The sequence below is a fragment of the Candidatus Pantoea rara genome, assembly GCF_051136265.1.
Classification (GTDB): domain Bacteria; phylum Pseudomonadota; class Gammaproteobacteria; order Enterobacterales; family Enterobacteriaceae; genus Pantoea; species Pantoea rara.
Map to the genome: position 1 here is coordinate 3,375,093 of NZ_CP194942.1, position 115,343 is coordinate 3,490,435.

The 115,343-nt window shown below is 54.3% G+C and carries 87 protein-coding genes, 4 tRNA genes, 2 pseudogenes and 1 other annotated feature (1 of these 94 only partly in view); of the genes and pseudogenes, 46 read left to right on the top strand and 47 right to left on the bottom strand.

Features of this window, described 5'->3' with window-relative positions; genetic code table 11:
• Position 1 precedes the first annotated feature (1 nt).
• The 5 genes from dnaJ to tal form a co-directional block, all read right to left on the bottom strand.
• Positions 2 to 1,147, bottom strand: coding sequence for a molecular chaperone DnaJ (dnaJ, locus tag ACR8BF_RS16060; protein WP_179897592.1), 1,146 nt, complete (start codon positions 1,145 to 1,147; stop codon positions 2 to 4).
• A gap of 104 nt (positions 1,148 to 1,251) precedes the next feature.
• Positions 1,252 to 3,162 carry a molecular chaperone DnaK gene (dnaK, locus tag ACR8BF_RS16065; protein WP_179897590.1) on the bottom strand — a complete coding sequence of 637 codons (1,911 nt, stop codon included), beginning with the start codon at positions 3,160 to 3,162 and terminating at the stop codon, positions 1,252 to 1,254.
• A gap of 315 nt (positions 3,163 to 3,477) precedes the next feature.
• Positions 3,478 to 4,785 carry an MFS transporter gene (locus ACR8BF_RS16070; protein WP_434745272.1) on the bottom strand — a complete coding sequence of 436 codons (1,308 nt, stop codon included), beginning with the start codon at positions 4,783 to 4,785 and terminating at the stop codon, positions 3,478 to 3,480.
• Between the two features lie 106 nt (positions 4,786 to 4,891).
• Complete coding sequence (mog, locus tag ACR8BF_RS16075; protein WP_292985342.1) at positions 4,892 to 5,479, bottom strand: molybdopterin adenylyltransferase; 588 nt, start codon at positions 5,477 to 5,479, stop codon at positions 4,892 to 4,894.
• Between the two features lie 125 nt (positions 5,480 to 5,604).
• The gene (tal, locus tag ACR8BF_RS16080) at positions 5,605 to 6,558 is read right to left on the bottom strand and encodes a transaldolase (RefSeq protein WP_003854842.1); all 954 of its coding nucleotides are present in this window, start codon (positions 6,556 to 6,558) and stop codon (positions 5,605 to 5,607) included.
• Positions 6,559 to 6,767: 209 nt separating this feature from the next.
• Between tal and yaaA the strand changes: the two genes are divergently transcribed.
• Positions 6,768 to 7,541, top strand: a complete 774-nt coding sequence (gene yaaA / locus ACR8BF_RS16085) for a peroxide stress protein YaaA (RefSeq protein WP_434745273.1) — start codon at positions 6,768 to 6,770, stop codon at positions 7,539 to 7,541.
• A gap of 69 nt (positions 7,542 to 7,610) precedes the next feature.
• On the opposite strand, the gene thrC is transcribed toward yaaA, so the two are convergent.
• From thrC to ACR8BF_RS16110, 5 genes are all read right to left on the bottom strand, one after another.
• Positions 7,611 to 8,894: a threonine synthase gene (thrC, locus tag ACR8BF_RS16090; RefSeq protein WP_179897582.1), complete on the bottom strand. Its 1,284-nt coding sequence runs from the start codon at positions 8,892 to 8,894 to the stop codon at positions 7,611 to 7,613.
• A gap of 3 nt (positions 8,895 to 8,897) precedes the next feature.
• Positions 8,898 to 9,827 (bottom strand): homoserine kinase, encoded by a 930-nt coding sequence (thrB, locus tag ACR8BF_RS16095; protein ID WP_313697587.1) that lies wholly within the window; start codon positions 9,825 to 9,827, stop codon positions 8,898 to 8,900.
• A 2-nt stretch (positions 9,828 to 9,829) separates the two neighbouring features.
• Entirely contained in the window at positions 9,830 to 12,292 is a 2,463-nt protein-coding gene (gene thrA / locus ACR8BF_RS16100) for a bifunctional aspartate kinase/homoserine dehydrogenase I (RefSeq protein ID WP_314985537.1), read from the bottom strand.
• A gap of 26 nt (positions 12,293 to 12,318) precedes the next feature.
• Positions 12,319 to 12,437, bottom strand: a sequence feature (Thr leader region).
• Positions 12,376 to 12,444 (bottom strand): thr operon leader peptide, encoded by a 69-nt coding sequence (thrL, locus tag ACR8BF_RS16105; protein WP_071591720.1) that lies wholly within the window; start codon positions 12,442 to 12,444, stop codon positions 12,376 to 12,378. Its footprint overlaps the feature before it by 62 nt.
• 188 nt (positions 12,445 to 12,632) lie before the next feature.
• A complete protein-coding gene (locus tag ACR8BF_RS16110) occupies positions 12,633 to 13,337 on the bottom strand; it encodes a tRNA/rRNA methyltransferase (protein ID WP_179897576.1) in 705 nt (234 codons plus the stop codon).
• A gap of 611 nt (positions 13,338 to 13,948) precedes the next feature.
• On the opposite strand from ACR8BF_RS16110, the gene arcA reads away from it, so the two are divergent.
• Entirely contained in the window at positions 13,949 to 14,665 is a 717-nt protein-coding gene (arcA, locus tag ACR8BF_RS16115) for a two-component system response regulator ArcA (protein WP_090964164.1), read from the top strand.
• Between the two features lie 71 nt (positions 14,666 to 14,736).
• Here the strand turns inward: arcA and creA are convergent, their stop codons facing one another.
• Positions 14,737 to 15,210, bottom strand: a complete 474-nt coding sequence (gene creA / locus ACR8BF_RS16120; protein WP_090964162.1) for a protein CreA — start codon at positions 15,208 to 15,210, stop codon at positions 14,737 to 14,739.
• Positions 15,211 to 15,404: 194 nt separating this feature from the next.
• Here creA and robA point away from each other — a divergent pair, with 194 nt between their 5' ends.
• Positions 15,405 to 16,286, top strand: coding sequence for an MDR efflux pump AcrAB transcriptional activator RobA (robA, locus tag ACR8BF_RS16125; RefSeq protein WP_179897574.1), 882 nt, complete (start codon positions 15,405 to 15,407; stop codon positions 16,284 to 16,286).
• Positions 16,287 to 16,326: 40 nt separating this feature from the next.
• Here the strand turns inward: robA and gpmB are convergent, their stop codons facing one another.
• Positions 16,327 to 16,974, bottom strand: a complete 648-nt coding sequence (gpmB, locus tag ACR8BF_RS16130; protein WP_179897572.1) for a 2,3-diphosphoglycerate-dependent phosphoglycerate mutase GpmB — start codon at positions 16,972 to 16,974, stop codon at positions 16,327 to 16,329.
• A gap of 129 nt (positions 16,975 to 17,103) precedes the next feature.
• Between gpmB and yjjX the strand changes: the two genes are divergently transcribed.
• On the top strand, positions 17,104 to 17,622 hold the full coding sequence (yjjX, locus tag ACR8BF_RS16135; RefSeq protein ID WP_179897571.1) for an inosine/xanthosine triphosphatase: 519 nt from the start codon (positions 17,104 to 17,106) through the stop codon (positions 17,620 to 17,622).
• Here the strand turns inward: yjjX and trpR are convergent, their stop codons facing one another.
• The gene (trpR, locus tag ACR8BF_RS16140; protein WP_090964153.1) at positions 17,623 to 17,943 is read right to left on the bottom strand and encodes a trp operon repressor; all 321 of its coding nucleotides are present in this window, start codon (positions 17,941 to 17,943) and stop codon (positions 17,623 to 17,625) included.
• A 45-nt stretch (positions 17,944 to 17,988) separates the two neighbouring features.
• Positions 17,989 to 19,908: a murein transglycosylase gene (gene sltY, locus ACR8BF_RS16145; RefSeq protein ID WP_434745274.1), complete on the bottom strand. Its 1,920-nt coding sequence runs from the start codon at positions 19,906 to 19,908 to the stop codon at positions 17,989 to 17,991.
• Between the two features lie 269 nt (positions 19,909 to 20,177).
• Between sltY and atzF the strand changes: the two genes are divergently transcribed.
• From atzF to urtE, 8 genes are all read left to right on the top strand, one after another.
• Positions 20,178 to 21,974: an allophanate hydrolase gene (gene atzF / locus ACR8BF_RS16150; RefSeq protein ID WP_313697598.1), complete on the top strand. Its 1,797-nt coding sequence runs from the start codon at positions 20,178 to 20,180 to the stop codon at positions 21,972 to 21,974.
• A 2-nt stretch (positions 21,975 to 21,976) separates the two neighbouring features.
• Positions 21,977 to 25,594, top strand: a complete 3,618-nt coding sequence (uca, locus tag ACR8BF_RS16155) for an urea carboxylase (RefSeq protein WP_434745275.1) — start codon at positions 21,977 to 21,979, stop codon at positions 25,592 to 25,594.
• A 9-nt stretch (positions 25,595 to 25,603) separates the two neighbouring features.
• Positions 25,604 to 26,305: a GntR family transcriptional regulator gene (locus ACR8BF_RS16160; protein WP_313697602.1), complete on the top strand. Its 702-nt coding sequence runs from the start codon at positions 25,604 to 25,606 to the stop codon at positions 26,303 to 26,305.
• Positions 26,306 to 26,332: 27 nt separating this feature from the next.
• The gene (gene urtA / locus ACR8BF_RS16165) at positions 26,333 to 27,601 is read left to right on the top strand and encodes an urea ABC transporter substrate-binding protein (protein WP_292985665.1); all 1,269 of its coding nucleotides are present in this window, start codon (positions 26,333 to 26,335) and stop codon (positions 27,599 to 27,601) included.
• Between the two features lie 101 nt (positions 27,602 to 27,702).
• Positions 27,703 to 29,268 (top strand): urea ABC transporter permease subunit UrtB, encoded by a 1,566-nt coding sequence (gene urtB / locus ACR8BF_RS16170; RefSeq protein ID WP_434745276.1) that lies wholly within the window; start codon positions 27,703 to 27,705, stop codon positions 29,266 to 29,268.
• Positions 29,268 to 30,341, top strand: coding sequence for an urea ABC transporter permease subunit UrtC (gene urtC / locus ACR8BF_RS16175; RefSeq protein ID WP_434745277.1), 1,074 nt, complete (start codon positions 29,268 to 29,270; stop codon positions 30,339 to 30,341). Before urtB ends, urtC begins: the two co-directional genes overlap by 1 nt.
• The gene (gene urtD, locus ACR8BF_RS16180) at positions 30,338 to 31,129 is read left to right on the top strand and encodes an urea ABC transporter ATP-binding protein UrtD (RefSeq protein WP_179897557.1); all 792 of its coding nucleotides are present in this window, start codon (positions 30,338 to 30,340) and stop codon (positions 31,127 to 31,129) included. Before urtC ends, urtD begins: the two co-directional genes overlap by 4 nt.
• 1 nt (position 31,130) lies before the next feature.
• Complete coding sequence (urtE, locus tag ACR8BF_RS16185; protein WP_313697610.1) at positions 31,131 to 31,829, top strand: urea ABC transporter ATP-binding subunit UrtE; 699 nt, start codon at positions 31,131 to 31,133, stop codon at positions 31,827 to 31,829.
• A gap of 7 nt (positions 31,830 to 31,836) precedes the next feature.
• On the opposite strand, the gene ACR8BF_RS16190 is transcribed toward urtE, so the two are convergent.
• The 3 genes from ACR8BF_RS16190 to rbsK are packed head-to-tail and all read right to left on the bottom strand — an operon-like array spanning position 31,837 to position 35,099.
• Positions 31,837 to 32,850: an aldose 1-epimerase family protein gene (locus ACR8BF_RS16190; RefSeq protein ID WP_434745278.1), complete on the bottom strand. Its 1,014-nt coding sequence runs from the start codon at positions 32,848 to 32,850 to the stop codon at positions 31,837 to 31,839.
• Entirely contained in the window at positions 32,847 to 34,172 is a 1,326-nt protein-coding gene (gene fucP, locus ACR8BF_RS16195; protein WP_179897551.1) for an L-fucose:H+ symporter permease, read from the bottom strand. The genes ACR8BF_RS16190 and fucP overlap by 4 nt, the downstream gene beginning before the upstream one ends.
• A gap of 9 nt (positions 34,173 to 34,181) precedes the next feature.
• Positions 34,182 to 35,099 (bottom strand): ribokinase, encoded by a 918-nt coding sequence (rbsK, locus tag ACR8BF_RS16200; RefSeq protein ID WP_434745279.1) that lies wholly within the window; start codon positions 35,097 to 35,099, stop codon positions 34,182 to 34,184.
• Positions 35,100 to 35,468: 369 nt separating this feature from the next.
• On the opposite strand from rbsK, the gene deoR reads away from it, so the two are divergent.
• Both deoR and ettA read left to right on the top strand, forming a co-directional pair.
• Entirely contained in the window at positions 35,469 to 36,233 is a 765-nt protein-coding gene (deoR, locus tag ACR8BF_RS16205) for a DNA-binding transcriptional repressor DeoR (protein WP_313697617.1), read from the top strand.
• A gap of 190 nt (positions 36,234 to 36,423) precedes the next feature.
• Complete coding sequence (gene ettA, locus ACR8BF_RS16210; RefSeq protein ID WP_179897546.1) at positions 36,424 to 38,091, top strand: energy-dependent translational throttle protein EttA; 1,668 nt, start codon at positions 36,424 to 36,426, stop codon at positions 38,089 to 38,091.
• A gap of 45 nt (positions 38,092 to 38,136) precedes the next feature.
• On the opposite strand, the gene ACR8BF_RS16215 is transcribed toward ettA, so the two are convergent.
• Positions 38,137 to 39,033 carry a LysR family transcriptional regulator gene (locus ACR8BF_RS16215; protein ID WP_292985284.1) on the bottom strand — a complete coding sequence of 299 codons (897 nt, stop codon included), beginning with the start codon at positions 39,031 to 39,033 and terminating at the stop codon, positions 38,137 to 38,139.
• A 95-nt stretch (positions 39,034 to 39,128) separates the two neighbouring features.
• Between ACR8BF_RS16215 and ACR8BF_RS16220 the strand changes: the two genes are divergently transcribed.
• Positions 39,129 to 40,130, top strand: a complete 1,002-nt coding sequence (locus ACR8BF_RS16220) for a zinc-binding alcohol dehydrogenase family protein (protein WP_179897542.1) — start codon at positions 39,129 to 39,131, stop codon at positions 40,128 to 40,130.
• Positions 40,131 to 40,175: 45 nt separating this feature from the next.
• Here the strand turns inward: ACR8BF_RS16220 and nadR are convergent, their stop codons facing one another.
• From nadR to serB, 3 genes are all read right to left on the bottom strand, one after another.
• Positions 40,176 to 41,417: a multifunctional transcriptional regulator/nicotinamide-nucleotide adenylyltransferase/ribosylnicotinamide kinase NadR gene (nadR, locus tag ACR8BF_RS16225; protein ID WP_179897540.1), complete on the bottom strand. Its 1,242-nt coding sequence runs from the start codon at positions 41,415 to 41,417 to the stop codon at positions 40,176 to 40,178.
• Positions 41,418 to 41,493: 76 nt separating this feature from the next.
• Positions 41,494 to 42,876 carry a DNA repair protein RadA gene (gene radA / locus ACR8BF_RS16230; RefSeq protein WP_098051563.1) on the bottom strand — a complete coding sequence of 461 codons (1,383 nt, stop codon included), beginning with the start codon at positions 42,874 to 42,876 and terminating at the stop codon, positions 41,494 to 41,496.
• Between the two features lie 13 nt (positions 42,877 to 42,889).
• Complete coding sequence (gene serB, locus ACR8BF_RS16235) at positions 42,890 to 43,867, bottom strand: phosphoserine phosphatase (RefSeq protein ID WP_179897538.1); 978 nt, start codon at positions 43,865 to 43,867, stop codon at positions 42,890 to 42,892.
• Between the two features lie 107 nt (positions 43,868 to 43,974).
• Between serB and ACR8BF_RS16240 the strand changes: the two genes are divergently transcribed.
• Entirely contained in the window at positions 43,975 to 44,625 is a 651-nt protein-coding gene (locus ACR8BF_RS16240; RefSeq protein WP_179897536.1) for a YtjB family periplasmic protein, read from the top strand.
• Positions 44,626 to 44,713: 88 nt separating this feature from the next.
• Here ACR8BF_RS16240 and yjjG read toward each other — a convergent pair whose 3' ends face one another.
• Genes yjjG through ACR8BF_RS16255 form a run of 3 tightly spaced genes read right to left on the bottom strand, consistent with a single transcriptional unit; the run spans position 44,714 to position 46,235 of the window.
• Positions 44,714 to 45,394: a pyrimidine 5'-nucleotidase gene (gene yjjG / locus ACR8BF_RS16245; RefSeq protein WP_313697628.1), complete on the bottom strand. Its 681-nt coding sequence runs from the start codon at positions 45,392 to 45,394 to the stop codon at positions 44,714 to 44,716.
• Between the two features lie 18 nt (positions 45,395 to 45,412).
• A complete protein-coding gene (rimI, locus tag ACR8BF_RS16250; protein ID WP_179897532.1) occupies positions 45,413 to 45,853 on the bottom strand; it encodes a ribosomal protein S18-alanine N-acetyltransferase in 441 nt (146 codons plus the stop codon).
• On the bottom strand, positions 45,825 to 46,235 hold the full coding sequence (locus ACR8BF_RS16255) for a DNA polymerase III subunit psi (RefSeq protein ID WP_022625367.1): 411 nt from the start codon (positions 46,233 to 46,235) through the stop codon (positions 45,825 to 45,827). Before ACR8BF_RS16255 ends, rimI begins: the two co-directional genes overlap by 29 nt.
• A 106-nt stretch (positions 46,236 to 46,341) precedes the next feature.
• Here ACR8BF_RS16255 and rsmC point away from each other — a divergent pair, with 106 nt between their 5' ends.
• The 4 genes from rsmC to ACR8BF_RS16275 all read left to right on the top strand — a co-directional run bounded on the left by rsmC (position 46,342) and on the right by ACR8BF_RS16275 (position 47,843).
• Entirely contained in the window at positions 46,342 to 47,373 is a 1,032-nt protein-coding gene (gene rsmC, locus ACR8BF_RS16260; RefSeq protein WP_179897529.1) for a 16S rRNA (guanine(1207)-N(2))-methyltransferase RsmC, read from the top strand.
• A 151-nt stretch (positions 47,374 to 47,524) separates the two neighbouring features.
• Positions 47,525 to 47,611 (top strand) — tRNA-Leu (locus ACR8BF_RS16265).
• Positions 47,612 to 47,641: 30 nt separating this feature from the next.
• A tRNA-Leu gene (locus ACR8BF_RS16270) sits at positions 47,642 to 47,728 on the top strand.
• Between the two features lie 28 nt (positions 47,729 to 47,756).
• Positions 47,757 to 47,843 (top strand) — tRNA-Leu (locus ACR8BF_RS16275).
• A 147-nt stretch (positions 47,844 to 47,990) separates the two neighbouring features.
• Here ACR8BF_RS16275 and ACR8BF_RS16280 read toward each other — a convergent pair.
• Positions 47,991 to 48,275: a DUF1435 domain-containing protein gene (locus ACR8BF_RS16280; RefSeq protein ID WP_179897528.1), complete on the bottom strand. Its 285-nt coding sequence runs from the start codon at positions 48,273 to 48,275 to the stop codon at positions 47,991 to 47,993.
• A gap of 228 nt (positions 48,276 to 48,503) precedes the next feature.
• Here ACR8BF_RS16280 and ACR8BF_RS16285 point away from each other — a divergent pair, with 228 nt between their 5' ends.
• The 3 genes from ACR8BF_RS16285 to ACR8BF_RS16295 all read left to right on the top strand — a co-directional run bounded on the left by ACR8BF_RS16285 (position 48,504) and on the right by ACR8BF_RS16295 (position 51,139).
• Positions 48,504 to 49,601: a diguanylate cyclase gene (locus ACR8BF_RS16285; protein WP_434745280.1), complete on the top strand. Its 1,098-nt coding sequence runs from the start codon at positions 48,504 to 48,506 to the stop codon at positions 49,599 to 49,601.
• A 184-nt stretch (positions 49,602 to 49,785) separates the two neighbouring features.
• On the top strand, positions 49,786 to 50,580 hold the full coding sequence (gene fhuF, locus ACR8BF_RS16290; RefSeq protein WP_179897524.1) for a siderophore-iron reductase FhuF: 795 nt from the start codon (positions 49,786 to 49,788) through the stop codon (positions 50,578 to 50,580).
• Positions 50,581 to 50,674: 94 nt separating this feature from the next.
• The gene (locus tag ACR8BF_RS16295) at positions 50,675 to 51,139 is read left to right on the top strand and encodes a YbaK/EbsC family protein (protein WP_098051571.1); all 465 of its coding nucleotides are present in this window, start codon (positions 50,675 to 50,677) and stop codon (positions 51,137 to 51,139) included.
• A 44-nt stretch (positions 51,140 to 51,183) separates the two neighbouring features.
• Here ACR8BF_RS16295 and ACR8BF_RS16300 read toward each other — a convergent pair whose 3' ends face one another.
• The 3 genes from ACR8BF_RS16300 to ACR8BF_RS16310 all read right to left on the bottom strand — a co-directional run bounded on the left by ACR8BF_RS16300 (position 51,184) and on the right by ACR8BF_RS16310 (position 54,679).
• On the bottom strand, positions 51,184 to 52,170 hold the full coding sequence (locus tag ACR8BF_RS16300) for a nucleoside hydrolase (protein WP_179897521.1): 987 nt from the start codon (positions 52,168 to 52,170) through the stop codon (positions 51,184 to 51,186).
• An 11-nt stretch (positions 52,171 to 52,181) separates the two neighbouring features.
• Positions 52,182 to 53,204, bottom strand: a complete 1,023-nt coding sequence (locus ACR8BF_RS16305; RefSeq protein WP_179897519.1) for a LacI family DNA-binding transcriptional regulator — start codon at positions 53,202 to 53,204, stop codon at positions 52,182 to 52,184.
• Positions 53,205 to 53,290: 86 nt separating this feature from the next.
• Positions 53,291 to 54,679, bottom strand: coding sequence for an MFS transporter (locus ACR8BF_RS16310; protein WP_179897517.1), 1,389 nt, complete (start codon positions 54,677 to 54,679; stop codon positions 53,291 to 53,293).
• 583 nt (positions 54,680 to 55,262) lie between these two features.
• Between ACR8BF_RS16310 and ACR8BF_RS16315 the strand changes: the two genes are divergently transcribed.
• A complete protein-coding gene (locus ACR8BF_RS16315) occupies positions 55,263 to 55,817 on the top strand; it encodes a histidine phosphatase family protein (RefSeq protein WP_434745281.1) in 555 nt (184 codons plus the stop codon).
• Here ACR8BF_RS16315 and ACR8BF_RS16320 read toward each other — a convergent pair.
• Positions 55,799 to 56,764, bottom strand: coding sequence for a WD40 repeat domain-containing protein (locus ACR8BF_RS16320; protein ID WP_434745282.1), 966 nt, complete (start codon positions 56,762 to 56,764; stop codon positions 55,799 to 55,801). The genes ACR8BF_RS16315 and ACR8BF_RS16320 overlap by 19 nt on opposite strands.
• Positions 56,765 to 57,268: 504 nt before the next feature.
• Here ACR8BF_RS16320 and ACR8BF_RS16325 point away from each other — a divergent pair.
• The gene (locus ACR8BF_RS16325) at positions 57,269 to 58,282 is read left to right on the top strand and encodes a glycosyltransferase family 32 protein (protein WP_179897511.1); all 1,014 of its coding nucleotides are present in this window, start codon (positions 57,269 to 57,271) and stop codon (positions 58,280 to 58,282) included.
• On the opposite strand, the gene ACR8BF_RS16330 is transcribed toward ACR8BF_RS16325, so the two are convergent.
• The gene (locus tag ACR8BF_RS16330) at positions 58,259 to 59,176 is read right to left on the bottom strand and encodes a LysR family transcriptional regulator (RefSeq protein ID WP_292985219.1); all 918 of its coding nucleotides are present in this window, start codon (positions 59,174 to 59,176) and stop codon (positions 58,259 to 58,261) included. The genes ACR8BF_RS16325 and ACR8BF_RS16330 overlap by 24 nt on opposite strands.
• Before the next feature lie 102 nt (positions 59,177 to 59,278).
• On the opposite strand from ACR8BF_RS16330, the gene ACR8BF_RS16335 reads away from it, so the two are divergent.
• Entirely contained in the window at positions 59,279 to 59,668 is a 390-nt protein-coding gene (locus tag ACR8BF_RS16335) for a tautomerase family protein (RefSeq protein WP_292985217.1), read from the top strand.
• 221 nt (positions 59,669 to 59,889) lie between these two features.
• On the top strand, positions 59,890 to 62,181 hold the full coding sequence (opgB, locus tag ACR8BF_RS16340; protein WP_292985215.1) for a phosphatidylglycerol--membrane-oligosaccharide glycerophosphotransferase: 2,292 nt from the start codon (positions 59,890 to 59,892) through the stop codon (positions 62,179 to 62,181).
• A gap of 86 nt (positions 62,182 to 62,267) precedes the next feature.
• Here opgB and ACR8BF_RS16345 read toward each other — a convergent pair whose 3' ends face one another.
• Positions 62,268 to 62,981, bottom strand: a complete 714-nt coding sequence (locus ACR8BF_RS16345; RefSeq protein ID WP_292985213.1) for a GNAT family N-acetyltransferase — start codon at positions 62,979 to 62,981, stop codon at positions 62,268 to 62,270.
• Between the two features lie 99 nt (positions 62,982 to 63,080).
• On the opposite strand from ACR8BF_RS16345, the gene ACR8BF_RS16350 reads away from it, so the two are divergent.
• The gene (locus ACR8BF_RS16350; protein WP_292985211.1) at positions 63,081 to 64,529 is read left to right on the top strand and encodes a PLP-dependent aminotransferase family protein; all 1,449 of its coding nucleotides are present in this window, start codon (positions 63,081 to 63,083) and stop codon (positions 64,527 to 64,529) included.
• A 5-nt stretch (positions 64,530 to 64,534) separates the two neighbouring features.
• Here ACR8BF_RS16350 and ACR8BF_RS16355 read toward each other — a convergent pair whose 3' ends face one another.
• The 3 genes from ACR8BF_RS16355 to ACR8BF_RS16365 all read right to left on the bottom strand — a co-directional run bounded on the left by ACR8BF_RS16355 (position 64,535) and on the right by ACR8BF_RS16365 (position 66,708).
• Positions 64,535 to 64,747, bottom strand: a complete 213-nt coding sequence (locus tag ACR8BF_RS16355; RefSeq protein WP_434745957.1) for a hypothetical protein — start codon at positions 64,745 to 64,747, stop codon at positions 64,535 to 64,537.
• 59 nt (positions 64,748 to 64,806) lie between these two features.
• Positions 64,807 to 65,322, bottom strand: a complete 516-nt coding sequence (locus tag ACR8BF_RS16360; RefSeq protein ID WP_292985209.1) for an RcnB family protein — start codon at positions 65,320 to 65,322, stop codon at positions 64,807 to 64,809.
• A gap of 132 nt (positions 65,323 to 65,454) precedes the next feature.
• A complete protein-coding gene (locus tag ACR8BF_RS16365; RefSeq protein WP_292985207.1) occupies positions 65,455 to 66,708 on the bottom strand; it encodes a serine hydrolase domain-containing protein in 1,254 nt (417 codons plus the stop codon).
• Between the two features lie 241 nt (positions 66,709 to 66,949).
• Between ACR8BF_RS16365 and ACR8BF_RS16370 the strand changes: the two genes are divergently transcribed.
• The 11 genes and pseudogenes from ACR8BF_RS16370 to ACR8BF_RS16420 all read left to right on the top strand — a co-directional run bounded on the left by ACR8BF_RS16370 (position 66,950) and on the right by ACR8BF_RS16420 (position 89,088).
• Complete coding sequence (locus tag ACR8BF_RS16370; RefSeq protein ID WP_179897495.1) at positions 66,950 to 67,618, top strand: YecA family protein; 669 nt, start codon at positions 66,950 to 66,952, stop codon at positions 67,616 to 67,618.
• Positions 67,619 to 67,783: 165 nt separating this feature from the next.
• Positions 67,784 to 67,879: pseudogene (locus ACR8BF_RS16375) on the top strand (transcriptional regulator UhpA); the annotation flags it as partial.
• Between the two features lie 7 nt (positions 67,880 to 67,886).
• Positions 67,887 to 68,000 (top strand): annotated as a pseudogene (locus tag ACR8BF_RS16380) (hypothetical protein); the annotation flags it as partial.
• A 1,265-nt stretch (positions 68,001 to 69,265) separates the two neighbouring features.
• Positions 69,266 to 79,423 carry a BapA/Bap/LapF family large adhesin gene (locus tag ACR8BF_RS16385; RefSeq protein ID WP_434745283.1) on the top strand — a complete coding sequence of 3,386 codons (10,158 nt, stop codon included), beginning with the start codon at positions 69,266 to 69,268 and terminating at the stop codon, positions 79,421 to 79,423.
• 319 nt (positions 79,424 to 79,742) lie between these two features.
• Positions 79,743 to 81,002 (top strand): TolC family outer membrane protein, encoded by a 1,260-nt coding sequence (locus tag ACR8BF_RS16390; RefSeq protein WP_434745284.1) that lies wholly within the window; start codon positions 79,743 to 79,745, stop codon positions 81,000 to 81,002.
• A 112-nt stretch (positions 81,003 to 81,114) separates the two neighbouring features.
• The gene (locus tag ACR8BF_RS16395; protein WP_434745950.1) at positions 81,115 to 83,238 is read left to right on the top strand and encodes a type I secretion system permease/ATPase; all 2,124 of its coding nucleotides are present in this window, start codon (positions 81,115 to 81,117) and stop codon (positions 83,236 to 83,238) included.
• Positions 83,235 to 84,416: an HlyD family efflux transporter periplasmic adaptor subunit gene (locus ACR8BF_RS16400; RefSeq protein WP_179897488.1), complete on the top strand. Its 1,182-nt coding sequence runs from the start codon at positions 83,235 to 83,237 to the stop codon at positions 84,414 to 84,416. Before ACR8BF_RS16395 ends, ACR8BF_RS16400 begins: the two co-directional genes overlap by 4 nt.
• Positions 84,417 to 84,722: 306 nt before the next feature.
• Positions 84,723 to 86,201, top strand: a complete 1,479-nt coding sequence (locus ACR8BF_RS16405; protein WP_434745285.1) for a BglG family transcription antiterminator — start codon at positions 84,723 to 84,725, stop codon at positions 86,199 to 86,201.
• Positions 86,202 to 86,216: 15 nt separating this feature from the next.
• On the top strand, positions 86,217 to 86,690 hold the full coding sequence (locus tag ACR8BF_RS16410; protein ID WP_179897486.1) for a PTS sugar transporter subunit IIA: 474 nt from the start codon (positions 86,217 to 86,219) through the stop codon (positions 86,688 to 86,690).
• Between the two features lie 107 nt (positions 86,691 to 86,797).
• Complete coding sequence (locus ACR8BF_RS16415) at positions 86,798 to 88,222, top strand: PTS fructose transporter subunit IIC (protein ID WP_434745286.1); 1,425 nt, start codon at positions 86,798 to 86,800, stop codon at positions 88,220 to 88,222.
• Positions 88,223 to 88,227: 5 nt separating this feature from the next.
• Entirely contained in the window at positions 88,228 to 89,088 is an 861-nt protein-coding gene (locus ACR8BF_RS16420; protein WP_434745287.1) for a ketose-bisphosphate aldolase, read from the top strand.
• Between the two features lie 120 nt (positions 89,089 to 89,208).
• Here ACR8BF_RS16420 and ACR8BF_RS16425 read toward each other — a convergent pair whose 3' ends face one another.
• Both ACR8BF_RS16425 and ACR8BF_RS16430 read right to left on the bottom strand, forming a co-directional pair.
• Entirely contained in the window at positions 89,209 to 89,793 is a 585-nt protein-coding gene (locus tag ACR8BF_RS16425; RefSeq protein ID WP_434745288.1) for a DJ-1/PfpI family protein, read from the bottom strand.
• A 286-nt stretch (positions 89,794 to 90,079) separates the two neighbouring features.
• Entirely contained in the window at positions 90,080 to 90,898 is an 819-nt protein-coding gene (locus ACR8BF_RS16430; RefSeq protein ID WP_434745289.1) for a CDP-diacylglycerol diphosphatase, read from the bottom strand.
• A 466-nt stretch (positions 90,899 to 91,364) separates the two neighbouring features.
• On the opposite strand from ACR8BF_RS16430, the gene dndB reads away from it, so the two are divergent.
• The 4 genes from dndB to dndE are packed head-to-tail and all read left to right on the top strand — an operon-like array spanning position 91,365 to position 96,424.
• Positions 91,365 to 92,450: a DNA sulfur modification protein DndB gene (gene dndB, locus ACR8BF_RS16435; RefSeq protein ID WP_434745290.1), complete on the top strand. Its 1,086-nt coding sequence runs from the start codon at positions 91,365 to 91,367 to the stop codon at positions 92,448 to 92,450.
• Positions 92,447 to 94,081: a DNA phosphorothioation system sulfurtransferase DndC gene (gene dndC, locus ACR8BF_RS16440; protein ID WP_434745291.1), complete on the top strand. Its 1,635-nt coding sequence runs from the start codon at positions 92,447 to 92,449 to the stop codon at positions 94,079 to 94,081. The genes dndB and dndC overlap by 4 nt, the downstream gene beginning before the upstream one ends.
• Positions 94,071 to 96,071, top strand: coding sequence for a DNA sulfur modification protein DndD (gene dndD / locus ACR8BF_RS16445; RefSeq protein ID WP_434745292.1), 2,001 nt, complete (start codon positions 94,071 to 94,073; stop codon positions 96,069 to 96,071). Before dndC ends, dndD begins: the two co-directional genes overlap by 11 nt.
• Positions 96,071 to 96,424, top strand: coding sequence for a DNA sulfur modification protein DndE (dndE, locus tag ACR8BF_RS16450; protein WP_434745293.1), 354 nt, complete (start codon positions 96,071 to 96,073; stop codon positions 96,422 to 96,424). Before dndD ends, dndE begins: the two co-directional genes overlap by 1 nt.
• Before the next feature lie 70 nt (positions 96,425 to 96,494).
• Here the strand turns inward: dndE and ACR8BF_RS16455 are convergent, their stop codons facing one another.
• From ACR8BF_RS16455 to ACR8BF_RS16495, 9 genes are all read right to left on the bottom strand, one after another.
• On the bottom strand, positions 96,495 to 97,685 hold the full coding sequence (locus ACR8BF_RS16455) for a DGQHR domain-containing protein (protein WP_434745294.1): 1,191 nt from the start codon (positions 97,683 to 97,685) through the stop codon (positions 96,495 to 96,497).
• Positions 97,686 to 97,690: 5 nt separating this feature from the next.
• The gene (locus ACR8BF_RS16460; RefSeq protein WP_434745295.1) at positions 97,691 to 98,233 is read right to left on the bottom strand and encodes a hypothetical protein; all 543 of its coding nucleotides are present in this window, start codon (positions 98,231 to 98,233) and stop codon (positions 97,691 to 97,693) included.
• Positions 98,226 to 103,319 carry a DNA phosphorothioation-dependent restriction protein DptH gene (gene dptH / locus ACR8BF_RS16465; RefSeq protein WP_434745296.1) on the bottom strand — a complete coding sequence of 1,698 codons (5,094 nt, stop codon included), beginning with the start codon at positions 103,317 to 103,319 and terminating at the stop codon, positions 98,226 to 98,228. The genes ACR8BF_RS16460 and dptH overlap by 8 nt, the downstream gene beginning before the upstream one ends.
• Positions 103,300 to 104,625, bottom strand: a complete 1,326-nt coding sequence (gene dptG / locus ACR8BF_RS16470) for a DNA phosphorothioation-dependent restriction protein DptG (protein ID WP_434745297.1) — start codon at positions 104,623 to 104,625, stop codon at positions 103,300 to 103,302. The genes dptH and dptG overlap by 20 nt, the downstream gene beginning before the upstream one ends.
• Positions 104,626 to 104,629: 4 nt before the next feature.
• Complete coding sequence (gene dptF, locus ACR8BF_RS16475; protein WP_434745298.1) at positions 104,630 to 106,279, bottom strand: DNA phosphorothioation-dependent restriction protein DptF; 1,650 nt, start codon at positions 106,277 to 106,279, stop codon at positions 104,630 to 104,632.
• A gap of 712 nt (positions 106,280 to 106,991) precedes the next feature.
• Positions 106,992 to 107,076 (bottom strand) — tRNA-Leu (locus ACR8BF_RS16480).
• Positions 107,077 to 107,198: 122 nt separating this feature from the next.
• Entirely contained in the window at positions 107,199 to 108,230 is a 1,032-nt protein-coding gene (locus ACR8BF_RS16485) for a DUF1176 domain-containing protein (protein WP_434745951.1), read from the bottom strand.
• Positions 108,231 to 108,460: 230 nt separating this feature from the next.
• Positions 108,461 to 109,453 (bottom strand): YsnF/AvaK domain-containing protein, encoded by a 993-nt coding sequence (locus tag ACR8BF_RS16490; RefSeq protein WP_434745299.1) that lies wholly within the window; start codon positions 109,451 to 109,453, stop codon positions 108,461 to 108,463.
• A 16-nt stretch (positions 109,454 to 109,469) separates the two neighbouring features.
• Entirely contained in the window at positions 109,470 to 109,871 is a 402-nt protein-coding gene (locus ACR8BF_RS16495; protein ID WP_292986304.1) for a DUF2382 domain-containing protein, read from the bottom strand.
• A 527-nt stretch (positions 109,872 to 110,398) separates the two neighbouring features.
• Between ACR8BF_RS16495 and ACR8BF_RS16500 the strand changes: the two genes are divergently transcribed.
• The 3 genes from ACR8BF_RS16500 to ACR8BF_RS16510 all read left to right on the top strand — a co-directional run bounded on the left by ACR8BF_RS16500 (position 110,399) and on the right by ACR8BF_RS16510 (position 112,358).
• Positions 110,399 to 110,908 (top strand): DUF2501 domain-containing protein, encoded by a 510-nt coding sequence (locus ACR8BF_RS16500; protein WP_179897457.1) that lies wholly within the window; start codon positions 110,399 to 110,401, stop codon positions 110,906 to 110,908.
• Positions 110,909 to 111,038: 130 nt separating this feature from the next.
• Positions 111,039 to 111,674, top strand: coding sequence for a hypothetical protein (locus tag ACR8BF_RS16505; RefSeq protein ID WP_179897455.1), 636 nt, complete (start codon positions 111,039 to 111,041; stop codon positions 111,672 to 111,674).
• Between the two features lie 15 nt (positions 111,675 to 111,689).
• A complete protein-coding gene (locus ACR8BF_RS16510) occupies positions 111,690 to 112,358 on the top strand; it encodes a MarC family NAAT transporter (RefSeq protein WP_292986307.1) in 669 nt (222 codons plus the stop codon).
• A gap of 43 nt (positions 112,359 to 112,401) precedes the next feature.
• Here ACR8BF_RS16510 and ACR8BF_RS16515 read toward each other — a convergent pair whose 3' ends face one another.
• The gene (locus ACR8BF_RS16515) at positions 112,402 to 113,664 is read right to left on the bottom strand and encodes a c-type cytochrome (protein WP_179897453.1); all 1,263 of its coding nucleotides are present in this window, start codon (positions 113,662 to 113,664) and stop codon (positions 112,402 to 112,404) included.
• A gap of 4 nt (positions 113,665 to 113,668) precedes the next feature.
• Positions 113,669 to 115,343: the 3' portion of a GMC family oxidoreductase gene (locus ACR8BF_RS16520; RefSeq protein WP_135910279.1), read on the bottom strand. Its footprint extends 95 nt past the window's final position; the window shows 1,675 of its 1,770 coding nt (coding positions 96-1,770); its start codon lies beyond the right edge, outside the window; it ends in the stop codon at positions 113,669 to 113,671.

Sequence of the window (115,343 nt, forward strand, 5' to 3'; positions counted from 1 at the left end):
TTTAGCGTGTCAGGTCGTCAAAGAATTTCTTCACGCCATCGAAAAAGCTCTTAGAACGCGGGCTGTTATGCTCACCGCTTGGGCCGCCAAAACTTTCTTCCAGTTCACGCAACAGCGCTTTCTGTTTTTCGTTCAGGCTGACCGGTGTTTCCACCACGACGCGACATAACAGGTCGCCGACCGCACCGCCACGGACAGATTTGACACCACGTCCGCGCATGCGGAACAGCTTGCCGGTCTGGGTTTCTGACGGCACTTTCAGCTTCACGCGGCCATCCAGTGTTGGTACTTCAATCTCTCCGCCCAGCGCCGCCATCGCAAAATTGATCGGCACTTCACAGTAGAGGTTGTTCTCTTCACGCTCGAAGATCGGGTGTTTCTTCACCGATACCTGAACGTAGAGATCGCCGGCTGGTGCGCCCTGCTCGCCCGCTTCACCTTCGCCACTCAGGCGAATGCGATCGCCGGTGTCCACCCCTGCCGGGATTTTCACTGACAGCGTTTTCGACTTCTCAACACGACCATGACCATGGCAGGCGTTGCACGGATCTTTAATCACCGAGCCACGACCATGACAGGTCGGACAGGCCTGCTGGACGGTGAAGAAGCCCTGGCGCATCTGCACCTGGCCTGCACCGTGACAGGTTGAACAGGTCTGTGGCTGCGTTCCCGCTTTCGCACCGCTGCCGTGGCAGACGTCACACTCTTCCAGCGTTGGAATGCGGATCTCTTTGGTCACGCCGCGTACCGCTTCTTCCAGCGACAGCTCCATGTTGTAGCGTAAATCGGCGCCACGGGATGCGCGCTGACGGCGTCCACCACCAAAGATGTCACCGAACACGTCGCCAAAGATATCGCTGAACTCTGCGCCGCCGCCGCCAAAGCCGCCGCCGCCGAATCCACCGCCACCCATACCGCCCTGTTCAAAGGCTGCATGACCATACTGATCGTAAGCCGCACGCTTCTGCGCATCGGTCAGGATTTCGTAAGCTTCCTTGACCTCTTTGAATTTCGCTTCGGCTTCTTTATCACCGGGATTGCGATCCGGGTGGAATTTCATAGCCAGGCGTTTGTAAGCCTTTTTGATTTCACGCTCGTCCGCGGATTTGGCGACGCCTAAAATCTCGTAGTAATCACTCTTCGCCATGTTTATTTAGCCCTTAACATGATCGCACGGGCGTGGAGAGATCTCCTACGCCCGTGCTGGTTTCAACGGCTGTCAGGCCAACCGTCGCGCCCGGTCAGGGGCAATTATTTCTTGTTGTCTTTCACTTCTTCAAATTCAGCATCGACAACGTCGTCATCTTTCTTCGCTGACGCGTCACCGGCATCCGCTGCACCCGCCTGAGACTGCTGCGCTGCTTCCATCAGTTTGCCGGACACTTCCATCAGCGCCTGCATTTTGGCGTCGATTTCCGCTTTGTCTTCGCCTCTCAGCGCAGTTTCCAGCTCGGCCAGCGCAGCTTCAATTGGCGCTTTGTCGTCAGCTGACAGTTTGTCGCCTGCTTCATCCAGCTGCTTACGCGTGCTGTGGGCAATCTGATCGCCCTGGTTACGCGTCTGGACCAGCTCTTCGAACTTACGGTCAGATTCAGCGTTCGCTTCCGCATCACGCACCATTTTCTGAATCTCTTCATCGCTCAGACCTGAAGAGGCTTTAATGGTGATTTTCTGCTCTTTACCGCTGTTCTTGTCTTTCGCTGACACGTGCAGGATACCATCCGCATCGATGTCGAAGGTCACTTCGATCTGCGGCAGACCGCGTGGCGCGTTCTGGATACCGTCAAGGTTGAACTGGCCCAGTGACTTGTTGTCATTGGCGCGCTTACGCTCACCCTGCAGCACGTGAATGGTCACGGCTGACTGGTTATCTTCAGCCGTCGAGAAGACCTGGCTGTGCTTGGTTGGGATGGTGGTGTTCTTGCTGATCAGCGAAGTCATCACGCCACCCATTGTTTCGATACCCAGTGACAGCGGGGTAACGTCCAGCAGCAGCACGTCTTTCACGTCGCCACCCAGTACACCACCCTGAACCGCAGCACCGACAGCAACCGCTTCGTCCGGGTTCACGTCTTTACGTGGCTCTTTACCGAAGAACTCAGTCACTTTGGCCTGAACCAGTGGCATACGAGTCTGACCACCGACCAGGATAACGTCGTTGATGTCTGAAACAGACAAGCCGGCATCCTGCAGCGCAACTTTCAGTGGCGCAATTGAACGCGCAACCAGATCTTCAACCAGTGACTCCAGTTTAGAGCGGGTCACTTTAATGTTCAGGTGCTTAGGACCGGTCGCATCTGCCGTGATGTATGGCAGGTTAACGTCGGTCTGCTGTGCAGAAGAGAGTTCGATTTTCGCTTTCTCTGCCGCTTCTTTCAGACGCTGCATCGCCAGCGGATCGTTGTGCAGATCGATACCCTGATCTTTCTTGAATTCAGCAACCAGATAGTTAATCAGGCGGCTATCGAAGTCTTCACCACCCAGGTGGGTGTCACCGTTGGTCGCCAGAACTTCAAAGGTTTTTTCGCCGTCAACTTCGTCAATTTCAATGATTGAAATATCGAAGGTACCGCCACCCAGGTCATAAACCGCGATGGTGCGGTTGCCCTGGCCTTTATCCAGACCGTATGCCAGTGCTGCAGCGGTCGGTTCGTTGATGATACGTTTGACTTCCAGACCCGCGATACGGCCGGCATCTTTGGTCGCCTGACGCTGCGCATCGTTGAAGTAAGCCGGTACAGTGATCACGGCCTCAGTCACTGGCTCACCGAGGTAATCTTCGGCAGTCTTTTTCATTTTCTTCAGCACTTCAGCAGAGATCTGCGGCGGTGCCATTCTCTGGCCTTTCACTTCCAGCCAGGCGTCACCGTTGTCAGCGCCGGTGATTTTGTACGGCATGATTTTAATATCACGCTGTACTTCTTCGTCCTGGAAGCGACGACCGATCAGACGCTTAATTGCGAACAGGGTATTCTGCGGGTTGGTCACTGCCTGACGTTTAGCCGGTTGACCGACCAGAATTTCGCCATCCTGTGTATACGCAATAATTGAAGGCGTGGTGCGATCGCCCTCGGCATTTTCCAGCACGCGTGCTTTGGTGCCATCCATGATCGCAACACAAGAGTTGGTTGTACCCAGGTCAATACCAATAATCTTACCCATCTAAACATCTCCCACTTAAATTCGTTGCCAATTTGGGTTGTGAACCTTTTATGTGGGCGGGTTGTTTGCATTCAACCGCCAGCACATGCTTTTTTTCCAACGTTCACAACGCTCGATGACAAGTAAATGGGGCCGCTTCGATGCGCATCAAGGGCTAAACCAAAAAAAATTTTTTTACCGCTGGCCCTGCCGGGATCAAAGAACACTGCCACAACGCTGAATAGGGAGCATCGCTGTGTTCCCTTCAGTGAGCAGGAGGGAATCCGTTTATTCCATCAACGATCATTTTACTGCCGGGGGACCAGGGCAAATCCATTACAACGACTTAATCTCCTGATTCAGATCCGGCTCGTGGCTGACGTCACGTCGCAGCCAGATCCCCGTCAATAATCCCACCAGCGCCAGCGCCATCACATACCAGCACGGAGCCATCACGGAGACATTCATCAGCAGGGATACACAGATCGGTGTCAGCCCGCCAAAGATTGCGTAGGAGAGGTTGTATGAGAATGAGAGTCCGGTGAAACGCACTTCTGCCGGAAAGGCGCGCACCATCACAAATGGCACCACGCCAACGACACCAACGCTGAGCCCCGCCATGCCATAGAGCAGGAAGAGATGCTGCGGATAGAGAGCACTCAGGTGATAAAACTGCCAGCTACAGATCGCCAGCAGCAGACTGCCGACACACAGGGTACGACTGGCACCAAAACGATCGGCAGCGAGTCCGGCAATAATGCAGCCGATGCAGAGCATCACAGTGGCAATGCTGTTGGCCTGCAGGGTCAGCGCGGGCGCGATGCCCTGCTGCTTCTGCAGCCAGACCGGTGACATCAGGATCACCACGACGATGCAGGCGGAGAGCAGCCAGGTCAGCAGCATGGAGATCACAATCGACTTTTTATGCTCCACCAGTACGGTCTTCAGCGGTAACGTTTCCGCCAGCGCTTTGCGCTGCTGCATCTCAATAAAGACCGGTGTTTCATGCAGCCAGCGGCGCAGGAACATTGCAATCAACCCAAATACGCCGCCAAGGAAGAACGGTATACGCCAGCCACCCTCATGGATCGCCTGCTGAGACATCGAGGTATTGATCAGCGTCGCCACCAGCGACCCCAGTAAAATGCCGATGGTCAGCCCGGCCGTCAGCGTGCCACAGGCGATGCCGATACGTTTATAGGGTACGTGCTCAGCAACAAACACCCAGGCGCCTGGTACTTCGCCACCAATCGCCGCACCCTGCAACATCCGCATCAGCAGCATCAACAGAGGCGCAGCAATGCCAATCGTCTGCCAGGTGGGCAGAGCCCCCATCATCAGGGTCGGTAGCGCCATCAGCAGAATACTCAGGCTGAACATCTTTTTACGGCCAAGCTTATCGCCAAAGTGCGCCATTACGATGCCACCCAGCGGGCGTGCCAGATAGCCAGCGGCAAAAATGGCAAACGTCTGCAGCTGACGTAGCCATTCCGGGATATCTGAGGGGAAGAAGAGTTCGCCGATCACGGTGGCGAAGAAGACAAATATGATGAAGTCGTAAAATTCCAGGGCGCCGCCCAGCGCGGCCAGCGCCAGCGTTTTGTAATCCTTACCGGTCAGACGCGGTGCATGAGTCGGATTCATAATATTCCAGAGGCAAAAAAGACAATGTTGTAAAGATACTCTTACTATATCGTCAATTTTTTGCCACACCAGCAAGGCTATAGCTTATGCCTGAAATGGGGAATATTTAGTTATTTATCTCACGCATCGCGCTTTTAGGCCGAAATGCTGCTACCACATCTGCATGCGTTTCGACATAAGGGCCTTCCAGCAACTGTAAACAATAGGGTACAGATGCGAAAATGCCATGGACTTTAACGTTGCCCTGCTCATCCTTCAGCCCTTCCAGCGTCTCTTTGATCGACTTCGGCTGACCGGGAAGATTGAGGATCAGCGACTGTTTGCGGATCACGCCGACCTGACGCGACAAAATGGCGGTCGGCACGAACTGCAGGCTGATCTGGCGCATCTGCTCACCAAAACCGGGCATTTCCCGATCGGAAACCGCCAGGGTGGCATCGGGTGTGACATCGCGTCGGGCCGGACCGGTGCCGCCGGTGGTTAACACCAGATGGCAAAAGCGTTCATCGACCAGCTCGCAGATCGCGTGCTCAATCATCGGCTGCTCGTCGGGCACCAGACGGGACTCAATCTCAAACGGGCTGCTGATTGCGCGACTCAGCCAGCTCTCCAGCGCGGGAATACCCTCATCCTGATAGATGCCGTTGGCGGCGCGATCGGAGACCGATATCAGGCCAATGCGTAATGTATTCATGATTAGCTTCGCTGTGATTTACCGCGGTGCGGTGGAGTAAAAGGGGAATAGCAGAGAGGATAATATAAAGTGAAAGGGTCGGAAAAGGGAAAACCGTGGCAGCCTGCGCCGCCACGGTCAGCCGATTACAGCAGTTCTGCCAGCATCTTCTCAAGTTTGCCCTGATCAACGGCAAAATTGCGGATACCTTCTGCCAGCTTGGCAACGGCCATAGGATCCTGGTTGTGCTGCCACAGGAACTCAGACTCGGTCATGCGGGCCGGACGCGCTTTCACTTCGCCGCTGTAGCTCAGTTTACGCTCCAGGGTACCTTCGCTCTCTGCCAGCTCTTTCAGCAACGCAGGAGAAATGGTCAGACGGTCACAGCCAGCCAGTTCGATGATTTCGCCGACGTTACGGAAGCTCGCGCCCATCACCACGGTTTCATAGCCGTGCTGCTTGTAGTAGTTGTAGATTTCAGAAACAGAAACCACGCCTGGATCTTCGTGCGCGGCATACTCTTTCTTATCGGTGTTGGCTTTATACCAGTCGAGGATACGGCCAACAAACGGCGAGATCAGGAACACGCCCGCTTCGGCACAGGCACGCGCCTGAGCAAAGGAGAACAGCAGCGTCAGGTTACAGTTGATACCCTCTTTTTCCAGCTGCTCTGCAGCACGGATGCCCTGCCAGGTAGAGGCCAGTTTGATCAGGATGCGGTCATTGCTGATACCGGCATCATTGTAGAGTTTGATCAGGCTGCGGGCTTTAGCAATGCTGCCTTCAGTGTCGTAAGAGAGGCGCGCATCGACTTCAGTCGAGATACGGCCTGGGATCAGTTTCAGAATTTCCAGACCAATGTTAACGGCCAGCTTGTCAGAAACCAGCTGCAGCTGCTCTTCTTTGTTGCTGCTCTGCTCACGCGCCCAGCTAATCGCTTCATCGATCAGTTTACGGTATTCAGGGATTTGTGCGGCGTTGAGAATCAGAGAAGGGTTGGTGGTGGCGTCTTGTGGCTGATACAGCTTCATGGCTGCGATATCACCCGTGTCGGCGACGACGGTAGTGAGCTGACGCAGGGAGGTAAGTTTGTCCGTCATGTTCTTTTCTCTTAGTTAACTGTCAGTGTGAAAAAAGGCTGTTGCGATAATATCACGCGGCAACGGTGGCGCAAGGTCAGGGAATGCCGTTTACGATAGCGCGAACAAATAGGTGTGATTCGTCATTCTTTGCGGCTTTTTTGGTACACTGCGTAGCCTGATAAGCCGCCAATGCCCTGTTAAACCAGGCATTAACCGAGGAAGCAACTATGTTGATGGTGATCTCTCCCGCCAAGACGCTGGATTATGAAAGCCCGCTGGCGACAACGCGTTTCACCCAGCCTGCGCTGTTAGAAAAGTCACAACAGCTGATTGAGATTGCGCGCGATCTGTCACCCGCCAGCATCGCCTCGTTAATGGGCATCAGCGACAAACTGGCGCACCTCAATGCCGATCGGTTTAACAGCTGGCACCCCGATTTTTCCCCTCAGAATGCCCGTCAGGCGATCCTGGCGTTTAAAGGTGATGTCTACACCGGTCTGCAGGCCGACACCTTCAGCGATCAGGATTTCGATTTTGCTCAGCAGCATCTGCGTATGTTGTCTGGCCTGTATGGCGTGCTGCGTCCGCTCGATCTCATGCAGCCTTACCGGCTTGAGATGGGCATTCGCCTGGCCAATCCAGCGGGCAAAGACCTTTACACCTTCTGGGGCGATCTCATCACTGAAACGCTCAATACCGCGCTGGCGGAACAGGGTGATGAGGTGCTGATCAACCTCGCCTCGGACGAATATTTCAGGGCGGTTAAGCCGAAGAAGCTGCAGGCACAGATGGTTAAGCCGGTGTTCCTCGACGAGAAAAACGGCAGCTATAAAGTGATTAGCTTCTATGCCAAAAAGGCGCGTGGATTAATGAGTCGCTATGTGATTCAGGAGCGCCTGACAAAGCCGGAACAGCTTAAAGCGTTTGATGTGGATGGCTATCGTTTTGACGGGGCAAGCAGCAGCGAGAGCGAACTGGTCTTTAAGCGCGCGGAGCAATAACAGCCCCGCGCGCACTGTGTTTTTCACATCACAAGCAGGCTTCCCGTAACCGGGAAGCCTTTCACCGCACTACTTCAGCAGGAACGCCCGCAGCGAGGCGAAATCACCCTTCATCTTGTGCGACAGCAGCGGCAGGTCGGCGCGCTCCGCTAACTCAGGCGGCAGCGTCAGGGTCTGCTCAAGGATCGCTTCCACGCTTTCACGGAATTTCGCCGGATGCGCCGTTCCGAGGAACACACCATACTCCCCTTCCTGCAGCTGATCGCGCAGCAGACGCCAGGCGATGGCAGCATGTGGCTCGGAAACGTAGCCAATCTCTGCCAGTTCACGCATTGCGGCGCGTGTGGTCTCATCAGTGACTGCACCACAGGCCAGATCGGTTAAGCGCCAGGTTTTACGGCGGAACAGCTCTTCCACACGTGGCCAGTTGTTAGGCTGGCTGACATCCATCGCATTCGACAGCGTAGAGACAGTCAGGTTTGGCTGCCACTCGCCGTTGCCCAGGAAGCGCGGCACCGTGTCGTTGGCGTTGGTGGCAGCGATAAAGCGTTTGATCGGCAGGCCCAGCGATTTCGCCAGCAGACCGGCGGTCAAATCACCAAAGTTGCCACTTGGCACGGAGACAACCAGCTGATTGCGTTTTTCCTGTGGCAGCTGCGCGACCGCTTCGAAGTAGTAGCAAATCTGCGCCAGCAGGCGGCTGATGTTGATGGAGTTAGCCGAGTTCAGGCCAATCGCCCGCTTCAGCTCTTCATCATCAAACGCCTGTTTGACCAGCGACTGGCAGGCATCGAAATCGCCGTCGATAGCGATGGTTTCAATGTTGCCGCCCAGGGTACAGAAGAGTTTCTCCTGCAGTGGACTGATTTTGCCCTGCGGATAGAGGATCACCACGCGCACGTTCTTCATGCCGTAGAAAGCGTGCGCCACGGCCGCACCGGTGTCACCGGAGGTCGCGGTAAGAATGGTGATCTGCTCATCTGAGCCTGAGAAATATGACAGCATCTGCGCCATAAAACGGCCGCCAAAATCTTTAAATGCCAGCGTCGGGCCGTGGAACAGCTCCAGACAGGCGATATCTTCGCTGACGGCTTTCACCGGGGCCGGGAAGGCAAACGCGGCGTTAACACGCTCATGCAACTGCTGGGCCGGAATCTCGTCACCAATAAAAGCCGAGAGAATTTTGCTGCTGCGACTGACAAAATCCATCTCCAGCATCGCGTCGATGTCGGTCAGTTCAAACTCCGGCAGTTCCAGCGGAAAGAACAGACCCTGCTGTGATCCCAGACCCTGTTTCACCGCCTGGGCGAAGCTGACCTGCTCGTTGTGATCCTTCAGATTGTAGAGTTTCATGCGTTATCCCAATTGTCGTGCGCCAGCCGTGTCGAGGCGGCAGATATGGACGAAGCCTTCATCATTCTGCAGATAGTGCTGGCTCAGCCAGTCAGCCATCCGCTGTGCCGTTTCCATCTGATTGCAAACGGCGAAAAGTGTCGGACCAGAGCCTGAGATACCGCACGCCAGTGCACCAATATCTTTAGCGGCCTGCCGCGCCTCGGCGAAGCCTGGCAGCAGCCGGGTCCGGTAAGGTTCGGCAATCACATCCTGCATAAGTTTAGCTGCCAGCTGCGGCTGACGCGTATGGCAGGCGTGAATGAAGCCGGCCAGCAAGCGGCCATGCTTGATACAGTCCTCTTTGCGGTACTGCGCCGGTAAAATGGCGCGCGCTTCAGCGGTGGACACTTTAATGCCAGGATAGGCCATCACCCACAGCCAGTCATCAAAGCCCGGCACCACCTGGCTTATGATGTCATTCTCCTGCAGCATCAGCTGAATGCCTCCGAGGAAGCAGGGAGCGACATTATCATAATGTACGCTGCCGGAGATCCGCCCTTCCAGCTCGCCCATCAGCGTTAATAGCTTGCTGTCGCTGAGTGGCTTGCCGCAGAATTCGTTCATCGCCATTAAACCGGCCACCACCGAGCAGGCGCTGGAACCCAGACCGGAGCCGATGGGCATATTCTTCTCCAGGGTCATCGCCACCGGGATCTCTTTGCCCACCGTCTCGCAGAAAAGTTGCCAGCACTGATAAACAATATTCTCTTTGGGATCGGCGGGCAGCTTACTGACAAAACGACCGGCGTTGGTCAGTGAAAACTGCTCAGCTGCTTCCACAGAGACACAGTCACCCAGCAGGGAGCCATCTACCGGCGATACCGCCGCGCCCAGCACATCGAAGCCGACGCTGACGTTACCGATCGAGGCTGGTGCGTAAATTTTTACCATGTTTAAACTCCCAACTTCCATGACAGCGTACGCAGCAGATCGGCAAAGACACCGGCCGCTGTGACATCATTTCCTGCACCGTATCCGCGAAGCACCAGCGGAATCGGTTGATAGTAGCGACTGTAAAACGCCAGGGCGTTTTCGCCATTTTTCACTTTATAGAGCGGATCGTTGCCGTCAACGGCGTCGATCTTCACTTTACAGACGCCACCCTCTTCGATCACGCCCACGTAGCGCAGGACTTTGCCCTCATTCTGCGCTTGTGCAACACGGTCGGCAAAGGCGTTGTCCAGCTCGGGCAGACGCTGCATAAACTGCTCAACATCCTGAATTTCGGTCAGGCTGGCGGGCAGCAGCGGTTCGATCTCAATATCACTCAATTCCAGCTGATGACCCGCTTCACGCGCAAGAATGAGCAGCTTACGCGCCACATCGGTGCCAGCCAGATCGTCCCGCGGATCGGGTTCGGTAAAGCCCATCTCACGCGCCATGTTAGTTGCCTGCGACAGCGAAACCCCTTCATCCAGCTTGCCGAAGATAAACGACAGCGAGCCAGAGAGGATACCGGAGAAGCGCAGCAGTTCATCACCCGCGTTCATCAGGTTCTGTAGATTTTCGATGACCGGCAGTCCGGCACCGACGTTGGTATCATAAAGAAATTTACGACGCGATTTGGCCGCGGCGGCGCGCATCTGCTGATAGTAATTCCAGGAGGAGGTGTTGGCCTTTTTGTTCGGCGTTACCACGTGGAAGCCTTCGCTGAGGAAATCCGCATACTGATCGGCAACAGCCTGGCTGGAGGTGCAATCCACAATCACCGGATTGAGCAGATGATACTCTTTCACCAGACGAGTCAGACGGCCCAGATTAAAGGGCTCTTTCGCTTCAGCTAATGCCGACTGCCAGTTGGTTAAATCGATGCCGTGGACGTGGGTTAGCAGCGCATGTGAGTTAGCGATGCCGCACACGCGCAGGTCGATATGCTTTTTCTTCAGCCACGCCTGCTGGCGATGCAACTGATCCAGCAGCGCACCGCCGACACCGCCGACACCAACCACAAACACCTCGATCACCTGATCGGTGGCGAACAGCATCTGATGCACCACGCGCACGCCAGTGATCACTTCGTCATTGTTCACCACGACCGAGATAGAACGCTCTGAAGAGCCCTGCGCAATCGCAACGATGTTGATATTGGCGCGAGCCAGCGCCGAGAAGAATTTCGCCGAGATGCCGCGCAGAGTGCGCATGCCATCGCCTACCACCGAAATCACCGCCAGGTTTTCAATGATATCCAGTGGGTCCAGCAGGCCATCTTTCAGCTCCAGGTAGAACTCTTCTTCCAGCACATGACGTGCCCGCGCCAGCTCGCTCTGCGGCACGCAGAAACTGATGCTGTATTCAGAAGAGGACTGGGTGATCAGCACGACTGAGATGCCGGTGCGCGACATGGCCGCAAAGACTCTCGCCGCCATTCCAACCATCCCTTTCATGCCGGGACCGGAGACGTTCACCATCGCCATGTTATTCAGGTTGGTGATGCCTTTTACCGGGCTTTCATCCTGCTCCCCTTCCGCACCAATCAGGGTGCCGGGCGCCTGTGGATTGGCGGTATTTTTGATCAGGCACGGGATCTGGAACTGGGCAATGGGCGCGATGGTGCGGGGATGCAGCACTTTGGCACCGAAATAGGAGAGTTCCATCGCCTCCTGATAGGACATCGACTTCAGCAGACGCGCATCCGGTACCTGACGCGGATCGCAGGTATAGACGCCATCCACATCAGTCCAGATTTCACAGCAGTCGGCGCGCAGACAGGCGGCCAGCACGGCAGCAGAATAGTCTGAACCGTTACGGCCCAGCACCACCAGTTCGCCACGCTCGTTACCGGCAGTAAAGCCAGCCATCAGGATCATGTTCTGCGGGGGGATCTGGCTCGCTTCAATGCGACGGGTCGATTCGGCGATATCAACCGTGGATTCGAGATAGTGACCAATTGCCAGCAACTTCTCCACCGGGTCGATCACGCTGACTTCATGGCCGCGCGCCTGCAGCAGCGCTTCCATGATCGCAATCGAGAGCTTTTCACCACGACAGATAATCGCTGCGTTGACGCTATCCGGGCACTGTCCCAGCAGGCTGATGCCGTGCAGTACCTGCTTCAGCTGCGCAAACTCAAGATCAACACGGGTTTTGAGTCTGTCAAACTCAAAACCCGGCTGAGCGTCAGCCAGTCCCTGCAGCAGCTCGCTGAAGATGCGTTCAGCGTCGCTGATATTCGGCAGAGCATCCTGACCACTGATGGTTTTTTCAATCATCGCCACCAGATGGTTAGTGATCTTTGCTGGCGCAGAGAGCACGGTTGCAACCTGTCCTTGTTGCGCATTACTTTCCAGAATGTCAGCGACGCGAAGAAAACGTTCCGCATTCGCTACCGAGGTCCCGCCGAATTTCAGCACTCGCATGATATAAACTCTCCTGAATTTAAGCCGAAAAAAAAGCCCGCACTGGTTAGGTGCGGGCTTTTTTTCTGTTTTTCCTGTATGCGTCAGCCCGCACCGTTACCTGTGGTAATGGTGGTGGTAATAATTGTGGTGTTCAGGCTGATTTTACGCATTTAGATTTATTTTCTGTCTGTTTTTGTCTGTCCGTCTTGCCTCCAGAAGTAAAGCAAAGCGCACGTTAAGTCAACCCGATTTGTCCGAAGGACAGTTTTTCACCACTGCGCACAGCCACCGGTGAAATCGTGAAACAGTGTTCGATCGTTTGCGATCCAGAAATTCTCTGCGATCTGTGGCTGTAAAATCAGCTTTTTGCCGAGGATTTATCTGTGAGTTTTTTTTCAATGTCGTGCAGCAGACGATGGAGCATCGCACTGTCGCGCTGTTCAAGCAGGCCTGTCCGCTGGTCGATCCAGTCTGACAGCTTCTCATCATCACTGACCCCCAATTGCGCCAGCAGCTGATGAAAACGCTGACGCAGCGCCTGCAACTGCTGCCCATCGGCAGCCGAGGCAACCGGTGCCTCAACCTGGTTCAGCTTCGACAGCTGGTAGCAGTAAACCATCACCGCCTGACCGAGATTCAGTGAAGGATAGTCATTCGCCATCGGGATGCCGGTCAGCAGGTCGACCTGCTCCAGTTCCTCGTTGGTCAGTCCGCTATCTTCACGGCCAAACACCAGCGCCATGCTGTTGACCCACTGGCGTTTCTCCAGCAGCTGCGTTTCAACCTGCTCCGGTGTAGCGTAGTAGCGAAACTTTGCCCGGCTGCGCGCGGTAGTTGCCACCGAAAAATCGATATCCGCTAACGCGTCAGCCAGGGTGGCAAAGGTCTGAACGTTATCGAGGATCTCACCCGCACCATGCGCCACCCGACGCGCAGCGGGATCCTGCCAGGCATCGCTGGCCACAATACGCAGCTGGCTGAATCCCATCGTTTTCATGGCACGCGCCGCAGCGCCGATATTTTCTGGCCGCGCAGGCGAGACGAGAATCAGGGGAAAAAGCATATATGTGGTCCATTGGTCTATTTAGATAACGTCATATTAACATGGCTGTTAATGATTCCGGTGTCAGAAGCTAATAAGAAAATCGTGTGTTAACGATGTTAAAACCGGTTAAAAGTAGTTGCCTGAATCTTTTTAGCATTGAAACCATGATTATTAAAGAAATCGTTATTTATTCATTTAATTTCAATAAGATAATATGTGATTTCCAGCGGGTTTTATTTTGGCTCGCAAGCGCAATAAATGTAACGAAAATGAAGCTTTTTGTGAGCTAAACAGGCAATCTGCTAGAAGTTTTTCACAAAAGTGTTAACGTGCTACAATTGCATTTGATATAAGTCAACGAAGCGTTGTTTTTATGCTTATCGGTTGTAGTTGGTGCTGTTAGGTTGCTGTTAATACAGTTAGGATATGCGCCATAATCATTAACGCCCGGGGCATGCAATTTTCATCCTGACTGGCTGAGCTAATACTGTTGTTGACGTTGATAGATGGCTTATCAAAATATGATTTCGTACAACGGTTCTGCGCGGCCCACCGCTCTCGATGATGGATAACGCCATACCGCTGTACGCCCTGTTTTCAATTTGTTGGCAAATTTTAGGTAGCTAAACATGCAGACCCCGCACATTCTTATCGTTGAAGACGAACTGGTCACGCGTAATACCCTCAAGAGTATTTTTGAGGCGGAAGGTTATGTGGTGTATGAGGCGACTGATGGTGCTGAAATGCATCAGGTGCTGACTGACAATGACGTTAACCTGGTCATCATGGACATCAACCTGCCCGGTAAAAACGGCCTGTTGCTGGCACGTGAACTGCGTGAGCAGGCCAATGTCGCCCTGATGTTCCTGACCGGCCGTGACAACGAAGTCGATAAAATTCTTGGTCTGGAAATTGGCGCCGACGATTACATCACCAAACCGTTTAATCCGCGTGAGCTGACCATTCGAGCCCGTAACCTGCTGTCGCGCACCATGAATCTGGCGATGCCAGGCGAAGAGCGACGTCAGGTAGAAAGCTACAAATTCAATGGCTGGGAGCTGGATATCAACAGCCGCTCACTGATTAATCCCAACGGCGAACACTACAAACTGCCACGCAGTGAGTTCCGCGCCATGCTGCACTTCTGTGAAAATCCGGGCAAGATTCAGACCCGTGCCGATCTGCTGAAGAAAATGACCGGCCGCGACCTTAAGCCACACGATCGCACCGTCGATGTCACCATCCGTCGTATCCGCAAGCATTTCGAATCCATGCCGGACACGCCAGAAATCATCGCCACCATTCATGGTGAAGGTTATCGTTTCTGCGGCGACCTGCACGAGTAAACGGAGTCAGGCGCAGCCAATAAAAAAACGCCCCTGCGGGCGTTTTTTTTGTGCTCAGTACCATGGCATTATCAGTGCCAGGGCATAATCGGCACGGCGCTGAGCGCGTTTTTCGGTGAGCCATCGACCACTTTATCGGAGTAGGTCAGGTAAACCAGGGCGTTGCGCTTTTTGTCGAAGAAGCGTACAACCTGCAGCTTCTTGAAAATCAGAGAGGTGCGCTGGCGGAATACCACCTCACCCTCCGCTTTGCCCTGCGCAATTTTATCACTCAGTTCGACCGGACCCACCTGCTGGCAGGAAATCGCGGCATCAGAGGTATCCTCTGCCAGACCCAGTCCGCCTTTAATACCTCCGGTTTTCGCCCGGCTGATATAACAGGTTACATTTTTAACGTCCGGGTCATCGAAAGCTTCAACAACAATCTTATGGTCAGGCCCGAATATCTTGAACACCGTATCAACAGAGCCAATCTGTTCGGCAAAAAGTGGGCTGGAAAAGGTCAGCGTGGTCAGCGCAGCGATCATAAGTCGGGATATTGTCATGGAGTTACCATTGCAAATGGAATAGATGAGAATGTAATGTACTGTTAATCGATACAATGACCAAACCAAAACGGGTTTTAGCCCGTACTGATTTAGCACAATCTTCCCCGAGAAACGGCCCACGTCTTTTGAGCAATGAGTGCTAATATTCTTCGAATGCTTTTAGCTGTACCACCAGAGTATGAGGATGTTTTATGGACCAAGCCGGTATCATTCGCGATTTGCTTGTCTGGCTGGAGAGCCATCTGGATCAACCCCTTTCGCTGGACAATGTTGCCCAGAAAGCGGGTTACTCTAAATGGCATTTACAGAGGATGTTCAAAGACGTGACCGGACACGCAATCGGCGCCTATATCCGTGCCCGTCGTCTGTCTAAAGCCGCCGTGGCGCTGCGCCTGACCAGCCGTCCGATTCTGGATATCGCGCTGCAGTATCGTTTTGATTCACAACAGACTTTTACTCGCGCATTCAAGAAACAGTTTGCTCAGACACCGGCCTGGTATCGTCGTTCTTCCGAATGGAACTCATTCGGTATTCGTCCCCCGATTCGCCTGGACGATGAGACACAGCCGGAACCGGCTTTTGTCACTTTGCCGGAAACGGTGCTGGTGGGACAAACCCAGAACTACACCTGTATTCTGGAGCAGATTTCCAGCTACCGCGACGAGATGCGAATACACTTCTGGAAGCAGTTCCTGCTGGAAACGGACACGATTCCGCCGGTGCTCTATGGCCTGCATCAGGTGCGAGCCAGCCAGGAAAAAGATGACGAGCAGGAGATTCTTTACACCACTGCGGTGCCAGCTGACAGCGCGGTGAACCTGCATTCCGGCCAGAAGGTTATTCTGGAAGCGGGCGACTATGTGCAGTTCACGTTTAATGGTCCGCGCGTCAATCTCCAGGAATTTATCCTGTTACTTTATGGCACCTGCATGCCAACGCTGGGGCTGACCCGTCGTGCGGGACAGGATATCGAACGCTTTTATACCCATGGTGGTAAAAAGCGCAATGAGCCACCGACTGAGATCCGTTGCGAATATCTGATTCCTATTCGCCGCCAGACCGAAGCCAGCTAAGTTTAAGGCTGTCGTCATCGCGACGGCAGCCTTAACGCAATCAGCGCTGCAGCTCGTCGAGCGCAGGCGCATCCAGATGAGAAATATCCCCCGCCGTCTCCACAATCCAGCCTTCAGCCAGCCAGGCGCTCTGCTGATAATCCACACGTGAAATCGAACAGTTGCGCAGACGCAGGCGACGTTCCGCATAGGCGGGCAGACCGAGAATCGTACTGACCAGCGACCCCAGCGCCATACCGTGACTGACCAGCAGCGGGCGGCTTCCGGCAGGCAGATCGAGACAGGCATTCAGCGCGGCGTGCATGCGTGTCGCCATCTCCGTCATCGACTCCCCTTCAGGGATACGGCCGCCTTCGGTGCCGTTGACCAGCGTGGCGCGCCACTGCTCTTCTTCAGCGGTCAGGCCATCCAGCGGGCGCTTTTCCAGCACACCCATATTCAGCTCGCGCAACCGCGCATCAAGCGTCACTGAGCAACCGCAGGCATCCGCGATAATCTCGGCGGTGCGGCGTGTGCGCCCCAGATCGCTGGCAATAATATGCGTGATGCCCAGATGCTTCACGCGCTCACCCACCTGCCAGGCTTGTTGCTCACCTTTTTCCGTCAGCGGACTGTCGGACTGACCCTGAATGCGGCGTTCCGCATTCCATACCGTTTCACCGTGACGAACAAGATAGACCTGTAACATGTTAGTTTCCGTTATACTGCGACAAAAATCGCTTTAGACACTGTCCCATCAGGCGTCCTTGTTGCAGGCATTCCGGACACAGACAGCGCGATGGGCCAGGCATTTAATCACCTGAGGGTTCAATCAATTATGTACCATGTTGTCGCAGCCACAACCAACCCAGCGAAGATTAACGCGATTGCTCAGGCTTTCAGCGACGTTTTCGGCGAGGGATCCTGCCATATTGAAGGGGTCGAGGTCGATAGCGGCGTTGCAGCACAACCGTTAACCCATCTCGAAACGCGAACTGGCGCACGTCAGCGCGTGATGAATGCCCGCCAGGTCCGGCCTGAAGCGGCATTCTGGGTGGCCATTGAGGCGGGCATCGAAGATGACAGCGCGTTTGCCTGGATGGTGGTGGAAAATCAGAAGCAGCGCGGTGAATCGCGATCGGCCAGCTTTACCCTGCCGCCGGTGGTGCTGGCGGGTCTGCGTGAAGGCCGCGAACTCGGCGAAGAAATGGCGCGATTAACCGGCATCGACAATATCAAACAGAAGGGTGGCGCAATCGGCGCGTTCACGAACGGCCTGCTCAGCCGCTCCAGTGTCTATCATCAGGCACTGATCCTGGCGCTCTGCCCGTTCGTCCATCCGCTCTATCAGCAGTAATCAGGCGCGTCTAAGACGCGCTTCCAGCCAGCGTTTCAGCTCCGGCGGCGCCTCTTTCAGGCTATTAGACCCACGGGTAATCGTCGCGATGCCGACGCCGAGCTCATTTTTCAGCTCGCGCTGGCTCATTTCGCCATTCATTAACTCTTCGATAATCCGCAGACGGGTGCCGAATGCTTCCCGCTCATCGGGCGTCATCATCAGTTGCATCAGGGGCAGTGCATGGCCATCAGCAAAGGCCTGCTGCATCAGCACGACAAAGCGCTGCCAGCTATCTTCTGCCGGATGCGCATCGGTAGAGGGGGAATCAGAATGGGTCATGAAGAGGCTTCCGTACTCACTAAAGAGTACGGAAGCTTAGCACAGCTAGTAACGGCGATTCCACTCAGCATCTGACAGGATCTTGTCAGGCTTGCCCATGAAATGACGATAGTAGGCGTCATACGCCAGCACACTCTTCACGTAGCCGCGCGTTTCAGAGAACGGAATGGTCTCAATAAATGCCACGGCATCGAGATTGCCCGCACTGGTTTTCAGCCAGCTTCGTACCCGGCCAGGACCAGCGTTGTAGGCCGCAGAAGCGAAAATCCGGTTCTGGTTAAACTGCTGATAGACATATTCCAGATACTGGGTGCCGATCTGGATATTGGTTTCCGGATCAAGCAGCTGGCTGGTATTGCTGTAGCCAGGAATGTTGTACATCTTCACGGTATGCGCCGCCGTGGCAGGCATAATCTGCATCAGACCACTGGCACCGACCGGCGAACGCGCTTTCGGGTTCCAGGCGCTCTCCTGACGCGAAATCGCCATCGCATAGCTTGGCGGAATCTGCTTCACCTCGGTGTTGCGCTCATACACGCTCTGCCACGCCAGCGGGAAACGCTCTTTCAGGCTGTCCCACATTTTGGCGGTGATCGTCGCCTGCACACTAAGATCCCACCAGTCCTGCTCATTGGCGTAACGCGCCAGCATCTGCTGCTGCGTATGCGTACGGCTGCCGATCAGATTGCTCCATTCGCTGCGTGCCAGGTTATCCAGCCCCCAGTACATCAGCTCGCGGACGCGGGCCAGTTCCGGTCCCTGGATGGTGGCGCTGTCAGGCTTCGGCGCTTCATCAATCTGCAACGGGTAGTCAACGCCAAGCCGCTGGGCCGCCACCATCGGATAGAAGCCGCGCGCCTTCATCAGCTTGCGCAGGATCTCTTCGGCTTCCTCTTTACGATCTTTCTCAAACAGCAGATCGGCCTGCCAGTACTGCCACTCATCTTTCTCTTTGGCTTCCAGCGGCAGACGGGCGATCCAGGTGTTCAGGCCGCGTCGGTCATGCTGAGAGAGCGCCAGCCGCACCCGGCGTTCCACCAGCGCGGTAGACTCGCTGTTCATCACTACTGCATCGCGCCAGCGTGCCTGCTCAGAGGTGAGATCGCTGCCCATCATGCGCCAGACCACAATCTCCTTCAGCGCCTGCTCATCTTCCGGTCCCATTTTCTGGGCACGGACCAGAATCGGAATCAGGCTGCGGGCATTTTCCATGTCCTGCCGCGCCACACGCGTAAAGGCGTAAATGGTGGCCTGACGGGTAAAGTCGGTTGGCCCGACGGCGCTGGCGAACGAGCTGACCGTTAACGGGTCCTGCTGCAGAGTCTGTATCGCGTCAGACATGGTCTGATAATCGGCAGGCAGCGTCTTCGCCAGATAGCTCACCAGGCTGTCGTTACCGGCTTTCATCGCCAGACGGATACGTTCCAGGATAGTAATAGGCGAAATCTGACCGGACGCCTGCCAGACCGAGAAGAGCTTATCGCAGTCCGCAGGCAGCGCCGTGCCGCGCAGCCAGATCTGTTTCGCGCCATCAAATGCGGCCTGCTGCTGCCCGGTGGCCCATTTGGCGTAATACCAGTTGCAGCGTGCCTGCACCGGCTTGGGTTCGGACGGGCTGAAGTTCAGCACGCCCTGCCAGTCCTGTCGGTAAGCCAGCACATTGATAAAGCGGGTGCTGAGCGATCGCGCGGGAGGCAACGTCGGATACTGGCGAATAAAGTTCTGCACGGCCAGGGTGGTCTCCTGATCGAGATCCTGGGCCAGCAGGCGATATTGCAGATAAGGATAGAGCGGGTAGTCCTGTAGCGTCGGCAACAGCTGATCCACGGTGGCCATCTGGTTACTGTCCCAGGCCTGTTTAATTTGTTGATAACGTTGCCGTTGTTGATCAAGCGAATCGGCCCATGCGCTGCTGGCCGTTCCGGCCAGGCAGATCCCTATCATCCAGTTACGCCACTTCACCACGTAAATCTCCTCTGTTGCTGGGGCCGGCGAGTTGCCAGACAGTCTTCATGCTAACCAGGCCACCGGACTCTTGCCATGTTCTTCACAAAATTTACGCACACAGACATTAAACGCACCGTCATCGCTCAGCGTGCGCGCCGTGATTGTGCAAATTATCATCACAAAATCTTATCACCGACCCTATTAAACTGTTGAATCATCGCGTTAAAAAAGTGGCACAGCCTTTGCTCTGTTGAATTCCATCTTGTATACCAGCTGGAATTCTTCTTATGACTTCAACTATCGGCCTGACGCTTACCGCCTGGCAGCAGCGCTATCAGCAGGCTCCGCAACAGATTAGCGCGCTGCTGAGCGCACACCTGGCGGCTCTCGATAGCCGTGATAATGCCTGGATCTATTTGCCGACGCCGGAACAGTTAGCCGCTCAGATTGAACCGCTGCTGGCGCACTATCAGCGTGATCCCGGCTCACTGCCGCTGTTTGGTATCCCTTTTGCCGTTAAAGACAATATTGATGTGGCGGGCTGGCCAACCAGCGCCGCCTGCCCCGCCTTTACCTACGCCGCCAGCGAAGATGCGGTCGCTGTCGCCCGGCTGAAAGCCGCTGGCGCAGTCGTCATCGGTAAAACCAACCTCGATCAGTTCGCGACCGGTCTGGTCGGCACCCGCTCGCCCTATGGCGCGGTCAGTAATACCTTTGACGCTGATTACGTCAGCGGTGGCTCCAGCTCCGGCTCGGCATCCGTGCTGGCGCGCGGACTGGTTGCCTTTTCACTGGGCACCGATACCGCCGGTTCGGGCCGCGTGCCGGCGGGGTTTAATAATATTGTCGGACTGAAGCCGACCAAGGGCTGGTTCTCTGCACGCGGCGTGGTGCCCGCCTGTCGCCTGAACGACACCATTTCGGTGTTTGCGCTGACGGCAGAAGATGCGTTTAGCGTCGCCACTATCATGGGGGGCTACGATGCCGGTGATGCCTATTCGCGCATCAATCCGCGCACCGCTCCGGCCAGCCTGCCGGTTCATCCCCATTTTGCTGTTCCGGCTAACCCGGATTTTTTTGATGATGCTGCCGCCGAAGCCGCCTGGGATCAGGCACTTGAAGCATTGCAGGCGGGCGGCGCGACGCTGCACCCCATCGACTTCACCCCGTTCCGGCAGCTGGCTGAACAACTCTATTACGGCGCCTGGGTCGCCGAGCGTACAGCGGCGGTGGGCGGGATGCTCGATCGTCCGGCGGAAATGGACCCGGTGGTGCACGCGATCGTCGCCAGCGGCCTGAAGTACAGCGCGGTCGATGCCTTTAAAGCCGAGTATCTGCGGGCCGAACTGACGCGTCAGATTCAGGAGACGCTGGCACAGTTTGATGCGCTGGTGGTGCCGACCTCGCCCACTATTCATACCCTGGAGGAGATGAAGCAGGAGCCGATTCACTTCAATTCACAGTTCGGTACCTACACCAACTTCACTAACCTCGCCGATCTCTCTGCCCTGGCGCTGCCCGCACCGTTCCGCAACGACGATCTCCCGGCAGGCATCACGCTGATTGCACCTGCGTGGCACGATCGGGCGCTGGCGGAATTTGGCCTTCGCTGGCAGCAACAGCTCGCTCTGCCGCTGGGCGCGACCGGCCAGCCATGCCCGACCCGACGCGCCACGCTGCCCGCCTCACCCGACCACGTCCGGCTGGCGGTGGTGGGCGCCCATCTCACTGGCATGCCGCTTAATTTCCAGCTCACCGAACGCAATGCCGTCTGGGTGGAGGAGACACAGACCGCACCACACTATCGCCTGTTCGCTCTGCTGGAGGGCGCGATCAAAAAACCGGGCCTGATGCGTGATGATCAGGGCGCCGCGATCACCGTGGAGCTGTGGGATATTCCGCTGGCCCGCTTTGGCGAGTTTGTGGCGGAGATCCCCGCGCCGCTGGGCATCGGCAGTCTGACACTGAACGATGGCCGGGTTGTTAAAGGCTTTATCTGCGAAGGCTCGGCGCTGAAAACCGCGCTGGAAATCACTGAGACGGGCGGCTGGCGCAACTGGCTGGCATCACAGGGGAGTCACTGATCATGTTCACCACCGTACTGATTGCCAACCGCGGCGAAATTGCCTGCCGCGCCATCCGGACCCTGAAGCGCCTCGGCGTGAAAAGCGTCGCGGTCTACTCTGACGCTGACCGCAACGCGCAGCACGTTAAGCAGGCGGATATGGCTATCGCGCTGGGCGGCGAGAAAGCCAGCGACAGCTATCTGCGCATCGACAAAATTCTGGCGGCGGCTCAGCAGAGCGGTGCGCAGGCGATCTGGCCAGGCTACGGGTTTCTTTCCGAAAGCCAGCCGTTTGCCGAAGCCTGCGACGCGGCGGGCATCGCCTTTGTCGGCCCTACCGCGCAGCAGATTGGTGAGTTCGGCCTTAAGCACCGCGCCCGTGAGCTGGCCGCCAGCGCGGGTGTCCCGATGACGCCAGGCACACCACTGCTCGCCTCGCTGGAAGAGGCCATGCAGGCAGCCGATAAAATTGGTTATCCGGTGATGCTGAAAAGCACGGCGGGCGGCGGCGGCATTGGCCTGACCCGCTGCGCCGACGCCGATGCGCTTGCCAGCGCCTGGGAGAGCGTGCGTCGTCTTGGCGAGCAATTTTTCAGTGATGCAGGCGTATTTCTGGAACGCTGTATCGATCGTGCCCGCCACGTTGAAGTCCAGATTTTTGGGGACGGCAAAGGCACCGTGGTGGCGCTGGGCGAACGCGACTGCTCACTGCAGCGCCGTAATCAGAAGGTGGTGGAAGAGACCCCCGCGCCAGGCCTGTCTCAGGCAACGCGTGACGCCCTGCTCGCCTCGGCAGTGCGGCTGGGCGAGCGGGTAAACTACCGCAGCGCAGGCACCGTGGAGTATATCTACGACGTCAGCCAGCAGGCCTTTTACTTTCTGGAAGTGAACACCCGCCTGCAGGTAGAGCATCCGGTTACCGAATGCGTCACAGGACTCGATCTGGTGGAGTGCATGTTGCAGGTGGCGGCGGGCGATGTGGTGGACTGGTCACGTCTGCAGCAGGCGCCGCAGGGCGCGGCCATTGAAGTGCGGCTCTACGCAGAAGATCCACTGAAGAACTTTCAGCCCAGCCCCGGCCTGTTAACCGGCGTCACCTTCCCTGACGGCGTGCGGGTCGACAGCGGGATTGAGACCGGCAGCGAAGTCTCCAGCTTCTACGACCCGATGATCGCCAAGCTGATTGTGCATGCTGACACGCGCGATGCAGCGCTGGAAAAACTTCATCATGCGCTCGATGCGACGCAGCTGCATGGCATCGCCACCAACCTCGACTATCTGCGCCAGATCACCCGCAGCGACGCCTTTCGCAGCGGCAACGTCTGGACGCGCTATCTCGACAGCGTTGTCCCTGCCGCCTCTGTGGTGGAAGTGCTGCAACCCGGCACCTTCAGTTCGGTGCAGGACTATCCTGGCCGCCTCGGCTACTGGGATATCGGCGTGCCGCCTTCCGGCCCGATGGATGACTTCGCGTTCCGACTGGCTAACCGCATCGTGGGTAACCATGAGGCGGCAGCAGGCCTGGAGTTTACCCTTCAGGGGCCGACGCTGCGTTTCCACTGTGATGCCATTCTGGCGCTGACCGGTGCGGACTGCGACGCCCGGCTTGATGGCGAACCGGTCAGCGCCTGGCAGCCGCTGACAGTGAAAGCGGGACAGACCCTGGCGCTGGGACGCGCCCGGCAGGGCTGTCGCAGCTATCTGGCAGTGCGCAACGGCTTCGACGTGCCGGAATATCTGGGCAGCCGCAGCACCTTCTCACTGGGCCAGTTTGGCGGTCACGCCGGACGCACGCTGCGGGTGGCCGATATGCTGGCAATCTCCCGGCCTGAACGGGCAGCCTGCACCACGCCAGCCCCGGTCAGCGACCCGCAGCCGCTTGATGCAGCACTGATTCCCCACTACGGCAGCGAATGGCGCATCGGCGTACTTTATGGCCCACACGGCGCACCGGATTTCTTCACCCAGGCTGCCATCGACGAATTCTTTGCCAGCGACTGGCAGGTGCACTACAACTCCAACCGCCTCGGCGTGCGTCTGGTGGGGCCGAAACCGACCTGGGCGCGCGCCAATGGGGGCGAAGCGGGCCTGCATCCTTCTAACGTTCACGACTGCGAATATGCCATTGGCGCGGTCAACTTTACCGGCGACTTCCCGGTCATCCTGACGCACGACGGCCCGAGCCTGGGTGGCTTCGTCTGTCCGGTGACCATCGCCAAAGCCGAGCTGTGGAAAGTGGGCCAGGTCAAACCTGGCGACACCATCCGCTTCCACCCGATTACTGCCGACGATGCGCTGGCGCGGCAAAAAGCGCAGATGCACCTGATTGACACTCTGCGGCCGGAACATCCACCGACCTTTGCCGTGCCGTCGCTGGCCGAAACCGCCCACGGTTCCGCCACAGTTCTGGCCGCCATTGAGGCCACCGGCAGCACGCCGAAAGTGGTCTATCGCCAGGCGGGCGACAACTATGTGCTGATTGAGTATGGCGACAACGTGCTGGACCTGGCGCTGCGTCTGCGCGTGCACCTGCTGATGAATGCGCTGACGGCGCAGGCGGAGCCAGGCGTTGAGGAGCTGTCGCCGGGCGTGCGCTCACTGCAGGTACGCTATGACAGCCGCATCATCCAGCAGTCATCGCTGATGTCGCTGCTGCTGGCGCTGGAAGCGACGCTGGGCGATGTCAGCCAGCTGAAAGTCCCGTCGCGCGTGGTGTGGATGCCGATGGCATTTGAAGACAGCGCCACACTGGGAGCCGTCAGCCGCTATCAGGAGACGGTGCGGTCCAGCGCGCCCTGGCTGCCGAACAACGTGGACTTTATTCAGCGTATTAATGGCCTGAGCAGCCGCGAACAGGTACGAGACACCCTGTTCGACGCCAGCTATCTGGTGCTGGGGTTGGGCGACGTTTACCTCGGCGCGCCCTGCGCCGTACCGATCGATCCGCGCCATCGCCTGCTGAGTTCCAAATACAGTCCGGCACGCACCTTTACCGCTGAAGGTACGGTCGGGATTGGCGGCATGTACATGTGCATCTACGGCATGGATTCGCCTGGCGGCTATCAGCTGGTAGGCCGCACGCTGCCCATCTGGAACACCTTCCTGAAAAACCCGCAGTTTGCGGCCGATGCGCCGTGGCTGCTGCGCTTCTTCGATCAGGTGCGCTTTTATCCGGTGAGTGAAACTGAACTGAACCAGCTGCGCGAAGATTTCCGTGAAGGCCGCGCCAGCCTGCGAATTGAAGAGACACAGTTTGATTTTGCCGCCCACCAGCAGTTTCTCGCCGACCACGCCGCTGAGATTGCGGACTTCCGCCAGCGCCAGGCGACCGCCTTTGAACAGGAAGTGCAGTTATGGGCGCAGGAAGAACAGAACGCACCAGCGGCAGATGAAGCCCCAGCCAGCGCCAGCGAAGAGGATGAAGGCGGGCTGGCGGTGCAGGCCGATCTCAATGGCAACATCTGGAAAGTGCTGGTACAGCCGGGCGACGAGGTCAGCGCCGGACAGACACTGATTATCGTCGAGGCGATGAAAATGGAGCTGGCGATTGTCGCCCCGCAGGCCGGTCGGGTGACGCGGATCGCCTGCCAGGCGGGCCGTCCGGTCAGCCCTGGCGATAACCTGCTGTGGCTGGAATAGGGAGTGCCAATGACAACTCAACCTCACTCCCCTAAAGCGCGCCCGGAAGCGCTGGCTGAACGGGTCTATCAGGCGCTGAAGGCCGATATTTTCGCCTTTCGCCTGATGCCGGGCGATCGCTTCAGCGAGAGCGAAATCGCCGGACGGATGGCGGTCAGCCGCACGCCGGTGCGCCAGGCATTGTTCCGGCTGGAGCGCGAAGGCTTTGTCGACGTGTGGTTCCGCAGCGGCTGGCAGATCAAAAACTTCGATTTTGCCTGGTTCGAATCGCTGTATGACCTGCGCACGGTGCTGGAGTGCGAGGCGGTAAAACGCCTCTGCGCCCTGCCCGCACCGCAGTGTGCCGCGCTGTTACACGAACTCAACCAGTTCTGGTGTGACGCGGAGGCGCTCACCGAGGGTCTGGTGGTGTCGCAGCATGACGAAGCGTTTCACATGACGCTGGTCGCGGCAGCGGGTAACCCGGAGATGGCGCGCATCCACGCCGAACTCACCGAGAAGATCCGCATCATCCGTCGGCTCGACTTCACCCGCGATGACCGTATCTGTGCGACTTATCAGGAACATGCTCAGATTTTACAGGCGATCTTTCAGCAGCAGACCGGCGAGGCGCAACGCATCCTGACCGATCACATCGCCGTCAGTAAGGCGGAGGTCAGGAAGATCACCCTGCACCGCCTCCAGCAGGCCCGGCTCCAGCTCACCGAATAACATAACAACCACTCAGGGGTTTAAATGATGAAAAGACGTTCGTTGATCAAGGCTTTCGCCCTCTCCGCTACCGTTGTCAGTATGGGTTTCGCCTGGAGTGCGCAGGCGGCTGACACCATCAAAGTGGGGATCATGCATTCGCTCTCCGGCACCATGGCGATTTCTGAAACGCCGCTGAAAGATGTGGCGCTGATGACCATTGATGAGATCAACGCCAAAGGGGGCGTGCTGGGGAAAAAGCTGGAGCCGGTGGTGGTCGACCCCGCCTCTAACTGGCCGCTGTTTGCCGAGAAAGCGCGGCAGCTGCTGACGCAGGATAAAGCGGCGGTGGTGTTTGGTTGCTGGACCTCGGTGTCACGCAAATCGGTGCTGCCGGTGTTTGAAGAGCTGAACGGCTTGCTGTTCTATCCGGTGCAGTATGAAGGGGAAGAGATGTCACCCAACGTCTTTTACACCGGCGCTGCGCCTAACCAGCAGGCGATTCCGGCAGTGGAGTATCTGATGAGCGAAGATGGCGGCAGCGCGAAACGCTTCTTCCTGCTGGGCACCGACTATGTCTATCCGCGCACGACCAATAAGATCCTGCGCGCCTTCCTGCACAGCAAAGGCGTGGCGGACAAAGATATCGAAGAAGTCTACACGCCGTTTGGCTACAGCGACTATCAGACCATTGTTTCCAACATCAAAAAATTCGCGGCCGGCGGCAAAACCGCCGTGGTTTCGACTATCAACGGCGACTCCAACGTGCCGTTCTACAAAGAGCTGGCTAACCAGGGTATCAAAGCCACTGACATTCCGGTGGTCGCCTTCTCGGTGGGCGAAGAGGAGCTACGCGGCATCGACACCAAACCGCTGGTGGGTCAGTTAGCCGCCTGGAACTATTTCGAGTCGATCGATAATCCCACCAACGCGAAATTCGTCGCCGACTACCGCGCTTACGCCAAAGCACACAACCTGCCGAACGCCGCCACCGTCGTCACCAACGACCCGATGGAAGCGACCTATGTGGGCATCCATATGTGGGCGCAGGCCGTGGAAAAAGCGGGCACGACGGACGCAGACAAAGTGCGGGCGGCCATGGCCGGTCAGACCTTTAAAGCGCCGGATGGCTTTACCCTGACCATGGACCAGACCAACCACCATCTGCATAAACCGGTCATGATTGGTGAAGTGGAAGAGAACGGCCAGTTCAGCGTGGTGTGGCAGACCGATAAGCCAGTGCGTGCGCAGCCCTGGAGCCCGTACATTGCCGGTAACGACAAGAAGCCTGATCACCCGGTGAAGACCGCGCAGTAATCGCGCGTTGCTGATGGACAGACAGCGTCACCCGCTGTGAAGCGCAGCACGGCAGCGGTCATCAGGCTGCCGTGCTGACCTCCCCAAACGAGGCTCTTTTTATGAATCTATGTCGCTGCCTTTTCAGCCTGCTCCTGCTGCTGCCGCTACTGGCCAGCGCCGGACCGGCGGCAGACTTTGCCGCCGCCAGCCGCAGCCAGCAGGCTACGCTGCTGCAACAGTGGGCCGCCGCGCCGGACGGTCATCGCCTGCCGCTGCTGGAAGCGCTGAATGCCGAAACCGTGGTCATCGACCAGAACAAACAGCCGTTCAGCCAGCAGGGTTCAACGCTGCAGCCGCTGGATGCGGTGGCAAAGCCCACGGGCAGTCTGAAAAAGCTGTTTATGAACAATCGTCTGCGTGTTCTGGTGAATAACGCGCTGGCCGCTCACCAGCTGGTGAGCAGTGATGTTGCCCTGCGTTTGCGCGCGGCACAGTTGCTGCAAAATGAGGGTGCCGCCGACCAGCTGCCGCTGCTGGAACAGCGCCTGGCCGCCGAACAGGACAGCCGCGTTCACGCCGCATTAGCGCTGGCGCTGGCGAATCTGCAACTGGCGGATAGCGAGCCGATGGTGCGTCTCCGGGCGGTGAAACTGCTGGGTGAGTCCAGCGATCCGAATACGCAGGCCAGCCTGCAACGCCTGACTCAGACTGAGAATGAGCCGGACGCCACGGTGCGGGCAGCAGCAGCGGAAAGCCTGCAACAGATTCAGAAACGGCTGATGTGGGGCGATCTGCTGGGACAGGCATTTAGCGGCCTGTCGCTGGGATCCATTCTGCTGCTGGCCGCGCTGGGCCTGGCGATCACTTATGGCCTGCTGGGGGTGATCAACATGGCGCACGGTGAAATGCTGATGCTTGGCGCGTACGCCACCTGGTGGGTACAGAGCCTGTTTCAGCAGTTTGCACCGGACTATTTAGCCTGGTATCCGCTGCTGGCGCTGCCGGTCGCCTTTATGGTCACCGCCGCCATCGGCATGACGCTGGAACGCGCCATCATCCGCCATCTTTATGGCCGTCCGCTGGAGACGCTGCTCGCCACCTGGGGAATCAGCCTGATGCTGATCCAGCTGGTGCGGGTGCTGTTCGGGGCGCAAAACCTGGAGGTGGCGAATCCGTCGTGGCTCTCAGGAGGCTTACAGCTGCTGCCCAATCTGGTGCTGCCGTGGAACCGCATCGCAGTGATTCTGTTTGTCGTGTTTGTGCTGGCGCTCACCTGGCTGCTGCTGAACCGGACCCGCCTTGGCATGAACGTGCGTGCCGTGACTCAGAACCGCGCCATGGCTGAGTGCTGCGGCGTGCCAACCGGCCGCGTCGATATGCTGGCATTTGGCCTCGGCTCGGGCATTGCCGGGCTGGGCGGCGTGGCGCTGTCGCAACTCGGTAATGTCGGACCGGAACTGGGCCAGGGCTACATCATCGACTCGTTCCTGGTGGTGGTGCTGGGTGGCGTCGGCCAGCTGGCGGGCACCGTGGTTGCCGCGTTCAGCCTGGGCATTCTGAACAAAGTGCTGGAGCCGCAGATTGGCGCGGTGCTGGGTAAGATCCTGATTCTGGTCATTATCGTGCTGTTTATTCAGAAACGTCCGCAGGGACTGTTTGCGGTTAAAGGAAGGGTGACTGACTGATGACGCAACCCATCACGCTTCGCGTGGCGCGCACCGTGCCGCGCCTGACGATCAGCATCGGCCTGGCGATTACCCTGGCGTTACTGGTGATGCCGTTTCTGGCGCTGCTGCCCGCCACGCATCCGCTGGCGATCTCTACTTATACCCTGACGCTGGTCGGCAAAATCCTCTGCTACGCGGTGGTTGCCGTGGCGCTGGATCTGGTGTGGGGCTACGCCGGACTGCTGTCGCTGGGCCACGGTCTGTTTTTTGCCCTCGGCGGTTATGCCATGGGCATGTACCTGATGCGCCAGGCCGCAGGCGAAGGCTTGCCCGCCTTTATGTCTTTTCTTTCCTGGCGTGAGCTGCCCTGGTTCTGGACCGGCACCGAATACTTCGCCTGGGCGCTCTGTCTGAGTATGCTGGTGCCGGGCCTGCTGGCGCTGCTGTTTGGCTTCTTCGCCTTTCGCTCGAAGATCAAAGGCGTCTACTTCTCCATCATGACTCAGGCGCTGACCTACGCCGGGATGCTGCTGTTTTTCCGTAATGAAACCGGGTTTGGCGGCAACAACGGCTTTACTGGCTTTACCACCCTGCTCGGCTTTTCGGTGACGGCGACCGGTACCCGCATCGGGCTGTTTATCGCCACGGTGCTGCTGTTGCTGCTGAGCCTGGTGATCGGCTTCGCCCTGGCGCGCAGCAAGTTTGGCCGGGTGCTGACTGCGGTGCGGGATGCTGAAAACCGTCTGATGTTCTGTGGTTACGATCCGCGCGGCTTCAAGCTGTTTGTCTGGACGCTCTCCGCCGTGCTGTGCGGCCTGGCCGGAGCGCTCTATGTGCCACAGGTCGGCATTATCAATCCGGGCGAGATGTCACCAGCCAACTCAATAGAAGCGGCGATTTGGGTGGCGCTGGGTGGACGCGGCACGCTGATCGGCCCGCTGCTGGGCGCGGCGATTGTGAACGGCGCACGCAGCTTCTTCACCGTCGCCTTTCCTGAATACTGGCTGTTTTTCCTGGGACTGATGTTTATCCTGGTAACGCTGTTTCTGCCGCACGGCGTGATCGGCCTGCTGCGCCGGAGGAAAAAATGAGTGATGCCCTGTTTACCCAACCCCAGCTGGCGGATCGCCATCGGGCGCAGCGCGATCCCGTTCTGCAACTGGAGAAGATCAGCGTCTCGTTTGACGGCTTCCGGGCACTGACCGATCTTTCGCTGCAGATCGGCGTCGGTGAACTGCGCTGCGTGATCGGCCCCAACGGTGCGGGCAAAACCACGCTGATGGATGTGATCACCGGCAAAACCCGTCCCGACGCAGGCCGGGTGATCTACGACCAGGACAGCGATTTAACGCGTCTTTCGCCGGTAGAGATCGCCCGCGCCGGGATTGGCCGTAAGTTTCAGAAGCCTACGGTATTTGAAGCATTAACCGTGTTCGAAAATCTGGAGATTGCGCTCAAAGCCGATAAATCGGTCTGGGCCAGCCTCCGCGCCCGCCTCAGCAGCGAACAGCGCGATCGGATTGATGAAGTGCTGAAATTGCTGCGGCTGGGTGGCGAACGCCAGCGCCGTGCGGGCCTGTTGTCGCACGGCCAGAAGCAGTTTCTGGAGATTGGCATGCTGCTGGTGCAGGAGCCGCATCTGCTGCTGCTGGATGAACCGGCGGCAGGCATGACTGACGCAGAGACGGCCTACACCGCTGAGCTGTTCCGCAGCCTGGCGGGCAAACATTCACTGATGGTGGTGGAGCATGATATGGGCTTTGTCGAGACCATCGCCGATCATGTCACGGTGCTGCATCAGGGGCAGGTGCTGGCCGAGGGTTCGCTGCGCGAGGTGCAGGCCAGTGAGCAGGTTATCGACGTTTATCTGGGGCGCTAAAATGTTACAGGTTACTGAACTGAATCAATATTATGGCGGCAGTCACATTCTGCGTGGCCTGTCGTTTGAGGTGAAAATTGGTGAAATCACCTGCCTGCTGGGGCGCAATGGCGTGGGGAAAACCACGTTGCTGAAGTGCCTGATGGGGCTAATCCCGGCGAAGTCGGGCGAGATTCAGTGGCAGCAGCAGCGGATGAATGGCCGCAAGCCGCACCAGCGGGTGCAGGCGGGCATCGCCTGGGTGCCGCAGGGACGGGAAATCTTTCCGCGTCTGACGGTGGAAGAAAACCTGCTGATGGGCCTGTCACGCTTTCCGGCTGCGCAGGCGCGTGAAGTGCCGGAAGAGATCTATCAGCTCTTCCCGGTACTGCTGGCGATGAAGTCACGCCGGGGCGGCGATCTCTCTGGCGGGCAGCAGCAGCAACTGGCGATCGGCCGGGCGCTGGCCTGTCGGCCACAGCTGTTGATCCTCGATGAGCCGACCGAAGGGATCCAGCCTTCGGTGATCAAAGAGATCGGCGCGGTCATCCGCCAGCTGGCACAGCGGGGAGATATGGCGATCCTGCTGGTGGAGCAGTTTTATGACTTCGCGGCAGAACTGGCGGACAGCTATCTGGTGATGTCGCGCGGTGAAATCGTGCAGCGTGGCCGCGGCGACACCATGGAAGCAGAGGGTGTGCGCGGCCTGGTGGCGATTTAATCTTCACTCACAGCAAACCGGTTTCCACGGAGAAATGCCGCGGTTCGCCGCTCGCCAGGGTGATCAGCGTGCCAGCCTGCTGTGCGGCAAGAAAGCCCTCTGGCCGACAGGTAGCGGGCAGAATATAAGCCGCCACCTGCTGGTCATGGTTGTGCAGCAGCCAGCGGGTAGCGTGCGGGAACTGCGCGGTAGAGAAGCGCGTCATCAACGCATAGCCCTGGGGCGAATGCAGCTCAAACTGGGCTTCACCACCATACTGCGGCAGATCGTCTGCGAAGAAGACGATCTCCGGATCGCAGAGTTGCGGCTGATCGAGCTGTTGTAACGCCTGTGGATCGCGCGCCAGTTGATCCGTGTAATCCCGCCAGGCAGGCGTCGGTCGCAGGTGCGCCGGGATCGAACGACGCAGCTGGAATGCCCCTTCGGGGATCGACTGCCGGAAGCGTCCCTGATCGATCCACGCGCTGTTGAGGTGACACATATACTGCAACGGCATTGGTGCACCGGCCAGATTGGTCACCGTCATCTCTATCGTCAGACGGGGCTGATCGGCCTGAATGCGGACGGCGGGTGCCGCAAGGTAGTGATGACCGAAGCCTTTAACATATTCACACTCCCCTTCCAGCGACAGCCTCTGATCGTCCAGCACCAGCCAGGCGCTATCCATGCGGGCGCAGGCCATCTCACCGTGCAGCGGATGATTGTCCTCTGGCGCGGGGCAGCCGTTCGCCAGCAGCCCCGAATGAAAGGCAAAACAGCCATAGGTATCGATGATCGAATTCGCGGGCAGCGGCTGCTTAAAGCTGTGGCCCATGGTCAGGTTATGATCGTCAAACTTCACGTCCCAGATCATCTGCCCGAGAAACGGCAGCACGGTCACGCTACCGCGCCGGTTATGAATGCGTACCGCCTCGATGCCCGCCGGGTAGCGAAACAGCTCAACCCGGAAGTCATCGCTCTCTAACAGTACCCACGGCGTGGCGTGAAACTGATCACGCGCTAAGGGTAAACGGGTTCTCATGGTAACTCCTCCACCAGACGACCGGCCGCAGCCGGCTGTTTTTTATGGCGCAGTTCGCCATAGAAGTAGAATCCGACCCAGGCGAAGCAGAGCAGCGAGACACCAAACGCCAGCTGCATTGAGCCCAGCGTGTCAGACATCAGACCCTGCAGCGCCGGGACAAAGGCCGCGCCGACAATCGCCATCACGATAAACGCGCCTGCCACTTCAGTGTATTTATTCTCGACCGTCGCCAGCGTGCCGGCGTAGATCGTTGCCCAGCAGGGGCCAAACAGCACGCTGACAAAGACGGCGGCGTAGACGGCGGTAAAGTTCGGCACCAGCATCACATAGGCCAGCGTCAGTACGCCCAGCACCGAATAGGCGATCAGCACCTTCTCGGCACGGAAGCGGGTCATCAGGAAGTTCGCCACGAACTTGCCGATAAAGAAGCAGACAAAGCTGTAGATCATAAAGTTAGAGGCATGACGTTCATTGGCCGCCCCCAGCGTCAGCGCCAGACGAATGGTAAATGACCAGACGGCCACCTGCATGCCAACATAGAGGAACTGGGTCACAATGCCGCGTTTAAAGTGACGATTAGCAGCCAGATAGCGGAAGGTCTCGCCCAGTGACGGCCGGGATTTCTCATTACTCTCAGGTTTGCAGCGCGGATAGCGGGTGAACATAAACAGCAGCATCACAACCACCAGCACCATCACCAGATATTTGTAAGGCTCAAGCGTGTGCTCCAGCATCGTCAGGCGGAACGCATGCGCCTGCTCTGCCGTCATGGTCGCCATCTGACTCTCCAGACTATCGCCGTCCTGAAACACCAGATATTTACCCAGCACAATCCCCATCAGCGCACCAATCGGGTAGAAGGTCTGGCTGACGTTGAGACGGAGCGTGGCGTGATCACGATGGCCAATCATTGAGCTGTAGGTGTTGGCTGCGGTTTCCAGAAAGCTCAGGCCGATGGCGATGGCAAAGATCGCCGCGAGGAACATGGTATAGGTCGCCATGTGCGAAGCGGGATAAAAGGCGATACAGCCAGCAATGTAGAGCGCCAGACCGATCATAATCGCCATCTTGTAACTGGTTTTGCGGATCACCAGCGAGGCAGGGATCGCAATCAGAAAATAGCCGCCATAAAAGGCGCTCTGCACCAGCGCACTGGCAAAGTCGCTCAGGGCGAATACGCTTTTAAACTGGGTGATCAGGATATCGTTGAGACTCGCCGCACAGCCCCAGAGCGGAAAGAGGCACGACAGCAGAATGAACTGGAACAGCGGCGTTTTATTCAGATAGCCATCAGATTGCTGAACAATTTTCTGTTGCATAGCAGAACCTTAGTTACGGTTGAGAAAACGCTGAAACGCCTCTGCGTCGGGATAAGCACACTGGGTGCCACGCCCGGTAACGCTGCAGGCGGCATACGCAGAAGCCTGTGTCATGGCGGCGGCCACATCGCCGGTTTCCACCAGCAGATACGCAAAACAGCCGATAAAGGCATCACCTGCGCCGCTGGTGTCGACCGCCTGAACAGGCGTCGCGGCCACGCGATGCACCCTGTCGCCGCTCATCCAGACCGATCCCCGGCTGCCCAGGGTGATGATCAGATTTTTAAGGCCGCGCTTAAGCAGCGATTGTCCGGCCAGGATCACCTCTTCATCAGTGCTGACCGGCAGGCCGGTGAGGATCTCCAGCTCGGTTTCGTTCGGCATAAAGAAGTCGCATTTGCAGGCGTATTGAATATCCAGCGTGGCAACGGCCGGTGCCGGATTCAGGATCACGTTGATCTGATGCTGGCGGGCAAAATCGATAGCGTAATAGACCGTTTCGAGCGGGATCTCCAGCTGCAGGATGATCAGCTCACAGGTTTTCAGCGCCTCTGCAGCGTCGTCGATATCAGCTGGTTTCAGCTGCTGGTTGGCCCCTTTGATAATCAGAATGCGGTTCTGCGACTGGTCATCGACAAAAATCGGTGCCACGCCGCTGGAGGTGCCCGGAGCGGTGGTAACAAAGCGCGTGTCCACGCCCTGCTGCTGCAGATTAGCCACGGTGTTCGGCGCAAAAAGATCGTCGCCGACCTTGCTGACCATCATCACGTTGCCACCCATTTTTGCTGCCGCAACCGCCTGGTTAGCCCCTTTACCGCCGCAGCCAATGGCAAAATCGGGCGCTTCAAGGGTTTCGCCCGCTTTCGGCAGGCTGTTGGTATAGGTAATCAGATCGACCATGTTTGAGCCGATGACCGCAATTGTCATGACCATTTCTCCCGGATGTTTTCAAATTTCAAATGTTATTAAAGTAACAATAACCTTTCTTAAAGGTTAAATATGTGACAAAAACCACATCCTGAAACGGTTAAATTCGGGGATAAACGGCATTAAAGGCGATTTAAAGTGTTACTATTATAACAAGATAACATCATGGACCGTGGCGATTGTGGGGCGTGATCGCCTGTGGTGTGGCCGCACGGCGGAGGTTTGCGGCCCTTACAGATTGCGGGTAAGATTGACTACCAGCCTGGCGGATGAGACGCAACTCATTCAAATCTGTGAGGTTTGTAGCGTATTGACGCCGATTCCGGCGTTTTTGCTCCGCACTGCAGGATAGGTAACAAAGAGATGACCATGGAAACCCGGCGCGACGAACGCATTCATAAGCTGACGCAGGCACTTAAACGCACCGACAAACTGCACCTCAAAGATGCGGCGCAGTTGCTGGGTGTCTCAGAGATGACGGTTCGCCGCGACTTAACCGAGCCGGGTTCCAGCGTGGTCCTGCTGGGTGGCTACATCGTCAGCGACCCGAAAAGTCATGCTGGCCACTATTTCGTCAGCGATCAGCATGGGCAGAATGCCGCCAGAAAACAGCGACTGGCGCAGGCAGCGGCCAGCCTGATTAACGAGAACGATACGGTCTTTTTCGACTGTGGCACTACCCTGCCCTATATCGTTGATGCCATTCCCGACACGCTGTCATTTACCGCCATCTGTTGCGCCATGAACACCTTTCTGACGCTGAAAGAGAAACCGGCCTGTCACGTCATCCTTAGCGGCGGTGAGTTTCATGCCGACAATGCGCTGTTTACGCCGATTGGCGTGCACACCCTCCTTGACGATCTCTGTCCGACGCTGGCCTTTATCTCGGCCGCCGGCATCGACAAAGATCAGGGGGCAACCTGCTACAACACCAATGAGCTAATGATGAAACATCACGCCATACTGCGCGCCCGAAAATCCGTACTGGTGGCTGACAGCAGTAAATATGGCAAAGTGCTGCCCGCCCGCATTGCCGGGCTGCAGCGCTTCGATCTGCTGGTGAGTGACAGCGCGCCCGATCAGGCGTTGCAGAACTGGCTGGCCCAGCAGGGGATACCGCTTCGCCTGCCCTGAGGCCTGCCTCTTCCTGATCATCTGACACGTCTGATGATGTTGCGTGCAAATCAGACAGTTATCCCACACATTGTCGGGCGTCCTTCCCTTCAGGACATTATTCGCCGCCCTCCGGCTGGGATTAAACGGTGAAAAAGGCTAAACTTCGACATCATTCCAACGACCAACAGACCCAGAGGCTCAATCCAACGTGGCTCAATTCGTCTATAGCATGCATCGCGTCGGCAAAGTGGTTCCGCCGAAGCGACATATCCTGAAAAACATCTCACTCAGCTTCTTCCCTGGCGCAAAAATCGGCGTGCTTGGTCTGAATGGTGCGGGTAAATCTACCCTGCTGCGCATCATGGCCGGCATCGATAAAGATATCGAAGGGGAAGCGCGCCCGCAGCCAGGTATTAAGATTGGCTACCTGCCGCAGGAGCCGCAGCTTAACCTTGAACACACCGTGCGTGAGTCGGTTGAAGAAGCGCTGTCAGAAGTGGTTGGCGCACTGAAACGTCTCGACGAAGTTTATGCGCTCTATGCCGAAGAAGGTGCAGACTTCGACAAGCTGGCCGCCGAGCAGGGCCGTCTGGAAGAAATCATCCAGGCGCACGATGGTCACAACCTGAACACCCAGCTGGAACGTGCTGCCGATGCGCTGCGCCTGCCAGACTGGGACGCGAAAATCGCCACCCTCTCCGGTGGTGAACGTCGCCGCGTCGCCCTGTGCCGCCTGTTGCTGGAAAAACCAGACATGCTGCTGCTTGACGAACCGACGAACCACCTGGACGCCGAATCTGTCGCCTGGCTGGAACGCTTCCTGCACGACTTCGAAGGCACCGTCGTCGCGATTACGCATGACCGTTACTTCCTGGATAACGTGGCAGGCTGGATTCTGGAACTCGACCGCGGTGAAGGGATTCCGTGGGAAGGCAACTACTCCTCCTGGCTGGAGCAGAAAGATGCACGTCTGGCGCAGGAAGCCTCTTCTGAAGCCGCGCGTCGCAAGTCGATTGAGAAAGAGCTGGAGTGGGTGCGCAAAGGGCCAAAAGGCCAGCAGTCTAAAGGCAAAGCCCGTCTGGCACGCTTTGAAGAGCTGAACAACACCGACTACCAGAAGCGTAACGAAACTAACGAACTGTTCATTCCGCCGGGTGCCCGTCTGGGTGACAAAGTGCTGGAAGTGAGCCATCTGCGTAAGTCCTATGGCGACCGTGTACTGATTGACGATCTGTCGTTCTCCGTGCCAAAAGGCGCGATTGTTGGGATTATCGGTCCAAACGGCGCGGGTAAATCGACGCTGTTCCGCATGATGTCTGGTCAGGAACAACCTGATTCCGGCGAGATTGTACTGGGTGAAACCGTGAAGCTGGCCTCCGTGGATCAGTTCCGTGACAGCATGGACAATTCCAAAACTGTGTGGGAAGAGGTTTCCGGCGGTCAGGACATCATGCGCATCGGTAACACCGAGATGCCAAGCCGCGCCTATGTCGGCCGCTTTAACTTTAAAGGCGTCGATCAGGGCAAACGCGTTGGCGAACTGTCGGGTGGTGAGCGTGGTCGTCTGCACCTCGCGAAGCTGCTGCAGGTTGGCGGCAACATGCTGCTGCTTGATGAACCCACCAACGACCTGGACATTGAAACCCTGCGCGCGCTGGAAAACGCCCTGCTGGAGTTCCCGGGCTGTGCGATGGTGATCTCGCATGACCGCTGGTTCCTGGACCGTATCGCCACGCACATTCTGGATTACCAGGATGAAGGTAATATCGAATTCTTCGAAGGTAACTTTACCGAATACGAAGAGTACAAGAAGCGTACTCTCGGCGCCGACGCACTGGAGCCGAAACGCATCAAGTACAAACGTATGACGAAGTAATTGCACAAACGGGCGGCAGCGATGCCGCCTTTTTTTATGGCTCTATCAGCGATAAAACTCGCTGAACACCGGAGACTGCAGCGCGAACTCAATAAAGCGCGCCAGTGCAGGTGAGTTCAGCTTACGACCCGGATAGACCAGCCACAGCTCATTTCCCTCGGCTTCCCACTCCGGCAGCACCGGCACCAGCCGGGGATCCGCCAGCGGCCCATCGGTCAGAAAGTGCGGCAGCAGTGTAATGCCCGCATCGCCCAGCGCAGCTTCGCGCGCATAGAGTAAGTTGTCAGTGAGATGGCCTGGCGGCAGCAGCCAGCGGTAGAACTCGTCCTCGCGCTGCAACACCCATTCATTCCAGGCGCGATGCGCAATACAGCGATGGGCCGACAGTTGCTGAGGATGAAGCAGCGGCGGATGCTGATTCAGATAGTGCTGTGACGCGACCAGCAGTCGCGGGCAGTTGCCGATTCGCCGGCCAATCAGCGAGGACTCCTGCGGCTGACCGGTGCGAAGCGCCACATCAAAGCCCTCCTGCACCAGATCGCGCATCTCATCGGAGATCGAGACATCCAGCGTTACATCAGGATAGAGACGTAAAAATTCCGCGTTACAACGCGCCAGCAAAGTGGCACCAATCCCTGCCGGACTGGTGATGCGCAGACGCCCGCTGGGGTTTTCCCGCAGACTGGCGATCGCCTGATCGGCGCGTTCACTGGCCTGCATCATCTCCTGGCAATGCAGCAGATAGCGCTCACCAGCAAAGGTCAGATTGAGCTGACGGGTGGTGCGGTTCAGCAGACGAATCCCCAGACGCTGCTCCAGCTGGCTGATGCGCTGACTGACGCTTGATTTGGGCAGACCCGCGCGTTCCGCCGCACCGGTAAAACTGCCGCACTCCGCCACCAGCGCAAACAGCGCCATATCCTGCCACTGACGAAATGCCATTGTTCACCTCAGACGAACACTCTATGAAAGATTGTCCATCTTATCACCGCTAAAACCACGTTCTACACTTAAGTCACTTACTAAGGAGAAACTTTATGTCTATTCGCGCTATCGCAGTTAATCCCGAAAATCCTGAAAACTTCACTGAAATTTTCCCTGAAACCCCAACGCCAGGTGAGTATGACCTGCGGGTTGAAGTCAAAGCCGCGTCAGTTAACCCGGTTGATACCAAGGTTCATAAAGGGGCGAAGAAAAACGGCATACAACAGCCACGCATCCTCGGCTGGGATGCCAGCGGTGTCGTACTGGAAGTGGGCAGTAAAGTCAGTAATTTTAAGCCTGGCGATGAAGTCTTCTATGCTGGCGATCTGACCCGTCCTGGCAGTAACAGCACCGAGCAGCTGGTGGATTCACGCATCACCGGTCACAAGCCTGAGAGCCTGGACTGGGCGCAGTCGGCCGCGATCCCGCTGACGGCGCTGACCGCCTGGGAAGGCCTGTTTGAGCGACTGAACCTCGAAACAGCAACGGAAGATCAGACCCTGCTGATCGTGGGCGGCGCGGGCGGTGTCGGATCGCTGGCGATCCCACTGGCGAAGCTGCGCAGTAAGGTAAAGATCATTGCGACCGCCTCGCGTGAAGATTCCGCCCAGTGGTGCCGCGATCGCGGCGCCGATCTGGTGATCAACTACAAAGATATGCCTGGTGAGCTGGAGAAACAGGGCATTAAGCAGGTCGATTATATCTTCTGCCTGAATGATACCGATGGTCACTGGGAGACGATGGCGAAGCTGATCGCGCCGCAGGGTCATATCTGCACCATCGTGGAAAACGAACATCCGCTGTCGATGGATCAGCTGAAGCTGAAGAGCGCTGCCCTGCACTTCGAGCTGATGTACACCCGCAGCATGTTCAACACGCCGGATATGGCGCGTCAGGGCGAGATTCTGGATGCGGTATCGGCATTGCTGGATGAAGGTAAGCTGCAAACCACACTGAGCGAGACGCTGCACGGCTTAAGCGTTGAGACCTTAACCGCCGCCCATCAGCGCGTGCTGGAAGGCCACATGCGCGGCAAAGTGGTGATGGTCTATTAATGCACTGACCCGGCTGCCCTGCGGCAGACCGGATCAAAGCCTGCGTTACGGCTGGGCGTTTTTCTCGCCCAGCATCCCTTTTACCAGCTCGATGCAACGCAGGAAGCGGGCGTCGTAATCGTCTTCCTGCACGTGCAGGAATTCGATGTTGTTTTCACGCAGCATTGTCACCAGCATCGACTGAAACTCCCGTCGATCCACTGAACTGCCCAGGCTGCGCAATCCATCCGCGACCCAGGGCACGTTGTTCTCCAGCAGAATCACCAGATCAAAGCGATATTCATCGATCAGAGCCTGAACAAAAGGATGTTCACGCCCTTCATATTTCAGACAAAACGCCTGCGTGGTCACAAAGTCGGTGTCGATAAACGCCACTTTATTCGCGTATTTGACAGCGAAGTCGATGTACTGCGCCTGCCCCAGCGCGATTTTGTCGTAATCAGAATATTGCAGCGCCATTTCGTCACCGCCCAGGTGGGAGAAGACATAGTCGCGGCCATATTCCCAGGCACTGGTGGTGTTGAAGATGTTGGCGAGTTTATTCACCAGGGTCGATTTACCGCTCGATTCTCCACCGAGGATCGCCACGGTGCGCACAAAGAAGGGTTTCACTTCCGTAGGAATGTAATCCCAGAAGCGGAACGGATCCTGACGAATCTGCGCGCCACTGATGCTCATAAAGGATCGGTTGGGATCGACCAGTACGGTCTGAATGCCCAGATGCTGCTGATACATCTCCGCATCGGGCGCTTCGCTGGTGTAGATGCAGTCCGGCGCAATACCGTGCTCACTGAGGAAGGCGCTGACACCTTCACTCCAGACATCCCAGCCGTGTGGATAGGGTTCAATCCCCTCCTCGTCAAAGGCGTGAATGCGGATATTTTTCTGATATTTAAAGGTCTGCAGCAGCCAGCGCAGGCGGTCGCTGACCGTGGGCTGTTGTGACATCGCGCTGTTCTCAAACAGTTCGCGGTCACGCGGCTCGTCATAACCCATGATGATATGCAGCTCATCGACCTGGCTACAGGCGCGCTGAATCAGATAGATGTGGCCGGTGTGCAGCGGATAGAACTTGCCAAATACCACGCCCACGGTTTTATCGCGGCGAGGAAACTCCAGCCCCAGAAAGCGGTGCAGCGCTTCCAGCTTTTGCGCGCTGGGGCTTTTGATTTTGGCATTAAGTAACTGGCTCAGATAGCCTTTGGTCATGCCGCTGGCATCAGCGACCTGTTGCAGCGTATGGCCCTGCTGGCGAATGGCCGTTTTCAGATAATCAAATGACGACATGTCGTGCCTCCTGCATCAATGCGGTTAAGGTGGGGGCGGCCTGTCAGCGGCTTTCCGCTGACAGGCCGCAGGCGCGTTACAGATCGTCCAGAATCGCCAGCGCATCCGCCAGCTTCTTCGCGCTGAAAACCTGCATCCCGGCAATCGGTTTTTTCGGTGCGTTCCCTGCCGGTACAATGGCGCGTTTGAAGCCATGCTTCGCCGCTTCAGAGATGCGCTCCTGCCCGCTGGGCACCGGACGGATCTCTCCGGCCAGTCCCACTTCGCCGAAGATCACCAGATCCTGCGGCAAAGGACGATCCCGCAGGCTCGATACCATCGACAGCATCAGCGCCAGATCAGCACTGGTTTCAGTCACTTTAACGCCGCCAACCACGTTGACGAACACATCCTGATCCGCCATCTGCAATCCGCCATGACGGTGTAAAACGGCCAGCAGAATCGCCAGGCGGTTCTGCTCCAGCCCCACTGCCACGCGGCGCGGATTGCCCATCATGGAGTGATCGACCAGCGCCTGAATCTCCACCAGCAGTGGGCGCGTCCCCTCCCACAGCACCATGACCGAACTGCCTGAAGTGATCTCTTCGCCACGCGACAGGAAGATAGCGGATGGGTTGCTGACTTCACGCATGCCCTGCTCGGTCATGGCAAACACGCCCAGCTCATTGACCGCGCCGAAGCGGTTTTTATGACTGCGCAGGGTACGGAAGCGGGAGTCAGCATCGCCATCCAGCAGGACTGAACAGTCGATACAGTGCTCAAGTACCTTCGGCCCGGCCAGCGAGCCATCTTTGGTGACGTGACCCACCATGATGATCGCCACGCCACGCGTTTTGGCGAAGCGCGTCAGGTAAGCGGCGGTTTCCCGCACCTGAGCAACGCTGCCCGGTGATGACTGGATTTCCGCCATGTGCATGACCTGAATGGAGTCGATCACCATCAGTTGCGGTTGTTCCTGTTCGGCGATCAGGCAGATCTGTTCGATGCTGGTTTCCGACAGCATATTCACATTTTCGGTGGGTAATCCCAGGCGATGGGCACGCATTGCCACCTGCTGCAGTGACTCTTCACCCGTGACGTAAAGGGTTTTCATCCCCTCTGACAACCGGCACATCACCTGCAGCAGCAGCGTGGATTTACCTGCACCAGGACTGCCGCCAATCAGAATGGCGCTGCCTGGCACCACCCCGCCACCCAGCACACGGTCAAACTCTTTGAAGCTGGTCGAGAAGCGCGGTAACGCCTCCAGGCTGATTTCAGAGAGCTTCTGCACCCGGCTGGTTCCGGCGCTGCCGGCATAGCCACTCAGGCGCTCGTTACGCGCAGCGGCGGGCGAGGCGGCAATGCGCACCTCGGTGATAGTGTTCCAGGCGTGGCAGGCGCTGCATTGCCCCTGCCAGCGTGGGTAATCTGCGCCACATTCGTTACAGACAAATGCGCGTTTTGCCGCTTTGGCCAAATCAATACCTCAGTTAACGCTCTTCGTGGATCAGGCTGCCGGTGAGGATGCAGAACACCCCCATTAGATCGGCATGGCGAATGGTGACCGCAGTCTGCTCATTCACCTTAGGTTTAGCATGGAACGCAATGCCCAGTGCTGAGGCTTTGATCATCAGCAGGTCATTGGCACCATCGCCGATCGCCACCGTCTGTTCCGGCGCGATGTCAAAACGCTGCGCCAGCTTTTTCAGGGTATCGGCTTTGTATTGTGCATCGACAACCGGACCCAGCACGTTGCCGGTCAGTTTGCCGTCGCGAATTTCGAGTTCATTTGCCACTACCGCCGACAGATGCAGTTTGTCGCGCAGGTAGTCGGCGTAGTAGGTAAAGCCGCCGGATGCGATAGCAACCTGCCAGCCCAGCGCCTGCAGTTTCTGCGTCAGCGTCGTTAAGCCTGGCATTAACGGCAGCGCATCACGCACCTGTTTCAGAATATTGGCGTCCGCGCCCTGCAGCGTGGCGACACGCTGACGCAGGCTGGCGGTGAAATCGAGTTCGCCGCGCATTGCGCGTTCCGTCACTTCTGCCACCTGCTCGCCGCAGCCTGCCAGTCTGGCGATCTCGTCAATGCATTCGATCTGAATCGCAGTGGAGTCCATATCCATGACCAGCAGGCCTGGTGTTTTGAGATGCGGGATTTTGCCCAGCGGCGCCACGTCCAGCCCGGCGTCGTGCGCCAGTTGGCTGGCAAACGGCGTCAGCGATCCCGCCAGGCGAATCACCTGATACTCATCGACGTTCCAGGCGCTGACGATCACCATCGCCGCACCCAGATGATGCTGGTAATCGGTCAGCTTTTGCTTATCCAGCCCGCGGCCATACAGCAGCCAGCCGGTGCGGCCAGCGCGATAATCCAGCGGCATCACTTCATCACCGCTAAGAGAAAGGGGCAAACCCGGCCAGAGGGAGACATCGGCGGGAAGATCGCACCAGGTTAAACGATTTGGCATCAGAGCTCCTGTAGGGACAACAAAACCACGCAAGAGGCTACCTTGTCTGCGCCGCTTCTGGCAACATAATCTCCAGGCTTTCTGTTGTGATATGACCCGGATGATTAATGGCTAAAACCGCACTGAAATTTCGCTTACATCGTACCGTGATCGTTCTCATCTCGATGGCGCTGCTGGTCGTCCTGATGCAGGGCGCATCCTGGTTCAGCCTCGGCCACCAGGCGGCACGTTCTGAACAGGTCGAGGAGCTGGCGCATACGCTGACCAGCCAGGTGGCGTTTAGTCTTAAGCCGTTGATGGACAACAGTGAAAATAATCGCACTCAGATAGAAGCCATTCTTAATCAGATGACGGCTAACAGCCGTATTCTGGATGCGTCGGTGTATGACGGCGACGGCAGCCTGGTGGCGCACAGCGGTGAAAACATCAATGTGCGTGATCGGCTGGCGCTCGATGGTCAGCGCGCGGGCAGCTATTTCAACCATCAGATTGTGCAGCCACTGGCCGGAACTGATGGCCCGCTGGGCTTTTTACGTGTGACGCTGGATACCCATGTGCTGGTCACCGACTCGCATCAGGTCGATAACACCACCAATATTCTGCGTCTGATGATGCTGCTGGCGCTGGCGATCGGCATTATTCTCTCCCGCACTCTGCTGCGCCATCGCCGCACCCGCTGGCAGCAGTCGCCGTTCCTGCTCACCGCCAGCACCCCGGTGAAAGAAGATCGGGATGAGGACGACGAGAAGAAAGAGTAACGTTGCGGCTGTGGTAAAGATAAAACGAAAAGGCCCGCGGTGCGGGCCTTTTTTATGGTAACGATACGGATTTGCGAGACGTTTTCCGTTAGCCGATGAGCAGCGCTTCCAGCTCACCTAGCGATTTGACCTGCCAGGTGGGCTTAATTGGTTCCGGCAGCGGCCGGGTGCCATGATCGAGCCAGCAGGTTTTAATGCCGGCATTCATGCCGCCCAGAATGTCTGACTCTGGCGTATCACCCACCATCAGCACCCGCTCACGATCCGGGTTACCCATCAGATTCAGCGCGTAATCAAAAATCTCTGGCGCCGGTTTGGGCAGGCCGACCTGCTCGGAAATCACCAGCGCCGAGAAGTAATCACGAAAACCGGTGCGTTCCAGACGCGTCTGCTGCAGCGCGGTAAAGCCATTGGTAATGATCCCCATCTTTACTTTGCCATGCAGCTGGTTCATCAGGCTGACCGCACCCGGCAGCGGCGTGCAGATCTCTCCCATCGCACTCAGGAAGCCGCTGTTGAGAATCTCTGGCGCAACGCTGAGCTTTTCGCTCCAGTGATTGAAACGCTGAGTCTGCAACTGTAACGCTGAGATAGTGCCGTTCTGATAATCGACCCACAGCGGTTTGTTGATCGCCTGATAATCGCTGTAATCCTGGTCGGTGAACTGCACGTCATAACCGGCGAACAGGCGCTGCAAACCGGCATAGGCGTCGAAATGAAAAAGGGTATCGTCGGCATCAAATAGGATGCAGTCCCAGTTATCTATCATTAAAGCTCCTTAATACCACTACGGCGTCAGGGCCATGAGAATGGCATCTTCACGGCCGCTGGCGGTGGGATAATAGTTGGGGCGACGACTGACCTGATTGAATCCAAGCTGCTCATAGAGCGCGATGGCAGGCAGGTTCGAAGCCCGCACTTCCAGCCACAGCGTCAGCACATCGCGTTTGATCAACTCATCGATCAAATGCTGCAACAGCTGACGGCCATATCCCCGGCGCTGAAAAGCGGGATCGACCGCAATGTTAAACAGCGAGGCTTCGTCCAGTACCACCTGTGTAATGGCAAAGGCGGCCATTTTGCCGTCAACGTCGAGACGTAAATTGATAAAGCGCTCACCCTGATTGCTGGCAAACGTCTTTTCACTCCAGGGAAATGCGTGGCTACGACACTCAATGGCGAAGGCCTGCGCCAGATCATCAGGGGTGAGTAAAGAGATGGCTGTCATGGTTACACATCTGTTGCCAGAGCGCGCGTTTGGCGACGCCGCTGCTGATGAGTTCATTAAAAGAGGCGCTGGTTAATGCCACGCCATTGAAAGTCTGTTCGCTCTCTACGCCGAGCAGCCAGCCCGCGCAGTTCAGCGTTTCGGGCAGCATTTGCAGCTGATCCGGCGTCACGGTCATCACCTGAGCGGGTTGCAGATTGAGCGCATGCAGCACGTCGCGCATCAGCGGTTCATGCAGACCGGGTGGCGCGTCAGCGACAATAATCAATTGCGTGTCCGGTGCCAGCGTGACGGCAATTTCGCCCTGAAGCACGCGCGGGCGGCGCAGTTGGTACTGCGTAATTCCCATTTGCTGTAAAAGCCAGTCGCGCCTGGACGTCATGGTGTTACCTGTTCTGCTGCCTGAATGCGACGCTATGCTAGCAAACCCATCGAACATGCGCCAACAAACCACTATAATCCCCGCTCAGATCTTACAGGAGCCCTACATGTCTGCTTTTACCCCGGCCAGCGAAGTCATTCTGCGCCACAGTGATGAATTTACCGCCCGCCATGTTTTATTTGCTGGCGATCTGCAGGATGACCTGCCCGCTCAGCTGGAAACCGCCTCGTCGCGCGTTCACACCCAGCAATATCATCACTGGCAAAACCTGAGCCGCCGTATGGGCGAGCAGGCGCGTTACGGAATGGTTGCGCAGCCGGAAGATGTGCAGGGATGCGATACCCTGGTCTACTTCTGGACCAAGAATAAGCCGGAAGTACAGTTCCAGCTGGAGAACCTGCTCTCTATGCTGCCAGTGGGTTGTGACGTGTTCGTGGTGGGTGAAAACCGCAGCGGCGTCCGCAGTGCCGAAGGCATGATAGAGTCGTGGGTGAAACTGGAGAAGATCGACAGCGCGCGTCGCTGTGGTCTCTACCACGGTCGCCTCGACACGCAACCTGAGTTTGATGCCAGCACCTTTGGTCATCAGTATCAGCTGGATGGTCTGACAATTCATACCCTGCCAGGCGTCTTCAGCCGTGACGGCCTGGATAGCGGCAGTGCCCTGCTGCTGTCGACCTTTACTCCGCACACCAAAGGTAAAGTGCTGGACATGGGCTGTGGCGCGGGCGTGATTGCCGCCTCGCTGCCTGCCCGTTCGCCTAAAGTACGGCTGTGGCTGTGCGACGTGCACGCGGCCGCCATTGAAGCGAGTAAACTGACGCTGGCTGCCAATGGCATCGAGGGTGAAGTCTTCGCCAGCAACGTCTTCTCTGACGTGACCGGCCGTTTCGACATGATTATCTCTAACCCGCCGTTCCATGAAGGCACCCAGACCAGTCTCGACGCCGCACAGGCACTGATCCGGGGCGCGGTGAAGCACCTGAACACCGGTGGCGAGTTGCGTATCGTCGCGAACACCTTCCTGCCTTATCCGCAGGCGCTGGATGAAGCCTTCGGCAGCCACGAAGTCATCGCACAAACCGGTCGCTTTAAAGTTTACCGCGCCGTCTATGGTCGCGGTGCCAAAACGCGCTAAGGGCTTTTGCCAGCATTAACCGCGTTGCCGGGCTGAAAACGTTGCTTTTTACAGCGATCGTTTCAGCCCGACGAAATAGTTGTTGACGCAAAGAGTAAAATCTCTAGAATGCGCCTCCGTGGTTGTAACATTCTCAGGATGTTACCGGTATGCGAAGGTGGCGGAATTGGTAGACGCGCTAGCTTCAGGTGTTAGTGTCCTAACGGACGTGAGGGTTCAAGTCCCTCTCTTCGCACCAAAATCACATGTTTCATATCGCGAGCACTGCGCGAAGGTGGCGGAATTGGTAGACGCGCTAGCTTCAGGTGTTAGTGTCTTAACGGACGTGAGGGTTCAAGTCCCTCTCTTCGCACCATTGCGGTGATATGAACAGACAACTCGATGCGAAGGTGGCGGAATTGGTAGACGCGCTAGCTTCAGGTGTTAGTGTCTTAACGGACGTGAGGGTTCAAGTCCCTCTCTTCGCACCAACGTTGTCATCCTCACGCTTTTCCCGCTCGTCCCCCTCTGCTGCTGATGCAGATTCGTTTTATCCCCTGCTCTGTTTAGTTTCCCGGTTACGTTACGTTTTGCAGTCGCTTTAACCTGCCCGCCCGTTTTAACGCGTTCCGCCTGTATTAAATCAGATGAAAATTCACAGAGACCGCTGCCAGTCCACCCGCTAATGCCAGACACGATGGCAGCAGCAGATAGTGACGCAGACGCTGGTTAAACAGCATCACCACAGTCAGCAGCAGCGCAACCGTCATTACCAGCCGCCACTGGCTGAAGCTCGGTTCCCATAAGGCGAACACCGGCAGCGCGATGCAGGGCAATAATACGCCCCACGCACTATCCAGTTTTTTACCCAGTGTCCAGCTGACGCCCCACAGGCCGCAGGCCGCAATAATCGCTATCCCCATGACGCAAACCTCAAATGATAAGCATTCCCATTATCATATGACAGTTTTGCCTGCTATGCAGCCTGTTTTTTGCGCCCGGCAAGAAGATGACAGACCAGTTGGAAAATGCTAGATTGCGGCCTATAACACCTTTAATAACAGCACCAGCAATAATTTGCTCACGGTCTGGCATACCCTCTTTATGCTGGCTTGCGCTTTGGTATTTCAGGGTCGTCACGAGTATTTATAATGAAATTACAATCATATGAAGAACTGAAACAGAGTAAATACCGGCTTTCAGTGATGCTTTTTCTGTTTTTAAATATCGCCGTTTCGCTATTTTATCTTCTGCCAATAATGAGTAATAAAACAAGCGATACCACCCTGCCGGTAATGTGTGTCGCGGCTTTTAGCGGTGTGATGTTAATTACCCATTTAATATTGCCTAAAGTAAAACTCCCACTTTTAAATCCTGTGGCGCTGGTGCTGGGAATGCTCTGGGCGTGGCACATTAATTATCGCTTTCATCAGGTATTCTATTTTGATCGCGGCTTTCTTATTATCAGTTTGATCAGTGTGTTATTTATCAGTGCCATTGCCCTGAGCGATTATCTGGGCGCTTTTTGTCTGCATGTCGCCCCGCCGGTGCTTACCGTATTGCTGCTCGACAATGCGCAACATCTGCCGCTGATTCTGCTGACCATTACCCTGCCGCTGATTGGTTTCTCACTTCAGCATCTGATGCGCCGTCGTGCCGATAACTTTACCCTGCGTCTGATGCATCAACTTTATGAAGAGAAAGAGACCTTCAGCGATCTCAGTATGCTCGACCCGCTGACCGGCCTGTATAATCGCCGTGGCCTGAAGAACCGGCTCGATAATATTCTGGAAAACCATGCTGGCAGCCACTATGTGCTGCTGCTGGATATCGATCATTTTAAGGCCTACAACGATAATTATGGGCATGCGATGGGCGACCAGGCGCTGGCGCGGGTCTCTGTGGCTATTCGTGACGCGGTGCGTTCGCGCGATGTCGTCACCCGCTATGGCGGCGAAGAGTTTCTGGTGCTGATGACCAATGTGAACAGTTCTATCGCCATAAAACTGGCTGAGCGGATCCGGCAGTATGTGCTGGATTTAGAAATCCCCCATCTTTTCAATGAGACCGTTTCAACTCACGTTACCATCAGCGCGGGTATCGCGCCTATTTACGACAACGACTTTGATCTGGCGGTAGCGAATGCGGACAGCGCATTGTATGTGGCTAAGAATCAGGGGCGGAATACCATTCTTGCCTGGGAAGACTTACCCCGACAACAGCATCAGACCACCAGCGAACATGCCTGATTCAGCCTGGCACGTTCGATGAGCAGCCTCGCTAAGCCCGGTTCTTTGCGGCTCGGTCCGATCAGATAACAAGCCTTAACACCTGCCATTTTCCCGCCAGCAGCGACGTTTTTTTACGCGACTTGTAGAGTTAATCAATAACGATTATCATTTGCTTTCTTATCTACACTTTTCGCGAGTCGTCATGGCAACCGTTTCAGCTCAGGAACAGCGTTTCAACGCTCAGTCGATGATCTTCCGGCAGAATGACCGTCCACTGGCGGAAAGTCTGCATGACCGCCTGCAACAGCAGCGTAGCTATCTGCTTGATTCGATAAGATTTAGCCAGCCAGCTCCGCGCGAGACGCTGACTCTCGCAGCCTGGTCACAATCAGAGGCCTTTGCCCCACTTATCCGGCGTTACAGCGATTATCTCTATCGCGATCATCCTGATGCGGTGCGTGAAGCAAAGCCAGTGCTCTCTCTCTGGGCGCAATGGTATTTTGGCCTGCTGCTGCCATCGCTGATCATGGCGTTGTTGCAGGAGTCGCGCGCGCTGGACTGCTCGCCAGAGCATATTCGTGTCGGTTTTCATGACAATGGTCATCCGGCCACGTTCTGGATTGATGTGCAGGAAGATGAAGAAGCCCGCTATCTTAATCCTCAGCAGCGCATTGATCGGCTGATCCAGCAGCATCTGATCCCGGTGGTTAATGGTATTACCCAGCATGGTGATATCAACGCCCGACTCATCTGGAACAACATGGGCTACTCATTCCAGTGGTTCCTGGGTGAGCTGAAAAGTCAGATTGATGAGACGCTGGTGCTGCAACTGGAGCAGTCGCTATTCTTTAACCAGCGACTGCTGGATGGCAGTGAAAATCCGCTCTATCGCACTATGATCCCGCGTAATGGCGAACTGGTCCGTCGTAGCTGTTGCCAGCGTTATCGCATTCCTGATGTCGAACAATGCGGCAACTGCACTCTGAGCAGCAGCTAAACAGACTCAATTACCACGAATTCTCCGTTTATCTCGTTTACAGGCACTGAGGCTTGTGGCAATTTTTACGCCTTCGATCAGCCTGGAGAGAAAGATGAGTCTGGAGTCCGTGCGCCAGTTCTTTGCCGAACACGCCCCTGAAATTGAAATTATTGAACTGGCAGAAAGCACTGCAACGGTCGGAATGGCTGCGCGCGCCCATGGCGTGACGCCAGGAGAGATTGCTAAAACCCTGTCACTGAAAGTGAAAAACGATGTGGTGCTGATTGTGACTCGCGGCGATGCCCGGCTGGACAATCGCAAGCTGAAAGCGGCGCTGGGCGCCAAAGCACGGATGCTGAGCGTAGACGAGGTGATTAACTGGACCGGCCATCCGGTGGGCGGCGTCTGTCCTTTCGGTCTGGAGAATCCGCTGACCGTTTACTGTGATGTCTCACTGCGCAGTTTCGACGAAGTGTTACCCGCCGCTGGCGCTATCCACAGCGCCGTCCGCATCTCGCCACAGCAGATGGCTGAGCTCACTAATGCCCGCTGGATCGACGTGTGCGAAGCGATTTAATGCTTCGCCTCTGCTTATCCAGCCATCACACCCGGCTCCCCGCATCAGGATTTCAGGCGCTTAAATGCTTCTTCGATGATCGACAGCAGCACCGTATTATCGACGCGATGCAGCACATGTACCGAAGCGCCACAATGCTCAGGCACCCCGACCGTGAGCCGAAGTGGCTGACGAAAACGCCAGCTTTTGCCGCGCGTCGCACCAGGACGCAGCTCGATATCAACCCGGTAATCGGTGCCTGACGCGACACGCTGATTCAGCAGCCAGGCCACCACCATCGCATCGTGGATCCAGCATCCTGCCAGTTGCCGGGTCTCTATCGAATAGTCGATCCATGGACGCAGCGTTTCGCGCACAAAATCAGTCAGCGGATGTTCGACGGCGGTAAGGCGGGTTAAATCCTGCTGGGTCAGTAGCGTCTGCGTGGTGACATCCATCGGCACCAGCGTCACGGCAGCACCGCTATGCAACACCTGATGCGCCGCCTCTGGATCCAGGCCGAAGTTGGTGTCCTTGATATAATCATCCAGTGTAAATACGCCACCCATAATGACAATCTCCGCCACAGAGTCTGCCATGTCAGGATAGCGCTGCATCGCCAGCGCCACATTCGTCAGCGGACCAATCGCCACCAGAGTAATCTCGCCCGGATTGTCACAAATCAGTTTGCCGATAGCGTCAGCAGCATCAAACGCATCCGCCGCGATATCCGCTGGCTGACGCACATCCTGCCACAGTTTACCCAGCGCAAGCTGATTGACCCGGTTATCGAGCGTTTCGCGCCACGGCGCAGGATCTTCCTGTAGCGCCTGTGTCGCACCCTGTACGACAGGAATAGATAATCCCAGCCGGACGATCAGATCTTTGGCGACGCGTGCGCCCACTTCACATGGTGTATTACCCGCTACGGTTGTAATTAATTCCAGAGACAGGGCAGGAGACGCTAAGGCCAGCGCAATCGCAAGCCCGTCATCGGTGTTGGCGCCCGCGATACCGTTGCCGGGATCGCAGTCAATAATAATTCTTTTCATATTTTTATAAGTTAACTCTGGCTTTGAGACTTGCAGCCGCAGGATTCACCAATTTCAAGATAATGTGGAAACTCCTTTAATTGCGCTTCGCTCTCTCCCTCTTTCAACATCTGAATCGCAGAGCGGGCCATTTCACGCAATGGCTGGCGCACAGTGGTTAATGTCGGGACATGAAACGATGAGTGATCGGTTCCGTTAAAGCAGACCAGCGCCACATCCTGTGGCACGCGGATTCGATGCTCAGAAAAGGCGCGAAGCGCGCCAATCGCCTGGCCTTCGTTGCTGGTAAACAGCGCACGCGGTACACAACCCCGGGCGATCATAGCTTGTGCCGCCTCGTAGCCGCCCTGTGGAGTGTAACTGGCGGGGAACATCAGTGACTCATCAATCTGCAGGCCGCGATCCTGCATGGCATCGCGCCAGCCCTGAATACGATCCTGCGCGTTAAGCATATCAACCGGCCCACTGATGATACCGACCTGCTGATAACCGTGACTCAACAGATGCGCCGTCACCTGCCAGGCAGCCTGACGCTCATTGACCCGCAGCATATTAACGCCCGGCTGTGGTTCAACCCGCTCCAGCATGACCAGCGGCGTACCGCTGGCTTTAATCAAATCAATGTAAGGATGGCGATCGACGCTGTTGTAAAACAGTCCATCTACCTGCCGGTTAAGCAGTCCCTGAATTAATTCCAGTTCGCGCTTGCGGTCATCCCCGGCATCACCCAGCAGCATGACGTGACCGTGATTCATCGACTCCTGCAACAACACATGCGCCATTGAGGCCACAAAAGGATTGCCGATGTTAGGCACGACCAGCCCAAACGTTTTGGTGTTACCGGAAGCCAGTGCGCGTGCTGCTGCATTGGGCCGGTAACCGGTCGCTTTAATCGCCTCCAGTACCCGCTGACGGGTTGCATCGGCGACCGGACGAGGCCCGTTATTAATGACATAACTGACAACTGCCACTGAGGTGCCTGCCGCTTTCGCAACTTCACTGCGGGTCACTTTTCCCGTTAACGACTTAGGCACATCACGTTCCTCCATAAAAAAACAGGCCGCTTTACACGGCCTGCTGCTTGTCGCTCTCGCCTGGCTAATGGCATCCTCAGGCAAAGCTAGATGGCATCTTCAGGCAGATTGAGATTTCGCCCTCGCGTCTCAGGCGCGACAAAGGTGGTAAAGAATCCAATGGCGGCCATTGCCGAGAAATAGACTGCAATCGGCCACCAGTGACCGGTATAAGAAAGCATAGCAGCGGCAATAAGCGGTGCAGTACCACCGGACAAAATCGAGCCCAGTTCCTTAGCCACCGCCATTTTGGTGTAGCGATGGTGAACGCCGAACAGTTCCACGCCCCATGCTGCCTGTACCCCGAAAATACCCAGTGACGCCAGCGCCATCCCGACCACGATAACCGGAATCACCAGCATCGGTTCACGCGTGTCCAGAAGCGTAAAGGCGGGCCAGGCGTAGAACATCAGTAACAGACAGAAGACGCGATAAACGATCCTGCGACCAAAACGGTCAGAGAGCCAGCCCGCTAACGGAATGATCAGGAAACCCAGTAGTGAGGCGAGGAAGACGGCGGTAGTCGGCACGGACTTATCGACCATCAGTACCTTAGCGACATAACCGACGATGAAGCCCTGGGCCAGATAGGAAGGGCCGTTTTCGCCGATACGCAGGCCAACCATGGTCCAGAAGGCGCGGGTACGCTGAAAGAAAGACCGCTGATCGACCACCGGCGCAGCCATCACACCAGCACGTTCCGCTTCCATCTCTGCCTTCCTGCGCTCAAACACCGGCGTTTCACGCAGGTGACGTCGAATCCACAACGCAACCAGTGCAATCAACGCACTGCTCAGGAAGGGAATACGCCAGCCCCACTCCAGCAGACTCTGCTGATCCATCTGCACCACCAGCAGCCAGACCAGCGAGGCCAGCAGCGTACCGCTGTTGGACCCCAGCGCAATCACAGAAGAGACCAGTCCGCGGCGCTCTGTCGGCGCATATTCACCCAGCATCACCGTGCCACCCGATAACTCCGCGCCCGCGCCGAAACCCTGCGTAAAGCGCAGCAGAACCAGACAGGCAGGCGCCCAGACGCCAATAGAGGCATAGTTCGGGATTAAACCGATAAACGTCGTGGAAGCACCCATCAGAATGATGGTGGAGATCATCACCACTTTTCGGCCTTTACGGTCGCCCAGCCAGCCGAAAAAAAGTGCGCCGATAGGCCGGGCAACAAAGCCGACTGACCAGGTAGCAAAGCTGGAGAGCAGTGCCATGGCAGGGGTTGATTCCGGAAAGAAAACGTCGCCAAAGATGATACCGGCAGCCAGGCCATAGAGTGCGAAATCCGCATACTCCATTGCCGTTCCGAGCCAGCATGAGAAAGTGGCGCGCCAGAAATCTTTGCGGCCTGAGGAGGTATTAAACCGCTCATCGGCGGCTGAAGTGGATGCCAGTGAAGCCTGCTGCTTAACGGAGTTTTGTGCCGTCATAACCCTATCCCTGAATGAGTATGCAGATTGACAAACGCCCGTCCATGGGTCGATTCCCTGATGAAAGCGGAATTCCCCCGGTGACGACGTTCAGTTGACTAACCATGATGAAAGGTTAAAGGATTCCCTGGTGTTGGAATCTTGTTCTTCGCCCCATTTCGCCGATGTATTTTTCATCGGTCGCTTAAACTGAGCGAATGTAACTTAACAATCAATAGAGCCTACTGTGCATCGGGCACCGTGAGCAATCACTGGGGCCCTAGTGTATCTACGCGCGTAGATAAATCAATAGATTTTGCGGAAAATTGTTAGCAAAACTTCACTATTACATCCCGTCACCACACCTTTTTAGCGCAAATTCAGCGAGTTAACACCATCATGTCGCACAAAAAAAAGTCACCAGCACTTGTTAGTTACCATTTTCTCTAATCATTAAGCGTTATAAGAGGGGCAAAGATTCTTTCATCACGTTATGTTGTCGCACACGTCGGTTACCTGCAGATGACACTTCCTGTTTATTCTTAAAAGTCGCTGTAAGCGCAGCCAATGCGTTACCCTGACAAAAAGACCGGACAGAGATGCTATGAAAATTATTCTGATGCGACACGGTAAACCTGACCACCAGGCGGCGGGTCGTCAGAGTGTGCAGGCACTGGCTGACTGGTGCGAAGCGTACGATCTGTCACAGGTCAGTGACGGACCGCCGCCACGCAGCATCGAAATCGCCCGTCAGGCCACGTTTATTGTCTGCAGCCCCCTGCCCCGTGCGCAATCCTCGCTGAGCCAGCTCGGTCTGCTGCCTCATGACGTTGATGCGCTGTTCAGCGAAGTCGCCGTACCGCTATTGCGAACCGGCGCAGTTCAGCTACCGACCGTGTGCTGGCTGGCCCTGCTGCGGCTGCTATGGTTCTGCGGTTATGCAGGCGATGCAGAGTCACTGCAACATGCAAGAAGCCGCGCCTCGGCGGCGGCAGAGAAGCTGATCGCGCACTCACAGCAAGGCACAGTGCTGCTGCTGGGCCACGGCATCATGAACAAGATGATTGCGCGCGAGTTACGCAAACGCGGCTGGCAGGCAGAGAAGCATGCCAGCAGCCGCCACTGGAGTACGGCGATCTATCATCGTCCGTTTATCTGACCGATCGGAAAATAGCCCAGCACCTCACAACCTGTCCCGACACGCGGCGTGGCAATCACTTTACGTTGCGCCAGATCAACCACACTCAGTGTGCCATCATCCTGATTGGCAATCAGCAGCTGTTGCCTGTCAGGCGTGAAGCAGCCATCCATCGGCATGTTGCCCACGCTGATGTCGCCCTGCGGATTGAGCAGATCGTCAAACAGGGTCACCAGCGGTTCCTGATCCCCGATTGCCACCAGCTGTTCGCCATCGGCGCTGAAGCGAACCACCTGACAGGGCTGCTGATGACCCGGCAACGTGATGCGCTGGCGAATACGGTGGCTCTGCCGATCGATCAGATAGAGTAACGGCGCATCAGCGGCACTGGCGACCAGATAAGGATGTTTTGGTGAGGCAGCGATGCCCGCAATCGGGCCAGGCAGCAGGATGGTATCGATCACCCGCCCCTCCGCTTCACAGAGATCCACTACTGTGATGGTCGCATCCTCTTCATTATCGGTGAACAGCTTGCGGCCGCTGGGTGACAGCGTCAGGCGATGCGCATTGTGAGAAGGAATCGGGATAATCTTTTCTACTTTATCGGCCTGCGGATCGATCACCGCCACGGCGGCACTCTGTTCACAGCAGAGATAGACTTTGCCATCGCGGCCCAGCTGTCCGCTGTGTGGCGCCCGTAGCGGCGACAGATCGATAAAGCCGCTGATCTCCCGACGCTGTAAATCAATGACCGCCACTTTATGTCCCGGATGGGGGTTATTACCATGAACGCCGTCACCATAAATGGGCACATAGGCTTTACCCCATTGGGCCAGGATCAGGAGTTCATGCGGCCGCGGTGGAAAGGCGTTCAGTTCACGCTCGACCGCGAAGGTTTCCGGATTGAGAAACAGGACGCGATTACCCTGCTTATCTACCGCCAGTAAACCATAGGCTTCACTCTGCATGCGCACTCCTTTCTCAGTAAGTTCTTCTTAAGCGTAGACAATCCTCTTCAGGCTGTCTGATTCTGCGGATTGATGAGCCGGGCTTACGCCACACAGTAAGCACAATATTCACTGCTGCCGGGGGCCATGCCGCACGCTGACCCGCAGGCTTAGCTTAATATTCAGATATTCCTCACCCCTGGATTTCGGTGTAATTAAATAAACGATTAACCGTAGAGATATTATTATTTCCATCACGTGACCGGATGATTTCCGTATTATCCTAAAGTCCAAAAAAGACGTAGCTAAAGTGTAAATAATGTTTTATTAAAAAGGTGCAGTGCAATTAAACCGCCGTGAGGAAACTATCGCGCACTAAAGCACTGCGTCGCCACCAGGGAAAACTATTCATTAATTCCCGCACTCATCGGAATTGCAGCCAGTATGCAATCCCGGCCGCTTCCGCCTCTGGCGAAACGGGCAGAGCCTGCACGATGACGGGAAAATAAAAATAACAGGTGTACCATGACTTCATATCGCCAACGTCCAGCGCATAAAATCTGGCGTAACTGGAAAAGAATATCGTTCAGTAGCCAGATGTTATGGAATAAGAAACAGCAGAGACGCCTTCAGGCACCGGAATATGATCCGGGTCAGGAACAGAATGTCGTATTAATCGCGCAGCAGAAAGATCTGCCAGAGATTCCAAAAATTGTCTGGATGGTCTGGCATAACGATCATCTGCCTGCCTCAATGGCGCTGAATATCAGTAAAATCCGGCGGGACAATCCCGATCACCAGGTTTATCTGATCACGCAGCGCACCCTGTCGCAGTGGCTGCCCGAACTCAACTTTATCTCTTCCGATCTGACGCTGGCACATAAAAGTGAAATCATCCGGCTGGAGCTGATTCTCCGTTATGGTGGTATCGGCATCGACTGCAGCACCCTTCTGTTTGAGAATCTCGCCTGGGTGCATCGCGCGCACGAAGCGCGGTCAATGGATCTCATCGGTTACTACCGCGAGCAATCGACGCAGAACCTGCTGGCGCCGGTCATTGAGAGCTGGTTTCTTGCCGCACCACCGCAAAACCCGTTTATTCGCGAATGGCTGAAACAGCTGGCTCCGGTTAAAAACGTCGGTATCCGCAACTATTTCCATGAGCTGAAGAAACGTGATGATTTTTCGCTGCTTGTACAGAATATGGATGACCCGTCGCGTCAGCTCCTGTCGCTGGCGCAGCAGGTCGCGATGCGCGAATACCGGCGGGCCAATCTCTATCTGCGTAAAGGCGAAGCCAGTGCCTGGTATTATCAGCGCCTGCATGCCGACAGCAGCAGTGCTTTTGCACAATCCGTGATGTTCCATCAGCGGCCACAGACGCCGCCACCGATTATCAAATTAACCGGCAACGAACGGCTGCATCTCGACTTCAATCTGCGGCTTGGTTTGTATAATCGCAGCAGCCTGATTGGCGAGATGATGCAGATGACACCGCCTGCGCTGGCATTGCCATCAGCGGTCAAAGCGCGCGCGTAGCCAGTGCGTGAACGTGGTGACCGCACGTGGCACCTGCGCTGCCCAGGGTCGGACCATCCACAGACGGGCGGCAAAGGCCTCGATCGGCTGCCAGTCAGGTAATACCTGCTGCAATGAACCTGCTGCCAGCGCCTCACGGGCGCTGAAATCAGGCAGCATCGCGATCCCTAATCCCTGCAGGGCCGCATCGCGTATCGACTCACTGTTGTTGGTCGCGAAGCTGCCCTGAATCCGCACCTGCACCTGTTCGCTATCCGCTGTAGTCTCAAACCGCCAGCGTGGGGATTCCACGCCGCGGGGATAGTAAAGACAGTTGTGCAGGGCCAGATCCTGCGGCGTGTGCGGTACACCCTGCTGGTTGAGATAAGCGGGTGAGGCCACCAGCAACGTCCGCGTGTCACACAAGGGCAGCGCCACGTGCGTTTCCGGTAGCGTATCACTGTGTCGAATTGCCAGATCAAACCCCTCGCTGCTCAGCGACACAATACGGTCGGTCACATCCAGTTGCAGACGCACCTGCGGATAGTCACGCAGGAACTCACCGATAATCGGTACCAGTTGCTGACGGGCAAACGCCACCGGCGCGGTAATGCGTACCAGACCACGCACGGGCCCGGCGGTATCGCGCACGCTGAAAAAGCTCTGTTCGATGCGGGCAAAGGGCTCACGTAACTCTTCCACCAGCTTCTCACCCGCTGACGTCAATCGCACACTGCGCGTGGTACGCTGCACCAGCAACACGCCCGCCATCTCCTCCAGTTCTTTAATTTTCTGACTCATCGCAGCCTTGCTGACGTCAAGCCGCTCTGCTGCGCGGGTAAAACTGCCCTGTTCAGCCAGTACGGTCAGCCAGTGCAGATGGTCCCACAGCGTATCCGTTTTCATCTCTTTCATTATGATTGTTCACTATAGTGAATAATCATTTCAGGCTACGCGCTTTTTCCCGCGGGATAAAGCGTTCACCATAGGGTCATTATTCACTGTGAGGAATGTGCTATGCCACTGCTGCAATTTGATGTTATTCAGGGTCGTTCAGAATCAGAGCTGCGTACACTACTGGATGCGGCACACCGGGCCGTACTCACCGCGTTTAAGGTGCCTGAACGCGATCGCTACCAGATTGTTCAGGAAAACAAGCGTTATCAGATGGTTTTTCAGGATACCGGCCTGGGATTTACACGCAGCGATAATCTGGTGATGGTACGGGTCTATACCAGCCCTCGCAGCAGCGAACAGAAACAGCGGTTTATGGCGGAGCTGGCGCGGGAGCTGCGTGAACATTGTGGTGTGCAGGGCAACGATTTAATGATCAGCTTTATTACCAACGACAAAGGTGACTGGAGTTTTGCCGACGGCGAAGCACAATACCTCACCGGCAAACTCTGAAAAACACCCGGATTTCTGCTCTGCTGACGGTGCGCGCCAGCCGCCGTCACGCCTCGTAACGTCCCTTCTGAAACGACATTAAGCCAATCTGCTCCTCACCGCACAATTCGGGCCGGATATGTTGCAGCCGGATGACAGCCAATATAGATTGTCGAAAAACCATCCCCCGAAGGTGGCCGGTTGCGTGAAGCCTCGCGTAACCCTGAAAAGAGGATTTCCCGTTGTCCGAATTGGTCTCCGTGGCGTTGTTTCTGGCCGCTATTGCTATTTATTCCTGTAAAGCCGGGCGTAATAAATTCTGGTTTATTGTTGTTCTTATCCTGCTGGTGCTTTTCGTTGTGCTCAACGCCACCCTCTATGCCAGCAACTATTTTACCGGTGACGGCATCAACGATGCGGTGCTCTATACCCTGACCAATAGCCTGACCGGCGCGGGCGTCAGTAAATATGTGGTGCCCGCGATTGGGCTGATCATCGTGCTGTTTCTGTTGTTCTGCCTGCTGTCGTGGATTCTGCGTCGGCGGAAGCGTCCCCATCACATGGGCTGGTCGCTACTGGCGGCCGCCTGTGCGCTCGGCTCAGTGCAGACCACCCCGGCCTTTCGCCAGGTCGCGACCCTGATTGTGTCGCATACCCAACTGGCGGACTCTGACTTCGACAACTTCTATAAAGTGCCGCGTAATCGCATTGAACAGCCCCGCCTCAACGTGGTTTACATTTATGGTGAAAGCTTAGAGCGCACCTATTTCGACCCCATCGCCTTTCCCGGTTTAGCGCCCGAGCTGAACCGGCAGAAAGAGCAGAGCATCGACTTCAGCGAAACCGAGCAGTTACCCGGCACCGACTACACCATCGCGGGGATGGTCGCCTCACAGTGCGGCATTCCGCTGTTTGCTCCGTTTGACGGTAATGCCTCGGCGTCGCTCTCCAGCTTTTATCCGCAGAATGTCTGTCTGGGCGACATCCTGAAAAATTCTGGCTACCAGAACTGGTTTATTCAGGGCGCCGATCTGCGTTTCGCCGGTAAGGATATCTTCCTGAAATCACACGGTTTCGATCCGGAAAATCTTTATGGTTCGCAGGAGCTGAAAAGCCGTGTCGCCGATCCCGCCTACCGCAATAACTGGGGCTATTACGACGATACGGTGCTGGATGAAGTCTTTGAGAAGTATCAGGAACTCTCTCAGGCCAGTAAGCCTTTTGCGTTGTTTACGCTGACCGTCGACACTCATCATCCAGACGGGTTTATCTCGCGAAGCTGCGATCGCAGGAGCTACAGTATTGAGGGCAAACCGAACCAGTCATTCAGTGCGGTCACCTGCTCGCAGGAGCATGTGGCGCGCCTGATCACGCGCATTAAAGCCTCGCCGTGGTTCAAAAATACCGTGATTGTGGTGAGCTCCGATCATCTGGCGATGAACAACACGGCGCATCCATGGCTGGTTAAACAGCCGCGTCGCAATCTGTTCATGGTGATCCGTGGCGATAAACCCCAGGCGGAGCTGATGGAGGCGAAGCGCAGCACGCTGGATAATGGCGCTACGCTGCTGGATATTCTCGGCGGCGATAACGCCATCGGCCTGGGCCGCAGCAGCCTCTCCTCGCTATCACTGTCCACCCAGTTCGACGATATGAAGAGTAAGGTAGCAAGCTGGAAACCTGACATCATCCAGCTGTGGAACTTCCCGAAGAAAATAGACAACTTCACGGTAGATCAGGCGAAGAATACGTTCAGCTTCTCAGGCACCACCTTTAAATTGCCGATTCTGTTCCGTATCAGCGACAAGCATGTGGAGCCAATGCCGGAAGGAGAATATTCGGCCCCGCTGCGCTATCAGCTGGCCGATTTCGCCTCTGCCGATAAATTCCTCTGGGTCGATCGCTGTTTTAAAATGGCGCGACTCTGGCAGCCTTCGCTGGCCCTCTCCGGCGATCTCTGTGTGGCGATGGGGCAGCTCGGCGGTACACCGTCGGTGACACACGTCGACAAGCCGCAGTGGAAAGGCAACGTGCAGTTCCCGGACGGCGCCGTCAGCGATGCGCGTTACCAGCAGAATCTGGCGCAGATCCGTATTGAAGATAACAACATTCGCTACAGCGCAGACAGTTTCCGGCTCGACGTGCCTGGTGCGCCGGAGAACGTTAAAAGCTTCAGTGGCATCTCACGGCCGGAGAGCTGGGGACGCTGGTCTAACGCCAATCTCGCACCAGAAGTGCACATCGACTATGTCGATGCGCTGCCTGCAAAGTTCGATCTGGTGATCACCGCGCGCGCATATGGTCCCAACGCACACCGGGCGATTCCGGTTCGGGTCGGCGACCAGCAGCAACTGCTATCGCTGGGTGAAGAGATATCGACGCATACCCTGCATTTTGACAATCCTGGTGCCAGCCATCGTCTGGTGATTGCACCACCGGAACCGCAGCTGAGTAACACTGGCAATATCACCGGTCAGGATCCGCGCAAATTAGGCATCGGTATGGTTGAAATTAAAATCGTGCCGCGGCCCTGACGCCCGTTTTTCTTTTCACGCCTCTGCGCATGACTGCAGAGGCGCCTCGCCTGACAAACTTCCGATTGACTCAGGTCAGCATCTGTTCACGGTCTGTCGCGCAGCGACGCCAGCTTCTCGCGCTGCTGGCCATCGGCAGTAAAGTTATCCTCCGCCAGCCAGCGCTGCAGGCCCTTTTTCACCTGTGGCCATTCGCTGTCAATAATCGAGAACCAGCTGGTGTCACGCGAACGCCCTTTGTAGACGATCGCCTGGCGGAACTCGCCTTCATAACGGAAGCCAAGCCGTGCTGCCGCCTGACGTGAAGGGGCATTGCAGCTATCGCATTTCCATTCATAGCGGCGATAACCCAGCGTCTCAAAGGCATAACGCATCAGCAAAAAGTGAGCTTCCGTTGCCATGCGGGTCTGCTTCAGTCGGGGTGAGAAAGCGACATGCCCGACCTCCATCACGCCATGTTCAGGCTGGATGCGCATTAACGACAGGCTTCCCACCGCCTGGCTGCTGGCGAGATCAATCACAGCGAAATGCAGCGGGTCGCGACTGGCTTCAAGTTGTGCAGCATGGTCCCGCCACGCTTTGTGCCCGGTAAACGGCCCCACAGGCAAATAAGTCCAGCCACGCTCATCTTCAGCCAGCGACCAGGCCTCAAACAGTGCATCACTATGCCGATCCACGTTAAAGGGCTCCAGCTGGCACGCCACGCCGGTAAAAATCTGATGCTGCGGTAAAGGACGGGATTGCCAGTCTGGTAAAGGCTGACCGACCGGCTGACCATATTGATTGGTGTGTTGTGACATGCTGCCTCCCGGCTACAGTTGATATCTGCAGATTGCCACTATCATGGTGGGTTAAAAAGTACCACAATCAGGAAAAATGATAGATCCACGGAGCAGGTCATGAAGCCAGAGATCCCTGACTTGCTGCTGGCGCCACTGATGCCAGCAGCCGGGACTACGTTGCAGCAGCAACTTTATCAGCGGATAAAGCAGGGCATTTTGCAGGGTCAGCTTGCTGCAGGAACAGGGTTACCTTCCACACGTCAGCTGGCCACTGAGTTAAAGGTTTCACGTAATACTGTGCTTAACGTCTGGACACAGCTACAGGCGGAGGGCTATCTGATGAGCGATCGGCAAGGCAGCCGCATCAGCCCCCTGGCTTTACCTGTCGGCCAGGCGGATGACGACACGTTAGCCAGCTGGCCGCTGGCAAAACGGATTGATCTCTTTCAACACAGTCAGGAAATTCACAGCGGCGCATTGCCCCTGCGCCCCGGTATACCCGCCCTGGCCCATTTCCCGCTGGCTGCATGGCGCCGGGCACTGAATCAGATAATGAGTCACACGCCACCGCAGCTACTCGGCTATGGCGACCCCTTCGGCGATCCCGAGCTGCGCACCGTACTGGCGCAGCAGTTGCGTCTTACGCGCGGTGTACGTTGTGATGCCGGACAGATTGTGATTACCGAAGGTGTGCAGCAGGCGCTTGCGCTGTGCGTCGCCCTGCTGAGCAATCCTGGCGACCATGGCTGGATTGAAGATCCGGGCTATCGCGGTGCCAAAGCGGCTCTGCAGGCCGGGGAGCTTAACGTTGTCCCGATCCCCATCGATGACCAGGGAATGGCCCCCGAGCCAGAAAACTGGAAACAGGCTTCGCCCCGTCTGATTTATACGACACCTACCCATCAATATCCCACCGGAGCAGTGATGAGCGCGTCCCGTCGTCTGGCGCTGATTGCTGCTGCGCAACAGCATCAGGCGTGGATTATTGAAGATGATTATGATGGGGACTTCCATTATCACGGCGAACCCATCACGGCGATGCAGGGCATGACCGATAATGCCCCGGTTATCTATCTCGGATCGTTCAGCAAGACACTGTTCCCTGCGCTGCGTATCGGTTTTATGGTACTGCCCGCACCGCTGGTCAGCCGGCTGCGACCGGCACTCCATCAGCTATTGCGCGGCGGTAATCGTCTGGAGCAGCAGGCACTGACCCGTTTTATTCTCAATGGGGATTATCAACGCCATCTGGGCAAAATGCGTCGCCTCTATCGACAGCGTCAGGCATTGCTGCGTACCGAACTGCAGCGGGCTGCGGGTCAGGCGATTCCCCTGCTGGGCGGTGACAGCGGTATGCATCTGGTGCTGCCACTCGCGCCTCATTGGAGTGACGTCGCCATAGCCGGCAAACTGCACCAGGCGGGCTATGCGCCCGGTGCCCTCTCGACCTTCTATCTGGCTGAACCGGTGCAGCAGGGTCTGGTTATTGGATATGGTAACTGCAGCGACACGCAAATTACGGCAGCTACGCGCCAGCTAAGTCGGTTACTCGGCTGGCCCGGTTAACGCTTTCATTTCGCGGTGATAAGGCTGGCCGGTGCGGCAATGGACTGGCGGATCATCAGACGGGCATCAAAGCGCGGCATCGGCCTGACGGCTTTGCCGCGTATTTCCGCAATCGGCCGTCGTGCCGCTTCACGGCCCATCTCATACGCTGGCGCTGATTGTCGGGGAATTACTGGCGGAAGAGATGGTAAGCGGTGAGAAGCATCCGATGCTGGCAAGCTTTAATCCGGAGCGTTTCAGCTAAAAAAAGCCGGTCGTCGCGACCGGCTGATTTTATTTAGCCACGGAAGAAAATATCGCCCGATTTACCCATGACGATTTTGCCGGTGTCATTGGTAATAAGAATGTAGTTAGCGTTGATATAGGCCCAGTGGGTATTTTCCTGCGGCGCGGGCAGATTACGCTTTTGCCACTCCGTGATGGTGAAGGTTTTATCGGTGTACTTCTCTGGCACGATGTCACCGATGTTGTACTGTTTGTAGTCGATGATAATAGTGCTGAGATCGTAATTAGGGCGCGCACCGTTAGCCGTTGAAGGCGTGGTAGGCGTCGTCGGCGTAATGCCATCATTGGATTGTGAACTGGTCTGTGGCGGGTTTTGCGCGGCATTGGCATCCGGCTGAACGCTGCCCGTATCCGGCGTAGCGGGCTGGGCACCAGGATTAGCGGGTTGGATCTGCGGCGGTGGCGGAACGGTATCCGTTGCTTCGCCAGCAGCCTGTACACCGGGGATCAGGCTCAGCGAGCCAACCAGTAATCCCATTGATAAAAGTACACGTTGAGTCCTGCGCATAATGATTTCCACGTTGAATTTTGACAGTCAGGCTAAAGACAATTTTTATCGCACTTCAGTTCCGGTGCGCTGACGCTATGTGTAAGGAAGAACAGCGCTATTCATTTTACTGCACACAGCTCAGGTAACGGATCACTGTGGGACCACTTTATCCTGAGTTGCCAGATCGACCAACAACGCAATGCCTAAATAGTTGCTCCAGTTAAAGCCGTTCTGCAGCACCACAATCGCATTACCATTACATTTATCGTAGCCGATAAAACTGGCATAGCCGCCAATATAGCCCACCTGATAAGTGATCTGCTGTCCTTCAATGGTGTCGGTGACCCAGGCGATATTCTGCGCCTGCGCACCCTGCTGATACCACGGCTTGTTCACCGCCGCAAAAGCCCTATCCTGCATCGTATTCCCGGTGGCATTGAGGTGCGCACGCAGGTAAGCACTCAGATCGCGCGCATTACTGTAAAGACTGGCTGCAGCCACCATGTTGCCGTGAAAATGCCAGTCCGGCGTGAGCGCGCCACGGGGGATAAATTTCGGCTGATCGCCTGCGTGGCCCAGCGCACGTAGCGGAAAGCCCGCCAGCGTTTCCGGTTCAAAGCTGCTCTGGTTCATTTTTAACGGCGTGAAGATCAGCGTAGACGCGAGCGTCTGAATGTCCTGATGAAAACGGGTGCGCACAATAAAACCGAGCAGCGCATAGCCGAGGTTTGAATAGTGTGGCATGCGTTCCGGAGGTGCTGAAAAATCCGCCAGATAACTCAGCAGTTTGTCGCTGTCGAGATTGCCATAAAAGTTTTCGCCCGTATCCAGATAACGAACGAACTGCAGCAGCATCGGCAAATCCATATCCTGACGCGGCAGACCGGAGGTATGCGTCACAAGTTGCAGCAGTGTGATACGCCGCGCATCGGCGCTGAGGCGAACGTCCGCTGGCAGTAGATCCGCCAGGGTATCGTTCCAGCGCAGCTTACCCTGCTCCACCAGCTGGATAATCACTTCTGCTGTCACGCCTTTACTCAGTGAACCCAGCGCAAACAGGGTATCGGGCGTGATCGGATAGCGATGCGCCCGATCAGTGACGCCGAAAGGATAATAGCGGGTCGGGCCACCACGATGAATAACGGCAATACTGATGCCAGGAACCTGCTTTTGCTGCATGTAGTGCTGTACGATGTCATCGACATTTTCGTGAAACGTGGCGTGCGTCAGATAAACACGGTCGCCCACTGGCGCGGAGGTTTGCGACAGGTTTCCGCAACCCGCCAGCAGGAAGATTCCGGCGGGCAGAAAACGCATTGTTAATCTGCCGATTATATGGCCGGTATGGGCAAGCCGCGCAAGGTATACAGCAATAGCCCGGCTGCCAGTAAATCCATTTTTCATAAACTAATCATTAAGTTAATTTTATTTAACATGCAGCAGCCCCGCTATAGCGCAAAAATGTACCATAAAGTGCTGCGGGCAATCGCATACATAACGGCGTCAAAGCGGGGTTAAACGCGGTTTAACCCCTGCGGGAAGCCCGAAGATGGGGAGCTGTGTTGCGGCCCGCAAGGGTGTACACTGCTGCGGTTTTGAGGCTCAACGCCGCGCTGAAATTTTGACATGCCCGGGAGGCAACCGCATGAAAGAAGGCCCACTGTCCGAAAAAGAGCTGCAATGGCTGGAAGATATGCTGGAAAAATATGGCAGCGAAGCGTCGATTATTGATGTCTCCGAGCTGGATGGTCTGCTGACTGCCGTTCTCTCCGGCCCCATCACCGTCGAGCCCAGCCAGTGGCTTGTAGCTCTGTGGGGTGGCGAGAAGCAGATTCCAAAATGGAGCAACGAGCGTGAAATGACGCGCTTTATGTCGCTCTGCTTTCAGCATATGAATGATGTGGCTGACCGCTTATCTGAATTCCCTGAGCAGTTCGAACCGCTGTTTGGCATCCGCGAAATGGAAGGTCTGGAATTTACCGTGGTGGAAGAGTGGTGTTTCGGCTACATGCGCGGTGTTGCGCTGACCGACTGGTCTGCTCTGCCTGCGGATCTACAGCCTGCGCTGGACGCTATCGCTCTGCATGGCGTGGAAGAGAACCTCGAAAAGATCGACGCTATGACGCCAGACGAAATGGAAGCCAGCATTGAGGCGATCCGCCCTGCTGCACTGGCGCTGCACGATCACTGGATCTCCCAGCCAGAAGCCATCCCCGTGCCACAGAAGCCTGTCGCGGTAGATAAACTGCCCGGCCGCAACGACCCCTGCCCGTGCGGCAGCGGCAAAAAATATAAGCAGTGCTGCCTGCATTAATATGATGCTCAGTCTCAGGAACTGCCGGGCGTAAAGCCTGCCCGGCAGGCCTGGACGTTGATGTACACTCGTCCGCCCGCATCCCGCCCCTTCAAACTGCTCACGACCTGAACAGCCTCACGCTTATCGCTAAGGTAAGCGCGATTTTAGCCGTCAGGAATAAACATGAGCACCATTGCGCTGATTGACGATCACCTTATCGTCCGCTCCGGCTTTGACCCGTTGCTGGGCCTGGAATCTGATTTCCAGGTCCAGGCGGATTAACGCAGCCGCACCGGATGCTGCCGCTCTCGCCTGTATCTGTCTGATGGCGCTGGTTGCCGTAATCGAAGAGAGCAAAATTCGCCGCGAGAAACGACTACAGCGCTTAAAGATGGCATGAAGATGAAGGCTGGCCTGCCGCATGTCGGGCTTTTTTTGCAAAAATGAAGAGAGTGCCCATCTTCCCATTCCCCTTTTGAGTCCACGTTCTGCCGAAATAGCCATTAGAGTCAACATCGCCTGCTGGTTTCAGGAAGATAGGCCAGCATTCCGTGCTATCTGATAACCTGCACGGCCGCTGAGGAAGGTTAAACTGTTCAGCTGGGAATAAGGGGAATGATCATCCTGGGTCATAATCCCATAAAACCGAAAAAGAAGATGTAAGCATAACTATCCTTATGTGCTTCCTGCCTGAAAATACTTACTCCCTTTGAGTCATAATTTTTAAAAACTCTGATAATTTTAACATAGATTCTTAAATGTTAATTTCATTGCGCTGTCGCGCCCTGACATCCTTGGCATTGCATTTTTTGATAAAATTACCTTCACACTATTTATTTCCATATGAGACCGCTGATTTCCATAAAGTTTAAAATTCATTAAATACAGAGCTTAAAAAACACATTTTATTTAACAACACACTCGCCGCAAATCACCAAAAAAACCTCAACCACCTGTTTTAATTGAAATTTTTATTAATTATTTTTGAAACCTTTGTGAATGGAAAATAAAAGACGACTTACCCGGATTTACAATTCGCTAAGGTTAAAAAACGACAAAAACCATAGAACAGGTGATAACTGGTGCTTTTCACTAAAAAATAATTAATTACCAACATAAAACAAAAAAAACCTCTTAGAATCGCCACTTATCAGTGCTTTATTCTGACGAACCCCTATGCATTCCATTTTATTATTTTATTTGTAAGAATGCAGATTCAACTAGCCGAATAATTAACTGACGAACTTTACTGCTGATCTTCAGATAATAAACAAAGGTTTTTACGTCATACGGAATAGTGTTATCACCCGTTGATGGCACTCAGTTGGCAAAAGTCTCTCTGAGAGTAACAGGCGCGCCGAATAAACTTTCAGGATAAGCGCCTCAGTGATGAAACAGGATGAAACCTGATCTGAAAAACAACGCTCACTTTATCGCTGCGCTGTAGGGAAAGTTTTCATAAATATCAATATGCATTATCAAATCGCACCATTTATTAAAAACTAAAAAATGCTTTTCAGCCTTTTTATGGCGCCACAGCACGCGACCATTATTAACGACTACATGGAGGTTAATTAATTGTTCTGACTCTACTTTTTTAAATAATACAGTATTTCCTGGTGATTAATTAATCGCTCAGTTGATTTCAGCATCTATGGGTAAAAAATGAAAATTCAATTAATTATTAAAGACAGTAATGGCAATGTGATTGCTAAGCATGCTTTACAACCCGGACAGTCGCTGGCACTGGAGTCCATACCACAGGCTGCGTCCTATGAAGTTCACAGCGTTGATGGGCAGCCTCCGCAGAAGATCGTTGCGTCAAAAGCTAACGGCCAGATGAAATTTAAGCTCATAGATGATGTAACGGGTGAGCAGTATGACATCATCCTGCAAAACGTTAGCGCAGAAGATCTGCCCGTCATGACCGCCTCTGGCCCGGATGGTGTGGTCTATGCGTATAACTATGATGCAGCTAATAGCGTATATGAACTGGTCCCGGCGACTTCGGATCCCCTGTTTGCCGACGATGTGTATGTGGCGGGTGGTGTTTTAGGTGGTCTGGCGGCAATCATTGGTGTGGCTGCAGCATCAAACTCTGGCGGCGGTGGTTCCTCCTCAAGGGATAACAGCTCTGGTGCCAGCGAGGTGCCTGGCACGACACCAACGCTTATCGACGATGCCGGTAATGCGGTTGACAATGGCAGCAGCACCAGCGACAGCACCCCGACCCTCAGCGGCGGCGGCATGCAGCCCGGCTCCACCGTAATCATTAAAGATGGTGAGACCATAATTGGTGAAACCACGGCGGGTGCGGACGGCAGCTGGACCTTTACCCCCGACGCCCCGCTGGCTGACGGCGAGCACGCGCTCGTGATCGACGGTACCAACGCAAACGGCAATGCCAGCAGCAGCACCGTCGACATCACCGTCGACACCAGCGCCACCGCGCCGGGCCTCACCGACGACGCCGGTAACCCGGTCGCCGACGGCACCGCGACCAGCGACATCACACCGACTATCGGCGGCGGCGGCATGCAGCCCGGCTCCACCGTGGTAATCACCGACGGCGACACCGAGCTCGGCACCGCCACCGTGGGCGAGGACGGCAGCTGGACCTTCACCCCCGACGCGCCGCTGGCTGACGGCGAACACGCGCTGGTGGTTGACGGCACCGACGCGCACGGTAACGCCAGCAGCAGCACCGTCGACGTCACCGTCGACACCAGCGCCACTACGCCCGGCCTGACCGACGACGCCGGTAAGCCGGTCGCCGACGGCACCGCAACCAGCGACACCACCCCGACGATCAATGGCGGCGGCATGCAGCCCGGCTCCACCGTGGTGATCACCGACGGCGACACCGAGCTCGGCACCGCCACCGTAGGCGAGGACGGCAGCTGGACCTTTACCCCCGACGCGCCGCTGGATGACGGCGAGCACGCGCTGGTGGTTGACGGCACCGACGCAAACGGCAACGCCAGCAGCAGCACCGTCGACGTCACCGTCGACACCAGCGCCACTACCCCGGGCCTGACCGACGACACCGGTAAACCGGTCGCCGACGGCACCGCAACCAGCGACACCACCCCGACGATCAATGGCGGCGGCATGCAGCCCGGCTCCACCGTGGTGATCACCGACGGCGACACCGAACTCGGCACCGCCACCGTGGGCGAGGACGGCAGCTGGACGTTTACCCCCGACGCCCCGCTGGATGACGGCGAGCACGCGCTGGTGGTTGACGGCACCGACGCGAACGGTAACGCCAGCAGCAGCACCGTCGACGTCACCGTTGACACCAGCGCCACTACGCCGGGCCTGACCGACGACGCCGGTAAGCCGGTCGCCGACGGCACCGCAACCAGCGACACCACCCCGACGATCAATGGCGGCGGCATGCAGCCCGGCTCCACCGTAATCATTAAAGATGGCGAGACCATAATTGGTGAAACCACGGCGGGTGCGGACGGCAGCTGGACCTTTACCCCCGATGCCCCGCTGGATGACGGCGAGCACGCGCTGGTGGTTGACGGCACAGACGCGCACGGCAACGCCAGCAGCAGCACCGTCGACGTCACCGTTGACACCAGCGCCACTACGCCCGGCCTGACCGACGACGCCGGTAAGCCGGTCGCCGACGGCACCGCGACCAGCGACACTACCCCGACGATCAATGGCGGCGGCATGCAGCCCGGCTCCACCGTGGTAATCACCGACGGCGACACCGAACTCGGCACCGCCACCGTGGGCGAGGACGGCAGCTGGACCTTTACCCCTTACGCTCCGCTGACCGACGGCGAGCACGCCCTCGTGATCGACGGCACCGACGCGAACGGCAACGCGGTGAACGACACCGTAAACGTTACCGTCGACACCAGCGCTACCGTCCCGGGGCTGACCGATGACACCGGCAAGCCGATCGCCGACGGCGTGACCACCAGCGATACCACCCCGACTATCGGTGGTGACGGCATGCAGCCCGGCTCCACCGTCATCGTCTCCGACGGCAAGACCGAGCTCGGCACCGCCACCGTGGACGAGGACGGCAGCTGGACCTATACGCCCGACGCCCCGCTGGCCGACGGCGACCACGCAATCGTAATCGATGGCACTGACGTGCATGGCAACGCGGTAAATGACAGCGTGAACGTCACTGTCGACACCAGCGCCACGACGCCTGCAGTGACCGACGACGCCGGCAAGCCGGTGGCCGACGGCACGACCACCAGCGACACCACTCCGACTATTGGCGGCGGCGGCTTGCAGCCCGGCTCGACCGTGGTGATCACCGACGGCGATACCGAACTCGGCACCGCCACCGTGGGCGAAAACGGCGGCTGGACCTTCACACCGCAAACACCGCTGGCCGACGGCGACCACGCGCTGGTGGTTGACGGCACCGACGCGAACGGCAACGCCAGCAGCAACACGGTGAACGTTGACGTCGATACCAGTGCCACCGCGCCGGGCCTCACCGACAACGCCGGTAAGCCGGTCGCCGACGGCAGCAGCACCAGCGACACCACCCCGACTATCGGCGGCGGCGGCATGCAGCCCGGCTCCACCGTCATCGTCTCAGACGGCGACACGCAGCTCGGCACCACCACCGTCGATAACGACGGCAACTGGACCTTCACGCCAGACGCCCCGCTGGCCGACGGCGATCACACCCTGGTCGTTAACGGCACGAGTGCAGATGGCAACGCCGCCAGCAGCAACATAAACGTCACCGTCGACACCAGCGGCACCGTGCCGGGCCTCACTGACGACGCCGGTAAGGCGGTCGCCGACGGCGCAACCACCAGCGACAGCACTCCGACGTTCAATGGCGGCGGTATGCAGCCCGGCTCCACCGTTACCGTCTCTGACGGCAAGACCGAACTTGGCACCGCCACCGTCGACAAGGACGGCAGCTGGGCCTTCACCCCTGCCGCGCCGCTGGATGACGGCGAGCACGCCCTGGTCATCAGCGGCACCGACGAAAACGGCAATGCCAGCAGCAGCGCCATAAACGTCACCGTCGACACCAGCGCCACCGTGCCGGGTCTCACCGACGACGCCGGCAAGGCGGTCGCCGACGGCGCGACCACCAGCGACACCACCCCGACTATCGGCGGTGACGGCATGCAGCCCGGCTCCACCGTGGCGATCAACGATGGCGACACCGAGCTCGGCACCGCCACCGTGGGCAAGGACGGCAGCTGGACCTTCACGCCGGACGCCCCGCTGGCCGACGGCGACCACGCCCTCGTGGTTAACGGCACCGACGCCAATGGCAATCAGGTGAATGACACCGTGAACGTCACTGTCGACACCAGCGCCACCGTGTCGGGCCTTACCGACGACGCCGGCAAGCCGGTCGCCGACGGCAGCCGCACCAGCGACACCACACCGACCCTCAGCGGCGGCGGCATGCAGCCCGGCTCCACCGTCACCGTCTCAGACGGCAAGACCGATCTCGGCACCGCCACCGTGGGCAAGGACGGCAGCTGGACCTTCACCCCCGACGCCCCGCTGGCCGACGGCGAGCACGCGCTGGTTATCAATGGTACTGATGCAAATGGCAATCAGGTGAATGACAGCGTGAATATCACCGTCGACACCAGCGCCACGACGCCTGCCCTGACCGACGCCGCTGGCAAGCCGGTGGCCGACGGCGCAACCACCAGTGACAGCACCCCGACCATCAGCGGCGACGGCATGCAGCCCGGCTCCGCCGTGGTGATCACCGACGGCGACACCGAACTCGGCACCGCCACCGTCGGCAAGGACGGCAGCTGGACCTTCACGCCGGAAAACCCGCTGGCCGACGGCGAGCACGCCCTGGTCATCGACGGCACCGACGCCAGCGGTAACCAGGTTAATGACACCATTCATGTCGTGGTAGAAACCGCGCCGTCGATTGAACTTGTTGATGATAAGGGTATCGCTATTCTGGATGGCGACACTGTTAGTGACAGCACCCCAACCTTCAGCGGTAAAAACTTCGAACCGGGAACCAATATCGCCATCGCTGATGGCGAAACGACGCTGATCACGGTGACAGTGGGTGAAGATGGAAGCTGGACCTTCACGCCGGAAAACCCACTGGCTGAAGGTGCGCACGCTATCAAGGTCACCGTTACCGATTCAGAAGGTGTGAGTGTTGACGGCATCTTCAACGTCACAATTGATACCACCCCGCCAGATGGGGTTGATATCACTACGGTGACGCTGGCCGATGACGATGGCAATGCGATGACCGCTGCGGATGTTACCTCTGAAAATATGCCGACCTTCAGTGGCAAAGATCTTGAAGCTGGAGCCACCGTTATTGTTCGCGACGGTGAAACTGTACTGGGTGAAACAACGGTGAATGAGGATGGCAGTTGGTCATTTACGCCATCAACCGCACTCGACGATGGCGATCATCACTTTACGTTTGAAGTAACCGATGCAATCGGCAACAGCAGCGGCATGTCTGAGGCACTGGATCTCTCAATCTCTGCCACCAAAGGTATTAACACCGGTGTTGTGATTACCGACGATGCAGGCAATGTGATTTCGGCTGGTGATGCCATTAACGACAGCACACCGACTTTCAGCGGCACAGACCAGACGCCAGGTGCGACTGTCTCCATCACCGATGGTGAAACCATGCTGGGGAGTGTCGTGGTTGCTGACGATGGCAGCTGGAGCTTTACCCCAGAGACAGCACTTGCAGAAGGTGATCATGCATTAATCGTGACCGTAACGGATCCTGCAGGCATTAGCAGCAGCGACACCATTAAAGTTGTCGTCGACACTATTGCACCTGATATGCCCGATACAGCCAGTATTGTCGTAACTGATGACACAGGTGCCGTTTTAGTCGCGGGCAGCCTGACTCACGAGACTACACCAACTTTCACCGCATCAGGGCTGGAAGCTGGCACCACTCTTATCATTCGCGATAATGGCACCATACTGGATGAAACCCTGGTGAAAAGCGACGGCAGCGGGTCCTTTACACCGTCTGTAGCACTGGGAGAGGGCGAGCACAGCTTCACATTTGAAGCTGTAGATGCAGCAGGAAATCGCAGTGGGCAATCTGAAGCGGTTGAGTATGTCGTAGACTCCGTTGCGCCTGAGGGAGTGATCACCACTTCAGTGGTGATCACGGATGAAGTCGGTACTGTTGTTAACACGACCGATACGCAGAGCGACAGCAAGCTCACTTTTAGCGGCGACGGTCTTGAACCTGCTGCTACTGTCACACTGTACGACAAAGACGTGCTTGTGGGCAAAACCACCGTAGCAAAGGATGGTAGCTGGAGCTTTACGGCGAATGAGGGCTTGTATGACGGTAGCCATGAGCTGACCTTTACAGTAACGGATGCCGCGGGTAACAGTAGCGATCCTTCTGCGGTAATGGACCTGACCGTTCAGGCTCTCAGCCTGAACGCATCCGATAATGTCAGCTCTGGTGCCGCAATCGGCTTCGCCTATCCGGTTGATGTGGCGGAAGACCTGGGCACGGTATTGAGCGATGGTGGCTTTTTTTCTTTGGGCAGCAGAATTCCCAGTGAGATTATTATCGTGCCGGATGGTTCGATTATGGATCTGAATGTCACCGCCACCTCTTCCGCATTTGTCAATGTGGCCAGCAACGCAACGCTGGTGTTGCAGAAGTATGATTCGTCGACTGGCGCATGGGTGACGGTTTCTCAGGATGACACCAGTAACCTGTTTGGCATATTTGGTCTGGGTGCCACAACCTCAACTATCACGCTGACAGACTTGACTGCGGGACAGTATCAGCTGGTTTACACCACTGCGGGCGTTAACCTCGGCGCGAGTTTTGAACTGAAAGCCTCTAAAACCCTTTATACCATCGCGGAACAGGGCACACCAACGGACTACACAACGGCAACCGGTAACGTCATATCAGATGTTGACAGTGTCTACGGCTCAGATGGTATTCCGCACAGTGCCCTCACCTCAGTGAGTGCGGTAAGCGTGACGGGCAGTGATGGCAAAGTTACCTCTGCCACACTGGATGCGACGACGAAAACGGCAACCCTTGCAGGTCAATATGGCACGCTGGTCATTAATTCTGATGGCAGCTATTCCTATACACCGGTTTCATCTATGGACAGCATCGGTAAGGTTGATACCTTTACCTATACCCTTACAGATTCCGGCACCAGTCAAAGCTCATCCGCCCGGATTTATGTGCAGATTGGTACCACCAATGATGCCCTGAAGCTGAGCTGGGATGCGACTAATCCTGCAGCAGCGGCCTTAACCGACATTGCTTCCAGTAATGAAGCCGATGCCCGCGTAACCGTGACCTATGAATCATCCAGCGCCACAAATAGTGGCGTTAAACTGGTTGCAGACGGGAATGTCACTTCGACCTTCTCGCTGACGGGTGTTGACGATATGGTCACCGGTTCGCTGTCGCTAAGCACCGAATGGTCAATATTTGGCAATACGTTCGCCACACCGTTAAACATCACCTATGCGGTACAACAGCAAAACAGTGATGGCACATGGGCAACGGTGAAAACCCAGACCGCCGTGGTGGCTGCCGGTTCGCACAATGGAGAAGTTATCCAGAACGTCGATATGTCAGCGCTGATGTCAGATCTGGGCAAAGGCACTTATCGCGTCGCCATTTTAACCACCGGTCCAACAAATACGGTGACTTTGGATATGACGGTGCAGGCCATCAGCACCACAGATTACGAGATCATCTCAGATGTAGTGGCAAGCGGTAACGTCCTGACCGACGAAGGAACGGACGGCGCGGTGGACAAGCTGAGTTCAATTTACACCAGAATATATGCGAAGGCGGGTGACAGCACCGATTCGCTGGCCATTGATGACAGCTACACCTGGGTCACCGAAAGCGGCGTTTCCATTGCAGGTAAGTACGGCACGCTGTTGATCTATAACAACGGCACCTACACCTATACGCCAGGCACAGCGACACTGCCAACGGGTTCTGAGGACGTGTTTACTTACGCGCTAAAAGGTGCAAATGGTGAAGTCGTCAATGCGACGCTGACCATTAATCTGGGCATTGGGGTTGATGGCTACAGCCGTGGTGCGCTGGTCTACCACGGCACGGATGCGGGTGATAGTTTTGATATCTATGACACGCAATTTGCCTCGGTAGAGGGTGGCAAAGGCAACGATACGCTGGCATGGCGTGGCAAGGGTGAACTTGTACTGAGCAGCATCGCGGCGAAGGTCAATGATATTGAATCAGTCAGGCTCACATCGACCACCGGCACAGATAATGTGGTGATTGATGCGCAAAGCGTGCTGGATGTTACCAATGATAACAATACTCTGTATATCAAGGGGATAGCTGGCGATAAGGTGACGCTGGAAGGCACCTGGGTCAACAGTGGCACGGTTATCGTCGACAGCATCTCTTACACGCATTACACCAGTACGACAGCTGCCGGTACAGTGGCCGAAATCTACGTGCAGCAGGGACTGAGTCTCTCGTCAACCACCTACACAGATAGCCAGAATGGAACGGAGTATACCGTTACCGCTGCGCAGGATGTTACCGGTACGACAAGCGACGATATCTTTAACGTAAGTGATACCAGCTTTACCCACATTGATGGTGGTGAAGGCCTGGATACGCTGGTATGGAGCGGTAAGGGCACGCTGACACTCAGCGATCTCCAGTCAAAAATCAGCAATATCGAAGAGATTGATCTGGTTAATGACAGCGCAGTTAACACAGTGGTTATTACCGCGCAAAACGTGGCGGATATCACGGATGCGAACAACACGCTGTTTGTTAAAGGTTCTGTCACCGATCAGTTGACGCTGACAGGTAGCTGGACGCTGGCAGGCAAGGAAGTCGTCAACAATGTGGATTATGTCCACTACGTCGGAACCACCGATGCTGGTCAGACAGTGAATCTCTATGTTGATAGTGACATGAAGCTGAGCAGCACGGTGACCGCGCCTGAACACAATGCAGCCGACGTGACGGGTGATGTTGCTCTGCTCAGCGACAAGGTCGCACAGACCACCACAATGAACACCGCCACCAGCAGCTTTACCAGTGCGAGCTTCACGGTTAACAGCGCCAGCGATCTGCAGGAGATTAACGTCAGCGTAACCGGGCCGTCGATCAATGCCATTAACACCGTTTTGGTAAACTGGTCGTTGCAGGTTTATAACGCCCAAACGCTGCGCTGGGATACGGTCACCAGCGGCAGCCAGCTTATAACGTCCAGCAATGCGTTGAATGTTTCACTGGACGGACAGTCGCCAGGCACTTATCGGGTTGTTGTAGATAGTGCTCAGGCTGGCTTTACAGGCTGGTTGTGGCAGTACTACTACGACACGCTGAGCGTCAAAGTTACAGCAAATATCGTCAGCACCACCGACTATAAAGTCAGCACCAGCTCAAGCGCGTCTGGTTCGGTCTTCGCCAGCGACAGCACGGCAGACAGCACCCAGCAGGTGAAATCCATCGCGGCAGGCATTGTTGCCGGTGCAGCAAGCTACACGCTGATTGCAGCAGCAGGTACAACGATTGCGGGCACCTACGGCACCCTGACTATTCACAACGATGGCAGTTATACCTATACGCTGAACAGCGGCTCGGTGATCAAGCTGACCGGCAGTGAAGATGCGTTCACCTATGTTCTGGCGGATGGGTCGACCAAAAATCTGGTGATCACGCTGGGTGTTTCGGTGGATGGCGCAGAAGGTGGCGCGCTGATCTTTGCCGGTACCGTTGGCGATGACAGCTTCACCGTGCATGACACCCAGTTCACGTCGGTGGAGGGTAAGTCGGGTCAGGATACGCTGGTCTGGAATGGTGGAGGTGAGCTGAACCTCAGTGAGATTGCGGACAAGGTTCACAATATCGAAATCCTCGATTTGCAGAATAACGCCCAGGCCACGGCGCTGCTGATCGGTGCCGATGATATTGAGAAAATCACCGATGCCGATAACGTGCTGTATGTCAGGGGCGGCAGTAATGACTCCCTTTCATTACAGGGCGTGTGGATCGTTAACGGCGTGGAAACGCTGAATAACATTACCTACACCCTGTACACCAGCACGGCGCTCGATGGCGCAGCGATCAAGCTCTATGTTCAGCAGGGGCTGCACTTTAACGAAGTCACCGAGCATCTGACCGGTTCGTTAATGGATGCGTCTGACGACCTGAGCGTGGTCTCGGTGAGCCAGAATGGTGAAACCACCGCAATCACCGACAGCGCAGTCAGCTTCAAAGGGGCTTACGGCACGCTGGTTATTGATAAAGCAGGTCACTACAACTATGTGGTGGATGACGCTAATGCACACAGTGGTAACACCGACACCTTCACCTATGCCCTGTCAGATGGCAGCAATGCCTCTCTGAGCTTTAATCTGGGGATTGATGTCAATGGCAGCGCGGGTGGCGAAATCACCTTTACCGGCACCCGCGGTGGAGATGTTTTCGAAGTCTATGACACAGATTTCACCTCAATCAACGGTGCAGAGGGCAACGATACGCTGGCCTGGCATGGCACGGGTACGCTGAATCTCAGCGATATCTCCGCCAGGGTCAACAATATCGAAACCCTCGATTTGATGACGGATGCCGGAAAAGACAATCTGGTGGTCAGTGCAGAAAGTCTGCTGAAGATAACGGATAACAATAATACGTTATATGTCCGGGGTGAAAATGGCGATACGGTTACGCTGAACGGAAACTGGGAGCAGGCGGAAGGATTAGTGGCAAATGGGGTTAACTATAACCACTACACCAGTTCTGCAGCCAATGGCTCCGTGGTACAGTTATATATCGAAGATGATGTCACCATCGGATAATTAATATCCGCATTAAAAGCAGGCTGGGTTATTTATACCAGCCTGCTTTTTCCTCACGCGCCATGCCGCTCTTTATGACTGAGGTATATTTAACTTTTAAAATATCATGAAAAAAATAATTATCATTTTGCACTGTATTTTAATTATCCCATATTCTTTTGCTGCGGAAAAAAAACTATTCACTGCCAGTCAGCCTGGTGTTAATGAATCCCCATCGGGTTTCTGGGGCGCATTGTCTAAAACGCCTGAGCCCGGAAAATTGCCGGCTGGCGGAACGGCCGTAGCGGATAAATTACACATTAATTCGTCCGAAATTGAGATGCAGCCTGCAGAAGCAGGTCAGGTAAAGAATTTTCCTGCTGACTGGCAGGCCGCCATTCAGCTGGCGGTTAATCATCATCCTTCGATCAACAGCAGCATTGCCACACTGGAATCCTCAGGATTTACTATCGATGCCGCTAAAGCGGGCTATCTGCCTGCCATAAAAGCCGGTATCACTACAGGTCGCCAGCAGGATGAGGGCAGCGGCCATATCGCGACCGTCGGCCTCTCGCAGATGCTCTACGACTTTGGTAAAACCGGCAGTGCGGTCGATCAGGCCAGCGCGAAATATCTGCGTCAGCAGGCCACTGTTCTGATGCAAATCGACACCATCGTTGAACAAACCGCACTGGCATTAAATGAAGTCTATCGCTCCACGCAGCTGCTTGATAACGCGAAGAAAGAAGTTAAAGCCCTGCGTGATATCCTGGCACTGACGCAACTGCGCGCCGATGCCGGTGCCAGTACCCGGGTTGATCCGGTTCAGGCGCAGGCGCGCGTTGAAGCTGCCCAGGCGTCACAGCTGGATCTGGAGATCAAACTGCAGCAGCAGAAATATCATCTGCAATCGCTGCTCGGCCAGCCGGTCGCGGAGAAGAAAATATCTGCACCGGTCTCTTTGTTACCACTGATTGAACGACAGAGCGCGCGGGTCGACCTCAACCGTAACCCAACCATTCTGGTCGCCCAGGCCGATGCCGCCGTTGCGCTGGCCGAATTACGTAATTACAAAGCGCAGCGCTATCCCACATTATCGCTTGAAGCCAATACCAATAAATATATCGGCGATATCGCGGATTATCAGCGCCATAGTCAGTATCAGAATGTCTATTTATCCGTTAACAGCACGCTTTATCAGGGCGGTGCATTAGTGGCGCAGGAAAGCGCCAGTGCCAGAGCGCTGGAAGCGGCCAGAACAACCATTGCCAGTAAGAAACTGGAAATTACCGACCAGCAAAGAAATTATTTCCAGAGTGTTAAGGGATTGCAGAGAAATATCACTCTGCTGACCAGCCGCAAGAAAACCATTATGGAAACGCGCGCCCTCTATCGGGAACAATATTTATCGCTGGGGAATCGCAATGTCCTCGACTTACTCAATGCCGAACAGGAAATAAGCCGCGCCGAGCAGGATTTAATTAATGCGCGCTGTGATCTGTGGGCCTCTTCCGTAAATTATCTGGTGGTCACCGGTATGGCACGTGAAGCGTTTAACTTAAATAACCAGGTGATTCAGGGCCTGCGCATTGCGCCCTGATTCTGTCAGCAATAAAGAGAAGGTAAAAATGGACAACGTATCTGACAGAGAAAGTGCTTCAGCCCAGCCTGAGGCGAAAAAAGCCTACATCCCCTGGCTTGAGGCCCTGCTGATGGTGGCGAAACATTACCGGCTTGACGGCTCGCCTGAACGGGTGAAAGGGGAAGCGGAATGGCACATGCAGCACCTTTCTCAGGACGCCCTGATTGAAAATATGGCGCGCCAGCTTGGGCTGCTGGTCATCTTTGACGTGTTTGACCCGGATCAGCTCGATCCCTGGCGCATGCCGCTGATCGTCGATTTTGGTTCTCGCGGCGTCGGCGTCATCACCACGGTAGGTGAAGAAGGCAAGGTCAGTGTCATGCTGAGCGGTGAAAAACAGCTGCAGAGCACATTGAGTATCGACGAACTGACGCAGTATGCGCAGCGCGTACTGTTGGTAAAGCCGGAGTCCTCGGTGCCGGATGCGCGGGTAGATGACTACATCAAACCGCATCGGGCTGACTGGCTGTGGCAGACCATCCTTCAGGAGTGGCCAGCCTACGTAAATGTGATGTTTGCGTCGCTGATCTCCAACGTGCTGGGCCTCTCAGCGATGCTGTTCACTATGCAGGTGTATGACCGGGTGATCCCGTCCCAGTCCGTTCCCTCTCTCTGGGTGCTGTTTGGCGGTGTGATGATCGCCCTGACCTGCGTTTTTGTCATGCGAATTATCCGCACGCATATCTCTGATATGGCGGGTAAAAGTGCGGATCTGCGCATTTCCGATCGCGTCTTTGGCCATGCGTTGCGTATCCGTAACGATCAGCGGCCCAAATCGACCGGATCCTTTATCGCCCAGATCCGCGAGCTGGAGCAGATCCGCGAGCTGATTACCTCCACCACCATTTCAGCGATTGCCGATTTGCCTTTTTTAATCATCTTTCTCTTTATCCTCTGGTTACTGGGTGGATGGCTGGTGCTGGTTCCGCTGGCGGCGATTCCGCTGATTGTTATTCCTGGCCTGCTGGCGCAGGGATCACTGGCGAAGCTCTCTAAGGCCACTATGCGCGAGTCTGCGGTTCGCAGCGCCATGCTGGTTGAGACCGTGCAGGGCATGGATGACATCAAGCTGCTGCGCGCAGAGCCCTACTTCCAGAACCAGTGGAATCACCTGAATGAGGTGATCAGTAAATCTTCGCAGAAGCAGCGTTTTATCAGCGGTCTGTTGATGAGCTGGACCAGTGAAGTCCAGACCGTTGCCTATGTGGGCGTGGTACTGGTGGGTGCCTTCTTTGCCATGAGCGGCGACCTGTCTACCGGCGTGTTAATTGGTTGCTCAATGCTGGCATCACGGATGATGGCCCCGCTGGGCCAGCTGGCGATGATCTTTGGCCGCTGGCAGCAGGCTAAAGTGGCGCGTGAAGGACTGGAGAACCTGCTTAACAGCGAGGTCGATCAGCCAGAACGCAGCATCAAAATTCATCGTCCGCGCATTAACGGCGAATATACGCTCTCTGATGTCATCTATCGCTACGACCCAAACACCCCTGATCCTGTGCTGACGGTGAAAAAACTGACGATTAAAGCGGGCGAAAAAGTGGCGCTGCTGGGACGCAACGGTTCCGGCAAATCGACGCTGCTGCAACTCATGGCTGGCCTGTTACAGCCAGGCGAAGGCGCGTTGCTGCTGGATGGCGTGCGTCTTTCCTCCATCGATCCGCTGGATGTCCGTCGTGACATCGGGCTGCTCACCCAGAACTCATCTCTGTTTTACGGCACGATCCGCGAGAACTTAAGCCTCGGCATGCCGCTGGCAACTGAAGAGGAGATGCTGCAGGCGCTGGAGATCAGTGGTGCCCTGGACTTTATCCAGCGGCTGCCGGAAGGCATGGATTACCTGTTGCAGGAGGGCGGTAAAGGCTTGTCTGGCGGACAGCGTCAGCAGTTGTTGCTGGCACGTACCCTGCTCCGTCAGCCCAGTGTGCTGCTGCTGGATGAACCCACGGCCTGGCTGGATGATGTCGCTGAAAAACATCTGGTTGAACGACTGATGACATGGATGGGCAACCGCACGCTGATTATCGCCACACACCGTCCGGCAGTTTTGCAACTGGTTGATCGCATCATGCTGATCGACAAAGGCCGGATTGCGCGGGATGGTACCAAAACAGAGATGCTGGTCACCCGGCCTGAAACCAGCGCCACGCCTCAGCAGGGCAAAGTAAATGTTAAACCGCAGGGAGCCCAGCCATGATTTTCGCCTTATTCCGTAAAAAGAGGCCTCAGCGCTCCCGCAGGCGCACCTCTTCCGGTGGCCTCATCATCCTGTCGATGCTGGTCATGCTGCTGCTGTTCTTTTTCTGGGCCTCTTACTTTGAACTGGATGAAGTTACCGTGGGTGTCGGCAAAGTGGTGCCCAGCTCACACGAGCAGATCATCCAGTCGCTTGAGGGCGGGATCCTGAAAGAGCTGAAGGTTCACGAAGGGGATGTGGTTGAGGCGGGCCAGGTGCTGGCCACGCTGGATCCGACCCAGATTGACTCGGGTGTGCAGGAGAGCACCTCACATTTACGGGCTGCGCTGGCAACCGCAGCGCGCCTGCAGTCTGAGACCGCCGGCACACCGCTGACGTTCCCGAAAGAGGTATTAGCCGATCCGCCCTTAGTGGCTGCAGAGACGGCGCTTTACCACTCGCGGCAGGAAAACTACAGCAAAACCATCAGCGGCCTGACCGAAGCGCTGAGCCTGATAAACCGTGAGCTACAGCTGACCTCTTCGCTGGTGGCAAAAGGCGCGGCCAGTAATGTGGAAGTGCTGCGCCTGAAACGCCAGGCAAACGACCTGCAGAACAAGCTCAACGATGCGAAGAATACCTACATTGTTCAGGCGCATGAAGAGCTGGCGAAAGCCAATGCCGAAGCGGCGTCTCAGCGCTCAATTATCATCGGCCGCGCGGACTCCCTGAAGCGCACGGTCATCCTCACGCCGGTCAGAGGGATTGTTAAAGATATCGAGGTGAACACGGTCGGTGGCGTTATCCCGCAGCGCGGCAATCTGATGGAGATTGTGCCACTGGATGAGCAACTGATGATTGAGGCGCAGATCCCCCCGCGCGATGTTGCCTTCATCACGCCAGGCCAGCGTGCGGTGGTGAAGCTGACCGCGTATGACTACAACATCTATGGCGGTCTGGAGGGCAAAGTGGCCTCTATCTCACCTGACACCATTCAGGATGAAGTGCATCGCGACCAGTATTATTACCGCGTCTATATCCGCACCGATAAGGATTATCTGGTCAATAAAAAGGGCAAAAAGTTTCCGGTTTATCCGGGCATGATCGCGATGGGTGAAATACACACCGGCAGCAAAACCATTATGGATTATCTGCTGAAACCGCTGAACCGGGCGAAGGAGGCGCTGCGGGAGAGGTAACGATAAGGTTTGCTGCCCCGGAGGATGGGGCAGCAGACAGCCAGTCTGAGGGTGGAACAGACTCTTCAGCCACTGCTGCCAGCCAGTCATTTTTGCTCATATTCCCCCTTCCCCCTCTTGTTTTCCCTCCTTCCCGATTATTTCAAAAAAGGCATTGCAGTGGTCAGCCTGATCGTCAGGTTGTGGCCATGTTTTAATATTTACATGGCATAGCCCCTTTGTTTAGATGATAACTGACAAGGTGAATAACAAAATAATCGGAACCTTATGATGATGAAGGCGTTGACTGAACGGCAACTGACGATTATGCGACAGCTTATTTCTCATAACAGTTATGTGAGCCTGCACACTATTTCAGAAAAAACGGCCATCACTACCCGAACATTGCGCCGCGACATCGCCGATATTAATGAAAAACTCTCTGACCAGGGAATCAACCTCAGCGGTAAAAGTGGGAGAGGGATCACAATTAAATTTGCCGATGCGCAGTCGGAAATAGCCGCGCGACGAATTTTCTCAACGGAAGTGGATGATTTCAGCAGCAACTTCAGGATGCTGAAAATAGCCTCTGATTTATTAATGCTGTCGCCAAAAAGTTCGTCCATTAGTGAACTGGCAGATAAATATTTTATCAGCCGCGCGTCGATAGTGAATGATTTAAAAACATTGGAAGCCTGGTTACATCAGTTTGATTTAACCTTATTAAAAAGTCGCGTCGGCACCAGCATAAAAGGCAGCGACCCTGATATTCGCATGGCGATGAAAGCGCTAGTGCTAAAATCGATTTATAACCGTCAGGATATGATGGAAAGCCGTCTGGATGAAAGCACGCTGCAGGAGCTTTCAGAGAAGTTTGGCCAGCAGGCTGTCCACTTTACCCTGCAATTAATTAATTTTATTGAACAGCAACTGCAATACACGATAAGCGATCCTTACTACATCAATTTATTTACCCATATTCTGGTGCTGATCCACAGGAGTCACTCTCCGCTGCTCAGAACGGATGCCCGCGCGGTGTCGATGAACCGGGTCAGCGATCGCCATGCCTGGCAGGTTTCGCTGGCGGTGATAGAACGCATCGAGACCGCTTATAACACGGTGCTGGTGGCTGAGGAGTCTCACTCCATCTATCAGTATCTCGTTTCCTCCGGTAAGGCAGGCGGCGAGACACCACCACACGATGACGCACTGATTTCAGAACGCGAAACCCGCTTCGCAGAAGCACTGATTAGCCGGGTGGCGCAGCGCATCAACATTGAAATCACCACTGACCAGAACCTGCAGGCTTCACTGTCATCCCATATCAAGCCGATGCTGAACCGCCTCAGATATCACATCCGGATTAAAAATCCGCTGCTGCATGATATCCAGACCGAGCTGGGAACGGTGTTCGCCGCTGTCAAAGCGGTCATTAGTCAGCTGACGCAGGAGTACAACCTGGATGCGATCAGTGACGATGAGGTGGCTTACCTGACGGTGCATATTCAGGCCGCCATCGAAAACAGCATCAAGGTAAAACGGGTATTGCTGGTCTGCTCCAGCGGTCTGGGCACCTCGCAGCTGCTTTACGGGCGGATTATCCGCGCCTTTCCTGACTGGAAGATTATCGACATCGTGCCAGGAAAAAACATTGCAGACTCCCTGAAGCGACATGAGTGTGACGTGGTGATCTCCACCATCCGGCTGGAGCCGCTGGAAAAACCGGTGGTCTATGTCTCAGCGCTATTTTCGGCGAAAGATATCGCAAGAGTCACGGAATGTCTGGTATCGAATTCGATTAATTAATAATGGAGAAGCAAAATGACGACAGCCGTAGCGATTAATGAAGTCCTGAAAGAAGAATGTATTATTCTGGATGTCGATTGCCAGACCAAAGAGCAGATCATTTCTCAGCTGACCGACCTGCTCTGCCAGACCGGCGCTGTCACCGATAAAGCGGCGTTTCTGAACGATGTTTATCTGCGCGAGGAATTAGGCTCAACCGGATTTGAAAATCATATTGCGATTCCGCACGGTAAATCCGCTGCTGTGGCAAAAACCCGGATTGCCGTGGGTCGATTACGCCGCGATATTCCATGGGAGACCATCGACGGCACGAAAGTCCGGCTGGTTATTCTCTTTGCAGTAAAAGAGTCTGATAAAGATGTCGGCCATATCAAAATGCTCGCCAAAATATCTATCGCGTTAGGTGACGAAGATGTGGTTGAGCAATTACTGAATGTGGAACATCGCGAAGAGATGTTTCATTTACTGTTATCCCGATCGGGAGCCTGAATAAACCGGAGAGCATCATGAAATAAAAAACTAAGGAGGTATTCCAGGTTGTAGCCATCCCTTCAGACCGAAAAACATAAATATAAAATTTTCACTGGAGAACGTTTATGAACATCATTGCCATTACCGCCTGTCCTACAGGTGTCGCCCACACCTACCTTGCCGAAAGTAATTTAAAAAAAGCGGCTAAAAAACTGGGCCTGAATGTATTAGTTGAAACCCAGGGCGCGATTGAAAGCGAATATATTTTCAGCGACGACGATATTCATCAGGCCGACGTGGTGTTGATCGCCGCAGATAAAAAAGTGGAGATGGCGCGTTTCCGGCACAAAAACGTGATCGAGGTGCCAGTTACCCGTGCCGCTAAAGACGCTGAAGGCTTACTCAGCGCGATTGTTAACGGTGAGCTGGCACCCAGACTGGTTGACTCCGCCCCACAGGCCGGTGCGGCTGAACCGGCTAACCCTGGCAGAGATGCGTCGGGTTCCCGTTCGTGGATATCAGAGATTTATGTGCATCTGATCACCGGTGTGAACCTGATGATCCCGTTCGTGGTCGCTGGCGGCATTCTGATCGCCCTGAGCTTTTCATTCGGGATTACGGCGGCCACACCCGGGGACGCGAATTTCAGCCCGATAGCGAAGATGCTCTCTGACATCGGCGGTGGTTCGGCCTTTGCCCTGATGCTGCCGATTCTGGCGCTGGGGATCAGCCAGTCTATCAGCGGCAAAGCGGGCATCGTGGCGGGTGCCGTGGGCGGGATGATGGCGATTCACACCGGTTCCGGCTTCCTCGGCGCGCTGATTGCCGGCTTCCTGGGCGGATATATCACGCTGTTAATCAATAATCATATTCATCTGCCTAAAGCGGTCGCAGGCCTGAAACCCATTTTGATTGTGCCGCTGCTGAGTGTGCTGCTGACCGGTGCACTGATGGCGCTGCTGATTGGCGAGCCGATTAAAATGCTGCTCGGCTGGCTGACCGCCTTCCTCAGTTCACTGGGTAACGCTAACGCTGCCCTCCTCGGCCTGCTGTTCGGCATGATGGTGGCGTTTGATATGGGTGGCCCGCTGAATAAAACCGTCTGTATGTTTGCGATTGGCCTGATGTCGAGCGGGATCTACGGACCGATTGCGGCATGCATGGCAGCGGGCATGGTGCCACCACTGGGCATCGCGCTGGCAACCACCCTCTTCCGCCGTAAGTTTACCGAGCAGGAGCGGGAAACCGGCAAAGTCACCTACATCCTCGGCCTTTCATTTATTACCGAAGGCGCGATCCCTTACGCGGTTGCCGATCCGTTGCGCGTCATCCCGGCCATTGTGGCGGGTTCCGGCCTCGCAGGCGCCCTGTCGATGATGCTGGGCTGTGCTTCCCGCGCTCCACATGGCGGCATTTTCGTCATCTTCATTCCTAACGTGATCAGCAATGTTATGGGTTACCTGTTTGCGATTGCCGCAGGCAGTCTGCTGACGGCGCTGATCCTGTTGTTCCTGAAAAAAGACATCTCCGTTCCTGCAAAACAAGGATAAAACCTATGCTTTACAACATGAAAGATCTGCTCAGCGTGGCCCAGCGTCATCAGTTTGGTGTCGGCGCATTCAACATCGCCAGCGCGGAGTTTGGCCGTGTGGCAGTTGAGACAGCCGAGCGGCTGGATTCACCGCTGATTCTGGAGATCCATCCGGAAGAGATGGCGTTTACCGGCCCGGAGTTTATCGGCTATCTGCGGACGCTGGCGATTCAGGCACGTGTTCCGGTGGTGATCCATCTTGATCACGGTCGTTCGCTGGAAGAGGTGATGAAAGCGATCTACGCCGGTTTTACCTCGGTGATGATTGATGCATCGTCTCACCCTTTCGAGCAGAACATTGCGCTGACGAAGAAGATCGTCGAAATAGCGCACACGATTAATGTCTCCGTGGAAGCGGAGCTGGGCACCATCGGTGTGGCGGAAGGCAGCGGCGAAGGCGGCAGCAACGAGATTCTCTATACCGATCCGCAGCAGGCAGAGACCTTTGTGCGTGAGACCGGCACCGACACGCTGGCCGTCGCCATCGGGACCTCGCATGGCCTCTACCCCAAAGGGAAGCAGCCGAAGCTGGATATCGAGCGCCTGCAGCAGATCCGTAAGGTGGTGGATATCCCGCTGGTGCTACATGGCGGGTCAGGCAACAAAGACAGCGAGGTCGCGGAATCCATTCTTTATGGTGTCGGTAAAATCAATATCTCCAGTGACATGAAGAAGGCCTTCTTCGTGGCGCTGGAACAGGAACTGAAACAGGGCGGACACGAGCCTAATTCACTCTTCGTTAAACCGATGCAGGCGGCAGGTGAAGTGGTCGCGGCGAAGATGGCGCTGTTTAGTTCCGTGGGGAAAGCGGCGCTGTACCGGTAAGCCCGTTGCCAGCGCTTAATGGGCTAGATCCAATGTAAAGAGACACTGAGGATTCAGTGTCTCTTTTGCTGGCATCACAACAATCAGCGCTCTGTGCGGCTGACTGAAATCCAGGAGCGTTTAGCAAGGCGACCTGTTCAGCCACGGACGGTAATAGATATGTTCAGCCTGGAAATCGACCGCGCCTTTATTACCGGTGAGACGTTCAGCAAGCGTTAATGCAAAATCGAAGGCGACACCCAGCCCCCGGCCACTGAGCAGATTGCCATCCTCCACCACATCCTCCATTACATACTCGCCATCTTTGACCTCCAGCCCCAGCTCGCCTGAACAGGTATAGCGACGGCCTTTCAGAAGTTTATTGCCACCCAGCACCCGGGCGGCGGCAGAGCAGATAGGGGCAATCAACATGCCGGCGTCATCATGTCGCTGAATTAAGGCAGTAACAGCAGAGCTGGCGGCCAGATTCTTAGAACCTTCAGGCCCGCCTGGCATGATCAGCGCATCGAATAAATGTGCGTCCTGTAATTCTTCAATCAGCTTATCTGCTTTAATGACGGCACCGTGGTAGCTGACGATCTCGCGCTGAGGCTGACAGGCAACGGTGGTGACGGTGATGCCCAGCCGGCTGAGTATATCGAGAGTAATAAACGCTTCTGCTTCTTCAAATCCTGTGGCCAGGAGTAATGCTGCATTTTTGGACATATTCCCTCCGATGATTTTCAATAAATGAAACACTGTTTCATTTTATCGGCATTCTACCAGAAGTTTTCCACTGTCGATGACTCCGTTTATAGAGCGGGGTTTTATAACGTGTGCGTTACGGGATGCCACTGACAGCGTGGGGGCACTGTTCCTTTGTTACGGCGTGAGCCATAAGCTGGCTTTTCTGCGCGGGTAATCGTCCTCTTCAGCCGGGTTCGTGCTGGGAGAAGATTGGGTTACAGCATTGTGGTTGGGTTGGTGGAAAATTCAGGGTGATGAGGTTTAGTTACTGCGCAGCTGAAACGTCAGCGGGCGGCGTTGAAAGAATAGCGCAGCGTTTATCCAGTAGCGACTCAACTGACGCCCGATTGCCCTTATCCCAGCCGCGCCGGGTGGTGAGCAGGATAAACCCTTTCTCTCCCGAGAATGTCGTCGGGATGAGCGCCACGCCAGACTCCGCCAGCTGCGGTGGCGACAGACGGAAATGGCGCGCCACGGAGGAGACAGGATAGATCCCCATCGCAGTCGGCTGCATAACGCGACGGGCATAATAGGTGTGGTTCAGCAAACGGTCAGGCAAGGGCCGCCAGTCATTATGAATATAGGGGCGCTCAGCCTGAAGCTGTCGATAGACATCCTCCCGCAGGCAGGTCAGATGAATATGCAGTTGATTCTGGCTGCGGCCATAAGCGGAATTCAGCGCCATGCCGAGCCGATCCTCAGGCACTTCAGCCCCATAGGCCGCCATCAGACGATAGCGCATTAGCCAGGCGTAACCGAAATAGTCAGCACGTCCGGGGCGCGACAGCGCAATGCTCTCAATGCCGGACATCGCCATCGTCGGTACCAGAATAAAGTGCAGCCTGTGGCGAGGATTCTGGATGATGCTGTAGCCCTGTGTGCTGTCCTGCGGCAGATAGATTTGCTGGCAGGGAGCCGGATCGCGACGGTAGTGATAGTTATTCATGCAGAGGTCATGCGTGACCGTCCAAAGTGCGTCAGAACGGGCGCATCCTGTCAGCAGCAGCACGATGACCAGCGGCAGAGACCGGCATCGCAACAATAATTTCCCGTTTAGTGGATTCCGTCCGCTCAGGAGACTCAATGCAGGTATAACCTCATTTATAAGAGTTCATATTGGGGGAATGTTTAGCCAGTTTAGCATGGAGCCGGTAGTGATTTGCTCAGGCGCTGATTAGTTCGATGGGTAAAGCTGTGTTGTTTCGGTAAGGAATTAGTGGATTGGATGGGGCTGGGAGGGCAGGTAAAGTTACTGATGGTGAGTGTTTTTTTGAGTTTGGGTTGAGCTTGGTTTGAGTTTGCAATTCTCGTGAGGACAAGAGAAAACAGCGTTAAGAATAGGCTGGATTAGATGCCTGAATAAGCATGTAAAATGCTCCCAAAACCTGGAGCTTGCGATTTAGATATTCAGGTAACGTGTTGTAATAAAGCAGTTTAATCACATATTGCAAACCAGAAAAAAACATATAACCTACGTAAAAAAGGATGACATCAGCCTATAAAACGTTTATTTTTACGTAAAATAAATATTACTTCCAGGTAACTGCTCTATGGCGAATTTTGACACTGACTATTGCTACTCTTTCCCCGCAGTCAGAGGAATCCAGGCAGGCCGACCCTTTTATATCGCTACCTGCCCTATGCGCATAATCCCCAAAATTTTTAGTTTTGACGAAAATGAAGTACCTCCTGAGTTGCGCGCACAAAGGACGTTAAACAAAGCACGCATACCTGAAATGGTTCGCTACTTACTTGAAAATCCAGATGATTATGTCTTCTCTGCACTAACTGCTTCCATTGCAGTTGATGTGCAATTCGATGAGTATTCGGGATCCAATAACTTAGGGACTTTGCGCGTGCCCATGGAAGCACAAATTTTAATCAATGACGGGCAGCATCGCAGGAAAGCGATAGAAGACGCACTGGATGCAAGACCAGAGTTAGGACAAGACAATATTCCTGTCTTATTCTTTGTCGATGAAGGACTTAAACGCAGTCAGCAAATGTTTGCTGATTTGAACAAATACGCCATCAGACCAAGCCCTTCTCTTGCGACGCTCTATGACCATAGGGATATCAGTTCGAATCTTTCACGGTATCTGGCTATGAATATCGAGCCTTTTATCGGACTGACTGAAATGGAAAAATCCAGCATCAGTAAGTTTTCAAACAAACTGTTCACTTTGAGTAGCATCAAGCAAGCTACGCGTTCTCTGCTGGGGAAAGAACCAAAAGCTAATGACGTTGAGCAGTGCTCTGACCTTGCGGCTCTCTATTGGCAAGCGATATTTCAGGTCATGCCAGACTGGCAATTAGCAGCAAAAAAAGAAGTTTCTCCAGCTCAACTTCGGCAGGAGTATGTCCATGCACACGGCATAGGACTTCAGGCTCTGGGTTTACTGGGTCACTGCTTGCTCTCAGAACACCCTGATTCCTGGAAGAAAATAATTTGTGCTCTTAGAGAGTTCGACTGGCGTAAAAGCAGCCCAGAGCTAACCAAACGTGCGATGCAACATGGTAAACTCAGTAAGACGACAGTATCTATTCAGCTTACCTGCAATGCTCTTAAAATCGCCTTATCGCTCCCCCTTTCAAGTGAAGAACAAGAGCTAGAAGCTCAAATGGTTATCTCATGAGTAAACTGATTCAGGCCCACGATCTGGCCGATTATGAAGATTTCATCAACCAGGAATATTTTGCCGGGCGGCCCCTGGCAGAATACGTATCTGAAGTACAGCGTATCTATTGTGCTGATAAGCGTCCATGGGTGATTGGTTACAGCGGGGGTAAAGATTCCAGCGCTGTCATTACTTTGGTATACCTCGCACTACTGGGGCTACCGCCCGCTATGCGGCAGAAAGACGTGTTTCTTGTTTCGTCCGACACATTGGTAGAGACACCAGTCGTAGTGGATTTGATCAAGAAGACCATGCAACGAATTGAAGCCGGAGCTAAACGCGCTGGGCTTCCAATCACTCAACATGCTGTCATGCCTAAGACTCACGAAACCTTCTGGGTCAATCTGCTAGGTAAAGGCTATCCGGCCCCTACCCGTAGTTTCCGCTGGTGTACTGAACGCATGAAAATCAACCCAGTAAGCGATTTTATCAAAGATAAAGTAAGCCAGTTTGATGAGGTCATCGTTGTGCTTGGTTCGCGTAGTAGCGAAAGCGCATCCCGTGCTCAGGTTATTGCTAAGCACAAAATTGATGGTACGCGGCTGGCGCGGCATACCACTCTTGCAAATGCTTTTATCTATACCCCTATCGATACCTGGGACACTGAAGACGTCTGGAAATTACTCAGAGGTGCATTCCGTTATTCTCCAGATGATGTTGATGAGTGGGAAAACCCATGGGGTGGTAACAACCGTCCCTTGTGGACACTGTACATGGACTCTTCAGCGCAAGGCGAATGTCCGCTTGTTATCGATGACAGTACGCCATCTTGCGGTAGTTCACGCTTTGGATGCTGGACTTGTACCGTGGTTACAAAAGATAAAGCGATGGAAAGCCTGATCCAGAATGGTGAAGTCTGGATGTCCCCGTTACTGAAATATCGCGATCTTCTAGCGTTCACCACCGATCCAGTGAATAAAGATACTTACCGCAACTATAAGCGCCGTAGCGGCAAAGTCAGCTATCAATACGCTAAAGACGGCGAAGAAATAAGCGCTGAACGTAAGCATGTTCCAGGGCCTTACTGGATGAAATACCGCCAGCAATGGTTGAAAGATTTGCTAGAAATTGAACGAGATATGAATGCTCAGGGTCACACCATCACGCTTATCACTGAACCTGAACTACATGCTATTCGGCAGGAATGGTTAAAAGATCCGAATGAGCCCGATTGGAATGATGCCCTGCCGGGTATCTATCGGGAGGTCTATCAAAAAGATTTAGATTGGGTTGTAGACGACCAGTCAAGATTTGATGCCAGTGATGCTGACTTGCTAATGCAGATATCTCAAGGGTTTGATGTTGAACCTGAAATGGTCATGAAGTTAATTGAACTGGAAGTATCAATGGAAGGCCTGAGCCGACGTCAGGGGATCTTTGAAAAGTTAGGCACCATCCTGAGACAGGATTGGGGCAGTCTTGAAGAAATTAAGCTGCAACAAGAAGCATTACAGAAACGAAACGATCGGGATATACATCAGGGCGAAGTCGCTCAGTTAGAAGCCGAACTCCAGATATTGCAGCGAAGAATCACCGAAGTAAGTGACTCGTCTTTGCTTACCAGTGAGGAAAAAGAACATGTTAATTAAACAGCTGGTTTTGCATAACTTCAGAGTCTTCAGAGGTGAGCACGTCATTGAATTGGCGCCCAGAAAGCGCCAAAACAATTCTAATCCGCGCCCGATAGTTTTATTTGGTGGACTAAACGGCGCTGGAAAAACATCAATTCTGTCGGCTATCCGAATTGCCTTATACGGTAGACTTGCGTTTGGTACTTCAACCCAACAGCAAGAATATGTTGAAGAGCTTAGTGCGTTAATTCATAACGGTTCAACTGCGGGCGAAAATCCAGGTGAAGCATCTATCGAGCTCAGCTTTACTTATAACAAAGGCGGTTATGAAGCTGAATTTACTGTTACGCGTACGTGGAAAAAAGGTAAAAAAGATCAGCTATCACTTCAGCAAGACGGCCAATCTCTGAGCGAGCTGGATTATGATCAGTGCCAGGGGTTCCTGAATGAATTAATTCCACATGGAATTGCCGATTTGTTTTTCTTTGATGGCGAAAAAATTGCAGAACTTGCTGAAGACGATTCAGGAAATATTCTACGCACAGCGGTTAGACGCTTATTAGGATTAGATCTCATTTCGAAACTTCGAAATGATTTGATGATATTTGTCAAGCGTCAACAATCAAGCCAGTTAGAGGTTTCCAAACAGCAAAAGCTTTCTGAGCTTGAAGAACAGGCTAAAACGTTTTCTTTTTTGGCAGAGCAGATTTTAGAAAAAGCTGACTTTGCGAAAATGCGCATCGACTTGCTGACGAAAGAAATTATGCGTTATGAATCCCTGCTCAATGCAGAAGGTGGTGCTTTCGCTCAGACTAAAACACAAGAAAAACAAAAAGTTGATACGCTTTTAAAGGAAAAAGAGCGCCTTGAAAAAGCCTTGCGCCATGAGTGCGATGGCTCATTACCCTATGCTTTAGCACCAAAAACATTGGGCCTTTTGTTGGAACAAGTAAATAAAGAGATGCAAATCAAGCAAGCGAGCAGTTTTGAAAAAGAATTGAATCAATTTCTCGTACAGCTAAAAAATGATATCTCATTCCGTTCAGGTACTACAGGTCTTATTGCTGCCGAAGCGATTGAAGATAATCTAAAAGACTTCCTCGCTAGTAAACCTAAAGGGGAGTTATTGTTTGACATCTCGGAACGGGAAGCTGGGATGATTGAACAGTCCATCGAGCAGGACAGTAAAAAATCCTGGGAACGCTTTGATCTCTATCGTATCCAATTAGCAGAGGTTGAAGAGCAACTAGAGCAAGCGGCAGCAAACATCGCGCGTGCGCCGGAAGATGATCAGCTAATGGATATTTTTGAAAAACTACGAGAGCTTGACCGGCAACGCGAAACTAAACGGCAGGAGTATCGCTCGCTTCTGGAAGAAGCAAAGCAAACTAAACAACAGCAGCTTGAATGCGCTCGCCAGATACAAAAGACACATGACCAAGCTCGTAATCAGCATAACTCTGATAGCGCGTTCAATAATGCGCAGGAAACGATAAACCTGCTTGATCGATATAGTGAACTTCTAACAAAAGCCAGGGTGAAAACGCTGTCGGTTAATTTTGGCGATGCTTATCGTAAATTAGCGCGTAAAGAGGATTTACAGCTAAACGCTCATATCAACCCTGAAACATTTGATGTGGAATTAATCGATGAAAAAGGCACTGTGATAAATCGTAAGCTTCTTTCCGCTGGAGAAAAGCAGATCTATGCAATTGCAATACTTGAAGCTCTGGCGAAAACCTCTGGTCGTGATTTGCCAGTGATCATTGATACACCACTGGGCCGTTTAGACTCTCAACATAGAGATAAACTGATTAACCATTACTTCCCGTTTGCTAGTCATCAGGTAGTGTTGCTGTCTACAGATACGGAAGTGGATGAGCGTTATTTTGTCGATCAATTGCGTGATGACATCTCTCATGCTTATGAGATTGTGTTTAATGCGCATACAAAATCATCGGCGCTAAAACCTGGCTATTTCTGGGAATTAACTAAGGAAGCTATCTGATGCTCCCGAATCGAATGGTGCTTAGTCGTCAAACTGAAGAGCAGCTTAAAAAATTGAAAGGGTATACCGGGATCACGCCGAATATTGCCGCCCGGCTGGCTTTTTTCCGCTCGGTGGAGAGTGAATTTCGTTATTCGCCGGAGAATGATGATAGGAAATTGGATGGTGCGTTGGCGCTGGATAAAATTACGTGGCTGGGAGAGACATTGCAGGCGACGGAATTGGTGTTGAAGATGCTTTATCCGGAAATGACGCAGAAAGATATGATTAAGGCTTGGGCGGCGCATGTTGAAGATGGAATTGCAGCGCTAAGAAATTATCGCAATTTAAAAGATTTCTCTAATAGCGTTTAGTTGAGGCAAAGTGCCACTCTTCTAATTTAATTCGAAGAGTGGCATTTATTACGTCTTACTCTTGCCAAGCTTAATTAATACCGCATTCAGATTTTAAAAAATCTCTAATTTGGGTACGACCCACCCCTGAATAGTTAATATTAAAACCAATTAGCTTATCAGGATCAATTCTTTTCAAATATAACTCAACCTGGTCAGATGAAATTTCTTGACCATGTTTATTTATATAATTAAGAACATATTTCAAGAAATCAAACAAGGCTTGAATACCTATTGTTTTTCTCATAAATGAAATATCCCTTCGTCTCCAGAACATTTCATCACAGCAAGTGAAATAATCCCTCACTAAATCATAAACCAGACCATCTTTATTCTCCATATAATAACCCCTTAATGGTGGGGTTATTTTAATTTCTATATCATTCAGAACTTCACGACTCCTTCTTATTATTCTCTTTTTATGCAAATAATATCTATCCTTAGACGGATTAGTAGTTATCAATGATGAAATACCCTGCACCATAGTTGATGTAGATACATACCATTTATCAAAAGAATCTTCCTCCTCTTCCTCTTCCTCTTGAATAGCCAAGTCCATTTTTTTCATTCCAAAATCGACATGTCCTTTAAATGGGGAATCATCTTCTTTGTCTAGCAACCTAGTTAAATAAATAGCGAGTGTATCAGGGGACCAATATTTGCTTTCAACAGAATCCAAATCGTAGCCAAACAACTGATAAGCTAAACTTTTATCAACTTTCTGTTGATTAAAATTAATTGTTGCGAAAACTTCAGCTTGCTTTGGTGCTGGTAATTCGAAGTAAATGGCACAAACAATATCAAAGTCAGCAGATAATTCATTTTTCTCTAATGCTTTTTTAAGTCCTTCAATTCTATGCTGACCATCTACAATGGATGCAATCTCATCTGAAGTTGGGATAACTAATTTAGAATCATCATTAATATACCAAGGATGTAATGGTGACTCTCCATTCTCATCAAGGTTGACTCCATTCTCATCAAGGTTGACCGATAGAATTACTGACGTTGGAAACATTGCATCACTTGTCGCACAGAATTGCGCTATCGCTTTGACTCTATTTTCATTAATTCCTCGTTGCACTCCCGACAAGACATCGTCACCATATCTAGCTGCAAAAGAATAACAAACTTGAACTAATAATTTAGCCGGAATAGAAATTATATAAAAGTCGCCAAAAGGCTGTTTAACTTTTATGGTTTGACCTTCATAAAATGGCATTTTTATCACCTATTCAAAGAACTAGCTGAACCAACGTCAGCACCACCAGATGCAGACTTTGAATCAGCATTCATTGAGTAACTAGGGTTCTCGATGTTAGCAACAGCCCAATACATTAAAGATATAATCCATGCAAATAATGAACACCATGAAAAATAAATCCCATTACTGGAGCCAACACTATACAGTATGATAATAGCTAAAATTGTAACCACTGTACCTAACAGTAGCCAACGAAGCACTGCAATATTATTACCATCGACTTCTTTGTGATTTATAATAATATTGACTGTCTTTTCAAAAATAGTAGTAGCTAATAGCGGAGCAGAAAACGCGAGAAAATTAAGCGTATTCATGTTTACTATCAATCGGTCAAGTCTTCCCGGTGAATTGTTAAAAACAGCAGTAAACCAAATACTTATACTACCTATAACCACTACAATTAAAATAAAAAACCCCAAAAAGTAATGATTACTGAATACCAATTTCAGTCTACGCCCAAGCTCGCTAAAAAGCGTGCAGATATTTTGAGGTGTTGAATCACTCATTTCCACTCAACTCCCAAAATGCTTTATCGCGCATTTTCCTCACCTTTTTTTCCCCATCAACATACAGGCTAAAATGCTTCTCAAGCTGCCGAATCTGCCCCATCAAAGACTCCTGCTCACCTTTATCATCGATGTTGAATACCGCCTTAATATCCGCATTCCTAATCTCAGAAACACGATGGATCACCCATGTTAAGATATAGGAAGCATAATTATTTTCCCCGGTCTTAAAGTGTGTGATCTCCTGCGTTGACAGGATCGCACCAACACCATACTCACGGCCTTCTTTAAGGATCTTACGCAGGCTGGAGAAATCCTGGCGCATAAAGTTATCGGCTTCATCCACCAGAATCATTTTGGTGAGTTGACGATAATCCCCTCGCACCACTGGCTTACCGCGCTTTTGCATCTGTGCATAAAAAAGATCTAACGTAAGTGCTACCACAAGGTTTTGTACTTCTGGCGGGTAGCCAGCCAGTTCAATCACGGTGACGCCATCAATCAATTCGTACAAGCTAGTCATCTGATCCGGGATGGTTTCGAATATCTTGTAACGCGCCAGCTTAGAAAGCGCTGCGTAAAGCGAATCTTCTTCAACCTTTTCCTGATCAAGGAAGCGCTGCCATACATCTTCAATTGTTGGCGCGGTTCTTGACCATGTTGTTGAGTCCTCTGGTGAAATCCCCGCAGCTTCGTAGCATTCTAAAATCAGATTTTCTAATTTAAGCTGCTGCTTATGGCCCAGGCCATAGGCTTTCGCCATCGTTTCTGATAATCCACCAGCGGTGTGGATTGGTAGCATTGGTGTGTCGCCAAACAGAGATAATGGGTTATAAGGCAGCTTAAATAACTTGTACTTTTTCGCGCCCGTAGCATCAAGAAAAGCCTCATCCACATAGTCTGATTTGTAGTCGAAGATTAGCAAACCTATAGGTTTACCATCAACGTTACAGGACTGATTACGCATCAACTGTGTGACCAGCGATTTAGTAAACTGGGTTTTACCGGTGCCCATCGTGCCAATAATACCGGTATTGGTATTCATGAACTTCGCGGTGTTGGTTGGCTCCCAATGTAATGGGCTCTGACGCGCAGCATCATGACCAAACAGGATCTGTAATGGAGTATCGCTAAAATCAGGTGTCACCACCGGTACAGCAGGCTGTAACGACTCCGACTCAGGTTCCGAAATGAACTGTTCAGCAGTCGGCGTTGTGACTTTTACCACGACTTCGGATTGTGACGGACTGACATCACACTCTGGCTTAAGCCGGTATTTTTCCGGCACCTTGTAACGTTCCGCCAACGGTGGTTCATCCCCTTGCGCAGCAATCAACGAAGGCAGCAGTGAATAAGGGATTTCGATCTGTAAGATATTCTCCGCTGTCTCTTTATAAGAGAGATCGAAGCAGGTTGCGCTGTCTACATGCGCCACGACGAAGCCGTCCGCATAGTCCGCCAACTCACCTAACTCATAGTCGCCCGTTAACCACCATTCGCGCCTATCCTGCAAGGGAGCCAGTTTGTTGCTGTCCAGCACACCGTAAAGACGCAATTTCTCAACCTGCATCAACACCTGACGAATAAAGAGCGCCCGGTACAATTGTGATGCCAGCGTTTGTGGTTCCAAAATGTCCTGCTGTAAATAACGTTTCAGCTCGCGAGCCTGTTGGCCTGCATAGCTGTAGTCAGGCCGCGCCCCGGTTTTAACTTCCAGCGGTAACAGATAGAGGCGGTTTTCTTTGAAACCCACAAAGAGCACATCGTCAGAGATCGCGCCGTTACGATAACCCTGTAAATTTCTCGATAAATCGCTCTCTTTCATTTTCAGCCCGACATTGCCGGACACACGGATCATTTCGGCCACCGATAACGGAATCCAGCAAATGTCGGACTGGTGCAACATAGATTGCACAAATTTGTACGCACCTATAATGCCGTGCTTCTCTTTACGCTCTCTTTCATTGGAGCGCAGCATTTTCAGCAGCCATTCGCCATTAAAGGCGTTAAATTCAGCCAGCAGATGCTGACTATCAACAGCAGATTGCCCTGACTGGCTTCCGGTCTGAAGCAACCGCAGGAACAAATCAACCTGCTTCGTGACGGTTACAGCATCGTAGCCTGCGCAACTGGTGTACTGGTCAGAATAGTGGATAAGCACCACATCTTTCTGACTGGTGAAAAAGTCGAGAGTAACTTTTGGATCAATAATGGTGGTCCAGAGCGCGCTATTGTAGGAGTAATTGAGCAGCTGTTTAAAATTACCGCTCACAGCCAAGCCGATTCCTTGTCCATGATACTGGCTGTTGCTTTGACGTGCAGGTTGCCACAGGCAGCCGATTAGTCGGGCAAGACGTAGGGCGCTGTAGGACTCAGTATCCACATCACGCAGTCCAAACGCGGTAAAGTAAGCATCCCCCTGCGTCTCGGCACCTTCCCCAGCAATCAACCCATGACACAATACCCCACTGGACGCATCTTCAATGCGGATCTGGCGGCAATCCACAGGTGCTGTATTGGTGAAAAATGCCAGATGTGCATAGGCCAGCTTGTCGCTTTCTGACGGCAGGACAAACTTGCTGAACGTTAACCGGCTACGCAGCAGATCAATCAGCATATCGGCTTCCGCACGCCATACGCCGCTGTTCAGATCGAGATCGTTTTTAAGCTGCTCATAGCTTCCACTTTCTGCAAAGTGATCGAACATATTGGGTTGCAAACGTTCATCGTAGCAGTTCACATGAACCGAAATAGCCTTCTCTTTTTTTTGCTTAAAATATTCTACTAATCCCAGAAACAGTTCTTTGGCGTTCCCTTGATTAATGGCATTGATAATCAACGCACTGTTTTCAGAGCTCTGGAACAACCGGGCGTAAGCGTCCGTGAACTCATTAAGTTTGTCTTTTACCAGACGTTTAACGTAGTCATGGCTGACCTGTCGCTGGGGAACCACATCAATCCAGAAGCGGTTTTCATCCACCGGCTGTAGTTGCGCGTATTCATGCTCACTGTGATAAACAAACGGCACTAACCCGGAAACCATCAAGCGATCAAGAGTGATCGGCGGTAGTGTGGCAAATGATGCCGAATCGTGCTGTTCCGACTCCGCAACGATAGTTTCTGCCAGTTGTAGATGGTAGGCCAGCACCAGAGGATGCAGCGGAGAGAGGCGTTCATGGCTATCATTGCGGCAGATCCCAAGATGCAGAAGACGTTTCTCATGCGCTGTCAGCGCTCTGCTCAGGCCTATTTGCTGGAGTGACTGTTCAAATGTAGTAACAATGTTGCTAACCAGTGCGCGATATTCCGCTGACCACGACACCAGACTCGGCAGGGTGTTACGACGATGATAGTAGGCAAATAACTGCTCATAAGCGTTATGGAGATCGGGGTAGCTAGCAAGAAGTTCATCCAGCATAAACTCGCTATCGTCACTTCCCGTACCCAGCAGACGCTGCTCAATTAATGAGGCTTCCATTATCAACAACTGCTGGCGTACACCGACGACCTTGTGTTCAGTATTATCGATTATGATGCGCCCTTTTAGTCGGTTCCAGGTTGCATTGCCCTCTTCCTTAAACAATTTGTTGAAACGACTTTGGTCAAAAAGCAGTGGCAGCGTTAGCCCTTCTTCTGCTCCTGGTCCCTCTATGTTAAACGACACACGGGAATCGGCAGAAACGATCGCAAACTGAACCAGGTCACTTTGATTTGCCAGCGTATCAAAATTAACCTGAGCATAATGCTGGCAGTCTATGTCTTCGCTCTTGTCATTCAACGTACAGGTCAGGTTGCCAGACTCGGCAATACGCAGCGTGTTATCTTCGAGTTGCAGGGTTATTTGTTCTTTACCGGGCTCAATGCGGTAGCAGTGCTGAATATCATTTAGCCAGAATTGTCCCTGCTCGACCAATAACAGGCGAAATTTATACTCTTCGGCTGAATTATTGCGGTTGGTCAGTTCGAGACTAAAGAAGCAGGGATGCCCATCAAAAGGCACCGACGCCATAATGCGGGAAGTTTTGCCCCCCGCCCGGCTGGTGCGCCAGAAAGGTGCATTCTTTAACTGACGATTATGGGCAATCTTTATCTGGTTATCCTGAAGATCATTACCCTGAAAACTGAACTCCAGCTCAGCCTTTGATTGCCCGGGCTGCACCTGCACCAGCAGGCTGATGTCACGTTTGCCTGCCTTACTAGCGCTTTTCGCCCGTTGCCAAATCTCGCCGTTTTCGACGGAGACGTTCTCCAGCACAAGTTTTTGTTCACTATTCTGTTCTTTCTCTTTCCTGTAATCGGAGAAATCGAGCTCACGCCAGTCATCTTTATCGTAAAAATGCTCCTGAATGAATTTTGAACTAAACTCAGGAAGCACATTCTCCAGCTGTCCACTGTAGCGTTCAATACTATCTTCTATCTGGCGATATAATTTTCGGTTTTCATTCAGTCGGGTGCGTAGCTGCTTCTGGCTATAGTTCAGTAGTTCATCATCTTTAAACAGATGAAGCTCGGAGAAATCCAGATTGCCATCATCCAGCAAGCGATACAGCGACGAGAAACCAAACACGGTCGCGCCTTCATCAAGTACCGTCGCCAGTTGATCCTCCAGCAAACAGTGGGATAATTCCGAACGTTTACTATCTGTGGTAATGAGCTTTTCCAGTTGATGACTGAAGGTTTGTGGATACCAGATAGCATCCGGTGCAGCCACGTCTTTCGTGCTGTTAATCAGGGTATCGAGCATACTGTTGTGAATAATCAACAGCGCTGTTTGGGCAAAAACGCCGCTGCGCCCTGCAACTTCATCGCGCAAATGAGAAATGTAGTTTTCTGTGAATGCTGGAGCCTCGGCTCCTTGCAGTACAGGAATAAGCTGAACACTATTACAGGGGAGGCAATCGATATATTGCCCTGGCGCAATTTCCAACTGATTGCCGTCCGCCAGAGAGACGAATGCTTCCCAAAGTTTTAGGGCATTATCCGGATCGGGAGATTTGAACTGGTAGCGCTCGCCGGGCTGAATAATGCCACCTACCCATTCGATAAAGGTTTTTGCCAGATAGGTTTCATACTGTTTTACGGACATACACGGCGTCTCCACTATCACTCATTCGCTCTACATTTCCCATGCGTTCATAAAACGCCACCAGCGTTTGCGCCGACTGGTTGTCCAGATAAAAACCGCGCTGTTCAAAACCACGCAGCAATTCATGCAGGCGGAGTTTGTCATTTTTGCCCACAGTGAGATTAGTCAGTAACAGAAGACGATCCTGATTCAGCACCAGCACTTTCCCTGCCCGACCACGGACCTGAATGAAGTCAGTGCAAATCTGGCTTTCCAGCTCCTTAATGTAATTCTTATTTATATCCGCACGGTTAGTTTTTTTATCCTGGAATTGCTCTACGGCAACGGATAATAGCTGTTTGAAAGCACTTTCCAGGTTTTTTGCGCGGTCACGAACAGGAAGATCTCGTTCTTCCTTACTAATAAATTTCTGTATGTAATCATTAATTTCATCTAAAACTTGATTTGGGGGATCCGAATAATTCAAACAATCCTTATATACCTGCCAGAGAGGGCGTTTTTTCTCCCCTTTTACCTGCAACACTTCCAGCGCGGAAAGAATAGGGAACAGTTTTTCGCTCTGGCTGGCGAACAGCTTATAGCCATAACGTTTCACCTTTTCCCGTTCGGAGCTGGCTTTTTCGCTATCAAGAATAAAAAACAGTGATTTGCTTTGTGGTTCGCCGTCCTGCCAGTTGTCCAGATTGAGCGCCAGTTGAGCGCACCAGCTAAAGGCGTACAAACGTAGGGTGTTGGTCAGTTCTTGTAAAAGGTATTGTGGGTGCTCCGCCAAAAACGCCAGATCGGACTGAAAACACGCGACCATATACGGAAGATACGGTTGCTCTTCTGCAAACGGTCCTTTATCCAACAGCTTTATTTTTCCATTGAGCTTATTCAGCATTTGCTGCTCGATGAAGTTCAGTCTGTCGTGTATGGGATAACGAAGACTGAAATCTCCCATCAAATTGGCAAACAGCGTGCCAAGTCGTTTATCTGCCGTTGAACCACCACTTATTTTTTCACCCACAAACTGAGCGTGAAACAGTAAAAAAAGAGGTGATACACGGAAAATATCCTTGCTAGAAAAATACATCCGTTCTAGCACCGACCAGAATGCAGGCTCATCAAGCATCTCCTGCATATGTGTTTTACAATCTTCACGGAATTGGCTAGGATCGTAGGCTTCGATTTTGCGTTTCAGAGCGTAGCTAAGGGCCAACCCGGTGACGAACTGCCAGCTAATATCGTTGTTCTTATTGCGCACAGGCAGGTAACTATCCAGTAGATTGTTACCCACTTTTAACTCGTTTGCGATAGGGTACATTCTACTAACCCTCCATACCGCTAATAGTGATCATATCGTCATCCGCCTTTGCACGATAAACCCGCTGTCTGCCATCATAAAATTTGATTTCGCTGCTGGATTTAGCCTGCTCCGCGATCAACTCTACAATTTCATCCAGTAACACGATGGCATTTTTATCGTATTTATTCGGACGATAACCATTATTCAACTTGTCCAATAATTCGAACAAATTAAGCCCGATATGGATATGCGGCAGTGGATTTCGCCCCACCTTTAAATAGACATCGAAGCCAGTTGGATGAGCCGTATGTTTATTACGGATAGCATCCCAATCAGGCTTCACCTCTACCGGTGCGGTTATTTTTACCCCACCAAACTCACCCAAAAAGAACTCTTCTTTTTGCATACTTAATTCAGGTGCTTTGCGGTTAGCATAGCGCTGGATACCTGCGATAAGCTCAAAAGCATAGAAGCGATTCAGTGATCTTTTTTGCTCCGGATCCGCTGTGTAATTTCTATGCAAACGCCAGATTTCTGAGTAACGCTCAAACAACGATTCGTTAAAAAACGCGGAAAATCTCCGATGATAATCATTACCCAGCGACTCGTGCTGCAATAGCCAGAAAAGACGGATCAAGGAGGTTGCGTCACCGGGCTTAACGCTCTGGCGATCAAACTTAATGTGCAACGGCTCAAGTGCGGCTAAAAAATCATCGAGTTCGGAGTCAACCAGTCCCAGTTCATAGCGCAAAACAAATTGATCAAGTTCATAGGTGTGCAATCTGGCGGGATCAAAATCACAAACTTTTTTAATCAAATCATTTTCTGCACCGATGAACAGGTTATCAAATAAGTAGCCTGGCCCCATCAACAGATGATGCAGAAAGTCCAGCAGCGTTCGGGTCGTTACAAACTGGTCTTTAATCAACCGCGCTTTAAAGAGCTGCGTAATTAATACATTCTGCACGCCAGACATGCAAAGAAATTTAAAGTTTGCAACCTCTTTTAGATCTGGGTTAACAGACTCCTCGCGCCGGAAAATAAACTGAAAGAAATTATTATCATCATCACGAGTTAAATTATCTAATAAGGACTTAATAAATGATGAATATTGTTTGCTTTCGTCAAACTGGAATTTAGGGTAATGTTCAAAATCAAAAAAAGAACAATTCTCGTTACGGTAAGGACGGCTTGCATCCTGCTGCCCGGATAAAAATGAGTCAATTGCAGACCGGATCATCTTGTGGCATTCAGCGCCTTCTCGAGCAAAGTTAGCGAGCATTCCGGTGTTGATGCCAATGAGCAATGGAGATGACTGCTGATGATGATTAGCAAATAGCTCATTCAAAGCGTCAATGGCTGATTGTCGAGGGGCAAAGCTATGAGTGGCATCCAGATGGAAACTAAATCGCCGCTGATAACGCGGATCTGACTGACAGCGGGTTAAAATTTCTGATTTTCCGTCCCCGCTACTACCGCACAAAAAAATGATTTCGCCAGGTTTAGAAACATCCAGATAGCGTTGCAATTCAGTTTCAATCTCTTGTTTAACAAAGAGTTGTTCCTTCAACTGATCTAACTCATCCTTCTGGCGGTGTGTCACGGTGGTGACGGAAAACGAAGATGACTTCGCAAGAACACCCAAAGCCTTTTGTAATGTGATTGCGCTCATAACCGCACGGCCTCTGAAGAAAATTTTTTACCATTCTATATAAACATAAACATTAACTCTACTAAACATTAAAGTCATCCAGTAGTTTGTTAATGACCCCAGCCATACCTTCCCTAGGCAGACTATGAAGCAATTTGGCTGATTGCAGAACAAAGATGTTTAGATTGCGCATAGGGCCAAACCTTGTATAACTTTAACCACATATAATTCAGATTTTATCTGTTACTCAAGTGAGCGCATCTACTATATCTAGCATTGAAAAAAGCGATTCAGTGAGCTTTAAGCTGTTATCTGGCTTAACTCAGCGATCGTTTGGTTATACTGGCAAGTTTGCATATCTGGGTAGCTCTGAGGTCTGGTAAAAACCTATCTTTCACACAGCTTAAAGATGTTCTTGAATCCTAATCAATGCTCCAAAAAAGTATTCACATTTTTTATTTTAAGGCCATATAACGCCACAGATATTTCACTCTTATCCTTTAATTTTATCTGTAACATAAATCAACACTTTTCTATAAAATTATTATTCTTCATAATTAGTTTATGTTTAATAAAATTTTTTGAATTAACATATAAGTAAATGTATTAGGAAGTGATGTACATTGATTCGCAGTAATAGTGAACGACTGAATCGGATGTGAAGAAGAAGAGCTGGACTCAAGAGTGTAAGACACAAAAAAAGCCGCCCTTAAGCGACTTAAATTTGCATATCTGGTGCCGAAGGCCGGAATCGAACCGGCACGCCTCGCGGCGGTTGATTTTGAATCAACTGCGTCTACCGATTTCGCCACTTCGGCACTGAAGGGTATGCGGAAAACGTTGAGGATTATACCGTTACCCCCTGTTTCCGCAACCCTTATCCGCAGGCAGTGGTGCAACTGCTGAAAAAAACGTCTTTTTGGATCTCAGGTTCACCGGCTTAACCCGAAACAGGCTTCACATCCGTCACCAGCGTCGGCAGATCCCAGGTGCCGCCCGCATGGATGTAACGGCACATGCCGGTCCCGCCGTCATAACTTTTGCAGAAGGTCTTGCCGTCCCATACCCAGTTTTCCTGGCTCATGCAGTCGCCGATGCCCCGGCCTTTCTGCACACTGGTAATCTCGCCCTTGTCATAATCGGACCCGGAAATGGTCACCAGCTCAGGCTTGCCTTTCAGCTGGTTATCAATAACCCAGTAGCCATATCCTTCGTTATAAGCGGCACGCCAGCAGAGTGCCGAAAGCAAAGCATGGGTGTCATCCAGTGGCGTAAGCGTAAGTCCGTCGGTTTCCGGATCGCTGTTTTCTGCCGGTGAATAGAGGCTGTCGCACGTGTCATCGTCATTGTGATTGACCGTTGCAAGCAGCCGGGTTTTCAGTGCGTCGCTTTCAGAAGCGGTCATCCAACGGGGTTCGCCGCCGAGGGTTTTTGCTGCCTGAATAACCGGTGCAGGCACACCTTTAGCGACGCTGCTTTCCGGCTTATTGCCCTTTTTGGTGAGCGCACCTTGCGTGCCGATACGGCCCTGCACGTCGTCCGCTTTCAGCAGCACAGCGTAAGCGCCCTCACCGGAAAGCAGAAATGGTTTGGTGCCGCCTTTAAACTCGACTTTACCGCTGCCTTTGACAGCGCTGATGACCGCTGAGGTCTGACTTGCCGACATCCGCCAGTTGTCATCAGCTGCAACCAAATCCCCTGCTGATTTCCCGTCGATCCACAGCGTCAGCTTTTCCGCCGGTTTGCTGTCATCTTCGGTGTCGCCCAGCGTCACTTCGCCCACTGTCTCCGTTCCCGGTCCAGCGGAACGGGTGAGCAGGATCGAGCCGGACGGATCCTCTTCTTTGGCATAACCCGCAATGCGGCAGGTCAGGGTGTTATCACAGACAACTTCCCAGTCTTTATGCTCAAGCGTTTTTCCGCTCTGGACGGCCTGAGCCGACAGGGAGAGCATCGCCAGCACGAAAAGCATCGGTTTACAGTTCACTTTATTCCCTTATGTTTTATTTCTGCCCAACCTGCGCGGATATCACCTGATTGTATCGAAGAAGATATGATGCCGTTATCTGTTTTTAACGCCCCCCACAACGCAAAAGAGCCAACCTCTCGGTTGGCCCCTTCATGCATATTTCAGCATCTTGCATGCTCAGCATCGGGTATCATCGATACCCGTCAGCGCCTGTTGTTGTCAGGATGAGCGCCTCAATGTGAGTGATCATGCAACTTACTTTCAACCTTGTCCTTCACTTCGCTGGCTTTCTCGCTCACCTTCTCAGTCAGGCTCTCTTTGTGGTCGCGATTATGCGCAGCGGGTGACTGCGTCGCTGCACCCGCTGCGGCAGGTCTGCCCGCTGCGGTGGTACCCGGCAGCTCGCGCTCCAGACCACTTCGTGCATGGTCGATATCCACTTCCTGACGACGCACCGTATCGTTAATGGTCTCGGTACGATCGCTGCCGTCAGTACGCACCACCACTTCTTCTTTCACGTGGGTCGTTTTATTGATCACCGGCTGCTCATGGGTCTCAGCGACCTCGACAGTTTTCTCTGACCAGTCCACTTCTCCGGCCAGCGCGGGTTCATTCACCGAGCGACGGAAGATGTCAGCGTGCTGCTCATGCAGCGAGATATCTTCAGATACGGTATCAGTCACGGTATAGCGTCGAACGCGGGTCGAGCCTTCACTGACCAGACGTTTACCCACTTCCACCTGCTCTTCGGCCAGACGCAGAATATCAGCTTCGCTCTCATCACCAGTCAGTGAGGTGCGTAGCGGCTCAGCCGGGCGGTCATTGGTCTCACCGGCAAACTGCTTACCTGCTGTCGGGTTGATGCCCGGCGCGGTGTTGCCATTATTAACTGAGCTTTGCATGCGTGACGGCACATCTACCGAATCATGAGAATGGAGAATTGTCATGGCGCGGGCCAGCTTCTCCTCCTCAGTGCGGATGGTCAGCACAACGCCGCCCTTGTCCATCGCTTTGGTATAGACATCCGCCTCATCTTTATCGACGTCGTGCCCGAACAGACGCTGCCACAGGCTCGGATGGCGAATAGACTGCCCTTCCTGCTGCAAACGTTCCCCACTGATAAGACTGATGTCCCGATCAGAAAAGCCTGCTTTCACGAGATTTCTTTTCGCGGCCTCTGCCTGAATTGCAGAATCGAACAGTGTTACGATTTTTTCCTGTGCCATGATAGGTTCCTCTCTGTTAGCTAATTTGATCGTCATCTCTTTCAACGTTCACCTGCTGCTTACGTCGGGTCACCACTTCCTGAAAAGGAACATTCTCCTGCACTTTTCGGATGTGGATCTCCTCTTTAAGCACCAGCTTTCTGACGATTTGGATTTCTTCCTCTACTACCGGGACAATCAGTACACCGTTCTCTTCCCTGATTTCAGGCATCGTTTCAACGATCTGCGCTTTCGCTACATGCTCAACCTCAACCTTCTCCCGGTTAAGCAGCGTACTGATGACCTCGTCATGTTCAGTTGTGGAACGGGTAACTCGGACATGTCCATCCACAATCTTTTGCTTCGTCAGGGCTATTTGCTCTTCCGCGAGTTTAAGCGTGACGTCTGCATTTTCATTGTGCTCTGGCTGTCCAGCCATATTATCGCTCCCGTTAAAAATTAAATCACAACTGCCTGACACAGTGATTAAGCATGAACACTCTCGCGGATTCCGCAAGGCGAAATAATAAAAAATCTCGCCACCTCAATTTTATTTCGGCACATAAAACCACCTCTAAAAAAAGCGATTCGGCTTATTTTATCGCTGTGATTTAAAATTAAATAAGATATTAATCAATATCTTAATGAAAGGTAATTTCGCAGGTAAATATTAACACGCCAGACGCAACCACTTAAAATATCGCTTATAAGCAAAGCGGTAAATTTAATTTAAACCAGGACAATTCCTGACAAATACAGGCAAAAGCTTAAATAAACTTCCGGTAGCTCGCGCTTATTATCCGCCACCAGTCATGGCCGCAAAGAATAACAACCCTCACACTCACCTGAATATTTCACGGCATCGATTACAGAACATTCTCAAACTTTTATCTGTGAAAGAAATTCAGGAACTTTCTGCTCCTCAGCCTTTCTTAGGAAAACAAATAAGTCCATACAGAGGTTGAGATGAAACGAGCACAACGCAGTGCGTGGGGATGGGGACTGGCGGCACTTCTGGTGGCGGGCAGTGCATCAGCGGCAAGCTGGCAGGATCAGCTGAGCAGTGCAGCATCACAGCTCAGCCAGCAGAACAACGGCAGTACAACCGGCACTACACAGCAGAATGGCGGCCTGTCGCTCTCTTCTATTTCCAGCATGCTGGGCGGCGGTGACAAAGCGGTCAGCGCCAACAGCATGACCAATGCCGCGGGTGTGATGCAGTACTGTGTCGAACACAACGTGGTGAAAAATAATGTGCAGTCGGTGAAAGATCAGGTGCTGAGTAAGCTGGGTCTGAATACCACCACCGCACAGGAGCAGAAAACCGACTACACCCAGGGCGTGGCAGGCCTGCTGAACACCGGTAACGGCCAGCAGCTCAATCTGCAAAGCCTGAGCAATTCGCCGATGGGTGAGAAGCTGAAAACTAAAGCCTGTGACGTGGTACTGAAGCAGGGCAAAAACTTTATCTCGTGATCCCTCTCCTCTTCTCTCCCCTCTCTGCTCTGAGGGGAGCATTAAACGCCCCACTGCTGTGATGCCTGACATTCCCTTAACCTGGGGTTGAGCGCTATAGTGTTGTTTTGGTTTCTACAGGACAGCACGCATGAAAGGCATCAACATCGCACTTTACTTCGACCCCGATCAGATTCACGCCTGCGTTCACGAGCAGGATGACAGCTATCTCAGCAAAAAATTCGAGTATGACGATGGCGTGATTGAAGAGATCTACCAGTGGCTGGAGCAGTACGAGCCTAAACGCACCCACATCTGCCTGATTGAAAACGAAACTGCCGAGCTGCTGGCCGATGAGCTGGTCGACAGTGGATTCCGCGTCCATCAGGTCACCATGCATCAGCTGCTGAGCTGGTTCGCCACCGAGCCGCCTTCTACGCCAGACGGCACGCCAATGCGCGCGATGCTGCGCTTCCTGGAAGATGAACATCCACGCGAATATGAGTCGCGTACGCCGCAGACTGAAGCGCTGATGGAGATGTTCGACGAGCTGGATGCGCTGGAGATGGTTGATGACGCCGACGATGAAGACTCGCTGCCAGGCGATCTGCTGCGCGCCATGAAGAAGCACAAAATCACCGCCAGCGAAGCCGCCCGGCATCTGCTGCCGGACGTTAACGAACGTATCCGCGAGCATCTGATGCAGTACCCCGAACTGATGACGCCGGAAATCCTGCAGGACTTCTTCCCGGAGCTGCTTGAGGCGCTGGAGCGTCCGAAACACTAATCAGGGAGAGGGCACATGCTGGAGCTGATTAAAGCGATTAGCCTGGGGCTGGTGGTGATCCTGCCGCTCGCCAATCCGCTCACCACCGTGGCGCTGTTTTTAGGTCTGGCAGGTGAGATGAACTTCCAGGAGCGTAACCGCCAGGCGCGGCAGGCTTCTATCTATGTTTTCGCCATCATGATGGTGGCGTGGTATGCGGGCAGTGCGGTGCTGAATACTTTCGGCATCTCCATTCCTGGCCTGCGTATGGCGGGCGGCCTGATCGTTGCCTTTATCGGCTTCCGGATGCTGTTCCCGGCGAAGCCCGCAGGGCATTCGGTAGAAGCGAAGCAGAAACTGGATGAGCAGGAGGCAACCAAAGAACCGGTGAACATCGCCTTTGTGCCGCTGGCAATGCCGAGCACGGCGGGGCCAGGAACCATTGCGATGATCATCTCTTCCGCTTCGACGGTAAGAAGTGGCGTCGATTTTCCTGCCTGGGTGATTAGTGTCGCGCCAGTGCTGACCTTCCTGCTGGTGAGCCTGATTCTGTGGATCTCCCTGCGCAGTTCGGGTGCCATCATGAAGCTGGTGGGTAAAAGCGGCATTGAGGCGATCTCGCGCCTGATGGGATTTTTACTGGTCTGTATGGGCGTGCAGTTCATCATTAACGGCGTGCTGGAAGTGGTGCGCACCTTTCACTGATCCGGAATGTCCCCTCTGCTGACCGGCAGAGGGGACAGCTCAATTACTTCAGCGTTTTACGTACTTCAGCAACCTGATCTTTGCTCACCGCTGGCGCGGTGTTGCTCCAGCCCTGACGAATAAAGGTCGCGAGCTTTGCGACTTCATCATCATTCAGCCGCTGGGCAAAGCCCGGCATCGCCAGCTTCGAAGGGGCTTTTTCGGTCGAAGGCTGCTGCGCGCCCGCCAGAATGGTGTGGATCAAGCCGGTTGGATCGTTAGCATTGACGATGGTGGCCCCATCCAGCTCCGGGAAAATCCCAGGTGCGCCTTTGCCGGTCACGAAATGACAGGCACCGCAGTTATCCAGATAGAGACGCTCGCCTTCGCTGAGGTTCTTCGCGGCGGTGAGTTTCGCTTCCGTTGCCTGCTGCGCCTGCACGCTGAACGCCTGCAATGGCGGATTGCCGCCCAGGAACTTCAGGTAGGCCGCGATGGCTTTCAAATCGGCATCGGTCATGTGTGAGGTGCTGTGCTCAACCACCGAGGTCATCTCACCGCCCACTGCCGCTTTATCGTTACGGCCGGTCTGCAGATAATCCACGATTTCCTGCTCGCTCCAGTGCGGCACACCGCGCAGTGACGGCACATCCCAGTTGTTCAGGCTGCCGCCTGCCAGGAATTTATCGTCGCCGCTATCCAGCGCTTTCTCGTTCATGCCCAGACCGCGCGGCGTATGGCAGCTGCCGCAGTGGCCCAGACTCTCCACGATATAGGCACCGCGGTTAACCTCGGCTGACGCGCCACCAATCGGCTGGAACGGCTTGTCAGACGCGAACGCCCAGTTCCAGAACCGCATGCCCCAGCGCTGGCTGAACGGGAAGCTCAGATCGGTTTCCGGCGGCTGTTCTGCGCTTGGCTGCACGCCTTTCATGAAATAGGCGTAGAGCGCATGGATATCGGCATCGCTGATTTTGGCGTAGTCAGGATAAGGCATGGCCGGATAGAGATGCGATCCGTCCGGTAATACGCCTTTACGCACCGCGTCAGAGAACTGCTGCTCGCTGTAGTTGCCGATACCATGTTGCTTATCGGGCGTGATGTTGGTGGAGAAAATGGTGCCGAGGTTCGACTCAATCGCCAGTCCGCCTGAATAGGCCGGTTTGCCGGGCAGCGAGTGGCACGCCATGCAGTCGCCCAGCCGGGAAAGATATTCGCCCTGCTTAATCAGTTGCGCTTCATCTTCGGCGTGAACCGGCAGCGCAAATCCACTGGCCAGCAGCACCGCGTTGGCAAAAATAAAAGACTTCAGTTTCAGCTTATTCATGCGCTTATGCCTGTACCAGTGGGCCGGGATTTTTCAGGTAATGATCTTTGATCGCCTGAGCCGCCATCAGGGTAATCGCACCGATGGTGTCGGTCGGGTTCGCCTGGAAGTTCTGCGGGAAGGCGTTGCCACCCGGCACAAAGACGTTATGCACATCCCAGCTCTGCAGATACTTGTTGAGTGCCGAGGTTTTCGGGTTATCGCCCATCACTGCGCCGCCCACGTTATGGGTAGAGACATATTTAGTGAGATCGAAATCCGCGCCCATCGGCAGGAAGCTCATGCTCATGCTGTCCGGGTTCAGCTCTTTGGCAATGTTGCCGACGATGCCTTTCAGATGCTGCTGCAGCTTCAGCTCGTTCTCTTTCCAGTTAAACGTCATACGCAGCAGAGGCAGCCCGCGGTGATCGTTGTAGTTCGGATCGAGATCCAGATAGATATCGCGGTAAGACTGGCAGGTGGTGGTGATGCTGATCTTCATCGAATGACCGTACCACTCTTCCAGACCTTCCTTGTAGCCCATGCCCCAGGTCGGCGTGCCTTTTGGCAGCGCGGTGCTGATTGGCGTACCGGTCGCCTGTGAGCTGTGAATCTTCGCACCGCCCAGGAAGCCGAGCGAAGGACCGTCGAAGTTGCCTGGCGAGATATCGTTAAACATCTGGCCGGTCGCGCCCGCCGTGGCGTACGGATTGAAGTTTTTATCTTTGAAGAACAGCGTTGCGCCGCCGTTCGACAGGAACGCGTAGTTACGCCCTACCACACCCTCTTCGGTAATCGGGTTGTAAGGCTTGCCGATGCCGGAGAGCAGCATCAGACGCACGTTGTAGAGCTGGAAGCTGCTCAGCACTACGATCTTCGCTGGCTGGAAGCATTCGTTGCCCTGTGCATCAATGTAGATCACGCCTTTCGCGGTTTTCTTATCATCATTCAGCACGACCTTGATCACTTCCGCGTTCACTTCATAAGAGAAGTTCGGCATGCGCTTCAGCGAATCCATGACGGCAGTCTGCGGCGACGCTTTAGAGTAGTTCAGGCAGGGATATTTACTGCAGTAGCCGCAGTAGTTGCACGGCGCGATCTGGTTGCCGTACGGGTTTTTCCACGCACGCGACACACAGGCTGACGGGTTCGGGAACGGATGGTAACCGAGTTTGGTCGCCACCTCTTTGAACATCACGTTGTTCAGTGTGTCATCCAGCGCAGGCAGCGGATAAGGCTCAGAACGCGGGCCTTCAAACGGATCGCCGCCTTCCAGAATTTTGCCGCGCAGGTTGCCGGTGTTGCCCGACTGGCCGCAAATCAGTTCGAATTTGTAGTAATAAGGTTCGATCTCTTCCCAGCTGAACGGGAAGTCCATTACCCGCATATCATCCTGCAGAATGCCCGGCTTATACGCCTCGTCGACATAGGTCTTCAGTTTGATATCGGTTGGCGTCGGACGGATCAGTACCGCTGTCCAGTGCAGGCCAGAACCCCCTACGCCGGTGCCCGGTGCAAAGGCGCCCCATTTACGGGTGGGTAATGCGGTCTGGCTGCTGTTGTAGCGCACGGTGACCGCCACTTCGGCGGGCGTGGCAAACACTTTGTTGCGCACCGCATAGGCGTATTCATCCGCCGGTTTCGGGTAGGCGAACTCGTCGTAATCACGATCGCCGCCGCGCTCCAGCGCGCGCACGTCC

Bases quoted from the DNA above. Each gene is read 5' to 3' on its own strand.
- dnaJ (WP_179897592.1), bottom strand. From the start codon at position 1,147: ATGGCGAAGAGTGATTACTACGAGATTTTAGGCGTCGCCAAATCCGCG.
- dnaK (WP_179897590.1), bottom strand. From the start codon at position 3,162: ATGGGTAAGATTATTGGTATTGACCTGGGTACAACCAACTCTTGTGTT.
- ACR8BF_RS16070 (WP_434745272.1), bottom strand. From the start codon at position 4,785: ATGAATCCGACTCATGCACCGCGTCTGACCGGTAAGGATTACAAAACG.
- mog (WP_292985342.1), bottom strand. From the start codon at position 5,479: ATGAATACATTACGCATTGGCCTGATATCGGTCTCCGATCGCGCCGCC.
- tal (WP_003854842.1), bottom strand. From the start codon at position 6,558: ATGACGGACAAACTTACCTCCCTGCGTCAGCTCACTACCGTCGTCGCC.
- yaaA (WP_434745273.1), top strand. From the start codon at position 6,768: ATGTTGATGGTGATCTCTCCCGCCAAGACGCTGGATTATGAAAGCCCG.
- thrC (WP_179897582.1), bottom strand. From the start codon at position 8,894: ATGAAACTCTACAATCTGAAGGATCACAACGAGCAGGTCAGCTTCGCC.
- thrB (WP_313697587.1), bottom strand. From the start codon at position 9,827: ATGGTAAAAATTTACGCACCAGCCTCGATCGGTAACGTCAGCGTCGGC.
- thrA (WP_314985537.1), bottom strand. From the start codon at position 12,292: ATGCGAGTGCTGAAATTCGGCGGGACCTCGGTAGCGAATGCGGAACGT.
- ACR8BF_RS16110 (WP_179897576.1), bottom strand. From the start codon at position 13,337: ATGCTTTTTCCCCTGATTCTCGTCTCGCCTGCGCGGCCAGAAAATATC.
- arcA (WP_090964164.1), top strand. From the start codon at position 13,949: ATGCAGACCCCGCACATTCTTATCGTTGAAGACGAACTGGTCACGCGT.
- creA (WP_090964162.1), bottom strand. From the start codon at position 15,210: ATGACAATATCCCGACTTATGATCGCTGCGCTGACCACGCTGACCTTT.
- robA (WP_179897574.1), top strand. From the start codon at position 15,405: ATGGACCAAGCCGGTATCATTCGCGATTTGCTTGTCTGGCTGGAGAGC.
- gpmB (WP_179897572.1), bottom strand. From the start codon at position 16,974: ATGTTACAGGTCTATCTTGTTCGTCACGGTGAAACGGTATGGAATGCG.
- yjjX (WP_179897571.1), top strand. From the start codon at position 17,104: ATGTACCATGTTGTCGCAGCCACAACCAACCCAGCGAAGATTAACGCG.
- trpR (WP_090964153.1), bottom strand. From the start codon at position 17,943: ATGACCCATTCTGATTCCCCCTCTACCGATGCGCATCCGGCAGAAGAT.
- atzF (WP_313697598.1), top strand. From the start codon at position 20,178: ATGACTTCAACTATCGGCCTGACGCTTACCGCCTGGCAGCAGCGCTAT.
- uca (WP_434745275.1), top strand. From the start codon at position 21,977: ATGTTCACCACCGTACTGATTGCCAACCGCGGCGAAATTGCCTGCCGC.
- ACR8BF_RS16160 (WP_313697602.1), top strand. From the start codon at position 25,604: ATGACAACTCAACCTCACTCCCCTAAAGCGCGCCCGGAAGCGCTGGCT.
- urtA (WP_292985665.1), top strand. From the start codon at position 26,333: ATGAAAAGACGTTCGTTGATCAAGGCTTTCGCCCTCTCCGCTACCGTT.
- urtB (WP_434745276.1), top strand. From the start codon at position 27,703: ATGAATCTATGTCGCTGCCTTTTCAGCCTGCTCCTGCTGCTGCCGCTA.
- urtC (WP_434745277.1), top strand. From the start codon at position 29,268: ATGACGCAACCCATCACGCTTCGCGTGGCGCGCACCGTGCCGCGCCTG.
- urtD (WP_179897557.1), top strand. From the start codon at position 30,338: ATGAGTGATGCCCTGTTTACCCAACCCCAGCTGGCGGATCGCCATCGG.
- urtE (WP_313697610.1), top strand. From the start codon at position 31,131: ATGTTACAGGTTACTGAACTGAATCAATATTATGGCGGCAGTCACATT.
- ACR8BF_RS16190 (WP_434745278.1), bottom strand. From the start codon at position 32,850: ATGAGAACCCGTTTACCCTTAGCGCGTGATCAGTTTCACGCCACGCCG.
- fucP (WP_179897551.1), bottom strand. From the start codon at position 34,172: ATGCAACAGAAAATTGTTCAGCAATCTGATGGCTATCTGAATAAAACG.
- rbsK (WP_434745279.1), bottom strand. From the start codon at position 35,099: ATGACAATTGCGGTCATCGGCTCAAACATGGTCGATCTGATTACCTAT.
- deoR (WP_313697617.1), top strand. From the start codon at position 35,469: ATGGAAACCCGGCGCGACGAACGCATTCATAAGCTGACGCAGGCACTT.
- ACR8BF_RS16215 (WP_292985284.1), bottom strand. From the start codon at position 39,033: ATGGCATTTCGTCAGTGGCAGGATATGGCGCTGTTTGCGCTGGTGGCG.
- ACR8BF_RS16220 (WP_179897542.1), top strand. From the start codon at position 39,129: ATGTCTATTCGCGCTATCGCAGTTAATCCCGAAAATCCTGAAAACTTC.
- nadR (WP_179897540.1), bottom strand. From the start codon at position 41,417: ATGTCGTCATTTGATTATCTGAAAACGGCCATTCGCCAGCAGGGCCAT.
- serB (WP_179897538.1), bottom strand. From the start codon at position 43,867: ATGCCAAATCGTTTAACCTGGTGCGATCTTCCCGCCGATGTCTCCCTC.
- ACR8BF_RS16240 (WP_179897536.1), top strand. From the start codon at position 43,975: ATGGCTAAAACCGCACTGAAATTTCGCTTACATCGTACCGTGATCGTT.
- yjjG (WP_313697628.1), bottom strand. From the start codon at position 45,394: ATGATAGATAACTGGGACTGCATCCTATTTGATGCCGACGATACCCTT.
- rimI (WP_179897532.1), bottom strand. From the start codon at position 45,853: ATGACAGCCATCTCTTTACTCACCCCTGATGATCTGGCGCAGGCCTTC.
- ACR8BF_RS16255 (WP_022625367.1), bottom strand. From the start codon at position 46,235: ATGACGTCCAGGCGCGACTGGCTTTTACAGCAAATGGGAATTACGCAG.
- rsmC (WP_179897529.1), top strand. From the start codon at position 46,342: ATGTCTGCTTTTACCCCGGCCAGCGAAGTCATTCTGCGCCACAGTGAT.
- ACR8BF_RS16280 (WP_179897528.1), bottom strand. From the start codon at position 48,275: ATGGGGATAGCGATTATTGCGGCCTGCGGCCTGTGGGGCGTCAGCTGG.
- ACR8BF_RS16285 (WP_434745280.1), top strand. From the start codon at position 48,504: ATGAAATTACAATCATATGAAGAACTGAAACAGAGTAAATACCGGCTT.
- fhuF (WP_179897524.1), top strand. From the start codon at position 49,786: ATGGCAACCGTTTCAGCTCAGGAACAGCGTTTCAACGCTCAGTCGATG.
- ACR8BF_RS16295 (WP_098051571.1), top strand. From the start codon at position 50,675: ATGAGTCTGGAGTCCGTGCGCCAGTTCTTTGCCGAACACGCCCCTGAA.
- ACR8BF_RS16300 (WP_179897521.1), bottom strand. From the start codon at position 52,170: ATGAAAAGAATTATTATTGACTGCGATCCCGGCAACGGTATCGCGGGC.
- ACR8BF_RS16310 (WP_179897517.1), bottom strand. From the start codon at position 54,679: ATGACGGCACAAAACTCCGTTAAGCAGCAGGCTTCACTGGCATCCACT.
- ACR8BF_RS16315 (WP_434745281.1), top strand. From the start codon at position 55,263: ATGAAAATTATTCTGATGCGACACGGTAAACCTGACCACCAGGCGGCG.
- ACR8BF_RS16320 (WP_434745282.1), bottom strand. From the start codon at position 56,764: ATGCAGAGTGAAGCCTATGGTTTACTGGCGGTAGATAAGCAGGGTAAT.
- ACR8BF_RS16325 (WP_179897511.1), top strand. From the start codon at position 57,269: ATGACTTCATATCGCCAACGTCCAGCGCATAAAATCTGGCGTAACTGG.
- ACR8BF_RS16330 (WP_292985219.1), bottom strand. From the start codon at position 59,176: ATGAAAGAGATGAAAACGGATACGCTGTGGGACCATCTGCACTGGCTG.
- ACR8BF_RS16335 (WP_292985217.1), top strand. From the start codon at position 59,279: ATGCCACTGCTGCAATTTGATGTTATTCAGGGTCGTTCAGAATCAGAG.
- ACR8BF_RS16345 (WP_292985213.1), bottom strand. From the start codon at position 62,981: ATGTCACAACACACCAATCAATATGGTCAGCCGGTCGGTCAGCCTTTA.
- ACR8BF_RS16350 (WP_292985211.1), top strand. From the start codon at position 63,081: ATGAAGCCAGAGATCCCTGACTTGCTGCTGGCGCCACTGATGCCAGCA.
- ACR8BF_RS16360 (WP_292985209.1), bottom strand. From the start codon at position 65,322: ATGCGCAGGACTCAACGTGTACTTTTATCAATGGGATTACTGGTTGGC.
- ACR8BF_RS16365 (WP_292985207.1), bottom strand. From the start codon at position 66,708: ATGAAAAATGGATTTACTGGCAGCCGGGCTATTGCTGTATACCTTGCG.
- ACR8BF_RS16370 (WP_179897495.1), top strand. From the start codon at position 66,950: ATGAAAGAAGGCCCACTGTCCGAAAAAGAGCTGCAATGGCTGGAAGAT.
- ACR8BF_RS16385 (WP_434745283.1), top strand. From the start codon at position 69,266: ATGAAAATTCAATTAATTATTAAAGACAGTAATGGCAATGTGATTGCT.
- ACR8BF_RS16390 (WP_434745284.1), top strand. From the start codon at position 79,743: ATGCAGCCTGCAGAAGCAGGTCAGGTAAAGAATTTTCCTGCTGACTGG.
- ACR8BF_RS16395 (WP_434745950.1), top strand. From the start codon at position 81,115: ATGGTGGCGAAACATTACCGGCTTGACGGCTCGCCTGAACGGGTGAAA.
- ACR8BF_RS16400 (WP_179897488.1), top strand. From the start codon at position 83,235: ATGATTTTCGCCTTATTCCGTAAAAAGAGGCCTCAGCGCTCCCGCAGG.
- ACR8BF_RS16405 (WP_434745285.1), top strand. From the start codon at position 84,723: ATGCGACAGCTTATTTCTCATAACAGTTATGTGAGCCTGCACACTATT.
- ACR8BF_RS16410 (WP_179897486.1), top strand. From the start codon at position 86,217: ATGACGACAGCCGTAGCGATTAATGAAGTCCTGAAAGAAGAATGTATT.
- ACR8BF_RS16415 (WP_434745286.1), top strand. From the start codon at position 86,798: ATGAACATCATTGCCATTACCGCCTGTCCTACAGGTGTCGCCCACACC.
- ACR8BF_RS16420 (WP_434745287.1), top strand. From the start codon at position 88,228: ATGCTTTACAACATGAAAGATCTGCTCAGCGTGGCCCAGCGTCATCAG.
- ACR8BF_RS16425 (WP_434745288.1), bottom strand. From the start codon at position 89,793: ATGTCCAAAAATGCAGCATTACTCCTGGCCACAGGATTTGAAGAAGCA.
- dndB (WP_434745290.1), top strand. From the start codon at position 91,365: ATGGCGAATTTTGACACTGACTATTGCTACTCTTTCCCCGCAGTCAGA.
- dndC (WP_434745291.1), top strand. From the start codon at position 92,447: ATGAGTAAACTGATTCAGGCCCACGATCTGGCCGATTATGAAGATTTC.
- dndD (WP_434745292.1), top strand. From the start codon at position 94,071: ATGTTAATTAAACAGCTGGTTTTGCATAACTTCAGAGTCTTCAGAGGT.
- dndE (WP_434745293.1), top strand. From the start codon at position 96,071: ATGCTCCCGAATCGAATGGTGCTTAGTCGTCAAACTGAAGAGCAGCTT.
- ACR8BF_RS16455 (WP_434745294.1), bottom strand. From the start codon at position 97,685: ATGCCATTTTATGAAGGTCAAACCATAAAAGTTAAACAGCCTTTTGGC.
- ACR8BF_RS16460 (WP_434745295.1), bottom strand. From the start codon at position 98,233: ATGAGTGATTCAACACCTCAAAATATCTGCACGCTTTTTAGCGAGCTT.
- dptH (WP_434745296.1), bottom strand. From the start codon at position 103,319: ATGTCCGTAAAACAGTATGAAACCTATCTGGCAAAAACCTTTATCGAA.
- dptG (WP_434745297.1), bottom strand. From the start codon at position 104,625: ATGTACCCTATCGCAAACGAGTTAAAAGTGGGTAACAATCTACTGGAT.
- dptF (WP_434745298.1), bottom strand. From the start codon at position 106,279: ATGAGCGCAATCACATTACAAAAGGCTTTGGGTGTTCTTGCGAAGTCA.
- ACR8BF_RS16485 (WP_434745951.1), bottom strand. From the start codon at position 108,230: ATGCTTTTCGTGCTGGCGATGCTCTCCCTGTCGGCTCAGGCCGTCCAG.
- ACR8BF_RS16490 (WP_434745299.1), bottom strand. From the start codon at position 109,453: ATGGCACAGGAAAAAATCGTAACACTGTTCGATTCTGCAATTCAGGCA.
- ACR8BF_RS16495 (WP_292986304.1), bottom strand. From the start codon at position 109,871: ATGGCTGGACAGCCAGAGCACAATGAAAATGCAGACGTCACGCTTAAA.
- ACR8BF_RS16500 (WP_179897457.1), top strand. From the start codon at position 110,399: ATGAAACGAGCACAACGCAGTGCGTGGGGATGGGGACTGGCGGCACTT.
- ACR8BF_RS16505 (WP_179897455.1), top strand. From the start codon at position 111,039: ATGAAAGGCATCAACATCGCACTTTACTTCGACCCCGATCAGATTCAC.
- ACR8BF_RS16510 (WP_292986307.1), top strand. From the start codon at position 111,690: ATGCTGGAGCTGATTAAAGCGATTAGCCTGGGGCTGGTGGTGATCCTG.
- ACR8BF_RS16515 (WP_179897453.1), bottom strand. From the start codon at position 113,664: ATGAATAAGCTGAAACTGAAGTCTTTTATTTTTGCCAACGCGGTGCTG.